107 protein-coding genes, 2 tRNA genes and 1 pseudogene (2 of these 110 running past the window's edge) are annotated in these 115343 nt (G+C 48.8%); 46 read left to right on the forward strand and 64 right to left on the reverse strand.

Going from position 1 to position 115343, the window contains the following annotated elements; genetic code table 11:
* Both H6F68_RS18265 and H6F68_RS18270 read left to right on the forward strand, forming a co-directional pair.
* Positions 1-73: the final stretch of a CAP domain-containing protein gene (locus tag H6F68_RS18265; protein ID WP_190561183.1), read on the forward strand. 497 nt of this gene lie to the left of the window's left edge; 73 of the gene's 570 nt are visible here — the last part of the coding sequence; the start codon falls outside the window, past its left edge; the stop codon is at positions 71-73.
* A gap of 90 nt (positions 74-163) precedes the next feature.
* Entirely contained in the window at positions 164-793 is a 630-nt protein-coding gene (locus tag H6F68_RS18270; protein WP_190555084.1) for a ribonuclease H-like domain-containing protein, read from the forward strand.
* A gap of 19 nt (positions 794-812) precedes the next feature.
* Here H6F68_RS18270 and H6F68_RS18275 read toward each other — a convergent pair whose 3' ends face one another.
* Together H6F68_RS18275 and H6F68_RS18280 are read right to left on the reverse strand one after the other, a co-directional pair.
* Positions 813-1193 (reverse strand): rhodanese-like domain-containing protein, encoded by a 381-nt coding sequence (locus H6F68_RS18275; protein WP_190561185.1) that lies wholly within the window; start codon positions 1191-1193, stop codon positions 813-815.
* A 222-nt stretch (positions 1194-1415) separates the two neighbouring features.
* Complete coding sequence (locus tag H6F68_RS18280; RefSeq protein ID WP_242065563.1) at positions 1416-1967, reverse strand: rhodanese-like domain-containing protein; 552 nt, start codon at positions 1965-1967, stop codon at positions 1416-1418.
* Positions 1968-2161: 194 nt separating this feature from the next.
* Between H6F68_RS18280 and mutL the strand changes: the two genes are divergently transcribed.
* Entirely contained in the window at positions 2162-3898 is a 1737-nt protein-coding gene (gene mutL / locus H6F68_RS18285; protein ID WP_190561187.1) for a DNA mismatch repair endonuclease MutL, read from the forward strand.
* Between the two features lie 173 nt (positions 3899-4071).
* Here mutL and murF read toward each other — a convergent pair whose 3' ends face one another.
* A complete protein-coding gene (gene murF / locus H6F68_RS18290) occupies positions 4072-5463 on the reverse strand; it encodes a UDP-N-acetylmuramoyl-tripeptide--D-alanyl-D-alanine ligase (protein ID WP_190561189.1) in 1392 nt (463 codons plus the stop codon).
* Positions 5464-5980: 517 nt separating this feature from the next.
* Between murF and H6F68_RS18295 the strand changes: the two genes are divergently transcribed.
* Positions 5981-7261, forward strand: a complete 1281-nt coding sequence (locus tag H6F68_RS18295; RefSeq protein ID WP_190561191.1) for a hypothetical protein — start codon at positions 5981-5983, stop codon at positions 7259-7261.
* A gap of 103 nt (positions 7262-7364) precedes the next feature.
* Here the strand turns inward: H6F68_RS18295 and H6F68_RS18300 are convergent, their stop codons facing one another.
* On the reverse strand, positions 7365-8315 hold the full coding sequence (locus tag H6F68_RS18300; protein ID WP_190561193.1) for an aldo/keto reductase: 951 nt from the start codon (positions 8313-8315) through the stop codon (positions 7365-7367).
* A 256-nt stretch (positions 8316-8571) separates the two neighbouring features.
* Between H6F68_RS18300 and H6F68_RS18305 the strand changes: the two genes are divergently transcribed.
* Positions 8572-10008, forward strand: a complete 1437-nt coding sequence (locus H6F68_RS18305; RefSeq protein ID WP_190561195.1) for an MFS transporter — start codon at positions 8572-8574, stop codon at positions 10006-10008.
* A complete protein-coding gene (locus tag H6F68_RS18310; RefSeq protein WP_190561197.1) occupies positions 10008-10817 on the forward strand; it encodes an inositol monophosphatase family protein in 810 nt (269 codons plus the stop codon). Before H6F68_RS18305 ends, H6F68_RS18310 begins: the two co-directional genes overlap by 1 nt.
* 244 nt (positions 10818-11061) lie before the next feature.
* Here the strand turns inward: H6F68_RS18310 and H6F68_RS18315 are convergent, their stop codons facing one another.
* Positions 11062-11934: a ChaN family lipoprotein gene (locus tag H6F68_RS18315; RefSeq protein ID WP_190561199.1), complete on the reverse strand. Its 873-nt coding sequence runs from the start codon at positions 11932-11934 to the stop codon at positions 11062-11064.
* 161 nt (positions 11935-12095) lie between these two features.
* Here H6F68_RS18315 and H6F68_RS18320 point away from each other — a divergent pair, with 161 nt between their 5' ends.
* Positions 12096-12275 (forward strand): DUF4177 domain-containing protein, encoded by a 180-nt coding sequence (locus H6F68_RS18320; protein WP_190561201.1) that lies wholly within the window; start codon positions 12096-12098, stop codon positions 12273-12275.
* A gap of 157 nt (positions 12276-12432) precedes the next feature.
* On the opposite strand, the gene fghA is transcribed toward H6F68_RS18320, so the two are convergent.
* Positions 12433-13281 (reverse strand): S-formylglutathione hydrolase, encoded by an 849-nt coding sequence (gene fghA / locus H6F68_RS18325; RefSeq protein ID WP_190561203.1) that lies wholly within the window; start codon positions 13279-13281, stop codon positions 12433-12435.
* A 92-nt stretch (positions 13282-13373) separates the two neighbouring features.
* A pseudogene (locus tag H6F68_RS18330) lies at positions 13374-13940 on the reverse strand (Uma2 family endonuclease).
* 298 nt (positions 13941-14238) lie between these two features.
* Between H6F68_RS18330 and H6F68_RS18335 the strand changes: the two are divergent.
* The gene (locus H6F68_RS18335; protein ID WP_190561205.1) at positions 14239-14817 is read left to right on the forward strand and encodes a hypothetical protein; all 579 of its coding nucleotides are present in this window, start codon (positions 14239-14241) and stop codon (positions 14815-14817) included.
* A gap of 202 nt (positions 14818-15019) precedes the next feature.
* On the opposite strand, the gene H6F68_RS18340 is transcribed toward H6F68_RS18335, so the two are convergent.
* The 5 genes from H6F68_RS18340 to H6F68_RS18360 form a co-directional block, all read right to left on the reverse strand.
* Positions 15020-16276 carry a SufS family cysteine desulfurase gene (locus H6F68_RS18340; protein WP_399314654.1) on the reverse strand — a complete coding sequence of 419 codons (1257 nt, stop codon included), beginning with the start codon at positions 16274-16276 and terminating at the stop codon, positions 15020-15022.
* A 10-nt stretch (positions 16277-16286) separates the two neighbouring features.
* Entirely contained in the window at positions 16287-17630 is a 1344-nt protein-coding gene (gene sufD, locus H6F68_RS18345) for a Fe-S cluster assembly protein SufD (RefSeq protein ID WP_190561209.1), read from the reverse strand.
* A complete protein-coding gene (gene sufC / locus H6F68_RS18350) occupies positions 17627-18418 on the reverse strand; it encodes a Fe-S cluster assembly ATPase SufC (protein ID WP_190561211.1) in 792 nt (263 codons plus the stop codon). Before sufC ends, sufD begins: the two co-directional genes overlap by 4 nt.
* A 121-nt stretch (positions 18419-18539) precedes the next feature.
* Entirely contained in the window at positions 18540-19976 is a 1437-nt protein-coding gene (sufB, locus tag H6F68_RS18355) for a Fe-S cluster assembly protein SufB (protein WP_190561213.1), read from the reverse strand.
* Between the two features lie 142 nt (positions 19977-20118).
* Entirely contained in the window at positions 20119-20484 is a 366-nt protein-coding gene (locus tag H6F68_RS18360; RefSeq protein ID WP_190434286.1) for a ferredoxin thioredoxin reductase catalytic beta subunit, read from the reverse strand.
* A 163-nt stretch (positions 20485-20647) separates the two neighbouring features.
* Here H6F68_RS18360 and sufR point away from each other — a divergent pair, with 163 nt between their 5' ends.
* Together sufR and H6F68_RS18370 are read left to right on the forward strand one after the other, a co-directional pair.
* Positions 20648-21334: an iron-sulfur cluster biosynthesis transcriptional regulator SufR gene (gene sufR / locus H6F68_RS18365; protein ID WP_190561215.1), complete on the forward strand. Its 687-nt coding sequence runs from the start codon at positions 20648-20650 to the stop codon at positions 21332-21334.
* Between the two features lie 135 nt (positions 21335-21469).
* Positions 21470-21727 (forward strand): hypothetical protein, encoded by a 258-nt coding sequence (locus H6F68_RS18370; protein ID WP_190434282.1) that lies wholly within the window; start codon positions 21470-21472, stop codon positions 21725-21727.
* 83 nt (positions 21728-21810) lie between these two features.
* On the opposite strand, the gene H6F68_RS18375 is transcribed toward H6F68_RS18370, so the two are convergent.
* Positions 21811-22005: a hypothetical protein gene (locus H6F68_RS18375; protein ID WP_190434281.1), complete on the reverse strand. Its 195-nt coding sequence runs from the start codon at positions 22003-22005 to the stop codon at positions 21811-21813.
* Positions 22006-22185: 180 nt separating this feature from the next.
* Between H6F68_RS18375 and H6F68_RS18380 the strand changes: the two genes are divergently transcribed.
* Positions 22186-22860: a histidine phosphatase family protein gene (locus H6F68_RS18380; RefSeq protein ID WP_399314452.1), complete on the forward strand. Its 675-nt coding sequence runs from the start codon at positions 22186-22188 to the stop codon at positions 22858-22860.
* 84 nt (positions 22861-22944) lie between these two features.
* Here the strand turns inward: H6F68_RS18380 and H6F68_RS18385 are convergent, their stop codons facing one another.
* Positions 22945-23202 carry a type II toxin-antitoxin system ParD family antitoxin gene (locus H6F68_RS18385; RefSeq protein ID WP_190434279.1) on the reverse strand — a complete coding sequence of 86 codons (258 nt, stop codon included), beginning with the start codon at positions 23200-23202 and terminating at the stop codon, positions 22945-22947.
* 402 nt (positions 23203-23604) lie between these two features.
* Between H6F68_RS18385 and H6F68_RS18390 the strand changes: the two genes are divergently transcribed.
* The gene (locus tag H6F68_RS18390; RefSeq protein ID WP_190434277.1) at positions 23605-23973 is read left to right on the forward strand and encodes a cyclic nucleotide-binding domain-containing protein; all 369 of its coding nucleotides are present in this window, start codon (positions 23605-23607) and stop codon (positions 23971-23973) included.
* A 65-nt stretch (positions 23974-24038) separates the two neighbouring features.
* Complete coding sequence (locus H6F68_RS18395) at positions 24039-24344, forward strand: ferredoxin (RefSeq protein WP_190561217.1); 306 nt, start codon at positions 24039-24041, stop codon at positions 24342-24344.
* A 60-nt stretch (positions 24345-24404) separates the two neighbouring features.
* Here the strand turns inward: H6F68_RS18395 and H6F68_RS18400 are convergent, their stop codons facing one another.
* Positions 24405-24935, reverse strand: coding sequence for an orange carotenoid protein N-terminal domain-containing protein (locus H6F68_RS18400; protein ID WP_190555065.1), 531 nt, complete (start codon positions 24933-24935; stop codon positions 24405-24407).
* 222 nt (positions 24936-25157) lie between these two features.
* On the opposite strand from H6F68_RS18400, the gene H6F68_RS18405 reads away from it, so the two are divergent.
* Positions 25158-25529: a hypothetical protein gene (locus H6F68_RS18405; protein ID WP_190561219.1), complete on the forward strand. Its 372-nt coding sequence runs from the start codon at positions 25158-25160 to the stop codon at positions 25527-25529.
* A gap of 304 nt (positions 25530-25833) precedes the next feature.
* Here the strand turns inward: H6F68_RS18405 and H6F68_RS18410 are convergent, their stop codons facing one another.
* Positions 25834-26520 carry an HAD family phosphatase gene (locus H6F68_RS18410; protein WP_190561221.1) on the reverse strand — a complete coding sequence of 229 codons (687 nt, stop codon included), beginning with the start codon at positions 26518-26520 and terminating at the stop codon, positions 25834-25836.
* Between the two features lie 112 nt (positions 26521-26632).
* Between H6F68_RS18410 and H6F68_RS18415 the strand changes: the two genes are divergently transcribed.
* Positions 26633-27190 (forward strand): GNAT family N-acetyltransferase, encoded by a 558-nt coding sequence (locus tag H6F68_RS18415; RefSeq protein ID WP_190561223.1) that lies wholly within the window; start codon positions 26633-26635, stop codon positions 27188-27190.
* Here the strand turns inward: H6F68_RS18415 and H6F68_RS18420 are convergent.
* From H6F68_RS18420 to H6F68_RS18455, 8 genes are all read right to left on the reverse strand, one after another.
* Positions 27187-27681: an ureidoglycolate lyase gene (locus tag H6F68_RS18420; protein WP_190561225.1), complete on the reverse strand. Its 495-nt coding sequence runs from the start codon at positions 27679-27681 to the stop codon at positions 27187-27189. The two genes, H6F68_RS18415 and H6F68_RS18420, sit on opposite strands and share 4 nt — an antisense overlap.
* A gap of 48 nt (positions 27682-27729) precedes the next feature.
* Complete coding sequence (locus tag H6F68_RS18425) at positions 27730-29283, reverse strand: bifunctional UDP-sugar hydrolase/5'-nucleotidase (protein WP_190561227.1); 1554 nt, start codon at positions 29281-29283, stop codon at positions 27730-27732.
* A gap of 109 nt (positions 29284-29392) precedes the next feature.
* Positions 29393-31228: an ATP-binding protein gene (locus H6F68_RS18430; RefSeq protein WP_242065564.1), complete on the reverse strand. Its 1836-nt coding sequence runs from the start codon at positions 31226-31228 to the stop codon at positions 29393-29395.
* 223 nt (positions 31229-31451) lie between these two features.
* Positions 31452-32393 (reverse strand): ATP-binding cassette domain-containing protein, encoded by a 942-nt coding sequence (locus H6F68_RS18435; protein ID WP_190555060.1) that lies wholly within the window; start codon positions 32391-32393, stop codon positions 31452-31454.
* 5 nt (positions 32394-32398) lie between these two features.
* On the reverse strand, positions 32399-33172 hold the full coding sequence (locus H6F68_RS18440; RefSeq protein WP_190555059.1) for an ABC transporter permease: 774 nt from the start codon (positions 33170-33172) through the stop codon (positions 32399-32401).
* 452 nt (positions 33173-33624) lie between these two features.
* On the reverse strand, positions 33625-33789 hold the full coding sequence (locus H6F68_RS18445) for a hypothetical protein (RefSeq protein ID WP_190434259.1): 165 nt from the start codon (positions 33787-33789) through the stop codon (positions 33625-33627).
* 112 nt (positions 33790-33901) lie between these two features.
* The gene (locus H6F68_RS18450) at positions 33902-34180 is read right to left on the reverse strand and encodes a hypothetical protein (protein ID WP_190561229.1); all 279 of its coding nucleotides are present in this window, start codon (positions 34178-34180) and stop codon (positions 33902-33904) included.
* Between the two features lie 166 nt (positions 34181-34346).
* Complete coding sequence (locus tag H6F68_RS18455; protein ID WP_206755537.1) at positions 34347-34589, reverse strand: hypothetical protein; 243 nt, start codon at positions 34587-34589, stop codon at positions 34347-34349.
* Positions 34590-35165: 576 nt separating this feature from the next.
* Between H6F68_RS18455 and H6F68_RS18460 the strand changes: the two genes are divergently transcribed.
* The 5 genes from H6F68_RS18460 (at position 35166) to H6F68_RS18480 (ending at position 41431) form a co-directional block, all read left to right on the forward strand.
* Positions 35166-35510 (forward strand): hypothetical protein, encoded by a 345-nt coding sequence (locus H6F68_RS18460; protein ID WP_190561231.1) that lies wholly within the window; start codon positions 35166-35168, stop codon positions 35508-35510.
* A 9-nt stretch (positions 35511-35519) separates the two neighbouring features.
* Positions 35520-35897 carry a hypothetical protein gene (locus H6F68_RS18465; protein WP_190561232.1) on the forward strand — a complete coding sequence of 126 codons (378 nt, stop codon included), beginning with the start codon at positions 35520-35522 and terminating at the stop codon, positions 35895-35897.
* Positions 35898-36102: 205 nt separating this feature from the next.
* Positions 36103-38781, forward strand: coding sequence for a DEAD/DEAH box helicase family protein (locus H6F68_RS18470; protein ID WP_190561233.1), 2679 nt, complete (start codon positions 36103-36105; stop codon positions 38779-38781).
* A gap of 34 nt (positions 38782-38815) precedes the next feature.
* Complete coding sequence (locus tag H6F68_RS18475; protein ID WP_190561234.1) at positions 38816-39988, forward strand: hypothetical protein; 1173 nt, start codon at positions 38816-38818, stop codon at positions 39986-39988.
* Positions 39989-39997: 9 nt separating this feature from the next.
* Complete coding sequence (locus H6F68_RS18480; protein WP_190561235.1) at positions 39998-41431, forward strand: class I SAM-dependent DNA methyltransferase; 1434 nt, start codon at positions 39998-40000, stop codon at positions 41429-41431.
* Here the strand turns inward: H6F68_RS18480 and H6F68_RS18485 are convergent.
* Both H6F68_RS18485 and H6F68_RS18490 read right to left on the reverse strand, forming a co-directional pair.
* Positions 41428-42474 (reverse strand): macro domain-containing protein, encoded by a 1047-nt coding sequence (locus tag H6F68_RS18485; RefSeq protein ID WP_190561237.1) that lies wholly within the window; start codon positions 42472-42474, stop codon positions 41428-41430. The genes H6F68_RS18480 and H6F68_RS18485 overlap by 4 nt on opposite strands.
* A gap of 119 nt (positions 42475-42593) precedes the next feature.
* Positions 42594-43241, reverse strand: coding sequence for a DUF4433 domain-containing protein (locus H6F68_RS18490; RefSeq protein ID WP_190561239.1), 648 nt, complete (start codon positions 43239-43241; stop codon positions 42594-42596).
* Positions 43242-43385: 144 nt separating this feature from the next.
* On the opposite strand from H6F68_RS18490, the gene H6F68_RS18495 reads away from it, so the two are divergent.
* Positions 43386-44771 (forward strand): restriction endonuclease subunit S, encoded by a 1386-nt coding sequence (locus H6F68_RS18495; protein ID WP_206755538.1) that lies wholly within the window; start codon positions 43386-43388, stop codon positions 44769-44771.
* A gap of 149 nt (positions 44772-44920) precedes the next feature.
* Here H6F68_RS18495 and H6F68_RS18500 read toward each other — a convergent pair whose 3' ends face one another.
* The 5 genes from H6F68_RS18500 to H6F68_RS18520 form a co-directional block, all read right to left on the reverse strand.
* Positions 44921-45817 (reverse strand): hypothetical protein, encoded by an 897-nt coding sequence (locus H6F68_RS18500; RefSeq protein ID WP_190561243.1) that lies wholly within the window; start codon positions 45815-45817, stop codon positions 44921-44923.
* A gap of 15 nt (positions 45818-45832) precedes the next feature.
* On the reverse strand, positions 45833-47584 hold the full coding sequence (locus H6F68_RS18505) for a hypothetical protein (RefSeq protein WP_190561245.1): 1752 nt from the start codon (positions 47582-47584) through the stop codon (positions 45833-45835).
* Between the two features lie 3 nt (positions 47585-47587).
* Positions 47588-47905, reverse strand: a complete 318-nt coding sequence (locus tag H6F68_RS18510) for a hypothetical protein (protein WP_190561247.1) — start codon at positions 47903-47905, stop codon at positions 47588-47590.
* 502 nt (positions 47906-48407) lie between these two features.
* Positions 48408-49562: a site-specific integrase gene (locus H6F68_RS18515; RefSeq protein ID WP_190561249.1), complete on the reverse strand. Its 1155-nt coding sequence runs from the start codon at positions 49560-49562 to the stop codon at positions 48408-48410.
* A 159-nt stretch (positions 49563-49721) separates the two neighbouring features.
* Positions 49722-49793 (reverse strand) — tRNA-Thr (locus tag H6F68_RS18520).
* Positions 49794-49909: 116 nt separating this feature from the next.
* Between H6F68_RS18520 and H6F68_RS18525 the strand changes: the two genes are divergently transcribed.
* The gene (locus H6F68_RS18525) at positions 49910-50206 is read left to right on the forward strand and encodes a DUF3493 domain-containing protein (protein WP_190561251.1); all 297 of its coding nucleotides are present in this window, start codon (positions 49910-49912) and stop codon (positions 50204-50206) included.
* Between the two features lie 319 nt (positions 50207-50525).
* Here H6F68_RS18525 and H6F68_RS18530 read toward each other — a convergent pair whose 3' ends face one another.
* Positions 50526-52229, reverse strand: coding sequence for a DUF1565 domain-containing protein (locus H6F68_RS18530; protein WP_242065565.1), 1704 nt, complete (start codon positions 52227-52229; stop codon positions 50526-50528).
* Between the two features lie 500 nt (positions 52230-52729).
* Between H6F68_RS18530 and H6F68_RS18535 the strand changes: the two genes are divergently transcribed.
* Positions 52730-53278 carry an alpha/beta hydrolase gene (locus H6F68_RS18535; RefSeq protein ID WP_190555055.1) on the forward strand — a complete coding sequence of 183 codons (549 nt, stop codon included), beginning with the start codon at positions 52730-52732 and terminating at the stop codon, positions 53276-53278.
* 4 nt (positions 53279-53282) lie between these two features.
* Here the strand turns inward: H6F68_RS18535 and H6F68_RS18540 are convergent, their stop codons facing one another.
* From H6F68_RS18540 to H6F68_RS18575, 8 genes are all read right to left on the reverse strand, one after another.
* Positions 53283-53525 carry a hypothetical protein gene (locus tag H6F68_RS18540; RefSeq protein ID WP_199300162.1) on the reverse strand — a complete coding sequence of 81 codons (243 nt, stop codon included), beginning with the start codon at positions 53523-53525 and terminating at the stop codon, positions 53283-53285.
* Positions 53526-53749: 224 nt separating this feature from the next.
* Positions 53750-54355, reverse strand: a complete 606-nt coding sequence (locus tag H6F68_RS18545; protein WP_190561253.1) for a low-complexity tail membrane protein — start codon at positions 54353-54355, stop codon at positions 53750-53752.
* 179 nt (positions 54356-54534) lie between these two features.
* Complete coding sequence (gene infB, locus H6F68_RS18550) at positions 54535-57705, reverse strand: translation initiation factor IF-2 (RefSeq protein WP_190561255.1); 3171 nt, start codon at positions 57703-57705, stop codon at positions 54535-54537.
* 497 nt (positions 57706-58202) lie between these two features.
* Positions 58203-58496 carry a YlxR family protein gene (locus H6F68_RS18555; protein WP_399314473.1) on the reverse strand — a complete coding sequence of 98 codons (294 nt, stop codon included), beginning with the start codon at positions 58494-58496 and terminating at the stop codon, positions 58203-58205.
* A gap of 90 nt (positions 58497-58586) precedes the next feature.
* Positions 58587-59924, reverse strand: a complete 1338-nt coding sequence (nusA, locus tag H6F68_RS18560; protein WP_190561257.1) for a transcription termination factor NusA — start codon at positions 59922-59924, stop codon at positions 58587-58589.
* Positions 59925-60095: 171 nt separating this feature from the next.
* Positions 60096-60557 (reverse strand): ribosome maturation factor RimP, encoded by a 462-nt coding sequence (gene rimP / locus H6F68_RS18565; RefSeq protein WP_190434242.1) that lies wholly within the window; start codon positions 60555-60557, stop codon positions 60096-60098.
* A 378-nt stretch (positions 60558-60935) separates the two neighbouring features.
* On the reverse strand, positions 60936-62405 hold the full coding sequence (locus H6F68_RS18570) for a hypothetical protein (RefSeq protein ID WP_199296198.1): 1470 nt from the start codon (positions 62403-62405) through the stop codon (positions 60936-60938).
* A gap of 89 nt (positions 62406-62494) precedes the next feature.
* Entirely contained in the window at positions 62495-63523 is a 1029-nt protein-coding gene (locus tag H6F68_RS18575; RefSeq protein ID WP_190561259.1) for a hypothetical protein, read from the reverse strand.
* A 77-nt stretch (positions 63524-63600) separates the two neighbouring features.
* Here H6F68_RS18575 and H6F68_RS18580 point away from each other — a divergent pair, with 77 nt between their 5' ends.
* The 3 genes from H6F68_RS18580 (at position 63601) to H6F68_RS18590 (ending at position 65923) form a co-directional block, all read left to right on the forward strand.
* On the forward strand, positions 63601-64182 hold the full coding sequence (locus tag H6F68_RS18580; protein ID WP_313930191.1) for a hypothetical protein: 582 nt from the start codon (positions 63601-63603) through the stop codon (positions 64180-64182).
* A gap of 162 nt (positions 64183-64344) precedes the next feature.
* Positions 64345-65436, forward strand: a complete 1092-nt coding sequence (locus tag H6F68_RS28565) for a sensor histidine kinase KdpD (protein WP_199300163.1) — start codon at positions 64345-64347, stop codon at positions 65434-65436.
* A 130-nt stretch (positions 65437-65566) separates the two neighbouring features.
* Entirely contained in the window at positions 65567-65923 is a 357-nt protein-coding gene (locus H6F68_RS18590; RefSeq protein WP_190561261.1) for a DUF6464 family protein, read from the forward strand.
* A 2-nt stretch (positions 65924-65925) separates the two neighbouring features.
* Here H6F68_RS18590 and fmt read toward each other — a convergent pair whose 3' ends face one another.
* Both fmt and H6F68_RS18600 read right to left on the reverse strand, forming a co-directional pair.
* A complete protein-coding gene (gene fmt, locus H6F68_RS18595; RefSeq protein ID WP_399314480.1) occupies positions 65926-66978 on the reverse strand; it encodes a methionyl-tRNA formyltransferase in 1053 nt (350 codons plus the stop codon).
* A gap of 3 nt (positions 66979-66981) precedes the next feature.
* Complete coding sequence (locus H6F68_RS18600) at positions 66982-67887, reverse strand: OmpA family protein (RefSeq protein ID WP_190561265.1); 906 nt, start codon at positions 67885-67887, stop codon at positions 66982-66984.
* 376 nt (positions 67888-68263) lie between these two features.
* Between H6F68_RS18600 and H6F68_RS18605 the strand changes: the two genes are divergently transcribed.
* Positions 68264-68959, forward strand: coding sequence for a hypothetical protein (locus H6F68_RS18605; protein ID WP_190561267.1), 696 nt, complete (start codon positions 68264-68266; stop codon positions 68957-68959).
* 29 nt (positions 68960-68988) lie between these two features.
* Here H6F68_RS18605 and H6F68_RS18610 read toward each other — a convergent pair whose 3' ends face one another.
* Both H6F68_RS18610 and H6F68_RS18615 read right to left on the reverse strand, forming a co-directional pair.
* Complete coding sequence (locus H6F68_RS18610; RefSeq protein ID WP_190561269.1) at positions 68989-70479, reverse strand: DUF4335 domain-containing protein; 1491 nt, start codon at positions 70477-70479, stop codon at positions 68989-68991.
* Positions 70476-71081, reverse strand: coding sequence for a DUF3038 domain-containing protein (locus H6F68_RS18615; RefSeq protein ID WP_206755423.1), 606 nt, complete (start codon positions 71079-71081; stop codon positions 70476-70478). The genes H6F68_RS18610 and H6F68_RS18615 overlap by 4 nt, the downstream gene beginning before the upstream one ends.
* A gap of 330 nt (positions 71082-71411) precedes the next feature.
* Between H6F68_RS18615 and H6F68_RS18620 the strand changes: the two genes are divergently transcribed.
* The 6 genes from H6F68_RS18620 (at position 71412) to H6F68_RS29630 (ending at position 77486) form a co-directional block, all read left to right on the forward strand.
* Positions 71412-71924: an adenine phosphoribosyltransferase gene (locus H6F68_RS18620; protein WP_190434225.1), complete on the forward strand. Its 513-nt coding sequence runs from the start codon at positions 71412-71414 to the stop codon at positions 71922-71924.
* 11 nt (positions 71925-71935) lie between these two features.
* Entirely contained in the window at positions 71936-73027 is a 1092-nt protein-coding gene (locus H6F68_RS18625; RefSeq protein WP_190561271.1) for an ABC transporter permease, read from the forward strand.
* A 63-nt stretch (positions 73028-73090) separates the two neighbouring features.
* Positions 73091-73387 (forward strand): hypothetical protein, encoded by a 297-nt coding sequence (locus H6F68_RS18630; RefSeq protein ID WP_190555045.1) that lies wholly within the window; start codon positions 73091-73093, stop codon positions 73385-73387.
* 178 nt (positions 73388-73565) lie between these two features.
* A complete protein-coding gene (locus H6F68_RS18635; RefSeq protein ID WP_190555044.1) occupies positions 73566-73943 on the forward strand; it encodes a low temperature-induced protein in 378 nt (125 codons plus the stop codon).
* 378 nt (positions 73944-74321) lie between these two features.
* Positions 74322-75704 carry a sensor histidine kinase gene (locus tag H6F68_RS18640; RefSeq protein WP_199300164.1) on the forward strand — a complete coding sequence of 461 codons (1383 nt, stop codon included), beginning with the start codon at positions 74322-74324 and terminating at the stop codon, positions 75702-75704.
* A 411-nt stretch (positions 75705-76115) separates the two neighbouring features.
* Positions 76116-77486, forward strand: a complete 1371-nt coding sequence (locus H6F68_RS29630; protein WP_190561275.1) for a sensor histidine kinase — start codon at positions 76116-76118, stop codon at positions 77484-77486.
* A 9-nt stretch (positions 77487-77495) separates the two neighbouring features.
* Here H6F68_RS29630 and rimM read toward each other — a convergent pair whose 3' ends face one another.
* Both rimM and H6F68_RS18655 read right to left on the reverse strand, forming a co-directional pair.
* Complete coding sequence (rimM, locus tag H6F68_RS18650; protein ID WP_190561277.1) at positions 77496-78116, reverse strand: ribosome maturation factor RimM; 621 nt, start codon at positions 78114-78116, stop codon at positions 77496-77498.
* A gap of 9 nt (positions 78117-78125) precedes the next feature.
* Positions 78126-79397, reverse strand: a complete 1272-nt coding sequence (locus H6F68_RS18655) for a valine--pyruvate transaminase (RefSeq protein ID WP_399314486.1) — start codon at positions 79395-79397, stop codon at positions 78126-78128.
* A gap of 396 nt (positions 79398-79793) precedes the next feature.
* Between H6F68_RS18655 and glgP the strand changes: the two genes are divergently transcribed.
* Both glgP and H6F68_RS18665 read left to right on the forward strand, forming a co-directional pair.
* The gene (gene glgP, locus H6F68_RS18660; RefSeq protein ID WP_190561281.1) at positions 79794-82007 is read left to right on the forward strand and encodes an alpha-glucan family phosphorylase; all 2214 of its coding nucleotides are present in this window, start codon (positions 79794-79796) and stop codon (positions 82005-82007) included.
* Positions 82008-82282: 275 nt separating this feature from the next.
* The gene (locus H6F68_RS18665) at positions 82283-83125 is read left to right on the forward strand and encodes a Tab2/Atab2 family RNA-binding protein (RefSeq protein WP_190561282.1); all 843 of its coding nucleotides are present in this window, start codon (positions 82283-82285) and stop codon (positions 83123-83125) included.
* Positions 83126-83217: 92 nt separating this feature from the next.
* Here the strand turns inward: H6F68_RS18665 and H6F68_RS18670 are convergent, their stop codons facing one another.
* The 10 genes from H6F68_RS18670 to H6F68_RS18715 all read right to left on the reverse strand — a co-directional run bounded on the left by H6F68_RS18670 (position 83218) and on the right by H6F68_RS18715 (position 90379).
* Positions 83218-83931: a rhomboid family intramembrane serine protease gene (locus tag H6F68_RS18670; protein WP_190555037.1), complete on the reverse strand. Its 714-nt coding sequence runs from the start codon at positions 83929-83931 to the stop codon at positions 83218-83220.
* Positions 83932-84134: 203 nt separating this feature from the next.
* Positions 84135-84470: a cytochrome c6 PetJ gene (gene petJ, locus H6F68_RS18675; protein ID WP_370588098.1), complete on the reverse strand. Its 336-nt coding sequence runs from the start codon at positions 84468-84470 to the stop codon at positions 84135-84137.
* 144 nt (positions 84471-84614) lie between these two features.
* Positions 84615-85109 (reverse strand): photosystem II cytochrome PsbV2, encoded by a 495-nt coding sequence (gene psbV2, locus H6F68_RS18680; RefSeq protein WP_190561284.1) that lies wholly within the window; start codon positions 85107-85109, stop codon positions 84615-84617.
* Positions 85110-85250: 141 nt separating this feature from the next.
* Positions 85251-85739, reverse strand: a complete 489-nt coding sequence (gene psbV, locus H6F68_RS18685; protein ID WP_190434201.1) for a photosystem II cytochrome c-550 — start codon at positions 85737-85739, stop codon at positions 85251-85253.
* A gap of 213 nt (positions 85740-85952) precedes the next feature.
* Positions 85953-86876 carry an acetyl-CoA carboxylase, carboxyltransferase subunit beta gene (accD, locus tag H6F68_RS18690; RefSeq protein WP_190561286.1) on the reverse strand — a complete coding sequence of 308 codons (924 nt, stop codon included), beginning with the start codon at positions 86874-86876 and terminating at the stop codon, positions 85953-85955.
* A 224-nt stretch (positions 86877-87100) separates the two neighbouring features.
* Positions 87101-87319, reverse strand: a complete 219-nt coding sequence (locus tag H6F68_RS18695; protein WP_190434197.1) for a hypothetical protein — start codon at positions 87317-87319, stop codon at positions 87101-87103.
* Positions 87320-87400: 81 nt separating this feature from the next.
* Entirely contained in the window at positions 87401-88222 is an 822-nt protein-coding gene (locus tag H6F68_RS18700; protein ID WP_190561288.1) for an A24 family peptidase, read from the reverse strand.
* Between the two features lie 109 nt (positions 88223-88331).
* Positions 88332-88595, reverse strand: coding sequence for a hypothetical protein (locus H6F68_RS18705; RefSeq protein WP_190561290.1), 264 nt, complete (start codon positions 88593-88595; stop codon positions 88332-88334).
* Between the two features lie 170 nt (positions 88596-88765).
* Positions 88766-89857, reverse strand: coding sequence for a 3-isopropylmalate dehydrogenase (leuB, locus tag H6F68_RS18710; protein ID WP_190561292.1), 1092 nt, complete (start codon positions 89855-89857; stop codon positions 88766-88768).
* Between the two features lie 156 nt (positions 89858-90013).
* Positions 90014-90379, reverse strand: a complete 366-nt coding sequence (locus H6F68_RS18715; protein WP_206755539.1) for a CsbD family protein — start codon at positions 90377-90379, stop codon at positions 90014-90016.
* Between the two features lie 469 nt (positions 90380-90848).
* Here H6F68_RS18715 and H6F68_RS18720 point away from each other — a divergent pair, with 469 nt between their 5' ends.
* The 4 genes from H6F68_RS18720 to H6F68_RS18735 all read left to right on the forward strand — a co-directional run bounded on the left by H6F68_RS18720 (position 90849) and on the right by H6F68_RS18735 (position 96688).
* Entirely contained in the window at positions 90849-92096 is a 1248-nt protein-coding gene (locus H6F68_RS18720; RefSeq protein WP_190561296.1) for a DUF2252 domain-containing protein, read from the forward strand.
* A 162-nt stretch (positions 92097-92258) separates the two neighbouring features.
* Entirely contained in the window at positions 92259-93209 is a 951-nt protein-coding gene (locus H6F68_RS18725; protein ID WP_190561298.1) for an ABC transporter ATP-binding protein, read from the forward strand.
* Positions 93210-93306: 97 nt separating this feature from the next.
* Positions 93307-94872, forward strand: a complete 1566-nt coding sequence (locus H6F68_RS18730) for a hypothetical protein (RefSeq protein ID WP_190561300.1) — start codon at positions 93307-93309, stop codon at positions 94870-94872.
* Complete coding sequence (locus H6F68_RS18735; protein WP_190561302.1) at positions 94862-96688, forward strand: ABC transporter permease; 1827 nt, start codon at positions 94862-94864, stop codon at positions 96686-96688. Before H6F68_RS18730 ends, H6F68_RS18735 begins: the two co-directional genes overlap by 11 nt.
* Before the next feature lie 12 nt (positions 96689-96700).
* On the opposite strand, the gene H6F68_RS18740 is transcribed toward H6F68_RS18735, so the two are convergent.
* From H6F68_RS18740 to H6F68_RS18750, 3 genes are all read right to left on the reverse strand, one after another.
* On the reverse strand, positions 96701-97591 hold the full coding sequence (locus H6F68_RS18740) for a CoA-binding protein (protein ID WP_190555028.1): 891 nt from the start codon (positions 97589-97591) through the stop codon (positions 96701-96703).
* Positions 97592-97718: 127 nt separating this feature from the next.
* Entirely contained in the window at positions 97719-98900 is a 1182-nt protein-coding gene (locus tag H6F68_RS18745) for a succinate--CoA ligase subunit beta (protein ID WP_190434174.1), read from the reverse strand.
* A gap of 119 nt (positions 98901-99019) precedes the next feature.
* A complete protein-coding gene (locus H6F68_RS18750; RefSeq protein WP_190555026.1) occupies positions 99020-99928 on the reverse strand; it encodes an SDR family oxidoreductase in 909 nt (302 codons plus the stop codon).
* Positions 99929-100096: 168 nt separating this feature from the next.
* Here H6F68_RS18750 and H6F68_RS18755 point away from each other — a divergent pair, with 168 nt between their 5' ends.
* Positions 100097-100750 carry a YqiA/YcfP family alpha/beta fold hydrolase gene (locus H6F68_RS18755; RefSeq protein ID WP_190561304.1) on the forward strand — a complete coding sequence of 218 codons (654 nt, stop codon included), beginning with the start codon at positions 100097-100099 and terminating at the stop codon, positions 100748-100750.
* On the opposite strand, the gene H6F68_RS18760 is transcribed toward H6F68_RS18755, so the two are convergent.
* Entirely contained in the window at positions 100747-101349 is a 603-nt protein-coding gene (locus H6F68_RS18760) for a hypothetical protein (protein ID WP_242065566.1), read from the reverse strand. The genes H6F68_RS18755 and H6F68_RS18760 overlap by 4 nt on opposite strands.
* Positions 101350-101909: 560 nt before the next feature.
* The gene (locus H6F68_RS18765) at positions 101910-102533 is read right to left on the reverse strand and encodes a GNAT family N-acetyltransferase (RefSeq protein WP_190561306.1); all 624 of its coding nucleotides are present in this window, start codon (positions 102531-102533) and stop codon (positions 101910-101912) included.
* A gap of 754 nt (positions 102534-103287) precedes the next feature.
* Here H6F68_RS18765 and H6F68_RS18770 point away from each other — a divergent pair.
* On the forward strand, positions 103288-106986 hold the full coding sequence (locus tag H6F68_RS18770; protein WP_190561308.1) for a response regulator: 3699 nt from the start codon (positions 103288-103290) through the stop codon (positions 106984-106986).
* Positions 106987-107021: 35 nt separating this feature from the next.
* Here the strand turns inward: H6F68_RS18770 and H6F68_RS18775 are convergent, their stop codons facing one another.
* On the reverse strand, positions 107022-107819 hold the full coding sequence (locus H6F68_RS18775) for a glycoside hydrolase family 19 protein (protein ID WP_190561310.1): 798 nt from the start codon (positions 107817-107819) through the stop codon (positions 107022-107024).
* Between the two features lie 98 nt (positions 107820-107917).
* Between H6F68_RS18775 and H6F68_RS18780 the strand changes: the two genes are divergently transcribed.
* Together H6F68_RS18780 and H6F68_RS18785 are read left to right on the forward strand one after the other, a co-directional pair.
* Positions 107918-109168 carry an energy transducer TonB gene (locus H6F68_RS18780; RefSeq protein WP_190561312.1) on the forward strand — a complete coding sequence of 417 codons (1251 nt, stop codon included), beginning with the start codon at positions 107918-107920 and terminating at the stop codon, positions 109166-109168.
* 96 nt (positions 109169-109264) lie between these two features.
* A tRNA-Gly gene (locus H6F68_RS18785) sits at positions 109265-109335 on the forward strand.
* A gap of 16 nt (positions 109336-109351) precedes the next feature.
* On the opposite strand, the gene H6F68_RS18790 is transcribed toward H6F68_RS18785, so the two are convergent.
* On the reverse strand, positions 109352-110416 hold the full coding sequence (locus H6F68_RS18790; RefSeq protein ID WP_190561314.1) for a diguanylate cyclase domain-containing protein: 1065 nt from the start codon (positions 110414-110416) through the stop codon (positions 109352-109354).
* 284 nt (positions 110417-110700) lie between these two features.
* Entirely contained in the window at positions 110701-111066 is a 366-nt protein-coding gene (locus H6F68_RS18795) for a hypothetical protein (protein ID WP_190561316.1), read from the reverse strand.
* A 454-nt stretch (positions 111067-111520) separates the two neighbouring features.
* Here H6F68_RS18795 and H6F68_RS18800 point away from each other — a divergent pair, with 454 nt between their 5' ends.
* The 3 genes from H6F68_RS18800 to H6F68_RS18810 all read left to right on the forward strand — a co-directional run.
* Positions 111521-112360 (forward strand): photosystem II manganese-stabilizing polypeptide, encoded by an 840-nt coding sequence (locus H6F68_RS18800; protein WP_190434151.1) that lies wholly within the window; start codon positions 111521-111523, stop codon positions 112358-112360.
* A gap of 235 nt (positions 112361-112595) precedes the next feature.
* Complete coding sequence (locus tag H6F68_RS18805) at positions 112596-113687, forward strand: ADP-ribosylglycohydrolase family protein (protein ID WP_190561318.1); 1092 nt, start codon at positions 112596-112598, stop codon at positions 113685-113687.
* A 221-nt stretch (positions 113688-113908) separates the two neighbouring features.
* Positions 113909-115343, forward strand: the 5' portion of a protein-coding gene (locus H6F68_RS18810) for an HD family phosphohydrolase (protein ID WP_190561320.1). It continues 1058 nt past the right edge of the window; only the first 1435 of its 2493 coding nucleotides appear in the window; the start codon lies at positions 113909-113911; the stop codon falls past the right edge of the window.

Here is a 115343-nt window from a genome sequence, read left to right on the forward strand (position 1 = left end):
CAGCGGCATCGGTGTGGCCAAAAACGCCAAAGGCGAATATTACTTCACTCAGGTCTTTATTCGTTCGCGATAACGGATAGTCTCAGGCTCTTGTAGCCCATACAATAAGAGGTGCCCTGCTGCTGTGGCGGTTTCGGGCACTTTGTTTATGAGCGGTTGAGCGATGGATTTTGAAGACTTTCAGGTTTACGATCGCGACTTACCTGAAGCAGCATTACAGCAATACTTACCCGCCGAAGCGATCGCGGTTGATACAGAAACAATGGGTTTACTACCCCACCGCGATCGCCTTTGTTTAGTCCAACTCTGCGATCCTCAAGGCCGAGGAGCCGTGGTGCGGATTGAGCGTGGCCAAACGGAGGCTCCCCATCTCCAGGAATTGTTAGAAGCGCCGACAGTAACAAAGGTGTTTCACTTTGCCCGTTTTGACATCGCCACGCTGAAGCACAATTTGAGTATTCAGACCGCACCCATCTTCTGTACCAAAATCGCCAGTAAACTAGCCCGCACGTATACTCCACGCCACGGTCTGAAAGATGTGGTGCAAGAGTTGGAGCGAGTAGAGCTAGATAAAAGTGCTCAAAGCTCGGACTGGGGCAACGCAGCCAATTTGTCAGACGAGCAACTGCGCTACGCCGCTAATGATGTGCGCTATCTTTTGAGCGTGCGCCAGAAACTCATAACCATGTTGCAGCGAGAGGAGCGATGGGATCTTGCCCAGCAATGCTTTAACTGTCTGCCGACCCTCGTGGCACTGGACTTGCTGCAATACAAAGACTTGTTTGAGCACTAAACCTACAAAAAGCACCCTTTTAGCGTTGAAAGGCGGTCAGCGTCGCTTCAATCGGGTAGCCCACGGCTTTCCAGGCGGGCAAGCCACCTCGTAACTCTGATACCTGGCGATATCCGGCGGCCCGTAGTTTAGCAGCGGCTTCTGCGGCTTCTTCATCAATATCGCCGTAGATGTACAAGTCGCGATCGAACTCTAGGGAATCTAGGGTGCGAGCGGGAAGCTCGGGCAGAGGCATAGAAATTGCGCCCGTGATGTGGCTGAGGTTGAATTGGCTGCGATCGCGTACATCAATGATTGTCAGTGCGGGTTCACCCCAATCTAAGCGAGCTTTGAGGTCGTAGACGCGAGACTTGGACCGTAGCGCTGGGGGCCGAGGGAGAAGGCTAAAGAACGCGTCCATGTGGAGAATGCCAAGTAGCTTTGCTTGCAATCTAACAACTGATTTTGCGAGCTGCAAAATTTTATGTAGAAACCTTGACTTTTGAACCTTGATTTGGTGTCTCGTTTAAAGCGGCAACTGCTCAGCTAAAGATTAAAAATGGGGCGTCACCTCAAGGTGGCCCCGAAATCAATCTAGCGCTTAAAAGCAAGACACCAGACGCAGCAAGGGTTCAATGATTAATTATTGGAAATCAATTTCTTGCTTTTGAGTGTGATTGGCGAGCGCAGAGATCACGTTGTATCCTTCGGGTCCAGGAGGTCTTTGAGAGTCCTCAGCACCGTCAGTGGCTCCATCTATTGCTTTCCACGCTTCCAAGCCACCTTTTAGCTCAGCCACATTGAAGAAACCAGCGCCCCGGAGGGTTTGGGCTGCTTGAGCCGTTTCTTGCTCGTTGCCACCATACACATAAATGTCGCGGCTGGGTTCTAGGCTGGACTGCGCCCAAGACACCAACTCATCCATTGGCATGGACATGGCTCCAGTGATGTGGCTGGCGTTAAAGCTGTTGCGATCGCGAGCATCTAGAATCGTCAGTGCAGGCTCACCCCACTCCAAACGAGACTTGAGGTCATGCACCGAAGATTGAGCCTTCAGGCCAGGAGGGGTAGGAGTGACATTGGGCAAAGCTTCTTTAGCATGTTCAATTGCATCTGCGACCTTATGGGTTGCGTTATCCGCAGCGTGAGCAGCATTATCTACGGCACTTCTAGCTTTATCTTGCATATTTTCCATAACGAGCTTATTAATCGAATCACATCATCTGAACTGTAATCGCAAGCCCAAAGGCAATCGATCCCCCCTGAGTAGTAAGGTCAAAAAGTTCTCCCTTTGGAGAGATCGCATACCTTTCAAGTGCGTTCAAAAGCAAGGCGATCGCACTCGAAACCTAGCCCCGCTCCAGCAGATCTGTCCTCTAAACTGGATCTATGGCACCCAGAATTCAGACCCTACCGCTAGAGGTAGTCCATTTAATTGCGGCTGGAGAAGTGATTGATTCTCTGGCGGCAGTTGTGCGGGAATTAGTCGAAAACGCCCTAGACGCAGGGGCAACCCGCATTGCGATCGCGCTCTGGCCAGAGCAATGGCGAGTCCGAGTAGCCGATAATGGCGCTGGCATGGACTTGGCAGATTTGAAACAAGCCGCCACGCCCCACAGCACCAGCAAAATTCAAGCGAGCGAAGACCTGTGGAAGATCACCAGCTTAGGATTTCGGGGGGAAGCGCTACACAGCTTGGCTCAGTTGGCAGAACTAGAAGTTTTGAGTCGGCTCCATAGTAATCAAGCAGGTTGGCAAGTCAGCTACAACACTCAAGGAGAGCCAATTCGAGTTGAGCCTGTCGCGATCGCCCCTGGTACCGTCGTCACTGCCAGCAACCTGTTTGGCATCTGGCCCGCCCGTCGTGAAGGTTTACCCTCGCTAGCCCAGCAGTTACGTGCGATTCAGCTCGCCATTCACCAGATCGCCCTCTGTCACCCGCATGTTACCTGGCAAGTCGAGCAAAGCGATCGCCCTTGGTTCTCGATTTGGTCTGGAGAAGATGCCAAGCCAGTTTTAGCCCAGATTCTACGAAGCAGCCACCTCAGTGACCTACATGCTATAGCGATCGCTAGCCCCAGAACCGCCACTATCCCAGAAATTCCCAACCCTGACACTTCAAGCCTAGAAAAGCTGCAACTAGTCCTAGGCTTGCCAGACCGTTGCCATCGTCGTCGTCCCGACTGGGTGCGAGTTGCCATCAATGGCCGCATCGTCAAAGCCCCAGAACTAGAACAAACTATTCTGGCCGCCTTTCGCCGCACCCTCCCCCGCGATCGCTACCCGGTTTGCTTTGCCCACTTGCAGGTTCCCCCTAACCACATCGACTGGAACCGCCATCCTGCCAAAGCCGAAGTCTATCTGCATCACTTAAGCGATTGGCAAGAAGCCGTCACCCAAGCGATCGCCCAAGCCCTGCACTTCAGTCCAGCCCAACTCACCGAGTCCTACCATTCCGAAAGAGTGGGACAACTCTTGAAAGTTGCCGAAGCCGATGGTGTGTATCAAGTCAGCCGCACCATTCCCGTAGAAACCGAAGCCACTGTTACAACTGATGACTCAACCAACCCGACCGTCACCAATCTTCTAGAACTAAGAGCCGTCGCCCAAGTCAGCAATACCTACATTGTTGCCGAGCATCCTGCGGGCATGTGGTTGGTAGAGCAGCACATTGCCCATGAGCGCGTCCTGTATGAGCAACTGTGCGATCGCTGGCACATCGTGCCCCTAGAACCCCCCGCCATTCTCAATCAACTCTCCGCCCCCCAGCGCGAACAACTGCAACGCCTAGGGCTAGAAGTCGAGCCATTTGGTGAACAACTCTGGGCAGTCCGCACCGCCCCCAACCTCCTAGCCCAGCGCGAAGACTGCCCCGCCGCCCTCTGGGAACTCAGCTTGGGCGGCGACTTAGAATCCGCCCTCGTTGCCACCGCCTGCCGCAGCGCCATCCGCAACGGCACCCCCCTCACCTTGCCAGAAATGCAAACCCTCCTCGACCAATGGCAACAAACCCACCGTCCCCACACCTGCCCCCACGGTCGCCCCATCTACCTATCCCTAGAAGAAACCGCCCTATCCCGCTTCTTCCGTCGCCATTGGGTGATTGGGAAGAGTCATGGGATTTGAGGGGAGGGATGAAGGATGAAAAAAGTAGGGACAAGAAAATCTAAAAGGATCGAAACACGTACACTTAGACTCGTTTGGAGGGGGTCTAGGGGACGCAACCGTCCCTCAGCGGGAGTTTGAGGGCAAGCGCCCTCAAGGCTCGGATTTCAAAACTTCAACTCAGACCACCAAAACTACTGCGACAACGTACCCGCGCTAAATTCCTGACAAAAACTATCCACCACCCGATCCAACGCCACCGCCCTCGATGCCTTAAACAGCAAGCGATCGCCCGGTTGCACCAATTGCTTTAAGCGCTCCACCACGGCCTCAGACCCATCAAACTCCTCCGTTGTAATCCCCACCGCTCCAGCCGCCATCGCTGCACTTTCCGCTGGATCAGCCAAAATCAACAAATGATCTAAACGTAATTGAGCTGCCATCGCTCCCACCTGCTGATGAAACTCCGGCGATCGCTCCCCCAACTCCTTCATCGTGCCCAAAACCGCAATACGACGCTGACCCGGCGTTTGGGCTAGCAACTGCAAAGCCGCAATCATCGATTCCAAACCAGCATTGTAAGTCTCGTCCAAAATCACCACATCATTCGGTAGCTCATGGCGCTTGGCGCGACCACTAGGCAACTCCACCACCAGTCCCGCCTGCAAAGGCTCCCAGCTAATATTCAAGCTTTTGGCAACCGCCAGAGCAGCCAAGTAATTGAGAGCATTGTGCTGTCCCGGTAGAGGTAAAGGAAACTGCATCCCCTCTACACTTAAAGTGCTGGTATCTAATAACTGTCCTTGGAAGTCCCCGCCTGCTAAACCATAACTGATGGTCTTTCCTGACCAGACCGTTGCCGCAGTGGGTAACAACAGGGGACTGTCGTGGTTGAGAATTGCTGTCCCTGTGGGAGCCATTTCCGCCAACAACTCACACTTGGCCTGCGCGATCGCTTCCTCAGAACCCAACCGTCCAATATGTGCCGTCCCCACATTCGTAATCACCGCAATGTCAGGCCGCGCAATTTGCGTCAGCAAAGCAATTTCTCCCGGACCTCGCATGCCCATTTCAATCACGGCATAGTCATGGTCTGGCTCTAGTTCTAGTAGAGTCTTCGGCACCCCAACTTCGTTGTTGTAGTTGGCCTGGGTTTTCAGGACTCGTCCCTGGGTTGCCAGCACCGCACTAATTAATTCTTTCGTAGTGGTCTTGCCCACCGATCCGGTCACCGCCACCACCGGAATCCCGCACTGGTCTCGCCACCACCGCGCGATCGCTTGGTATGCCTGCAACGTGTCCGTCACTTGAAGCAGAGGAAAAGCCCCAGTATTTTCCCGTGGTGGAGTTTCTTCATAAGCTTGATCCACGATCGCCGCGATCGCTCCTTGGTCTAGAGCGGCACCGACAAATCCATGCCCGTCAAACTTTTCGCCCCGCAAAGCGACAAACACTTCTCCCGGCTGGAGACTCCGAGTATCGGTGCCAATGCCGATTGCTTGCTGCGCTAAATCCGCGCTAGAGAGGTTAAGGGGTATAGCGTGCAGAATCTCTACGAGCTGGGATAAGGTGGCACGACAAGGCATAAGACGGCAGTGATTGAAACAAACTAGCTGTGATCATACCGCTGCCTGCTCCTACCCACGGATAATGTGCCCCTAAGCCAACCTGAAAAATTTTTGATGAATTTATGCCGATCCTTCCGGAAAGGGCTGAACTGTAGTTGTATTACTCAATGGAATAAATTTCTGTTCCTGTGTCTACAAGCTTTTCAGCGCTTGATTGACTGTCCTGTACTCCACATGCCAAACAGGAAGCTAGTCAAAAAAGCAGTTAACTTGTAGACTTCAGAGGGTTGAAAACTTCACCGAATCTTTAAACGATCGGTGACTTCAGTCACATTGACCAGTGATCTCACCCAGTACGATGGGAGAGTACTAGGATCGAGTCAGTATTGAAGTTTACAAGCTTTTCTTGTAAACCGAGTTTTCTCCTAAGTATTTACGTCAATCTTTTATTTGTTGCTAATAAATCAAGCCTTACAAAATTTTCGCTTAGCCTCCTTTCCCCAGTGTGGGAGCGCAAACTAACGTGACTACTTGGATGGGTCAGTACAATCGAGAGATTACACCAGAGGAGCAGAAGCTTTATGATCACTTGCTCTTCTGCGTCGAGCATGAGTCGCCTCAGCAGCTAATTAGCCGCTTTCGGTCACTGTTTATTGATGGCATTGGCTATCCAGAACGCGAAATTACCGTTGCGCTCGATCAGCTCATTGCGTCTAAGTTTGCCGAGCAAGAATTCAAGTTTGTCTTAAATCGTTGCTGTCACATTTTAATCAACCGTTGGCAGACGCGATCGCAGTTGCAGCAGCCAATTTTGGAATTGGTGGCGCTGTTCGAGGCTCCTTCTGCCCGCCCGATTACTGAGGTGTCTCGCAGCAAATCAGTCAGGCGCTTGCGGGAACTAGTTGTCTTGTTTTGCCAAAGTGAGTACTGTGCTACCCTGCGACGTTTAGCGCGAGTCATTATTCAAACTAATGAAGCGCAGCAGCAGGATAACCGTTCTCTCGGAACGCTGATTCGGCGCTATCCCTATCTTTATGACCACTGCTTGCTGAGCGAAGACAGTTCTTACGAGCATCAGCAAACAATCCGTCAGATTCAAACTCAGGTTCAGCGACAATTTGAAGTGGATCTGTCGCAGTACGTCACCTATCGAGTGCGGCAGTCTCAAACCGTACGCTTGTCACCGACCTTGATAGAAGCCCGCCAACTTCAAGCGGTGAAGAATCCGACGCTGTTGAGTGATGACGAACTCTACCAGGCTTTGCAGCAATTTGCGGGGCGAGTAGATGGAGATGCTTCTTATCGAGATTTAGCTCAACGCTTTTTGCTCAACGCAAAGTACACGCCATCCTATGCGACGTTTAAGGATGACTTGTATGAATACATTGTGGCTGCGGTTGATCCAGAGTACGGTAAGCGACAATTCAACAATCAGCTTTACCTGCATCTGCGCAATACCCTGCCAGATAATCATGACCAGCGGTTGAATGAGTTTCTGCTGATTAGAACTTGCGCTTATCTACTCAACTTCTTAGTCGTAGAAAGTGCTCAGCGCCCTAACCACTTTGTTTTTGTCGATCTGATTACCAACTTGGGGGCTACTGCCGCAACCGGGTTGTTGCTGAAGATTGTATTGCTTTGCCGTAAAGTGAAGCCTTATTTAGAAAAGCGCTTTTCTATTTTGTTCAATCACTACGAAGCTTGCGCTCGTGAAGGGGTGCATTGGCTAATTCAAGCTTTGGAAAACCTAAATGTGGCCCTTAGCACTAATTTTGGCGTGGTAGACCTCTCCTACATTCATCAAGTCGTTCAATAAACCCAAAGTATTAATTGATACCAACCTCTGAAGGAATTGGGGCGATCGCTCTCCTCCTTAGGTTTGGTGAGGTGCGATCGCCAGCCTCCACTTAACTGTGCTGCTAACTGCGCCAAGAATGACTCACTTTATTCAGTTGCATCACATCCTCGTCGCTGAGCGTCCAGCCTAAAGCCCCCGCATTTTGTTGGGCTTGTTTGGCGTTCTTAGCACCTGGGATCGGGATGACTCCACCTTGAGCAATCAACCAATTCAGTGCAACTTGAGCAGGTGTCCGACCATACTTGGTGCCTAAATCTTGAAGCAGATGGAGCACAGGCGCAAGTTTCTGGCGACCGTCGCGGCTAAAGCGAGAATCCCATTGGCGGGCTCCAGTAGGTTCTTGGTAATTTTCTGCGGTGTATTTGCCAGTTAGTAAGCCTTGAGCCAAGGGGCTGTAGGCCAAAATCGTGACTCCTAATTGCCGCGCCATGTCCAGAATGCCATTGGCTTCAATCTGCCGAGTGATCAGGGAGTAACGAACTTGATTCACTGCTAAAGGCACACCCCGCTCAGCTAGAATTTTGTGCGCTTCTCGCATTTGGTCCGCCGAGTAGTTGCTCACGCCGATAGCAGCAATTCTGCCTCGCTGCACTTCATCGGCCAAAGCATTCATCAAGGTTGACTGGCTCATAAGGAAGGTGAAGGGCCAGTGAACTTGGTAGAGGGCAATTTGGTCTACTTGCAATCGCTTCAAGCTTTCCGTAAGAGCGTCAGTGACAGATTGCCCGCCAAAGCGCCAAGGAGCAGGACCGTATTTGGTGGCGATTTGTACGGGTTGTTGAGCTTGCTTCATAAACTGCCCCAGCAGCTTTTCCGACTCACCAAATCCGTAGACTTCCGCAGTATCAAAGAAGTTGACTCCAGCTTCTAAGGTGGCTCGGAAAGCAGATTCAACTTCGGTTGAGCCATAATGACTGCCGTAGTTCCAAAACAGCTTATCGCCCCAAGCCCACGTACCAATGCCTAAAGCAGGTACAACCGGACCTGTGGGGCCGAGCTTTATTGTTTGCATACTGTGACCTCTAACCTCTTTACTTTTCGTTATGTGCTTAGAGTGTAACGTTCTACAAAAGGCTGGAGAGGCTTTGAGTTAAGCGTTCCAGGATTTTTATAGAGTTTGGATTACGCCTGAGGATAGAGTTGCTTCGCAATAAGAACGCATGACTTTAGGCTTCATCTCTCTAGAGCTTCCTTGAAGCCTCTATCGTAAGAAATAAAGCGACATCAACCAGCTGATCAATATTGTTCTAATCAACTTTTTAGTAGATATGAAAACGGATGACTTTTCAAACGAAAATTTAGAGCCGTCAGCTAGTACAGCAGCAATTTCTCGGATTAACTTGTTGACCATGTTCCGGTTAGGGTTGTTTCAAATGGGCTTAGGCATTATGTCTTTGCTCACCTTGGGCGTTCTCAACCGCGTGATGATTGATGAGCTGAAAGTTCCAGCCTTGGTGACGGCTGGAGCGATCGCGATGCATCAGTTTGTCGCTCCAGCGCGGGTTTGGTTTGGCCAGATGTCAGACTCTAAGCCATTTTTGGGCCATCACCGCACAGGCTATGTTTGGGTAGGCGCTGCCTTGTTTGCGATCGCCTCTTTCCTCGCGGTACAAGTGATGTGGCAATTGGGGAGTAACTTGCAAACTCAAGGCTGGACTGCTCAAACCTATGGATGGGTAGGGCTACTAGGGTTAGTTTTTGCCATTTATGGATTGGCGCTTAGCTCTAGCTCAACCCCCTTTGCCGCCTTGCTGGTAGATGTCTCAGATGAAAGTAACCGCTCGAAGCTAGTAGGCATTGTCTGGTCAATGCTGATGGTCGGCATTGTGATTGGAGCCATCATCATTAGTGTGGTGCTGAAACCATTGGCCTTAGATGCGCCGATCGCGGCTGTGCAAGCATCGATCAATCGCGTGTTCATGATAATTCCGGCGGCTGTGTTTGGTCTGGCGCTGCTGGCGACGGTTGGGGTAGAGAAGAAGTATTCCTGCTATGCTTCTCGCTCTAGCCTGGCCGATCGCGAAGATAGCATCACTTTTGGACGTGCCCTCAAGATTCTGACCGCTAATCGGCAGACTGGGTTATTTTTCACTTTTCTCTTGGTGATGACGATTAGCTTGTTTATGCAAGAACCTGTGCTGGAGCCTTACGGGGCGCAGGTTTTTCAGATGCAGATCTCAGAAACAACGAGGCTGAATGCTTTTTGGGGCATGGGAACGCTGCTGGGCATTAGCTCCACTGGCTTTTTGGTAGTACCCCGCTTGGGTAAGCAGAAGACGACTCGTTGGGGCTGCTTCTTGGTGGCATTGAGTTTTCTTTTGATTATTTCGTCGGGCTTTAGTCAAAATGCCAAATTGCTCCAAGGTGCTTTGTTCTTGTTTGGCTTGGCTTCTGGGATCACCACGACCGGGGCGATCAGTTTGATGCTCGATCTCACGGCAGCAGAAACAGCAGGCACTTTTATTGGTGCTTGGGGTTTGTCCCAGGCAATGGCTAGAGCGCTAGCAACTGTGACTGGCGGAGCGGTACTCGATATTGGCAAGAAACTGTTTAGCAACTTAGTCTTTGCTTACGGCTTAGTGTTTGCACTGCAAGCTGTCGGGATGGTGTTAGCAGTTTGGTTTTTAGGGCGGGTAAATGTGCAAGAATTTCGCAGCAATAACAAACAGGCGATCGCGGCTGTGCTAGAAGGTGATCTAGATTAATGACTGATTTTTGGACGACGATTCTTGACTTTGCTGAGGCGACGACGGCTAGAGTCGGTAAGCAGTTACTGGCGGATTTTGGTCAAGCGCAAGCAGCAGAAAAAGCGGATGGTAGCTTAGTCACCCAATCCGACCAGTGGGCCGACCAGGAATTGCGAGAGGCGATCGCGGCGGCTTTCCCGGAGCATGGGGTGTTGAGCGAGGAGGTAGAGCACATTTTTCCGGGGACGGAATGGTGCTGGATTATTGACCCGATAGATGGCACGACCAATTTTGCCCGCGGCATTCCGCTTTGGGGAATCTCTCTAGGGTTGCTGTATCGTGGTACGCCTGTGTTTGGGTATGTGCATTTGCCGACGTTGGGCCAGTCGTTTCATGGGTTTTGGTACGGTGATTCTGGATTGAGTGGGCCTACTGGGGCGTTTCTCAATCGCCAGCCAATTCATAGCAGCGCCGATGAGCCTTCGCGCAATCACTTTTTCAGTTTGTGCGCCCGCAGTACAGCGGTGATGCAAAATCGCTTTCCTTGCAAGATTCGCATGTTAGGGGTGGCGACTTACAATCTGCTGACGGTGGCGCTGGGTTCGACGTTGGGTGCGGTGGAGGCAACTCCGAAGATTTGGGATATTGCGGCGGTGTGGGCGATCGCGCAGGCGGGTGGAGCAACCTGGGTGCCGTTGGAATCGGAGCCGATTTTCCCGCTGCAAGTGGGGCAAGATTATGGGGAGCGATCGTTTCCGACTTTGGTGGTCAGCCGGGGGGAGTTAGTGCCGTTTTTTAGGCCGTATGTGGAGTTTTTGGAAAAATAAGGGTTACTTGAGCGAATCAAGAACTTGAGGGCACCTGCCCTCAAACTCCCGCTGAGGGACGGTTGCGTCCCCCAGACCCCCTCCAAAAGTGGTTTTGTGGTGTGGGGTTCTACTTTTTGTTCATGGCGAGAACACCACTAAATAGCATTAGTAAGGCTCCAGCGAGGATGGCGATCGCAAGTCCCCCTAAAATCCAATCCAGTCCAGCAGTATTTTCCATAAATAAACCTTCATCCTTCCTCCCTCATCCTTCATCCTTCCACAGATAGTCCGCGATCGCTCTACCTCCGTTTTCTATATTTTCTGGGTTGAGTAGGACTAAGCGCTGCACGAAGTTAGGGGTGTTTTTGAGGCGGCGAGCGACTCGGCTGGGGATGCCGTCTCCGTAGATGATGTGGCCTTGTCCAGCAAGTACGACTATTTGATAGTTGGGCTGCGTGGTGGCAAATTGAGCGATGCGGTCGGCCATTGTTTCGTCCCACAATACTTGAGCTTGAAAGAACTGCTCGAAGTTGTTGCTGGAGCTGTGGCCTTGATGCATCTCTTCGTAGATTTTCTGGATGCGTTGGCGATAGGCAGCGTTGTCGGCGTGGATTTCTGAGGCAGGCGGAATAAATTGGCGATCGCTGGCCGTCAAACTGTCTAAGCCTTGTCGAGCGACTTTGCGGGTGATTTCGGTAGGGGTGTTAAGGGCGATCAGAGGTAGACGTTTAGCTTTGGCAAAGCGCAAAATCGGGGCGTAGTACTCCCAGTCGTAGCCCCAACGTTGATCAAATTGGCTTTGTTGACGCAGCTCTGCCTCGGTGATCTGGCCTGTTAGATAGCGATCGAGCGCCGGTTGATAGGGGCGCTGAAACATTTCTAACGCGATCGCCCGTCGGGGCTGTTTTTGGTGAAGCGCTTGAATAATTCTGAGTTGTGCTCGATGATCGGCTGGGCTATCGTGAGTCTCGCCTAGGTAAATCACATCGGCGGCTGCTAGTTGGCGGAGGACCGTTTGGGGACTCAAGCGCTGCTGCATTGGGCTAAAAATAGTTTGGGCAGGAGCAGGTGAGGTAAAACACAGAAAAAGGCCAAGCGACCACGCCCAAAGTTTTATTAGCTGACCTTTGCTCATGCTTTCCAACTGTCCCTATTGCTGTACCAAACTTTTTTCACCATAACGAATAATGCTTTGGGAAAGGGCATGCTGATAGCATTTGCAGCAGGCCACAGGTGAGCTGACAAATTTAAGCTGTCTTTGCGCCAGCTAGAAACCTTGCCATTGAGCCAAACACTATGCAGCGTTTTGAGTACATAACGGTTTACGTCAATGCTTCTGGGTCTTATCAGGCAGCTAATGGTAGCTGGAGAAACATGAAAGAATTAGGTGAGCAAGGCTGGGAATTAGTTTCAGTGGTGAGTGACGCAGCTAAGGATATGGTTGCCTTCTTTAAGCGACCTCAGCAGTGTAGTTAAACGAATGGAATCGAGCTAGCAGAGCGATCGCAGCTTTCAACTCTGCATTTCCACCAAAGTTGTTCAACTTTTTCCGGAGCTACCCACCCCTTTCTAGAAGAAAGGAATGGTAGATGCACCCTGAATTTAATCCCTGGCCTTGCGCTGGGGATTTTTTTTATGCCCACAACGCCTCGGCATGATAGCGAATATGGTCTTCCATGAATGTAGCGATGAAGTAATAGCTATGGTCGTACCCTGACTGCATTCGCAAGGTGAGGGGTTGCCCTACCTGGGTACAGGCTTGCTCAAATAACTGCGGTTTTAGTTGATTTTCTAGGAAGTTATCTGCTGTGCCTTGGTCGATCAGAATCGGACGCTGCCAATCAGCCCTAAGAATCAACTCACTAGCATCATAGGATCGCCACTGTTCCTGATCTGCACCCAAATAATTGCTAAAGGCTTTTTGTCCCCAAGCGCAACGTATGGGAGCCACAATTGGCGCAAAGGCAGATACTGAAAGATAGCGATCGCGATTTCTCAGCGCACAAACCAGCGCCCCATGACCCCCCATTGAATGCCCAAAGATACCTTGGCGATCGCGCTTCACCGGAAAATGCTCTGCGATCAGCGCTGGTAGTTCTTCGGTGATGTAGCTATACATCCGATAGTGCTGGCTCCACGGCTCTTGGGTAGCATCGACATAGAATCCAGCGCCTGTACCAAAATCCCAATCTTCATCTTCACTAGGAATACCTGTATTGCGTGGACTCGTATCCGGTGCCACGAGCATCACCCCGTGCTTGGCGGCAAACTGCTGTGCTCCTGCTTTGGTAATGAAGTTTTCTTCGGTGCAAGTCAGCCCAGAGAGGAAATACAACACAGGCACGGGTTCTGTCTTGGCTTGGGGCGGCTGGTATACCGCAAATTTCATCTCACCGTTACAAGCAGAAGACAGGTGACTGTAAAAGCCGACGGTGCCGTCAAAGCAGCGATATTGATTGATGACTTGAGGAGATGCAGGCATGGCGAAATGGGGGTTCACAGCACTGGCATTCTAATCAATCCACGTTCCCTCGCCTATACACCACGCTCAGTCGTGATAGATTGCAACTCAATTTATTTGACTTTCAGCCATCCCATCATCTGTCCGACTGTTAATTGCAACTCTGCTGCAAATGTGGGTGTCGGGAAGCGATCGCTCTCGGCATCGAAGGATTGCGGTTGTTGTTTGGAAGTGTAGACCAGTACCAGTTGTTCAGCGGGGTCAATTAACCATCCCATCTGCGCTCCATAATTGAGGCAGTGGAGGATATTGGTGATGACGCGAGTTACGGATTGATCGGGGCTGAGAATTTCAATTGTTCAATCAGGCGGTGCAGCAAATGTATTTGCGATCGCACCATCCTCATTGGTGGGAATGCGTTCCCAAGTGAATACTGCGATGTCAGGAACGATAGAGCGATCGCCAAATGTGCAGCGTAGTTCAGGCAGGGCTAGCGCAATTTGAGCGTCTTCAACAACAGCGTTAATCGTGGCGGTTAGCTTTTGTTGAATGCGGCTATGCTGTCCCTGCGGCATTGGCTTCTGAAAGACTTTTCCCTCAATAAACTCACTCGCTGGCTCGGTTTCTGGCAGTTTGAGAAACTCGTCTAGCGTGATGGGTTTGGGCGATGTTTGTACCATCAGTAGCCATCCTTCTACAGCCCTATGCCTTATATTTTAGCGATCGCTTGCTTTCACAATAGCCTGCTGCTCATAATGCTGAAGTGCTTAAACTGTAACTAGTGAGAGATTACTACACCAACATTCGCCAATAATACAAAAGTTGAAAATTCTTTTTGTTTCTTTGAATCCAACATTTTTATGAATTAAAAATGTAATTTCGATGCCTAAATACTCTTGATTTATTCACAACCTTATACTGTAAGTTATTCTTTTCTTCTCATTCAAAATACCTCAGATATTATCAGGCTGAATCAACATGAGTAAAAACAATAAAAACTCGTCCGTAGACAATTTGGTTTTTGAGAGAAGAGTTGGTCTTCTTCTCGGTTGCCTGGTTATTATTTCTTTTATAGTTTTGATTTTTTATCCACAGAGCTTTAATAATACTACTTCTGCTGTCATTCGTTTCTTAGCTGCCTTCACTGCTGGAGTCTCAGCTTATCTTTTTTCAGGTACTCTTAACTTGGAAGCAAAGATACCTTTTAATGAAACCCAAATTAGAGCAACAGGTGCATTTGCTGCATTTCTTGCTGTTTTTCTTTTGTTCTTTAATGGTATTTCTACACCTAATTCTGATAACTCTAATCAGTTAATAGAAACCTTGCCCAATGGTAAATATTTTTATGGTGTAGCCTCAACACCAAATGAAAAACAGGCAAGATACATTATCTTTCAAAAAACTGGTCCCGTAATAGAAGGAATAACCTACTTTAATAAGCCAGGGGACAATTTGGCATGCTTAACAGGTTTATTGTCATCAAGCTCGATAGTTGAAGGTACATATATTGACTATGCAGAAAGTATGGGTGATGAGAATGCCAAACTAGCTTTTTAAAAAATTAAAAATCCTGTTGATTTGAGCGGATTCAACAGATTCAACTTTGATCAAGCGCCTAGTAATCTGAAGGAACTACTGCCAACTTGTTTAGAAGATATTAAAGGTCAGTCTCCTAATATTTGATTTAATTAAAATAAAGAAATAAAAAATAAGGTGAGCTGGTGCCCACCCTACTTACGAAAAAAGTTGTGATTAACAATTAACCAAAGATGCTGCCGAAGAATTCGATTGCTTCTTTGAGAGATTCGATGAAGACATCAATTTCTTCGCGGGTGTTGTAGAAATACAAACTCGCCCGTGCTGTAGATTGTGCCCCTAAGTGGCGGTGTAGTGGTTGCGTACAGTGGTGCCCAGCCCGAATCGCGATTCCTGCTTGATCCAAAATCGTCGAGAGGTCGTGGGGGTGAACTGCGCCCACCGTGAAAGCTGCTAGAGCAGCGCGACCTTTGCCATCTTCCGTGGGTTTGGGGCCATAGGTGCGGACTTCGGGCAGCTCGGCTAAGCGCTGGTACAGGTAAGCGGTGAGTTCTTCTTCGTAGGCGTGGATTCTGTCCATGCCCAAGCCCATCAGGTAATCCACCGCAGCACCAAGGGCGATCGCTTCGGCAATAGCAGGTGTGCCCGCTTCAAACTTATGGGGCAAGTCGGCGTAGGTGGAGTGATCGAGAAACACATCCGCGATCATCTCACCACCACCCAAGAACGGCGGCATCGAGCGCAGCAGAGACAGCTTGCCGTAGAGGAAACCGATTCCAGTCGCCGCACACATCTTATGACCAGAGCCGACCAACCAATCGCAGTCAATGTCCTGCACGTCAACTGGCATGTGGGGCAAGCTTTGGCAGGCATCGATCGAGACTTTCGCGCCATGTTGGTGAGCGATCGCGCAAATCTCTTTAACGGGGTTAATGCAGCCCAAGGTGTTGGAGACATGCACCACGGAGACGAGCTTGGTCTTGTCGGAAATCAGCGACTTGAACTGCTCTAAGTTGAATTCTTCGGTTTCAGTTAGCTCCACAAATTTGAGCACCGCACCCGTTTTCTGCGCCACCAACTGCCAGGGGATTAGGTTACTGTGGTGCTCCATCACACTCAGGATGATCTCGTCGCCCTGCTTCAGCGTACTCAAGCCCCAAGCGTTCGACACCAAGTTGATCGCTTCGCTGGCGTTGCGGGTGTAGATGATCTCTTGCCGAGATGCCGCATTGACAAACTTAGCAACTTTATCTCTTGCGCCTTCGTAAGCATCCGTCGCCCGCGAGCTGAGCGTATGCACACCCCGGTGGACGTTGGCGTTATCGTGCTCGTAATAGTGTTGCAACGCTTGCAACACGGCTTTAGGTTTTTGGGAAGTAGCCGCGTTGTCTAAATAAACCAGGGGTTTGCCGTTGATTTCCTGATCCAAAATCGGGAAGTCAGCGCGGACCTGAGCGGCGAGAGTTCTTTCCTGAGCGATAGTCATGGTTCTAAAAGGCTCGTTGTTTCACTAGCTGAGACAGGCGATCGCGCACAGAGGCAACGGGAATTTGGTCAATAATCTCGATCGCGAAGGCATAAACCAAAAGCTGACGGGCACTGGTTTGATCCAGACCACGACTTTGCAGATAGAAGATTTCATCCGGGTCAATCTGCCCCACCGTTGCGCCGTGACTGCACTTGACGTTATCCGCTGTGATTTCTAGCTGCGGCTTCGTATCTACACGGGCTTTGGGGGAGAGGAGCAAGTTGCGGTTGAGCTGTCCTGCGTCAGTGAGTTGTGCCAGTTTGGGCACAAACACTTTGCCGTTGAATACCGCTCGTGCTTGCCCATCCACAATGGTTTTGTGCAGTTGGCGGCTGCTGCCGTGAGGTTGGGTATAGGCGATCGTGCTGTGAGTATCGCCGAGTTGGTCTCCAGCCACGAGCGTCAAGCCGTTGAGGTTGGTTTCGGTCTGCTCTCCAGTTTGGAAAATTTCCAAGTTGTGCCGCGACAGTTTTGCGCCAAAGCTAACCGCATTGCAGGTGTAGCGGCTGTCTCGCGCTTGGCTGACCGCAGTTTTGCCAATGTGGAAGGCATTTTGGCTGTCCCGCTGAATTCTAGTGTGACGCACCTGAGCATTTTGTTCGACCCAGATTTCCGTTACTGGATTGGTGAAATATACACCCTCGCCCACCGTGACATAGTCTTCTACTAGCGTGACGCTACTCCCTGTTTCGGCCACGACTAAGCAGCGAAACTGGGATAGCACGGGGCGATCGCTTGCAGTGGAGACAAACAGCAGATGAATCGGCGTTGCAACCTCTTGGTTCTTCGGAATCCAAACCACAGCAGCATCGCTTAAACCTGCAGTGTTGAGTGCGGTAAAAACTTCTTCCGCACCGGGCTGCTTCGCCAGATAGTTCTGCGATCGTGCTTTCAACTCCTCTGGTAAAGCAGCCAAATTGCCGACAAAGATACTGGCTGGGAGATTGGCGATCGCGGAGAGTTCGGAGGCATACACACCATTGACAAACACCAACCGACTCTCAGCCGCCTCTGGCAACGCAAAGGTTTGAACGGCTTCAGAGCTAACTGCCAACGGCTGAGTATCAACTGCCAACTCCACTTGCAACAAGGGCGACAAATCGGTGTAGCGCCACTCTTCATTGCGAGTTGTGGGGAAGGTTTGCTCTTGTAACAACGCCGCAGCTTGTGATCTGAGTTCTGGGAGGCGATCGCTAACCGTCACCTCAGCGCTTTGAGCCAACTTCAACAACTGAGTTAAGTATGCTTCCCGGTTGCCAGCAGCGCTAGAATTTGTCGTTTGTTCGGGAGAAACTTGAATCGTCATCGTGCTGCCACCTCAGCCGCGTCTTCTTCTCTCACCCATTCATAACCACGCTCTTCGAGTTCCAGCGCCAGTTCTTTACCACCTGTGGTCAAGATGCGACCGCCTTCCATCACATGCACAAAATCAGGAGTAATGTAGTTGAGCAAGCGCTGGTAATGGGTGATCAGAATGGTGGCATTTTGAGGATTGGCAATCTGGTTAACGCCGCCAGACACAATCTTGAGCGCATCAATATCTAAGCCAGAATCGGTTTCATCCAGAATGGCTAGCTTAGGTTCGAGCAGCGCCATTTGCAGAATTTCGTTGCGCTTTTTCTCGCCACCCGAGAAGCCTTCATTCACGCTACGATTCAGAAACGCGGGGTCCATCTTGACCACATCTAGCTTCTGCCGCACCAAATCATCAAAGTCAAAAGCGTCGAGTTCTTCTAGACCTTGGTGTTTACGACGCGAGTTGTAAGCCACGCGCAAGAAATCGATATTGCTGACCCCAGGAATTTCCAGCGGATATTGGAATGCTAGAAACACACCCGATCGCGCCCGTTCTTCGGGTTCCAGCTCCAGCAAGTTCTTACCCAGGAAGATGACCTCGCCACCCGTGACTTCGTAAGCGGGGTGCCCTGCCAAAATTTTGGAGAAGGTGCTCTTGCCAGAACCGTTTGGCCCCATGATGGCGTGAATTTCTCCAGCTTTGACTTCCAGGTTCAAGCCTTTGAGGATTTGGGTGCCGTCCACATTCGCGGTCAGATCCCGGACGGATAAGATAACTTCGCTGTTTTCAATGATCATTGCAACTGATTAAACTCTGGAATGCTTGAGGGTTGAGGGATTCGAGCAAGTTGAAGAGAGGGAGGCGATCGCTTCTTGGTTTCTCCCCTCTCCTCGCAGGAGAGGGGCTGGGGGAGAAGTCTTAACCCACGCTGCCTTCTAGCTTCAGGGCCAACAGACGATCGGCTTCGACTGCAAACTCCATTGGCAACTGGCTGAACACATCCTTACAGAAACCGCTGATCATCATCGAGATCGCATCTTCCATCGAGATGCCGCGCTGGGTGAAGAAGAAAAGCTGGTCTTCGCCAATCTTGGAAGTTGAGGCTTCGTGCTCCACCTTGCCCGTGTTGTTCTGCACTTGGATGTAAGGGAAGGTATTAGCTTGGGCATTGTCACCAATCAGCATCGAGTCACACTGCGAGTAGTTGCGTGCGCCCTCCGCTTTCGGGCTAATCTTCACCAAACCGCGATAGCTGTTCTTAGAGTTGCCCGCCGAAATCCCCTTGGAGATGATGGTGCTGCGGGTGTTCTTGCCGATGTGGACCATCTTGGTTCCCGTATCGGCTTGCTGCATGTGGTTGGTCAGTGCCACTGAGTAGAACTCACCCACGGAGTTGTCACCAACCAGCACACAACTGGGGTACTTCCAAGTGATGGCCGAACCTGTTTCGACTTGGGTCCAAGAAATCTTGGAGTTCACGCCTTGGCAGAGACCGCGCTTGGTGACGAAGTTATAGATACCGCCTTTGCCGTTCTCGTCGCCTGCATACCAGTTCTGGACAGTGGAGTACTTGATCTCAGCATTGTCCATCGCTACCAATTCCACTACAGCGGCGTGGAGCTGGTTGGTGTCGTACATGGGGGCAGTACAGCCTTCTAGGTAGCTGACTGAGCTGCCTTCTTCGGCCACAATCAGCGTCCGCTCAAACTGCCCTGTGTCACCACTGTTGATCCGGAAGTAGGTAGACAACTCCATCGGACACTTGGTGTTTTTGGGAATGTAGACGAAGGAACCGTCGCTAAACACCGCCGCGTTAAGGGCCGCAAAATAGTTATCGGCTACAGGCACAACGCTACCGAGGTACTTCTGCACCAACTCTGGATACTCACGCAACGCTTCGGAGATCGAGCAGAAAATCACGCCCTTCTCAGCTAGCTTCTCACGGAAAGTTGTAGCCACGGAAACGCTATCGAAAATGGCATCGACGGCGACGTTGGCAAGGCGCTTCTGCTCAGTCAGCGGAATGCCCAGCTTCTCAAAGGTTTCCAGCAGAATGGGGTCTACTTCGTCCAAGCTCTGCTTCTTCTGCTTCTGCTTGGGTGCGGAGTAATAAATGATGTCTTGGTAATTAATTGGGGGGTAGGTGACATGGGGCCAAGTTGGCTCAGTCATCTTGAGCCACTGGCGATACGCCTTGAGGCGAAACTCCAGCATGAATTCTGGCTCTTCTTTCTTGGCCGAAATCAGGCGAACGGTATCTTCGCTTAATCCACGGGGTACGGTTTCTGACTCGATGTCCGTCACAAACCCATACTTGTAGGGCTGATTGACGAGTGTCTTAACGCTTGCAGTCATCGGTAGTGTTCTCTCAGGACTCTAGGGATCGGAGGCGGCTGAACAGCAAACCTGGGGCGAAATGAGACGCTAGGTCAGCAAACGAGGAAAGTGTGTTCTCTAGGAAAAGGAATCGAGTCAGCCGCAGGCAAAAGGCTAGAAATTAATATTGATTGGTCACAGCTCTAACTTCTTCAAAGCTGATTTCCTGCTTGTCCCCCCTAAACTCGTTGTCCTCGGTGAGGAAGAGCATGCAGTGGCACTCTTTGCGCTCGCGCATGGGGACGCAAGGGCAGTTCCAGAAAGCAGCGGCTACTTCTGCTTCTTTGTCTTCGTAGTGACGGCAAGGGCAGAGGGGAGCACCCAGTTCGTCCTTGTGTTTGGCTAACCCTTCGATCACAACAGCGGTGACACCGGGGTCCATACAGAAGTAGGTTCCTGTCCGTTTGGCATAAGTTTCTGAAAAGTGCCTCATGGCTTCGAGGCTTTTTTCTGTTGCTTGCTGGCTTTCAGGGGTCGTTGAATTCATGAGGCAGGATGGCAGGACAAACTGAACTACAATCTATAATTAAATAATTAAAACAACACTTTCGTTGCTTAATTTCTATTTTAGGGTACTTTAGAAACAATTTAGTTGTCAAAGTCTGTTCGCGCAATTTTTGCCGTTCGCTTTAGCTGGTTTTGAGACAAGGATGGCAACGACACAGCAACCTTCTACGAAACAGGACATCCTGCATCATTTATTGAAGCAGGGCCAAGCGACTGCCCAAGAACTGGCGGAACACTTGAAGCTTAGTCCTCAAGCAATTCGCCGTCACTTGAAAGACTTAGAGGCGGAGGGGTTGATTTTGCACGAAGTTGTGCATGTCAGTATGGGGCGTCCCAACCACGTCTACAAGCTCAGCCGTCAAGGTCGCGATCGCTTCCCGGACCGTTACGAAGAATTTGCCCTTTCGCTTTTAGATACGCTGACCGAAACAGTGGGCCGTGAGCAGGTGGGAGTACTACTCCAAAAGCAGTGGGAACGCAAGGCGGCAGAATATCGCGATCGCGTTGGTTCAGGATCGTTGCAAGAGCGGGTGGCTAATTTAGTTGAGCTACGACGGGCTGAAGGCTATATGGCTGAGTGGCACTCTGTGGCTGGTCCTGAGGCGCAATCCGTTTCGACTCAATCAGATCAGGCTGAGCGCTATGTAGTGACAGAGTATAACTGCGCCATTTCGCATATTGCGGAGTCATTCCCTAGTGTGTGTGGTCATGAATTAGAAATGTTTGCAGCGGCATTACCCGGTTGTACCGTAGAACGGACTCACTGGATTGTGAATGGCGAACATCGCTGTGGGTATTTGATCCAGACTAAAGCAGCAGTTGGCAACTAGCGCTGAGCAGGGTAGTTGGGCAGAATAATTCTCTAGAAAGGTTTAGTCTGGACTCATTGTTTCTAAGCTAGTAGCGATCGCCTTTAATGTCGCTGCTGGCTGTCCACTGCAAACTGCCATGATTAATTGTTGACTATGACTCAACCCCAACAACCTACGACCCAGTTTCTTAGCTTGGAAGAATCTGCTGCTGTAGATGCGGCGTTGCTGTCGTCTCATGAAAAATTCTTGACTCGTCTCACCATTTCTTCCCTACAGTTGCTGAAACACATTGCCCAAAATGCGGGAGTAGCGATCGAAGAATTGACCCCAGAGCAAGTAATTGCCTGGTTTGAAGAAGATGGTAGGGTTCGCCGCGAACACGGATCAGAAGCTGCGTTCCTCAAGTGGTAGCAAACTGAGACAGAAAAAAGCGATCGCTCCTTTTCTTCATTAGACAGAGCGATCGCCTGGGGAGAACAGAGGAAATCGGTAGATTAGCGCGAATACAGCAACTCGCGAGACTCTTGCTTGACCACACCGGACATGGTGGCCTGTTGCAGTTTCATGAAAGCCCGTAAGTCTTGGGCATCGTACTTTTTAGCCAATAACTTCCGGAGTTGCTCTTCTGCTTCCACTGTCAAACAACCGGATGTGAACGCCTGTTGGACAATTTCACGAATCAGCAGCATGAGGACACCCTGTAAATTTACTGGTAGAAAGATAGGGTTGAAATGAATTCTTGATCAAAAGACGGTGTCTTTACGCAGTTGTTCCTATCGTTAGAATTTTCTCTGGCTTGCTGGTGATACACCAGTCCTAAAGGACTTACGAAATTGGCGGGTTGTCAGTCAAGATTGTCTACACTAGCAATGGTGATTTGCACCCCTGTATTGGAGCTGACAACCTTGAGCCTCACGCTTTACTTTCTCCGCCACGGTCAAACCACTTGCAGCCGCGAAAACCTCTTTTGTGGCGTGATCGACCCTGAACTCACCCCTGACGGTTTGGCAATGGCTCAGGCCTTTGCTGTCGCCTATAAAGCCATACCCTGGACAGCAATTTTTTCTAGCCCCATGAAGCGGACGATCGCCACAGTGCAGCCGCTTTGTGAGGCGACAGGCTTACAACCAGAACTGCGAGACGGGCTGAAAGAAATTAATTATGGCAAGTGGGAAGGCAATACAGTAGCGACAGTGAGCCAGGAATTTCACGATGATTACTTACGGTGGTCGGCTGACCCTGCTTGGTACCCACCCACGGAGGGAGAACCAGCGGTGGCGATCGCGACCCGAGCCTTACAAGTCATCGAAGAAATCAAAGAACGGTTTAATGACGGTAATGTCTTGATCGTGGCGCACAAAGCCACAATTCGGATTACACTTTGTGCCCTGCTGGGCATTGATGTAGGCCGTTTCCGCTACCGTTTGGGTTGCCCAGTGGGCTCGGTGAGCATCGTTGAGTTTGGTGCGCATGGGCCGCTACTCAAAGCCTTAGCCGATCGCACCCATTTAAGTGAAGAATTGCGATCGCTCCCAGGCACCTAACGTAGAACAAAAGCTTATTTGGGCGAAGCTGTACCAAACAATTTCAGCCTATATTGCGTGACTAGCGATCGCGATACTGCTAGATTACTTCTGCTCAGAGCGGAGTTTTTGCAGAATCTGAGTGCGCTTTTCTTGCCACCATTCGTCAGTCATGTAGCCTAATTCATCACTCTCTAAGGTTTCGGTTAACAACGTTTCTAACTGTCTTTTGTTAACTCGTTCTTGATCTTGGTGAATTAAGTGCTGAATGTACTCGCTGCTCGTATCGTAGCCGCCAAAAGTAACTTGCTCCTCAACAAATTGGTGAACTGCTTCAGGTAGCGAAATATTCAGAGTAGACATTAGCCATTGCCTCCATGTGCATCGCCATCAGAGTTGTGGCAAAACTGATTAAAGCCATCAATACTGCCTTATTTTTTCTGACTCATGGTTATACTTCCTCTGTCTTGAGGTTGTACTTCCTACGTCTTAAGAGGGATTGCGCTACAACTAGACTTTACCTAAAGACAGCCATAAACCCTACTACTCTTGAGTTAAAGCTAATTAGTATTGGGTTTTATGTATGCACTTCGATCTAGGCGCGATCGCCCGTTAATCTAGAAATTATTCTTTAGAATCCCGCGTCGCTGGACCCAAAACAGTAGAATTCGAGCGTCTAAAGCTGGTTTCATCTTGTTGGAGCGAACCAAGTCTTTAATTCCCTCCCGAAAAACACCACTTTTAACTTATTGGAATTGCCGAGTCATGTTAGACCCAGTTACAACCCTCAGCATCTTCCAAAGGCAGCCAGAGCCACAGCACTTCTCAACTGATCAAGTCATCTTTGAAACCGGGCAACCCGCTGAATTAATGTATGGCATTCTTTCAGGGACGGTTGGCTTAGTGATCAACAACCGAGTGGTAGAAACGTTGGAGCGAGGTGAAGTGTTTGGGGTTGGCGCGTTAATTGGTGCAAAAACCAGAAATTATACGGCTGTGGCCGAAACCGATTGCCAACTAGCGTTTCTGGATCAAAAGCGGTTTCTCTTCGCCGTCCAAGAAACTCCTATCTTTGCCCTAGAAGTGATGAAAAGCTACTCCGAGAGACTCAGCCGTTTGTTGCAGCTACTTTAAGCAAGCTGAATCTACTTCACATAATCAAGAGTCTAGGATAGAGAAGCAGTTTTGAGTGTAGGTGCTTGTCAGTTCCTAGACGTGTTCTCGTTTGTCAAAACAAAAGTTGTCAAAAGCAAGGCGCGACAAGAGTTTTAGCAGCTTTGCAAACCCAAACTACTTCTGACGTACAAGTTGAAGCCAGTAGTTGCTTGGGACAATGTGGCAATGGCCCCATGATGCTCGTGTTGCCTGAGGAAGTCTGGTATTGTCGGGTGCAGCCTGATGAAGTAGGTGCGATCGCCGAACGCCACTTAAAGCAGGGAAACCCCGTGCAGGGCATGCTTTATCGCAAGTTTCATCCAGCTGATCAGCCAAAACAGTCAAAATAGCCAAAATAATAGAGACGCGATCGGCACGTCTCTACAACTTATTGCAATCCTAGCTCCAGTCTAGAAGCTAGAAGTCTTGCCCGTTTCAGCTTGAGTCGGAATCGGCTGAACATCGGTATAGCCCATGTTGGCAGCAATTTCTCGGAACATGGAAATTTGATGCTCAAAACCTAGGTGTTCGGTTTGAGAAAGTAGGTTGTTGATGCCTTCAGCCGCGTTGTAGTCTCCAGGCAAATCAACTACTGTTTCGCCCATTGCTTGCGCCCAAGCAAACCAAACCATTAGTTGATTATTTTCCTTTAAAGAGCCATAAGCCCGTGAATATTCGGTGTCTTCACGATTCACAATCTGGCGCATAATTGCCAGTTGTTCGTCATCAGATAATTCGTAAAAATCACCCATTAATTTAGGGGCTAAATTTGGCTCTGTTGCAGCTGGAGCTGCAGGGGTAATTGACTCACCCATCTTCTCGTAAACGTAGTAGAAATAAGCTAATTTCTCATCTGTCCCGAGCTTGTTAAATGCTTCAACTGCTTTTGTAGTATCTTCATTTAGAAGCTGAGATCTACCGCTTTCATGGTCAGAAGTCATAAACTTTTCTCCTAGAGAATATTAAGCTACTCCAGGTTAGAGTTATCACAATTTTTGGAGTGCGATCGCCCCTCAGGAGGGAGAGTTTCGATTACTTAACTTGCTTTAGCGAATCTCTCCACAGGGGGAGGTTGGGAATCTATCCTGGGGGGTTGAGGAAAGCAGAGCCAGCTTTGTTAAAGTCAGGGCATGAAGTTAAAAAACGAAAGTTAGGAGTTCAATATGGCTGACGCAACTACCGATTTAACCCCAGGTGAAGGTCAAAATTTTGATGCTCTACAGGCGACAGAAGAGATTTCTGCGGGTGAACAAAAAGCTCCTAAAGTAAACATAGATGCTGACTACGAAGCTTCTAAAGAATATAGCGTCAGCGACGTTGATCGCAGCAGCCAAGGCGCAGAAGCGGCAGCAGCAGCCACTGCACCCGAACACGAACTTCATGCAGCAGAAGAAACCAAGTTTGAAGCAGAACCTACAGGCGATCCCAGTGACTTCCGGGCAATGGCTCAAGACTTACGCCCTGATGCAGCGAATGCTGGCGACAGCCACGATTTGATGCAAAAAGCTTTTGAAAAAGGGCAGCCTGGTCAATAGGCCGAAAATCTCAAGATTGCTTAGCCTGAGCGCTATTTACCGCTGATTTAACCACCAGTTCATATAGATTAATGCATAACTGAAAATCTTTTGAATTGGTGCCAGCGAGCCAAAAAGCTTCTTTTTCTAAGAAGGTTATACTTACCCCCTATCTAACTCTAAGCTAATCCTCTATAACTAAACTAAACCCAATATTTGTAGGCTGGAATTTATAAGTGTAATTCCAGCTTTTTTGTGTTTAAGAACAGCAGTTTTTGGTGGGATGAGGAGTTGTTGATTATTTCGAGCGATCGCTAATGAATCACTAATTTACTAATAATTTCGGTTCATCAACTTTGCCCGGAGATTTTAGTAAGGCCCAGAGTTGTTCATCAGTAAAATCGGGAATCACTAGCATCGCGCCTAAATCGTAAAGCACTTGGAGATTGTGAGTAGAAGCAATACCAATGGTAGGAATTCCCGCTGCGACTGCTGAGCGAATCCCTGAGGGAGAATCCTCAAAGGTGATCGCGGCTTCTGGAGACACCCCTAGCCGCTCCAAGGCAACGTTGTAGGGGGCAGGATCTGGTTTTCCTACGCCAATTTCATCTGAGATCACTACTGTCTGAAAGTGAGCATTTAGTTTCAGAGTTTCCAGCATGAAATAGGCATTTTCGGGTGGGGCATTCGTCACGACTGCTAGAGGTATTTGCTGTTGCTGTGCCCAATCTAGAATTTGGGTCAGCCCTGCCATAGCTGTAATTTCTTGTGTCGCTAATTCCCGAAAGCGTAATTCTTTAGCATCCGCAAGTTGTTGCCCTGCCTCCACAGACAAATTTGGCAAAATCTCTTCAATAATCACGGGGTTGGTCTTGCCGCTAATCTGGGTTTTGTAAAACGTCTCGTCAATCTCTATTCCGTGTTCGCTGAGGTGTTCTTGCCAAGCTCGGAAGTGAATGGGATCGGTGTTGGTGAGGGTGCCATCCAAGTCAAATAAAATTGCTGCCAGCATGATATGAGGAGTTAAGGGACATCGAGCAAAGGAAGAAAACTAATCTGCTTCCCTTGTAGGATACCGAAACAAAGCTTTACCTTTTCAACACTTCAAGAAGTTCTGCCACGTCATGACGGGATACGAAATTGAAACGGAGCGGCTACAGCTTCGACTCCTAGCGATCGCTGACTTAGAAGCTCACCATCGGCAAATTACTGCCAATCCGTACGTGATGAAAACGCTGCCCTCGTCTCGGTCTTTGAGCTGGGAACGAGGCCAAGCTGTTTTGACTAACTTTATAGAACACTGGCAACATCACGGCTTTGGGCTGTGGGCAATGGTTGAGAAGCAACATGGGGAACTGATTGGGCATTGCGGATTGCAGTGGTTGCAAAACACGCCCGAAGTAGAGTTGGCTTACGCGATCGCCCACGATTACTGGAACAAAGGACTCACGACAGAAGCTGCCAGAGCTAGCGTGCGCTTTGGTTTTGAAACACTGCAACTTCAGCGTATTGTCGCGATCGCTCTTACCCACAACATCGCCTCGCAACGAGTGATGCAAAAAGTAGGGCTGAAATATGAAAAACAAGCTCACTATTACAATCTTGAGGTGGCTTACTACTCACTCAACCGAGAAGACTATCAGTCAAATGATTCGTTCTATCGGTTTAGACCTGTTGGTTAAGGAGTAGCGATCGCAAACTCCACACCATAAGCCTCCAGCAAGTTACAAGTTTCGTGATCGTTGAGGTTGGTGTCGCTCAGTTCCAGGTTGTAGAAATCCACAAAATCAGCGTCGAAATAGGGGCCAGCGTGCCAGGTGCCGAGGTTAAGCTTGATGAAGCAGTCACCGGGGATTTGGAACGCAGCAATCTTATCTAGGTCAGGCTGCGAACCTGGAGAAGGGGGCGCTACAGCCAGTAACCATTCCTTCCCTTCGAGCGACCCCAAACATTGGGTGCATTGAACGTGGCGAGTGATGTTGTGGAACTTCCGACCTTTGCTGTGCAGCCGCATGATGTAGAAGCGAGGCGTACCGCGATCGAGCACCAGTTGGGCATCCTCCGAGTCAAACAGCTTCCCATCCGTACTGGCAGCAATCACTTGGCCGTAAGGTTGAAAGTTTTCTGGCGTAATCGGCTGCGCGGGTAATCGTTCCAAGATAAATGTCCTCATGGCCGAACTTTGATGTTTTTCTAAGCTACGGAGCGATCGCACTTATGCCTAGGGTTTTGCAACGGGTAGCTGTGGTTTTGTAGCGGCACCCTGCTGGGCTTGGAGTTGGTTAATCACTGCAAAACGAATGTCTCGTTTCTCTTCTACTAGCTTGATGTCAGGCGATTGGAACGTCAAAAAGCCTAAATTGCTTTCTTGACCTGTCATTAAAAAGTCATTAATAGCAACACGGTACATCCGATTTGGTTGCAGGGGCTGACCTTGAATTAACCAACTGTTAGTACTAGCATTCCAGTCCACATTCGCAGTTTGCAAGTAACCGCCCGTTCCTCGATTATCTCGTCCTTGAGTGAGAGCGCGCTGAAGAACCTCACCCTTCATCTCGACCGACAGCACCTTACCGCCAAACGGCAGAATCCGGATCACATCGTATTGCGTGATCGGCCCTGCGGGAATGCGATCGTCAATACGAATCGAGCCACCATTAAAAATTGCCAACTCAGCTCCCTCCACTTCCCGCAGCATCGCCTGAGCCACAAGCTTCGTTAGGTTAGTGGGAGAGTTGCGAACACTGGATTCCAGCCCATCTAAAGTTTCACGAGTAGTTGCGATCGCCTGCTCTGGATTAAATCCGTCGGCCCGGAATCCTGCAAAGGCGCGATCGACCCATTGCTGCACTACTTTGGCAGTGCGGGCATCCTCTGGCATGGCATCTGTGATGGGCTGCAAACGAGAGTTGATTCGTAGACAGCGAGTTTGGGTGTCGTACTGCAAATCATGAATGTAAACGGTACGGGCATTGGCATCTGCCTTAAAGATCGGCGTTAAACCTGCGTTGCATTTCCGAGCTTTATTGGTTTCACCGACGACTCGCCACTGTTGCATATTCTCGTGTTCGTGCCCACCTAGAATTAAGTTGATCTCAGGAATCGTAGCGGCGAGTTGCTGGTCTTGTTCTAGGGAGAGGTGAGTCAGCGCAACAACTACATCAGTTTTGTCTTGCAGGGCTTTGACTTGCTCCTGGGCTGAGGCGATCGCGTCTCGATAACGCACGTAGTCTTTCTGGTTACTATCCAAAGTCACCCCGATTAAGCCAACTCGGACAACTTCTCCTTGCTTGCCTTTTGCCTTCACAATCTGAGATTGAGCTACACCGGGAAATGCCTTGCCTGCGGCATCAGTGACGTTACCCGAAAACCAACGAAACTTCGACTCTCGCAATCGCTGCCGAAACAACTCCTCGGACAAGTCGAACTCGTGGTTGCCGAAGGTAGCGTAGTCCAAACCCATCACATTCAACACGGCTACCATTTGTTGCCCTGCCAAGCGTTGCCCATTGACTTTAGCGGTACCCAAGGCAGAAGGGCTGAAGAAATCGCCTGCTAAAACGGTGTAAGTGTTGCGGTTCTGGCGCAAGAGCTGTTGTCGCAAAGCCGCTACTCTTGCTAAACCTCCTCGCTTCCCTCCTTCAACTGGCGTGATCTCATAGACATCGTTGAGATGCAGCAAGGTAAGGTTAACTGTTTCTGCCCAGACAGGACGAGCGAGGCTCAGAGCTAATAGTTGCAAAGCCAAGCCGTACCATTTCCATCGTTGCTGCATAGGTCTCATCTCATTCATGGCCACAAACTGCTTGAAGCCAGCTAGTAGCTCAGTGCAGTTGTCAAATTTAGGCTACATGAATTTTTAGTTTGAGGACTAATTTGAGGTTTTAAGTTAAGAATGCGGGTTTGGGTCGATCGCTTTTTGCTGTCGTCTTAGGTAAAGAATTAGTGAGCTTTACAGGTAACGTGATCACAAAGGTTGTCCCCTGTCCCATCTCCGAACAACAGGCCAACTGCCCGTGATGTTTCTCTTCTACAATTTGGCGGCTGATCGAGAGTCCTAGCCCGGTGCCTATACCACGCGGCTTAGTCGTAAAGAAGGCCTCAAAGATTTTATGTTGGGTGTCAGCGTCCATACCAGAGCCGTTATCTTGAAAGCGAATGACAACCCAATTGGGGTCAGTTTGCTCGGTTGTAATGATGAGCTGTTTGGGGCTATTTGTGTCTGGTTGCTCTTCCAAAGCATCGATCGCATTACTCAGCAGATTCATGAATACTTGGTAGAGAAGGCCGCTGTAACCTTCAATGTTGGGCACTGCTCCGTAGTTGCGCGTGACGGTAATTCCCTTTTTGATGCGGCTACCCAAGATCAATAGCGTGCTGTCCAGACAGGCGTGCAGATCCACCGCATGCACTTCTGACTCATCCAAGCGAGAAAAGTTTTTCAGGCTCAGGACGATTTGCCGCACTCGGTCAGACCCCATCTTCATCGATTGCAGCAGCTTGGGCAGATCTTCTTGCAAAAACTCTAAGTCAATCTCCTCGGTCTGAGCTTGCACGGCTGAAGGCGGCTGCGGTACTTCACGTTGATAGGTGTCGATTAGTGCCAGTAGGTCATCTACATAAGTGTTGGCATGCTCTAAGTTGCCATAGATAAAGTTAACTGGATTGTTAATCTCATGGGCTACCCCCGCCACCATACGGCCCAAGCTCGACATCTTTTCACTCTGAATCAGTTGCGTCTCTTGCATTTGCTGCTGTTGCAACGCCGCTGCCTGCTGTTCTTCCAACAGCATTTTTACTCTTTGTGTGAGTTGATTGAAGGAAGCTGCGAGAATGCCAATTTCATCCTCAGTGGTAACGGGAGCTTGGAGGTCGAAGTTAGAGGTTTGGACCGTCCGCTGTGCTACTGTGGTCACCCACTTAATGGGCTTAGTAATCGCTCGACTGGTATAGAAGGCCAGCAGACCCCCAATCAAACTAGACAGAAGGATGCTGCCAGCAATAATCTGAATGCGAATAGTTTCCCAGGAAAGCAGAGTCGCTTTCGCCTGACTTGCTTCTTCATAAGAGGTGTTGATGATGTCCACTAAGTCGTCGGAGACTCCATCAAACCGTAAGGCGATCGCGCTATTAGTAAAGCTCAAAAGCTGTTGCTGCAAAGCTTGAAGCTGTGCTGGCAAGACATTGGCCTGAGTCGTCGGTTCTAGGAGCTGATTCGCTTGTTGAAAATAAGCTTCTGGGACTCCTTGATAAGTTTCTAATAGTTCTGGAATTCCTTCTTGATGGCCATCAGCTTGATATTCGAGCTGCTGAGCATGAGTTGCTACACTAGCCCAGAGCCGCTTGATTTCAGCCGCGTGAACCAGAAAATGCTCATATTCATCCCGCAATGCAGGCAAATCTTCGGTTAAAGGGATTAATTGCTGTTGGTGAGTCCGAGCTTGAAGGATGCTGGCTTGCAAGCGGTGGAGCAACCGAACTTCTTCTTCGGCCCGATTGTGACGTTCTAAAGCAGCATGCTGGAAGCGATCGCCAACGACAAAACCAGCGGTAGTCCCGATTACTGCGACCCCCAACGCGATCGCATATCCGTAGCTGATTTTTTGGCCAATGCTCAGACGCCTACTGACTCTTCTAAGCCATCCCTGCTTCACCATCAGCGGTGAAGTTTGAGGCTGGGCTGCCAACTGAGACGATTTAGGGTCAAGCTCAGAGTTCATAGGTTGTGCTTATAGCCAGAGGTCTGAAAGGATAGGTGTCTGGAACTGAGCTGATGCGCTAGTCAGTTCAAACGTATCAAGTTCAAAGGGGGGATTGGCTTAGCTCCCCTTAATTTTACATACCTTAGTTTTTCCATCAGGTGAGTGATTAAACGGAAATCTTGAGGCGGTTTCGCGCCACCTCTAGGGTATGAAGGACTGAGCGCGATCGCATTTGAGCCGCTTAGGCTTGAATTAATAGATTGGGTTGTGGCACTTCAGGCAGTCCTTGTCCTTGGTTTTGCGTCACTTCCACATAAATATGCTCTAAACGCACTGGCTGACGCGCGATCGAGTCGAGGGGAATGCCATCAAAGTGGGCCAAAATTTCTTTCAGCTCTAGCGCTTGCGGCAACCAGAAAGCCAAGTCTCGACCATAACGACGCTTGGTAAAACCGAGTTGTGCGGCTCGTGCGATCGCCAACTCCTCTTCCGGAGTTTGTACCAACACAATCTCTTGCGCTGGAATCAGTTGCCGTAGCTCGCTTAAGCTGCCTTCAGCCAACAAACGGCCTTGCTTCAGAATACCGATGCGCTGACAAAGACGCTCTGCTTCATCGAGCAGATGTGTCGTCAGTAGCACTGTGATGCCCTGTGTTTGCAACTGCCGAATCAAATCCCAAATTTCGTAGCGAGCTTCAATATCTAGCCCAGTAGTAGGTTCGTCTAGTACAACTAATTTAGGTTGATGAACTAAGGCGATCGCCATACTCAACCGTCGTTGCATCCCACCGCTCAAGGTTTCTGCGGGGCTTTTGGCGCGATCGGCCAAACCAACAGCTGCCAAGCAATGCTGCACTCGTTGCGATCGCATTTTGCCTGACAAGCCATAGATTTGAGCAAAGAACTTGAGATTTTCCTCGCAAGTTAAGCTCTTGTACAGCAAACTCTCTTGCGGAGCCACGCCAATCAATGGCTTCGTGGCTTCCGAAACCAGATGGCCACTTACCCGAATCGTCCCGCTGTCGGCTCTGAGCAAGTTGCACAGAATATTGATCGTTGTGGTTTTGCCTGCTCCGTTAGGACCAAGCAAGCCGTAAATTTCTCCCGGTCGGATATGCAGGCTCAAACCCTGTAGCACCTGCCGCTGACCGTATTGTTTGGTAAGGTTGTCAATTTGCAACACTGGCGTTACAGTCTCCTTTCCATCTGCAACATGCGTCGGTAGGAGAGCCACCCCCCAGCCACCATGACTCCCGCACAAGCCACTAACACGCGAAAGTGAGGGGCGATCGCCTCTAAACCCTTGCCATCCGCCGCTACTCCAAACAGCGCCTCATTCATGTGGTAAATCGGATTGAATTGGGCGATATCTAGCAATATTTCTGGGAAAAAACTAATGGGGATAAAGGCACCGCCCAGAATTAGCAAAGGCACGCCAAAAGCGGACACAAGGGCATTCACATCTTCGGTGCGGCGGGCAAACTGAGTCCCTAGGCAGAACCCACCCCCAACATAAGTCATGATGCTGAGCAGAATAATTAGCCCACCCAACCAGAGCGACCCTTGAAACTGAGCGCCCGCAAAAGCTGCCACGAAATAGACCAACAGAGTCTGACCAAGGCCAATTAAACTGTAAGCCAAGAAAATTCCTAGAAAATAGGAAGTACCGCTGAGGGGAGAAATAGCCAAACGCTTCAGGGTTTGTTGCTCTCGCTCGGCAACGACAGTAGCAATGCTTCCGCCTAAGCAGCTAAAAAATAACGCAGCTCCCACCAAAGTTAAAGGGGCAGCGGCTTCGAATGCCTGAGCATTAGAGAGCTGGGTGCGTTCCGCTAAGATTAAACCGTTGATTAGCAAAATTGAGACTGGAAAGATACTCCAGCAAATTAAGCTGCGTTGTCGCCGCACCAGTTCCAGCACAATCCGCTGGGCAACTGCCAGTGTTTCCCGCCAATACTTCATGAATAATCAACTATTTCCAAGAAAGTTCTGAGCTGATCGCTTTAGTCCAACAGCCTTCGTTCACTCTGTCGTTTGAGACCCTGAAGCGAGCCAGAGTTTAAGGACAGAATGCTCCTCACAAGCAGTCAATTAATTCAGAATTCAACCCAAGGCAGAAGTAAATGAGCGATCGCTAGATCTGTAGTGCAACTGTCGTAACAGACACCAAGGCCCTAGACAAAAGTTTACATTCGGGCAGGGCACCTCTGCAATCTCCTAGCCCTACGACTTGAGACGAAAACCGCTCAATATTGTTCATTTAGTCCGATAGAACCTATTGCTGTGCTGAAGCGAAACAGCAATAGGTTCTACCCCTGCACTACCAAATTCATAACTGGTAAGCACTGAGCTGACATTGATTCCTATAGGTTTAAAGCTTGCAGGTAAGGCAAGTTTTTAGACAGGGCGATCGCTTAGGCGTCTCCTTGCACCAGAGTTCTCACCAGGGTCCAGACCATCGACCCTACGACAGAGACAAAGACAAACAACATTAACAAAGCCAAGGCTGAAAACGGAGCAAATAAAGTTACCAACAACAAGCCCAACACCAAAACTGTGGTTATAGAGTTTCTTCGCATCGGTAGTTCCGCCCATCAAGCTACTCTCTTCAGCCTAAACAGCTCAATCAGTCGTAACCTCTAACGTTGGTTACACCTTCCTGAGAGGAGCCAGCTTATTTAAGTCGTTAAACTAAGCTGCTACAGCAAGCTGAGTTCTCTGAGTCTGTGGTCTGGCACTTCTGAGGCTAATCCACACGCAGTATTCAGCCCGCATACAAGTCACACTCACTTGGTTGCCCTGCTCTGCTAAACGCACTGCTAAACCAAAGGCTTTTTGTCGGCCATCAGCTCCAAATTTTTCCACTAGTTGGTATAACTCCTTCCCTGAACACATTCCGTCGCGAAGTTCGTCGTCATACCAAAACTTAAAGGGATGCACTAGCTCATGAGAAAGGACTAGAGGCAGCATGAGTTATCCGAAAAACACTTAATATTTATCTTTGTTTAAAGTTTTTAAGTGGGCTGTACTCTAAAACACAAATAATCCTTAGGCAGAGATTATTTTTTCTTGGGTCTGCTGACGTATTTACTTATAGGTTACATCTCTGCAAACGCTTACCGGGAAAGAGCGGGAGTTAGGCCAGCTTTGAGGCAGCTGCCTCAATTGGCTCTGGCTGAGAGGACGAAGCTTGATTCATTTGTGCTTCGATTTCAATCGTGGAAACTACTTGGTACTTAGACTTTCTGTAAAGCTCGATCACGACTTTGCGCTGGGCGATCGTTAGCTCTGTCAACTCTTTACCCCAAAAGCGCTCTAGCTCTAACCTGCTAATTCCTTCACTGGAATCATCCGCATCTAGCAACATAGTAGCGATCACTCAAGATGGAACTACACACTCAAATTAGCAAACTGGTCAGTATTGCTACGAATTACGTTTCAGTATGTAAGAAAAAGACTCAGTCCGTAAAGATCTATACCCAAAGGCCGTAAATCCTCTGCAATTCTCTGCGTTACATGTTTGGTATTTTTGTCCCAGCCCTCTCATGAACTCAGAGCAATGTTCATTGGAGATGTTAGCGGATACAGCTCGGCACCCTGCTAGCTGAGGAACTGTGTTGGTGCTAAGTTGCGGCGATCGCTAAATCTTAAGCGCTCCGTTCTACTGTTGTATGGATGCGAACCTACAAAAGCCGATGGCGGGATTTGAACCCGCGACCGCTCGATTACGAATCGAACAGCAATGCTTGATTTGTAAGGGTTTTAAGCAGTAGGTAAATCTTTTACACCCAAATTACACCCAAAGTGAAGTTTAGATAAAAACTTTGGATATATTTGGGGATTTTAGGACAGAGATAGTAGCATTGTACTCAAACTAGCGCCTCAAGGCAGTGCTGGCACACTACCCTGAGACTTCCCCGCAGACTGTACACCCAATCTACGGAGCAAACCTATCATGACAAAATTTGCGCCCCTTATGGGGTCCAGGGTTGTAGCGATCGCACTAGCTACAGCCTGTTCGGCTACTGCACTCGCACCCAGAGCTACAGCTCAAGATAGCCCTGCTGAAATGATTCTCAAAAGCACAGGCGAAGTGGTCTGGGTTGCAATTTCTGGAACTGCCGTTTTCATTTACAACACGACAGGTGAGCTAATTCAAACTCTTTATCCAGCCTCGCTTGAGAATCTAACTAAGGAGGAATGCTGGCAAGTTAAGGGGGCTACTGGTTGGCAGGAGTATAAGAAGCAGGCCAGGATTCCCAAGCGGCAACGGTTAGGCACTTGCTACTACGAAGATTAAGGAGCAACTATGTTTTGGCATTTTACGGGTGAAATGATGATCCACCCTCAAGATGGAAGTCAGCCCTACTTCGAGGAAATTAGCGAAACTTTCGATTTGCCTGATGAGAACGTTCGAGTCATTCGAGATTTTGTCTACAGCCAGCGAGACTTTATTCTCAAGCACAAGTACGAGCCCAGCGAGGGTGAAGCTCCTTGGGGAACCTCGCAGCTTTATAGCCAGATGATAGCTGAGCTAAATCGCCTACAACCTACAGAGCAGTACTGGTTTGGCACTAAAGATAAGCAAATTAAAGCTGCTTTGGTTGCCTACCGAAATGAGTTGATCGATAACCTTGATTGCTACATGCCGACAGAACCGAGGAGGGAATTAGCAGCCGTAGCGTAAGCTCCAGAACCAATTACTAAAGGTATTGACCCGGTACTCTTACCGGGTTTTTTAGTGGCAGTGTCGAGGCGCGGTGCGATCGCTGACATAACGCTGTTTCATAACAGATTTTTTACGACTCCTGACAAATTGGGCACCTTTGGGTAAGTATGGATACGCCAGTAGCAGAAATAGCAGCTTGCGTAGCTTTTGCCTAGGAACACCGATGAGCCAAGAATTAGAGTCAAAAACCCGGAAGAAAAGAGTTGATAAAAAGCTGAACGCTACTGGGTGGACAGTAATTCCATATAGCGCTCGACTCGATACGTCAAGGCTTACAGCTCATGCTGTTGAAGAATTTCCTACTGATAGTGGCCCTGCTGACTACGCTTTGTTTGTGAATGGTCAACTATTAGGGTTTTTAGAGGCCAAGAGGGTCTCTGTCGGTGTTCAGAATGTTTTAGAGCAAGCAAAGCGTTATTCAAGAACAACCTTTAATGCTGTAGGGAGCTGGAGAGGTTATCGAACCCCCTTCCTGTACTCATCTAATGGGGAGCTAGTTTACTTTTTAGATGTTAGAGAAGAGCGCAACATCTTTAGGCAGCTTGCTGGCTTTCATACCCCGGATGCTCTGCGAGAAATGCTGACTCGCGATCAAAATGGGATTGCTTGGCTACAGTCTTACTCAACTGACGAGATCGAAAAGTTACGCCCTTATCAGAAGGATGCGATCGCCGCTACTGAAGATGCTATTAGCAAGGGCAAGCGAGCCATGTTAGTGGCAATGGCAACAGGAACCGGAAAAACCTTTAAAACAGTGGCTCAAATTTATCGATTGCTAGAGTCAAAATCGGTAAAGCGAGTTTTATTTCTGGTAGACCGGAGGGCACTAGCAGCCCAAGCAGTAAGGGCGTTTTCTTCGTTTACAACTCCTGGTGGTAACAAATTCAATCAGGAATATGAACTCTATAGCCAGCGATTTAAGCGGGAAGACTTTGGAGAAGATGAAGCTTTTGATTCAACGGTCTTACCAAATGCCTATTTAACCAATCCCAACGAGACTCATACCTTTGTTTACGTTTGTACTATCCAACGGATGAAGATCAACCTATTTGGGCAGGATAGTCAAGTCGAAGCAGAAGATGTGGAGATTGAGAGTGAAGACGATGCTGAGAAGCTGGATATTCCCATTCATGCTTTTGATCTCATCGTTGCAGACGAATGTCATCGGGGTTATACCGCTAAAGAAACTAGCGCATGGCGAGAGACTCTCAACTACTTTGATGCGATCAAAATTGGCTTGACAGCAACTCCTGCTGCTCATTCCCTGTCGCTCTTTAAGGAAGTAGTCTACCGCTATACAACTGACCAAGCCATTATGGATGGCTGGCTAGTGGACTACGAACCTATTGAAATTGAGTCGGAGGTCAAGATCAATGGTGCCTTTCTACGCGGAGGTGAGGCCGTTGGCATTATTGATACTGAAACTGGGGTAGAAACCTACGATGAGTTGGAGGATGAGCGGGAATTTGCTTCAACTGAGATTGAACGAAAAATAACGGTTCCTGATACCAACCGCAAAATTATTAAGGAAGTTGCGAAATTTGCTTCTAAGCATGAGCAAGAAACGGGTCGATTCCCCAAAATTCTCATCTTTGCAGTTAATGACTTGGCCCATACCTCTCATGCAGACCAAATTGTTCAGATTTGTAAAGAAGAGTTTGGGCAAGGGGATGATTTTGTTCAAAAGATCACAGGGAGTAAGAGCGTAGACCGTCCGCTGCAAAAGATTCGAGAGTTTCGCAACCGCCCAAATCCAAAAGTGGTTGTAACGGTTGATATGCTTACAACTGGGGTTGATATACCCAGCATTGAATTTGTGGTTTTCATGCGTCCTGTAAAATCTCGAATTCTCTGGGTGCAGATGTTGGGACGTGGGACTCGTCGATGTGACGAGATTCATAAAACCCACTTCAAAATATTTGATTGTTTTGGGGGGAGTCTAATCGAATACTTCCAAAACACTAGTGACTTCAAGATTGAGCCGCCTCGAAAAGATCCTGTTCCTTTGTCAAAGGTGGTTGAGAACATCCAGAACAATGTGGATCGCAACTATAACCTCAATCTGCTCGTAAAGCGACTGCAACGGGTTGAGCATGGTATGAGCGGAGAAGGACGGGAGCAACTTAGTGCTTACGTACCTGATGGAGATTTGAGTAGGTTTGCCAGAGAGCTACCCAGGCACCTTGCACAAGATTTCACAGGCACGATGAATCTGCTGCGTGACTTAGGCTTTCAAAATTTGCTACTAGACTATCCGAAGCCCCCCAAGACCTTTTTAATTGGCTACGGCGTAGAAGATACAGTTACATCGAGGGTAACGAGTCGAGCAGGACAGTACACCCAAAGCCCTGTTGACTACTTGGATACTTTTGCTAACTTTGTTCGGGAAAATGCTGACCAGATTGAGGCAATTCAAATTTTGCTAGCACGGCCCCAAGCTTGGAACACAGAAGCTTTAAACCAGCTAAGGCAAGCTCTAGCTCGCCATCAGTTTCAGGAACCAGAGCTTCAAAAGGCTCATGAGCAAGTACACCACAAGTTAGCTGACATTATTTCAATGGTGAAGCGCGCGATCGCGGCTGATATTCCCATTTACACAGCAGAGGAGCGAGTCAATCGAGCATTAGAAGCTGTGATGGCAAACGAGTCTTTCACTGAAGAACAGAGCAAGTGGCTAGGATACATTCGGCAGCATCTAATTGAGAACCTTTCCATTGAGATAGACGACTTTGATAATGCTCCAATCTTTAGAAATCGCGGAGGTGAAAGAAAGGCTAGCAAAGCCTTTCAAGGGCGATTGGAGCAGCTACTTGAATTTATTAATAGTGCGATTGCCGCCTAATTATTTAATTTGAACCATTTCAATACAGAAAGGCATGAGTATTCTAGAATTTGAACCCTATAAGCTGTATTACAACAACAAGAAGAATTTAAGGGACTTCTATAAGCTGACGGAATTATCCTATGCATTAGATGATTGCATTCTGAAAGAAAATTCAATTCTAAATATACCTAAAGGTCTTCTTGGTGACTTTTTAACAAAACCTGTTTCTTACAGCATGGAGTCTAGTTATAGACTTGAACAGGAAGAAGAGTGGGGATGGTTTACCCTGAGAGAATACGCAGAAAAGTTTAATAAAACCCTGTCTGCGATTGAACATGAAATCCAAGAAGAACTGATACAAAGAGTTGGCTTTCATCCGGAAACTGAAGAACGATATATTCTATATTTAGGGTCTCTTCAAAATCTACATTCTTCTTTGTTGGAAAACATAATTCCTCCTGTTGGTGAAAAGAAAACGTCAACCTTATCTTCACACCCACTACAGTCCGAGATTCTAAAGGTGGCGATAGAGCATTATAATCTAACTGAGGAAACAGCTAGTCAAAAAATTGGATATGCTTTACTCGCCTACTCATATTTAATAAACAAGCAAAATTGCCTTACTACCTTTTTGATGGAAAATCTAAATCAACAATGTTTTTTATTGAATTGGACGTTGTTTGAGGATTTCATTAAAAAAACAATTTATGAATTGGTGAGACGCCACCCAGAAGTAATTCCTATCCTAAATTCCTCAGGGAAATTAACATATCAAGAGTTGTTTGAGGAAACTAAAAGCTTTACTTCGATTAACGATTTAGTTGAAAATATAGTGAGGCGAGAAATATTAAGAATCGAGTCAGGTGGGGAATCGATTAGTAGCTTGATAGATTTTCTGAAGAAATACTTTAGTTTTACTAATGACCCTTATAGAGCAACATACGTAATTGAGGGAATTAGTCAAAGCGCTAGTCATCAAGACCTTGAAGAAATTGGAAAAGCAAGAAATGCAATTATTCATCAGCAAGGTTATGTATCGAGTGATTTTTTTGGTGTCTACCCTAACATTCCTCGTCGAGAAAACAAAATTTTAATAACAAGTCAGTTCTATCTAAAAACTGACTTGTTATTGAGTTCTATTGCTTTTTCAATGGCAAATGATATTTCCAAAAAAGATTATCGACTGAGACAGGGTAATAAAGCGAAAAGGAATAGTAATTCTTAGGATTGATAAATGTCTGATATCGTTAATAAGCTTTGGGGTTTCTGCCATACTTTGCGCCATGATGGCATCGACTATGGCGACTATATTGAGCAATTGACTTATCTGCTGTTTCTGAAAATGGCAGATGAAAAGGGTATTGATATCCCAGAGAAAGATGGTAAGCAGTATGACTGGAATAGCATTAAAGCTCTTTCAGGTACTGCCTTGACTGACCACTATTCTGACTTGCTGCGTGTTCTTCGAGAGAGCAAGGGAATTTTAGGTGACATTTTCGCCCAATCCATGCCGCGCTTCAACAATCCGGTCAACTTGAAGCGGTTGATCACGATGATTGATGAGGAAGAGTGGACTGCTTTAGATGTGGATGTGAAAGCCGCTGCCTTTGAGGGACTGCTGGAAAAAGCTGCTAGTGAAGGCAAGAAAGGAGCAGGCCAATACTTCACCCCTAGAGTGTTGATTAAGTCGATCGTTCGGGTGATGAAGCCTGACCCCAGAGTTAGCCCTCACTTCACAATTTGCGACCCTGCTTGTGGAACGGGTGGATTTTTGGTCGTAGCTTACCAGTGGTTGATGGATATCACTAGGGGTGTGCTCGATCGCAAAGATTTTAAGCGGATTCGGACAAAAACTTACTACGGTCAAGATTTGGTGCCTCGTCCTCGTCGCTTGGCCTTGATGAACTTGTTTCTGCAAGGACTAGAACCCAAAATTTATTTGGGTGATGCCATTTACGAGGCGGACCGAGGGGAGCGCTATGACTGCATCCTCACCAATCCGCCATTCGGCACTAGGGGGGCAAACCAGGCACCCGACCGAGAAGACTTTACGATTGAAACCAGCAACAAACAGCTGAACTTTATTCAGCATGTAGTCAACATCCTGAAGCCAGGAGGCAGGGCGGCGCTGGTATTGCCTGACAACTGCTTGTTTGAAGGCAAAGCAGGAGAGGTGTTTGAGATACTAATGCAGGACTGCAACGTCCACACGGTTTTGAGATTGCCTAGAGGTACGTTTACCCCTTACTCACAGGGTGTGAAGGCAAACGTCGTATTTTTGCAAAAAGGCTTACCAACGGAAAACGTCTGGATTTTTGATGCTCGATCTAACGTTCCTGGTGTTACCAAGAAGGACCGCCCCTTAACGGCCCAGCACTTTACCGAGTTTGAGGAGTGCTACAGAGAAGACCCAAATGGGCAAAGCGATCGCCAAGACTTAGGGACTGAAGGACGCTTTAGAAAGTTTTCGCTCCAAGAGATTCGAGACCGGGACTATAAGCTAGATATCACTTGGCTCAGAGACGAAAGCCTAGAAGAAGAACTACCAGACCCACCCGTCTTAGCTAGTGAAGCTATTACCGAGCTAGAAGCTGTTGTAGATGACTTGCGTGAAATTTTACAAGCCCTTGAATTGAATGGGGATGAGCTAGCTGAGAGCGAGGTTTAGGCTGTTACTGGGGTGAGCCAGCCTTGGTCTTGTAAGCGCTGCCATGCTTTACGCAGATGTTGAGGCTTGAACAGGTCACGTTTGCGATCGCTCCAAGCTTGGACTTCTGCGATCGCGACCTCTACATTTTCTGCAGCTTGTGGGTTCTCTTGGGCTACCCAGTGGAGAGTTGCTAGCATTTCCATACCGTAAGGGGTTTCAAAGCCTTCGATAAGCTGACTCACACGACCTAAACGCTCGTTGGCATCAGTGTCACTGGCTAAGAAGGCTTCAGCGGCTTCTCGGCCTTCATTGAGTACATAAATTTGTGATTGCTGACTTCTATCGCCATAACCCCGGATGAAGTGCCCATCTAGCCGCTGCAAAGCATGATTGAGGTTGTCCGCATAAGGACCATAGAAGTGTTTGCGGTAGTTAAGCCTCAATGACTCTCCAGCTTCTTGCAGAAAATAAGCTAGCTTCTGTGCTTCTAAACGCCCTAGACGATAGCCAGGAATCCCATATTGATCGAGCAGCATGACTACGAGAGCACGAGCACGAGTCATGTTGGGTTGCTCAGTAGCAACTTTCATTTCATCAACTTTAGGAGTGCCCCCAGGCTCAAAAATCACCACCTGCACTTCAGGTAGGGTGGCAAACGCCTCTATGATCAAAGGCTTAACTTTTTCCCAGTCTAAGCCGCCATTGCCACAGCCTAAGGGAGGAACCGCGATCGATTGAATACTCAGCTTCTTGACTTCTTCAGTTAACGCTTTGAGTCCTGCTTGGATGTCTTCGACTTTGGACTTCCCCTTCCAGTGGCGCTTGGTGGGGAAGTTGATGATGTAACGAGGATTAAACAGATTGCCCGTTGCCACAATGAACATTTGCCCTGGATGCACTGCTTTAGCATCGCAAGCTTTTTTGTACTGCTGAAAGTTGTCTGGAAATGCCTGTTTGAACTGCAAAGCAATTCCTTTACCCATAACACCGACACAGTTGACAGTGTTAATAAGGGCTTCGGTTTTCTCTTCTAACAGATTGCCTTGCTTAAACTCAATCATGGGGTTTTAGTACATTAGTACCACTTAAGATTGTAGACAAAAAGATCCCTTAATTCTAGTAGTACCAGTTACGACACACGGTTATAGGTGTCTCGTAGTTCAAATTCTGCAATATTTTCTCAACTTGGTCTCGGATATGAATAGTAGTACCAGTTACGATGCACGGTTACAGGTGTCTCGTAGTTCAAATTCTGCAATATTTCCTCAACTTGGTCTCGGATATGGGGATTGATCACCCCAATTTCAGCCACTAATTCCCACGGAAAAAAGCCATGAACCAAAAACTCAGCCTGCCTACGACGCTTGCGATCGCCATCTTCATCTGTGTCTCTCCACATGGTTGCTCTCATAATGGACCAGTCGATCGCATCCAAGTCTTCTAACGAATCGTAAAACTCTGAGTAGCTTACTACTGCATGACCATCAGTAAAGGCGAATGCTAGCTGTTCTGCTTCTATAGCTTCAGCCGTTGTTACTAGGTACAGGATGGGAGTTTGGCCTTCTGGACAACTAGGCACGTTGCCTCGATTGATGGTGTAGAGCATTGGGGAACAGGGGGCAAAATAAAACGGCACGTAGTCATGCAAGGTGCCTCCCGCCCCACAAGGAACCTCAGTTCTTGCTCGTCGATCTTGGATTTGTTCATAGGAAATATCACGAAAGCCAACTTGCCCTTGCTGAAGCCGACTATTTGCCAGCAGGCCACCCGATTGCAAAATTGAGGGCAAGTTGTTGAGGTGAGTGATGTGATAAATCGAGACTGGCATTTACACAGAGATGTTTAGGCCACTTGGTTGGCTATAATACCAGTCTGGTAAAGCATAGAGCGCGATCGCAGAGTTTGAGAATATTCTAGGTAGGTGCCAATACTCTTCGTGAGCGAAGTGCAGAGGGGGATAAGGGTGAGCGAGTTGCCAAACGGCTGGACTATTTGCGAACTTCGAGAAGCTGTAGAGGTTTTAGATAGTCAAAGAGTGCCAGTTAACTCCGAGGAACGTCAGAAGCGAGTTGGAAGCGTTCCATATTATGGAGCTACAGGCCAGGTCGGATGGATAGATGAATACTTATTTGATGAAGAGCTACTTTTAGTTGGCGAAGATGGAGCGCCTTTTCTTGACAAGCTCAAGCCAGTTGCATATCTCATTCAAGGAAAAAGCTGGGTTAATAACCATGCCCATGTTGTAAGAGCAATTGCGAAGATTACTAGCAATTCCTTTTTGAAGCATTATCTTAATCAATTCGACTTTGATGGATACGTTACAGGCACTACAAGGTTAAAGCTTAATCAAAGTGCTATGAATCGTATTCCCTTGATGCTTCCTCCTTATAGGGAGCAACAACGTATTGTAGCTAAGCTGGAAAAACTATTAGCAAAATGCGAAGCCTCCAAACAACGGCTTGATAAAATTCCCTTCATTCTCAAGCGGTTTCGTCAATCTATTCTGGCTGCTGCCTGCTCTGGTCGTCTTACGGCTGATTTGCGCAAACAGCTCAAAATTAATATTGAGCAAGATTGGAGACAGAAAAACTTAAAGGATTTACTTGCTGAACCTCTTGCCAATGGTCATTCAGTGGTAGATGCGAAAAATCCTGAAAAAAGTTTTCCTGTTCTACGCCTAACCTGTCTTAAGAATGGTTCTATCGATTTAGATGAGCGCAAATTAGGCGATTGGTATCGAGAGGATGCCAAGAAGTTTCTAGTTCAAGAGCACGACTTCTTGGTTGCAAGAGGTAATGGGTCTCTTGCGTTAGTGGGTCGAGGAGGGTTAGTCAGATGTGAGCCAGATGAGGTTGCATATCCTGATACTCTAATTCGAGTACGGGTTAACCAGGAAATTTTAACTCCTAAATTTCTTAGTTTAGTTTGGGATTCTGATATTGTTCGAGAGCAAGTAGAAGCTTCAGCCCGTACATCAGCAGGCATCCATAAGATTAATCAAAAGTCTATAGAATCTTTTGTTTTACCTGTACCTCCAATAGCTGAGCAACAGGAAATTGTTGAGCGAGTTGAAAAACTCTTTGCATTAAGCGACAACATTGAGCGGCGCTACCGAAAAGCCAGAGCTTACGTTGATAAACTACCTCAAACAATTCTTGGTAAAGCCTTTCGTGGTGAACTTGTTCCTCAAGACCCTCACAACGAGCCTGCCTCAATATTGCTAGAACGCATCCAAACAGAACGAGCCGAGCGAGAGACTAAAAAAGAAAAAGCAACTAAAGGCAGCAGAGGCGGTAGACTACGGAAACCGTATCAATCAAAAGACCCTGCTCAACTGAGCCTGAATGGGCTTGAGTAGAGCCAAACTAAGTTACTTAGTTACTAGCTCGACTGGGCTTCCTATATGCCTTGATAAGGGTATCCCCATAAATATAAAAAGACCCCATGAGTGAGGTCCTTCGATATCCGGTAGGGGGGGTACGGGCGATCGCCAGCCCTTAGTCAAATTTAACGAAACGAACCTATAGAACCCTCATTATTCCGTTGCTGCTGAATGGCCTGTAGTCGGTCTAAGGCTTCATAAAGATCTCGGTTCATCTCCCGCTGATACCGCATGAATCGTTCTGGGTTTTGTACTCCCTTGCTATTTGTGCTAGCTTGCGCGATCGCTTCCTCCACTGTTGCCATCTCAGCTAGAGCTTGATCAATCTCAGCTACTTGCTCTCCAGCTAGCTCAATCAACCTCTCAACACGGACGATCGCCTCAGCTAAGTTAGCTGTGTATTTCCGTTTTCGTCCATTCCAGCTTGCACACAGCCATTCATCAAACTCATCCCGACACCGCTCGACCTCCGCTACTTTACTTTCAGGTGAGTAGTTTTCACTGAGCGAGTCTCTAAAAGCCTCCAGTGTTTTTGCCTCGCCCCGCTCCTCTTTGTGTGCAAGGTCAAAAGCTAGGTCGTGAATGAGTGCTTCTAAAGCACGCTTCTTCTGCTCTAGCACTTGCTTACAAGGGGTGCGCTTCTCCCGGTATTTGTCGAATGAGTCTAGCTCCACTTCCGCAGGAGTAACAACATCAGGAAAACGAGCCAAACGCTGTGCCTTCAAAATCTCAACATTTGCGATCGCCGCTTCCACCGACCAGAGCCGATACTGCTTCAGCATCCCCATCGCTACTTGTTGGACCAAGAAATGCTCAACTGGAGTCTCTGGCTGATATTGCTCAATCAAACCCTGCACGAGCCCCTCAAACGTCTCCAAATCCTCTGTTACCAGTAGAGGTGGTTTCTGGACTAGCAGACCATGTTTTGTGGCGTTACGGCTCGCGATCGTCTTACCTCGCTTAGTTACAGGCCCGCGAGACCTACTGCCATTCAAACGAGAAATTTCTGGGCTAGAAACCATAAACTGAACCTCTACCTAATAAATCTGCTGGCTACACGTTTCCTGCTGGTACGGCTCAAACTCAGACAATGGGAAGGGACAGGCCACTGAAGGTGCAAACTGCTGCTTACGCTTAAGCCAAGCCCTCCCTGACTTATCATGGCTTCTGAACTCAAAAAGCTCACCTGTCTTTTTCTGCCGAACTAAACTGCCCACTCGTAGCTTTTCCCTCTCGATCAACCCATTTTCTAATGCAGTTGAAATAGGTTTCTTTTCTGGTTGTAGATGCAAACCTGAGGCGGTGGGTGGGGGAGCACATACTTCTGAGCTTTTAGAGCTAGCAGAAGAGCTATATATACTTAGTAAGTGATTGTCTGTAATACCTTGCCCTGCTTTGATTTGAGGCTCTTTGTATAAGGGGTTGCAAACCCCTGAATCCCTCTCAGGCTGAGCGATTACAGACAAATTTGAGCGTTCAATCAGCACTTCTGCGATCGCCGAATCGGCTGGATCTCCCTCAGAGAGAGGTATTACACACAATTCTGAATGCTGCGAGTCCCACAAGAACTGATACTTGTAAATCGTGGCCTGACTACAACGGGAAATAGCATGAAGGCGCTTTACCCTCGCTGTATTCCCATCTGGTAAACGCCCGTCTTCTGTCACAATTTGAGCGATCGCGTCTCGAATTTTCTGCTCTGCCTGTTGCTGCTTCTGCTGATTTGATGGCCCAGTAGGAGCTTTTGTTTGATTGTTCTGTCTAGAGTAAAGCGGATGGTAGTGGTTACTCTTGCGATTAGTCTTGATCCAGTCCCTCACTACCCGTTTAATATTCCGCTGGTGCCCACAGAACGTTCTATAACCTGGTGCTCTGGTTAAAGTTTCGATCGCAAAAGTTTTAACCTCACACCAGGACAAACCTCGGAAAACTCTGCCATAGGCACAGGCAGCCTTAACCATCGCTTGGGTCTGCCTTTTGGCAGTCCAACCAGTTTTTAGGGTTGTTTCTAGGCGATCGCGCCACTCCTGAACATCACCATCCTTGGCAGACAGATTAGGCGGTTTGACCATTGAAAGCGATCGCTGCCACATTTCCAGGTCTTGTCCCGATGCTGCCAAATGCCATCGAGTAATGAAAGCTTCTAGGTTATTTGTCTCTTCTTGCCACTCTTCATTCAGTAGGTATGAGCCTGCTTGTAGTGGTAGGCGGTGCCCGTTGTATTCAGGCTTGTGGTCCGGGATGTAGGGAATGTAGTTAGGAAAAATCTCCAACTGCCCTGATTGGACTTCAAAACCTGCCTCATCAAGTGTTTTTCTGACTAGTAAAGCCACCTTCCAAAGTACAAACTCATCAGGCAGCGGAAAATAAATGTGGAGCCCTCTTGAACTGCTAGAGCACACCCGCAGACATCTACAAAGACCTATCAGTTCTAGAGCTTCTAGAATTTTGGCGATCGCTTCTCTGTTTCTGGCTGGATGATACTTACTCCCATAGTCAATGTCTAGAACAAAGTATTGAGTTTTCTTCCAAAACCTGACCCCAATCAACTCACTTGGTTTTTTCCACCGCTCATAGAACTGTTGGGGCGTTAGAGCTTCTTTACGATTAGCGGTTAGCCAAGCTGGTTTACCCTTGGCTGTTTTAGCTTTGGCATAAAGAAAACGCTGATTACAGAAAATCGCAAACCAAGTCAAGATGAAATCAAGCTGGCTACCGGATAAATTTTCATAGCTACCCTGTGAGCACTCAGATAGGGGTTTTTGAGTGCCCTTAATTTGCTTAGTCATGGCCTAGCTCGCCCTCCGCCCTCGCTTGCGTTGGTTGGATGGCAGCGAAGCTATATAAGCTTCAATTGTTTTTTGATGCTGTTCTGGATGGGCTCGATTCAATCCCCAGTCAGCGATCAAATTAGGGTTGTAGCGAATCGTGCGTGGATTCCAGACATGGTAGTGAATGCCTTCAATAAGAGAAGACTCTGGTTGTAAGCGGTATTTTTTGAGAGTTTCAGGGCTCACTCCCAAGATTCTGGCAGCTTCATGTTTATTTACAAGCCCGAATGTCTGATAGCCATTGGACTGTAAACAAGGCGTGTTAGAAGCTGCAAGCATTCGCGAGCTTCCACGCTGGTTAAGATCTTCACTAAGAGTCATAATTTCTTGGAGATACCCCTATTTACCCGTAGGGTGTCAGGTTCGCTGATGGCATAGTTTCTCAGGCTGGGCCATCGGCAGAAGACTATAAAACAAGACCCTTTGCCAACCTAGCGTCAACTAGGTAAGTGGCAAAGGGTCTTATTTTGTTGAAACCATTGATAGTAAAAGCATCTAGTACCGATTTAGTACGTTCGATCGCCTCTCACTAATTTTAATCCTAGAAACAAGAAAATGGAGAGCATTTATCAAGGATTTTTGGATATTTATCCCTATATTTTGCGTGTTCTAAACGTGGGGAGGGGTGTCGAACGCTAGATATGGAGGTAGGGGGAGTGCCATTACGCTAGGTCAAACCAAACAAGATTCCGAAGTGAGTCTGACTGCTCTAAAAGCAAAAATACTCAGTCGAGTCGATCAACTAAGTATTATTACTTAACGCCGATAGAAAAAATAACTATTAAACTTCTGGCACCTGCACTTGAGACAAAGTGCCCGCGTAGTGCTCCATAATCACTTGTGGAGTATTGCCTACCCACTTAGCTACTTGCGGAGTACTCACGCCTGACTCAAGGCACTGCGTAATAAATGTGTGCCGAGTTTGGTATGGTTTCCGATACCTGATACCGAGTTCATCCATGATCGTCTTCCAGGCTCGGTTTCGGAAGTTGTGAAAGTCAATAAAACCCTGCTTTGGACTGGGGAAAATCCAGTCGTCAGCCTTTACGTCTGTCGGCTTGATGGAGTCTAAGAAGTTAAGCAATTGAGCGTTCACAGGAAACTTCCGGTTAGTCTGTGTCTTTAATCCCTTCTTCAGCACTAAACCATGTTCAGACTGCACCACTGACTGCTCAAAGACGATGTGCTTAGAACTAATATGCTTCCACTGGAGCGCGATCGCTTCACTAGGACGGCAACCTGTATAGAACAGGAACCTGACTAAATCAGCGTAACTTGAGTAGTAGCGGCTCTTTGAGAATGCCTCGATGATCGCCTCTCGCTCTTCCTTAGTAAATGGATCAATTTCGTTATCCTCAGTGCTGGCTTTCTTGATCTTGATTTCAGCGGTCATGCCATCAAAAGGATTGAGCGGAATCAACTTTGACTTAACTGCCCACTTGCAGCAAGCACCCAAAGCCTGAATAAAACGTTTAGCAGGGTCAGGTTTAAGGTTGGCAGTAGCCCAATCAAAAATCTTTTGGGCTTCATCTAGCGAAGAATGAGGACAGCGTTCTAGATGGGCCGTGTTCACCATGTAGCCATTGCGCCAAGTGCCAGGTGCTAAACCAGGTTTTTTGACCTCACAGTAACGTTCCCAGATTTGCCTTAGCGATACTTCGGGCTCAGGTGGGGTGTAAGTGGGTGTAACCGTAGTTAGCGCAGAATGAGGCTTGTACTTGGCTAAAGATTCATCAAAGTTGTTATAGAAGATGTCTAATTCAATCTGTCTAGCCTTCGATTCTGCGACTTTCCGGTTTGTTGGCGTGTCTGGCAACCCCAGAGATAAATAGTGCCGCTTGCCACCATATCGAAAGCGCAATTGTAAACGGTTATTCGATTCGATTATTTGAACAGAACCCTTAGAAGCCTTGCCAGTAGGCGTTTTAGAGTACATAGGGTGTAACTGGTGTACGTTACACCCAAATTACACCCAAATCAGCCGAAAAATCCCCAATCCAGCTACATCTTTACACCCACTTCAAAGCCTTGAAATAGCCTATCCAAGGTGTATTTGATAGCTGTAATGCTTACTGTTATTAAGTTTTGACTAAGAAGCCGATGGCGGGATTTGAACCCGCGACCGCTCGATTACGAATCGAGTGCTCTACCACTGAGCCACATCGGCATGAACAGTTGATCATTATAGCAGGTTCAACGTAGACCTGTATAGCTTACTTTACTCCCAAGCAGACATGATTCCAACCGTGTCAAGATTAAATCTGGTTGTGTCAGACAAAAACCATGAGAGAACCCGCTTCTGAAAAGCGCAGTAACCAGAATAGTAATCCTCGAAAACTGAGTCCCGAGAAATATGCTCGCTTGAGAGCGGAACTCAAAACACCTTACCGAGGGGTCAGACAGTTTATTTACGTTGCGTTTGGAGCTTCTGGCGCGATCGGAGCCTTTATCTTCTTCCTACAAATTCTGGCAGGACGAGATATAGAGGCAGCTTTACCCAACTTAGCCGTTCAGCTTGTTGTCATTGCCCTCATGGTTGGGTTGTTCCGCCTAGAGCAAAGAGCTAGCCGAAAACCCTGAGCCGCCAGTGAATGGTTTGAAATTTTCAATTGTTAAATCTACTTTCAGCAGACTACAGATTTCTTATCTGAGACTTAAAAGAATGCAAATTGTATGAGTTTTTCATTAATTAAAGTTCACAAATTCTGAGCAACTGAAATACAAAGAAAACATTACGAAATCAAGATTCTCTGAAAATATCTGTCAAAATGGGGATGTTGAAATGGGGTCAGCCAATATATAGACCCTAACCATAAATCCCCGTGAATAAATGTATAAAGTGCCAGCTCTGCCCATAAGAGAACTGGCACTTTATGCTTGAAACTTAGTTTTGCAGCTATTACGGTTGAGACCCCCTCACCACATAAGGCGAAGTAATAGGATCAACTTTGCCTGCATTCACTAGAGCTTGATAGACAAAAGCCGCAACTTCAGCTCGTGTCGCTTCACGATTGGGACTCAATTGATTGAGCGTTGGGTAGTTGATGACGATGCTACGTTGAGTCGCCGCTGTTACAGGTGCGATCGCATAGCTAGGAATTTGAGCAGCATCCGTGTAATACCGATTTAAAGCGCTGGTGTTGGTAGCGCTGTATCCTAGCCCATTTGCTAAAGAGACCAGAACTTGCACTCTAGGGATCTGTTGGTCTGGCAAGAATACACCCCCTGGGTAACCTGCCAAAAATCCACCCCGATAAGCGGTTTGAATCGCTTGGTAGCCCCAGAAACTTTGACCCACATCTACAAAGTTGATACTAGAGCGCTGAGCAGAGGGGGTAAAAGCTTTGTTAATGATGGCGGCAAACTGAGCGCGTGTGACTGGCGTAGATGGCCGATAAGTACCATCCGGGAAGCCACTAATAATATTTCGTGCCGCTAGCGCTTCAATAAAAGCTTGAGCCCAGTGGCCTTGCACATCTTTAAATTGTGAAACTGTTGACCCGCCTGGAGGGGTAACATCAGCCGCAACAAAATCTACAGGGCCAGAAATCCGCTGTGGATTAATTTGATTACCTACAGCCACAATTGTGTTGCCACGAGTGGCATTGTACAAATCGTAGCGACCGTTATTCTGAATGGTGTTGTTACCGGGATTCTCTGCGGTACCGAGGTTGGGCTGAGCATTGGTAATGGCAACCACACCATCTCTAGTGTTGTTCTCAATCACGTTATCTCGTAACACAGGCCGAGCGGAATCCGAAACGACGATGCCGTCTGTGTTTTGAATCACTTGGTTGCCCTCTAGGGTCGGAGCAGAGGTGCCACCGATCGCAATGCCAAATCCTGTAGCTTGGAACAGGTTACCTCGAATTTCACCCTGAGCAGCGCGGGCTAGAGAAACGCCGTTACCTTTATTTTGGGTAAAAACATTGTCTGCAATCGTGGGCGCTCCAGTACCTGTGACAAAAATGCCATCCCGGAGGCTATTGGAGAAGGTATTATTTCTGATCTCAGGATTGCTGGATTCTACCCAAAGGGCTGTTCCTCGAGTCATAGGATTAGTCACGGTGAGGCCGCGAACTTCACTTTCCTTATCAGCCCGAATCGTAACGTTTTGGGAGGCAAAAGTAGGACTGACGTAAGGACCACTGCCAATCACAAGCACGGTTTGTCCCTTATTGGCTTCATCTCCTCGCAAGATGACGTCTGGTTTCACGACCAGGGGAAAAACTTCCCCTGTATCTTTGGTATAGCTACCGGGCGCTAGCTGAATGACAGTATTGGACTTAGCTTGTTTCAGAGCATAAGTAATGCTGCGATAGGGTGCCCCTTCGCTACTACCTGCACCCGCATCATCCGTTCCCAAGGCAGAATTGACGTATAGAACAGTGGCTCCGGCAGGAATTTGAGCAACTTGCAGCGCCGTTGTGGTGGTATGGCTAGAAGGAGTAGCATTGTTAGCTCCGGCGGGCAGAATTACTGTACCGCCAACCCACAGCAACAAAGCCGTGAGGCCAACCTGGAGGGGGGCGATCGCTTTTGCAGTGGTATACATCTTATTGATAATAGGTTGCTGAATCAGAGACCCCTGATGTGTCATCATTGTCGCTCTCAAACGATCTCACTGTGGGTAAGGGAAGATAGGTAAGGACAGGGAGCAAAGGTAAACCTGACTCTATTAAATAGAGCTCTAAAGGGCAGCAAAGTGCTCTGAAACTTGCCAGCCGCCTCTAACTCCTCCAAAAAGATACCTGTCAGTTGAGGAAATTCCTCAAAATTTTAGGATTAAAATCGGTCGATTGTACTAAACGACAAGCAGTTCTTCACTAGAGTTCCCTCCTTTTCGCCACATCCGGAGGGTGGAATTAACCTAAATGCCCTACAGAAAATTATTATTTGCATCAGCCCTTGAGCTAAGCTGAAACGCCCTCAATTTAGCGACTAATCGGTATATTGTGAAGTTAAGTAAACGTAATTCTCTAATAGAATTTAGATTAACGAATTACTATTACAAAATATAGAATTTTTACGGCTTTAATCGAAACTAATTGGCCTGATTCACTGTCATTTTACGTAGAAGCCCATAGATCACTGAGATTCCTCATGAAATCACCCATTCTAAAGTTGCGACGGGCGCTAGCAGTGGGCATCACCGCTGGAATATTGCTCAGTAGCTCTAACGCGATCGCCGCCGAACAAGTAGTGCTGAAGTATAAGATTTTAAGAGAAAAAATTTCTGTTCAAGAATTAACGAGGCTGACAGAGACAGGCACTCCCTCCCCGGCTTTAGCTACTTATTTGAAGTTAGCCGGAAAAAGTCCAGAAGACATTCGTCAGCCTTTAACTCAAGTAGTTAAGGTCAATCCCCGACTACTCGATCGGGTATTAAACAGTTGGGCAGGCAATGCTGTGCTTGATCAGATTAGCCCAGCAATTCATACTCCTTCCAATCAAGCAAATCGGCAAGCGCTTCGGGCTGCCCTGACTCTCTCTGCTAGTCCTGATGGCAAGCTGACATTGATGGAAGTGCTGCAAAATTATCCAACTCAAGAAGTTGAAGTCGAAGGCGATCGCCTAGTGGGAGCCTACCGTCAGCTGAGCCGTCTCAGCGATCGCCTCGAAAACTTGCTAAATCGAGGCCGCTTTTTTTAAGCATTTAGTAAGCTAACGTTTCTAAGGTTTCGCGTAGATAACGCTGAACTCGATGGTCTAGGCTCAGAGCGTCTAGGTTTTCATCGGTCTTGCCTTCTAGCTGCCAACGCTGAAACCCGGAGCTAGTGGCGATCGCTTGCTTCAGATTCGACCAAATTTCTGGATCTGGAGAGAAGTGGCTAGAGAGACTATTAGCAGCCGCACTTGGACCGGACAGGTCGCCAAAGGAAAAGGCAGAATTAGCCATAAATACCTCAAAAAAAGCTATAAACACAGCAGAACTTAGACGAATAGAGCTTTGATCTCCGCCCTTTTCTTAGGATAGCGAAGTCACCTCCTAGAGGTGTGCTGCAAACAACACTATCTCCCCTCACTTCAGGGTCTTAAACCTCATTTCCTTCTGTAGAGCTAGAATTGGAACCCTGCTGATTCTGCTATAGGCATAGTAGTTGTAACACCTACTGCATTCACTTAGGACCCAGTTTCTGGCAAAACAGGGGGCAAAATTTGATTAACCTGGATGCCAGGAATCGTAAAATTTTGTCGGATTTTGTCAGCAGGAAAGGGTTCGGTAGCAGCGACCTCGGCATTACTGAGTAGCAGTATCCGAGCAACGCTAACTGATACCTGCAAAAAGAGGTTGCAAGCCAAAAAGGCGATCGCAGCTATCAGTAAACCTAGCACTCGCCATCCTGCCGGAAACGGTGCAACAGTGGCGGCTACAGGTGCGACTCGATAGAGTTGCCATAGGACACCCACCAAGAACACTGGCGTGACTGCCGCCAGAACTCGGCTTTCTTGCATCTTAAATAAGCTGAGAATTCGGCGCTGCTCCACAGTTAAGCTCTCTGGTTTCAGCGCGAATACCATAAGACTGAAAATGTAGAACGGGCGGAACAACTGCATCCACAGCAGGGGAGCAATGCCAATAACTGCAACTAAGCTAACTTCGAGCCCAGCAGGCAGGATAGGATCTCCAACGGCAAATCCCAGCAGGCAAAGTTCCAAAAAAATAGGCAACACTGCCGCTCCAGCAGCATGAACCCACAAATAAGGCTCTGACCAAGAAGAGCGCATAGCAGTTAGCTGAAATAGTGCATAATCCAGCCTCAGTATAAGGGAGAGATCCTTCAATCTCGAGAAACCATAAAAAAATGAGAGGAAACAGCTAGAACGCTCTCCTCTCATTCAATTAAATAAGTTAGATAGAGTTGTGGTGCCTTAAGGGAAACCGACAAATCTATCTAATTCAGTTTTTAGCTAGCTGACAAGGTCCGGCGCTTCGTTACCATTCGGAAGGTTTCAATGATGTCCCCTTCAACCCAATCATGGAAGCTACTCATGCCAACACCGCACTCATAGCCAGCATTGACTTCCTTGGCGTCTTCCTTCATCCGCTTGAGCGAGTCTAGGATGCCCTCGTGAATGACGTTGCTGCCTCGGCGAACCCGCGCATTACAGTTACGAATTGCCTTACCAGAGAGGACATAGCAACCTGCTACTGCGCCTCGACCCACTGGGAAGACAGCCCGAACTTCTACCTGACCCAGCGGTTCTTCGACCATTTCTGGTTCTAGGAGACCTTCCATTGCTCCTTGAATGTCATCCAAGAGCTTATAGATAATGTTGTATTCACGAATATCAACACCCGCTGCATCAGCAGCTTGTCTCGCACCGCTAGCCAGGGTAGTGTTGAACCCAATAATCACGGCAGAACTAGCTGACGCCAGATCAACGTCAGTCTCTGTGACCTCTCCCGGAGCAGACAACAGCACCCGGACCTGCACTTCATTTTGAGGCAGTTGTTGCAGTGATCCCAGAATTGCTTCTACAGACCCTTGTACATCCGCCTTTAGAATCAGGTTGAGTTCCTTCAGTTCGCCTTCTTGAGCCTTAGCTGACAAGGAGTTGAGGGTGATCCGACGAGCACCAAGGGCTTGCTGCTGTAGACGAGATTGACGTTGCTGATCGGTCTTAGCCGAAGCCACCGCCCTTGCTTCTTTCTCATCTTGGAAGACTTCAAATTCATCACCAGCAGCGGGAACGTCACCTAGACCGAGAATTTCCACTGCGAAGGATGGACCCGCTGCCTCGACTCGCTGACCGCGATCGTCCACCATTGCTCGTACTTTGCCCAAGGCTGAGCCTGCGACGATGGTATCGCCCACACGGAGGGTACCGTTCTGGACCAACATAGAAGCAACAGGACCACGAGCTTTGTCGAGGTGAGCTTCGATGACTGTTCCCTTAGCAGGTCGATCTGGGTTTGCGTAGAGATCTTCTACTTCTGACACCAGCAGAATCATTTCTAACAAGGTGTCTAGATTTTCCCCTTTAATCGCACTGACTGGGACCATGATGGTGTCACCACCGTACTCTTCCGGTACGAGGTTATAGTTCATCAACTCGTTCTTGACGCGATCGAGCTGAGCGCCTTCTTTGTCAATCTTGTTGATGGCTACGATAATAGGCACTTCTGCCGCCTTGGCGTGGCTAATAGCCTCAATCGTTTGAGGTCGAACACCATCATCCGCAGCAACTACCAGGATGGCGATATCAGTGACTCTCGTACCCCGTGCTCGCATGGCGGTAAAGGCTTCGTGACCTGGCGTATCTAAGAAGACAACCTGCTGTACATCACCTTCGTGAGGAACGTCAACGTGGTAGGCACCAATATGTTGGGTAATGCCTCCTGCCTCTCCCTGAGCCACTTTGGTTTTGCGGATCGAGTCGAGCAAGGTGGTTTTTCCGTGGTCTACGTGACCCATGATCGTAACCACTGGAGGACGACGCTGCAAAAGTTCCAAATCTGCTGCATCTAGCATCTCGGTAACTTTCCGAGCTTCTGCCTCTTTCTCCGCCATCTCGACTTCCACTTCCATCTCTTGAGCAATCATGCTCGCGGTGGGAACATCCAGAGTTTGGTTAATGTTGGCAGCAATGCCTTTGAAGAAAAGAGCCCGGATAATTTCTGTTTCTGGGACCGCTAGGAGGGAGGCCAGCTCTTGCACTGTCAACCCTGTGGTCAGAGTAATCTTGGTGGGGCGCTCGACCTTGGCTTCCTGCTCCCGACGTTCCCGGCGATCGCGAGGGCTTGACTTTCTACTCTTCGGGGCAGCTGGGGCAGCAGCAACAGGTCTAGCTTGGCCTGGACGAGATTTAGGCTTAGCAGGACGCGCTAGAGAGAGGCTCACTTGAACAGGAGCGTCCTCGCCGTCATCAAATTCCTCTTCTTCATCAATGCTGTCAATGTCGAGGTCTTCAATTTCAATGTCCTCGTCATCGAGAACAGGCTGAAGCCGCCGCTTAGCTTTCGGACCAGCCTTAGCCTTCGCGTTTTCTGCGTTTTCCTCTTCTTCTTCTTCCCAACTTTTACCTTTCTTCAGATTGCGCGGTAGGGTGGGTCGGCGCAGCTCATCGATTGGGCCTGCTCCCACAGCCGCTTCTGAGCGTTCCCCCTGGTGTCCTCCAGCGCGATCGCCGGAAGCACCAGGCTGGCCTTCGCGGGGAGCAGTGGGACGTACAGGTCTAGCAGGGCTGGCAGGACGTCTCAGCTCAGTCACAGGCTGAGGACGCCGCTCATCAGTGTCCGAGCCAGCAGCAGCGGGGCGATCGCGCTGGCGTGCCGGAGCGTCGAAACGTCTTTCGGAGGGCGGTTGGCCAACTCTAGGCTCTGAAGGGCTACTTGGTGATGATGTACCCCCTTCAGGACGCTCAGGGCGATCGCGCTTTAAGACGACACGATTAGCAGGATTCGCTTGAGCGCGGTTTGCCGTAGGAGGAGCGGGCCTAGAGGGCGGTGCCACCAATTGTTGTGGCTGAATAGTGGGTTGGTGACTCACTCTGGGACGAGGAGCAGGTTCTTCCGTGATGCTAGGAGGCCGCTTAACTTGAGGCTTTTCAGGCTCACTAGCAGGTGAAGCTACTTCAACAGGAGTCTCGGAACTGGGAGAATTGGGAATAGAAACAGGAGCTGCACTTTCAGGTGCAGAGGGTGCAGAGCGAGCTGGACGACTCGGGGCCGCTGGTTTGACAGGAGTTTGCAAGGGTTGATTAATAGGAGGTTGAGGATTAGGTTTAGCTGCTTGAGGGATGGGTTCGTTCCCATCGTCGGCAGACTGCTGGTTGGGACTAATCGTTTTGGGTCTACGAATTTCTAAAATCTGTGGCTTCCTGCCAGCAGCTTGGGCAGCTTCGCGGGCTTGGGCACCCGTACCGTGACTGACTGCCGCTGGCTTTGGAGGAGAGGAGTGGGTCGCTGTATATTTCTCGGCAGCAGCACGGATGCGCTCAGCCTCACCTTCTGTAATCGTGCTGCTATGGCTCTTAACTGAAATATTTAGCTGTTCGCAAACGGCTAGTATATCCCTGTTATCCAAATTTAGTTCCTTTGATAGCTCGTAAATTCTGACTTTGCCGTTATTCATCCACTCTTCCCTCTTGAATGTGTTACATAGTGGCCTACTGTTTTGCAAACTAACTACAAGTGGTTGATCTGCTGACGCATTAGAATATTAAACGTCGTTTCCTCTTTTAACTTTAAACGAGAAAAGTTGCACTCTGCTGTGAGAGTGTTTTCCAGAAGACAAACAGCTATTTCTAGCTTGTAACCAGATTTCTTGTTTAAAGTCTTGCATGAATCTTTGTAGGTTTGCAGGCGGTTGAGATGCCACTTAGTGATGCTTTCTGGGCAACCTCATTAACCTGTAAATACTGGTTTTGACTAATCCTCGCCTGGTGTTAACTTTCCCGAACCAAACTCAGCAGGTAGACTACAACCTGCGTTTGGTGATCACCTAGCTGCTGACAAGAGTTTTTTACCCCTGTATTTTGATTGTCAATTCCAGAATATACCGTCATTATGCTCCTACAAGCTCAACATCCATGCTAAATCCTATTCGGAGAGTGAGGATTTGCCACTCTCTCATTCTAGAGCGCGATCTGGTTTTAGTCCATCGACTGCCCTTGCTTTTGCCAAACGCTGTTCCAAGGTTTGGTACAAATCAGGTGGTACTGAAGCTTTTAACGATCGCCCTAATCGATTTTTCTTCTGGGCGGCTTGCAAGCAACTAACCTCAGGACACAGGTAAGCAGAGCGCCCCATGCCCTGATCTAATTGTACCGTTTGCGAGGAATGCACCCGCACAATGCGCCAGAAATCCTGTTTGGAAGCCAGCTTCCGACAACTAGCGCACCGACGGTAGTTAGGCTTCATCATGTCATTCACCAGTCATTGCTATTGATGGTTATTGATGCCCTCATCCTTGGCTGGCGTAGCTACCTGGTTAGGAGCTACTTTATGACAAAGCTATTCGGTAACAGGCTGGGCTTCATCTGTCTCAGAAGTTGCTAAGTTCTCATCCTCGCCAGCTTCCACTTCTACAGGAGAGTCTGCATAATCTTCTTCCAAGTACTCTTCATCGTACTCTTCGTCGTACTCTTCCTCATACTCAACTGGCCTAGAGCGCTGGCGTGCTTCTGCTAAAGCCTCAATCTTTCGGTTTTCAGCTTCGTAGTCGTACTTGGCAATATCTTTGATGTCAATTTTCCAACCTGTCAGACGTGCTGCTAAACGCACGTTTTGCCCTTCCTTACCGATGGCAAGACTGAGCTGGTCTTCGGCTACTAGAACGTGAGCTTGGCGCTCTTCGGGATCAACTAAGCGCACTTCATCCACGCGGGCAGGGCTAAGAGCATTGGCAATGTAAGTTGATGGGTCAGGAGACCAGCGAATCACATCAATTTTTTCGCCACGTAGCTCGTTCACCACGACTTGGATCCGGGAACCTCTGGCTCCGATGCAAGCGCCTACTGGGTCTACATCACGCTCTAAGGTGTCGACGGCAATTTTGGTACGCGGGCCAACATAGCGAGAAGGTGGATTAGCTTCTCTGGCTACGGCAACAATGCGTACGACTTCATCTTCGATTTCTGGGACTTCGTTAGCAAACAGATACACCACTAAGCCTGCGTCAGCTCTAGATACGAGCAGCTGCGGCCCCCGATGCGAGCCTTCAGAAACTCGCTTCAGGTAAACCTTGAATGTGGCGTTAGCCCGATAGTTATCGTTGGGCAATTGCTCTCGCTTGGGTAATTCAGCTTCTACCTCTGGCTGACCAAACCCACTGCTGACCGCCATGATCACAGATTGACGTTCGAACCGTAGCACTCTGGCTTGTAGTACTGTGCTCTCTAATTCTTGAAACTCTTCTTGGACTAACTTGCGCTGTTGATCCCGGAGTTTTTGGGCCAGTACTTGCTTGGTTTGAATGGCAGCCATCCGACCAAACTCTCCTTGGTCAGGGGTGACATCTAAAATCACGGTGTCACCCAGTTGAGCTTCGGCAGCCACTTCTTGCACTTCTTCTAAAGCAATTTGGTGGTCGGCATTATTCACTGCTTCGACAATCGTCTTGGTAGATAAAATGCGAAATCCTTCTTCTTCGGGATCAAGCTCTACCTCAAAATTGTCAAAGTATTCTTCATCAAAATTGACGTGATCGAGGCGCTGAGTCCGTCGATAGCGCTCATAGCCTTTGAGGAGCGCTTCACGCAATGCTGCTTGCACCGCATGCTTCGGCAGATTACGCTCCTGGCTAATACTATCAATCATGACTTTGAGTCCAGGCAGAGGAACCATTGACATATCAGTAACACCTCCATAATTTTGAAAGATTAAATGAAGCAGTGAGTCGTCAGGAATTAACGCTGGCTAGATAGGGATGGCCTCATCCGGCAATTTGCTCAAGTTAGAAACCGCTTCTACGCTGATTAGCTCGTGTTGGTTTGTCGATGAACCCATCACTAGTAGCCAGGGCTAACGTTGCTCATCGAGTTGCACTCTAGTCACCAAGGCTTGAGGAATAGCGATCGCTCGCCCTTTTTGGTTGATGTAAACAGCCGTGTCATCGCGCCGCACCAGTAGTCCTTGCCACTCTTTTTTTCCTTCGTAAGGCTCTGAAGTGCTGACAACCACAGCAAACCCTTTAAATGAAATGAACTCGCGATCGCTGGTAAGCGACCGAGAAATACCAGGACTGGAAATTTCCAGTACATAGGTATCGGGAATAATATCAGCTAGATCTAAAGCCGCTTCTAGGGCACGGCTCATCCGTTCACAGTCCTCCAGTCCAGTGTCTTCCTGGAGGTTGCGGATGTCTACGCGCAAAATCGGAGGGCTTTGATTTGTGTGAAACACAGCCCCAACCACATCTAATCCCAAAGTTGCGGCAACGGGCGTTGCAATGTCAATAATTTGTGGGATCAAAGGGTGAGCCATTGTCTTATCTCCTTCGTCAAGCTCCAACGACTATTTCGGCTTGCTGTACATCCATACTTTATAAAGTGGGACTATCAGGGGTGATGTGTAAGCGGAGCTACACAATGATCTACTTTGACAAATTCTCAAGTTCGTAGAGATTTATCACAGACCCTATCAATAAAAAAAGTGGGTAACGACCCACTCCCCATGAAATAGTTACTTTCATGAAATCACCGCTTAGATTTGGGTAGCCCCAAACCCACATGATTATAGTTTAGCGCACCCATTTTGGAATAGGCAGATGGGCCTAGATCAACCCTGGAAAGTCTGCATTGAGGCAGATTGATGGACCTATTTTTCTAGGAAATTGCGCTTTGAAGCATGATTTCTTAGCCTTTACTTTTTAACAATTTGATGGAGCTGATGAGTTTGCTCTAGGACACCCTCCATGTCTTCTTCCGAGAGGCGCTGAATGTAGTTCACCTTCACTTCTTCCAGGAGGTCGGAGAGCAGCCCTTGAATTTTATGTAGAGTTTGCTGGTTTTGCACTTCTGAGCCTAGGGCTTCAGCGAAATGTTGTACAAGCTGGCTAGAGAGTTGCGCTCCAACTGGGTCTTCTAAAGCAGCGACTAAAGCTTGGTAAGCGGTTTGAGTCACATTGGTAACCACTTGATCGGCGAGTTGGGTTGGCAAATCCCGCACCCCCGGCACTTGTTGCAAGCCTTGGTAGAGAGGCAACTGTCGCAGTCCGCTCTCCACGCTGTGGCGCAGAATAGCTTCGAGGTCAGGTTGAATCTTCGGCAGCACCTCATACACCACCAGCTTGACTAGGAGAGTGGCGATCGCTTCTACTTCATTCGTGTTGTTGATGTCGATGTAACCACGGGCGCTGGGTGAACGAAATAGCCAGCGTGTCACCTCGCCGCGCTGAACTGATCCCTGGATTTGGTTAATTACACGGATCACTACCACTTCAGTTAATTCTTCGGCGAAGTTGGCTACGAACCCACGATTGATCTGAGCGATCACAAAGTCTAAGTCAACCAGTTTGGCTTGATGCAGGCGAATAGTCACAGGAATAATCCGCAGCAACCGCCAAGAGGGCAACCAGAACCAAAAAGGCAACCATAAAAACACGTCATACCAGCGCCACAGCATAGCATCGAGCCAACTGACACCTTTATGGCGGCGGCTGATATAAAAAGTTCGAGCTAAGAATTCCACGCCAAAAACAATCGCGAAAGGCAGATCAATGCGCCAAAAATAACTGACGAAATCTCCCGTTTCCCCTAGGGACCGAAAATAGTTGGTTGCAATTAAAGGACGAATTTCTTGATTAAAGAAGTCAATTTCACCGCGCCATCCTGCTTGCAGTAAATGGTCTTGACTCCAAAAACGATTAAAGGATTGGCGAGAAGAAACGCGGCGGCGCTGATCGTAGATGTGCTCCCGCATCCGATTTTTGATTTTCTCCAGAGTGCCACTCTTGTCAGCGACTCGGAAGGGATCGGTATCGACCATTTCAGTGCTGAGATTACGCAACTGCTCTAGGTACGGCTCGACCTCCGGAGAGCTGATCCCCGTTTTCTCCACTTGCGCTTCTAAATCAGCGACGGCCTGCAAGTAATTTTGGGTGTCCCGATGCGGTTCAATCCCTTTTATAGGGTCATATAGCTTGGTTAGGTTTCCGGCAGGAGGAATCAGGCGAGGTAAGCGCAACAGGTAGAAATCCCGCAGCGGTATGTAACTCACGTCAAACAGCACTAGCAGCAGATTAGCAGACGCCAAAATTGCCATCACTCGTTCAAACCAGAGGTTGCGACGAGCAGCTAAGCGCCGCCTGGCTATTTTCTGTGGTGATGACATGGCAGCAGAATTTTGGATTGACTTCTCCCTGAGTATGAAAGCCAGCCCAGAATTTCGCAATCGATATTAAAGTCCTGTTACGGAGTGCTTTAGTCGGTTGGAGAGTCCGTCCAGATCGGTAGTTGATTTACCACCTGTAGCGTTAAGTCCACATATTTGGGTTGCCCTTTTTGGGTTTGTCCTGGGGGGGCAATCGCTTCTCCAAAGTAACCCTTGGGGCCATCATGGTCGTGAGGCCCGGTGTCATGGACACTGTAGCGGCCTTGCCATTGGGCTTGGTGAAATGGAGAACCAACTGTCCAAGGCCAACGCGAGGGAAATACAACTTGGCCGATGTCTTCAACCCAGTCTCGCTTGCCTTGCAGGTGATACACTCGCTCCGCAGCCCCGAAGCCATCGGTTCCCGAAAATACGCCACCTACGGAAACTACCAAAACTTTTGTGTCTAGCCACTGGTCCAGATACTCAGCCGCTCCCAAGGAAACCTGGGTGCCACCACTCGTACTCATCAAAATTATTTTTAAGGGTCGCTGAGTTGCTGGGGTGATGGGATGAGCCGCATTCATGCGATCGATGATGGCAGTGGCAATGCCTTGGTTGTACAGCGGGCCATAGCGATCGTCTGCGGAAATGGCAAAGCGCCACAAATTGCGAATTTGGATCAACATACTAGCTGCTCTTAGCCAACCGTCAGCATTGTCAGCAAAGCGCCAGACAGGAGCTAAGAGCCGTCGGCCACCCAAACTTTCGTTGGCGGCAGAGTAAGGAAATACGTCTCGCACCGTGACGCAATCAGGATGAGCTTGATCTAGCTGATTGAGAAAATATTCTTCCCCAGGCGTAAGCTGGTTGGCGGAAAAGTCTCCGACCCCAGTCAAAAAGACGATGTAGCAGTTAATGGGCTTACGAGGAGCACCTTGAGCGCGATCGCTAGGAAGTAAGCGTTTGGCCGAGCTTTTCCTAAGACCTAAAGTCTCTGCACTTTCATTCAGCCACCAAATCAGAGTTCCCACAGGCGAAACTGTGCCCCAGACCAGCAGGATAATGCCTGCCAAGGCCAGAAGCTTGAGGCTACCACCCCGCAACCACAGAAGTAGACGTCCTATGAAGTTGAACATGAGTTGATTTTGTACCGTATCCTACTCAAGGCTGTCATCCATCACCAGTAGTAGCATCACCAGTCATAGGAGCCATTGTGAGTGAACACATAAGGGACCGAGAAACCAAGGCGACATTGGTTCAAACTCTTTGGAACGCGATCGCTTTGAATGCTGAGTTCTATGAAAACGCCTTAAACACATCCCGAAATCGTAGTATCGCTCGCGCGATCGTGATTTTGGCGGCTTTGTCGCACATGCTGGGCAGCGCCGTTATTTTGATCACAAATCGCGCCTCAATCCCAATTCTGGGCATCGCTCTCTTAATTGATGGTCTCGCAGTGGTCGCAGGTTACTATTTTTGGACGGCTACAATTTGGCAGCTTGGTCAGTGGTTGCGCTCTAGCCAACCGACTTACGGCGAATTGTTGATTCCGATCGGCTTTGCCTACGCGCCGCAAGCATTTAACTTTTTGACGCTGATTCCTTTGCTAGGCTCACCCATAGAATTTGCCCTTGCCCTCTGGAGCTTGCTGACCGTGATTCTGGCTGTTCGTCAAGGCTTAGATATCAGCTTGCGCTGGGCAGGATTAATTTGCTTAGTTGGTTGGCCGCTGGTTCAAATAGCCCTGCGTTCTGTCCAGACCTTCGAGCAATTTCTCGTCCAGGTAACTCAGTAAACGGCATGGCTCAACCAAGCGATCGCGGCGCGCTGTCCGTATTACTTTTTTAGATTAAGGGTTTTAGCATTAGAAGCTAAGCAATAAATCTAGGGGAACACAGCTCACGTCCACGTTTTAGAAACTTGTCTCTACTTCCACTCCTGCTAAGCCTCAAAAACGATGTCTAACCAAGCCTCTGAACAGCTTAAGCAAAATGCCCCACGCATCATGCAGATATGGGAGAAGCGGGCGCGTGATGAAGTCAATGCCTCCATGCATCAAAACTCTTTGGTCTTGCGAAATTCGCTACCCCTTTACTTAGACCAACTGACTGATGAACTCTCAACCACAATCGACAGAACTCCTGACCGCATTGCATCCGACGAAGTAGAGAGCACTCGGATCGGCAAGCTGCATGGGCACGAACGGGCGGGGTACGCAGACTACTCCATGAGCCAGCTAATTCTTGAGTATCACATCCTCCGTCAAGTTATCTTTCAAGTTTTAGAAGCAGAAGCACCTCTAGGTGTGCGGGAACGAGACATCATTATTGGCTCTATTGAGCAAGCTGTTAATGACGCTGCGACCCAATTTTCCCAGACACTACGAGATGTTCAAGAGCTGTTTATGGTGACGCTAACTCACGACCTCAAAAATCCCATCAATGTCATCAAGATGGGAACCCAGTTGATTCTGCGCCGCCTAGAACGGGGGGACGCCCACATTGATGTGGCAGCGAGAATGATCACTGCGATCGATCGCCTCGACGCAATGATTCAAAATCTCCTCGATGCCAGTCGGTTACGGGCAGGGCAGAGTTTGAACTTTGCATTTGAAGAATGCGACTTAGAGATTCTAGTCCAGGACGTAGTGGAGGATTTGAACTTCACTTATGGCAACCGGTTTGTTATAGTCTCGGATTCTGGTGTCAGGACCCAATGTAGCCCTAAAGAAATCCGGCGAGTGATTGAAAACTTAGCAATTAACGCGGTGAAATATGGAGCCCCTAACACACCGATTACACTCACGCTCCAACAAAGTGAAACGCTGATCACCCTCACCTTGCACAATGAAGGCAATCCGATTGCCCCAGAGGCTCAATCCATCCTATTTCAACAATTTCGCCGAACCGTCTCTGCAGAGGATAAAACAGGATGGGGATTAGGATTATTTCTGGCCAAGAGTATTGTTGAAGCCCATCAAGGGACGATTGAGGTCCAAAGTAGTGAAGGCCAAGGAACCAGCTTTATCGTCAAGTTACCGAAAATTTAGTTTTTCTTTGGTGAGCTAGTTTTTTTTCGAGGTGCTCTCTGGAATTTAGACTGCAAAAGGTGGCTGGGGATAAATGCGTTAGCATCTCTACTAATGTCAGCCGGAGCCCAGTCGAATTACAGCAGCACTCATGGAGCAACCCACTTTATCCACCGAGGTGATTCTCACCCACCCACAACAAACCATTGGCAATGTCCAGCTTGACTGGTCTCCTCAGCCTGGTTCTTACTTGGATTTAAACGGCAAAACCTACGCGGTTTTAGAACGTCATCATCGCTATCAGCTCAGAGCTGGCCGTTACCAACTGCATAAGATCGCCCTTTATGTCCAGTCTGCCCCACGCCCTCTAGAAAGAAGTTTAGTGGCAGGGCGCTGGGTTCTGGGCGATGTCAGTTGTCGCTTTAATGCTCAGTCTGAACTGATTCGTTGTGCGGTCAATCCTGAAGGCCCTTGTGAAGCTTGTCAGTTTTACGAGCAGTCGGTTTAGTCTCAAAACTCTTGGCCGTTGCCTAAGACTTCCCCCACTTCTAAGCGAGCACCATTGGCAAAATCCCAGCCTGATTGCGATCGCTTTCCTGCTAATTTCACGTCTCGCAGCAATAATAAACCATCCCCCGTTTGCACAATCGGCCCCAAGCCTTTAGCAATCTGCACGACTGACCCCGGAGAAATTTGCTGGGCACTTAACTGAGCACTTAACTCTGGCCAGTCTGCTGCCACGGTGCGGAATTCAGCGGGCAGCAGATCCCAGTAGGCAGGCCCTAAGGGCAGGGTTGATTCAATCTTGAGGGCAGTATCTCGGAAATTTGCCACACAGTTAGGAAAGAAACCGCGAATTTGGTTGTGGAGGGCGATCGCCGATCGCGACCAATCTAGCCAGTAATCTTGCTTTTGAATTAGGGGAGCGTAAGTTGCAGCCTCGGCATCCTGTGGGGTGGGTTCAACTTCTTGGCGCTCTAGCTTCAGCAAGGTTTCCACTAACAAATCCGCGCTCAACTTTGCTAACTGAGTAGCTAGCGCTTGGGCTGTATCCAGTAACCCAATCGGAGTCGTAGCCTTGAGTAGCATTGGCCCCGTATCCATGCCCGCATCCATCAGCATGGTGGTAATGCCCGTCTCAGCTTCACCGTGATAGAGGCACCACTGAATCGGAGCTGCCCCACGGTATCGAGGCAAAATGGACCCATGCCCATTTACACATCCCAGTCGGGGCATATCCAAAATCTGCTGAGAGAGAATTTGCCCATAAGCTACCACTACAAAGGCATCGGCTTGTAAAGCTGCTAGTTGCTCTAATGTTTCAGGATCTTTTTTAATCCGCTGGGGTTGCCAAACGGGTAGCTGGTGCGCCAAAGCCACTGTTTTAACAGGTGAAGCAGTCAGCTGATTACCCCGCCCGCGACGTTTGTCGGGTTGGCTAATCACTGCTACCACTTCAAACTCAGGATGATTGAGCAGCTGCTCCAAACTGGGAACCGCAAATTGGGGCGTACCGAAGAAAACAACTCTCATGCTTTGTGGCAAATTTGATTCAGAATCCACACTTTATCGGGGATCAATGACGATTTCAATCCGCCGATTCCGCTGACGATTAGGAGCACTATTGTTTTCTGCTAGGGGATAGGCTGCACCATAACCAACTACCACCCAGTGATAGTCGTTGCCTAGGGTACTGGCAAGATATTGCTGGACCATTTGTGCCTGCTGAAACGAGGCATCTGGAACGACCTCTGCTTCACCTACATTATCCGTGTGAGCTGCTACTTGGACTGAGGCTCCTGGGTAATTGCGTAAGTCTCCAACTATGCTATCTAGCAGATTGCGTGTCTGCGGATTTAAGCCCGCTTGGCCTTGTCTAAACAGCAAATCACTGGGTAGCGTGACTGTTAAGCGATCGCCTGGATAAGTACCAGTGCTATTAATCGCGTTTGCGACGGGAGCGATCGCGGGAGCGGCAGCCGTGGTAGGAGCAGGACTCGGCAATTCTTGGCCAGATGCTGCTGCTAGCTGTTGAGTCAAGATAGCCAGACGGTTTTCTAAAGGTTCCGAACCCCAGTTTGTTCCTAGCTGAGTTTCTAAGCTGGTGAGGCGATCGCTCAACGTTTGCACACTCGCTTCTAGCTGAGCTACCTCTGTCTGGACTTGCTCTTGTTGGGTGGGGGTGAGCGAAGGTAAGGGACTCACTTCCACCGTGGGGCTAGGAGCAACAGGCGCAGCATTAGACTGAGGCGAAGCACTCGGTTGGGTCCAAACTTCGGGCAACTGTTTGACCTGAGTCACCCAGTCGCTGGAACGGCGCAACACCTTTTCAAAAAAAGGCACTTCTGGATTGGCAAGCGGATAGAAAGTAGCGACTACTACCCCAGCCAGCCAAGCAAATCCCCCTCCCACCAGCAAGAGCAGGAGTCTAAAAATAAATACCAAAAGCGGCCAATTTTGCCTTGGTGGCATTGTCGTAGAAGAGTTTGCTTTGGAAACGGGAGTCACGCTAACTAATCAATCTAAAAACAATTCACTTGTGATGCTATCTCAACTCCGGGAACCAATTGAGCAAATTAGAATTTCTTCGGGAGTTTTCGAGGTTGGGCTAAGAAACGTTACGGTGCATGAAAACTTTGATGAACTGTAAAACCTCCTTCACCTCCGGTTGTTATACATAGTTAAAAGGATTGGCCCAGCTCATAGGCGTTGCCCCAGACAATCGAAAACGCCAGCTTGATTGGTTTAATGCTTCAACTCATTTTACATCCAGCTTAGTTGGGCATTCGCTCTTGGCTACTGATGCGCTACTGATGCTGGTATTGCGGTTCCTGAGACTGTTTCTCCCATGCGCTCATCTTCAGTTCAACTTGATCCCCTCAATAGCCCCCACCCCATTCCTTGGAATTGGGTTCTAGCCAACCTGACGGTAACCGAAGATAGTGAAGCTGCTCATAGGCAGTATTACCGGAGCCAGTCTCTCATTTCTCCCGATGGACAGTACGTAGCCTACAGCCGAATTCAAATGCAGGTTCACCCAGACTTCACTCAAAGTTGGGTTAGCAGCGTTTTGTTTCTGGAGAACTTGAGAACTGGAGATTTAAGAACAATCACTGCTTCTTCTCCGCTCTCCATGTCTGGTCAGCCAACGGAAGGTAATCCAGCAGAGGCAGTGGCAGGCACGATCGCGATTCTGGTTCCTATTGCTTGGTCTGCAACAGGCGATCGCATCTTAGCGAGGGAGTTTGAGTCTATTTTTGGGTCAGATATTGCTTCGGACTACGCTGTCATTTGGGATCGCCTATTGAACCGTACCAGCACAGTGGCACCGACTCGGATTCAATATACCAATGCGGTCCTGCTCGGATGGAGTCAAGCTCACCCGGAGCAAACCTTATTCCAAGCGGGCAACATGGGTGAGTCTCCTTGGCCCTTGTGGACCGTGGATCTTGCAGGTCAGACCACTGCCGCCCCCCGCGATCGCCCCCAAGTGTTTGGTCGCTCGGTCAATAGCATTTGGACAGGCCCCCAGTCGCATCTGTAGACCAAATGAGCGTTAGGGTAATCTCGCAGTTACTGGTAGCCGCGCCAAGGACTGACTTGCAGCACCCCATTGGGCTTAAATACCACCTTAAAAGGGGCTAGGGAAGCTTGGTTGGCAGCGTTATTCTGAGCAGAATTATTCTGGGCAGAGTTGTTCTGAGCAGAGTCATTCTGAGCAGAGGCAGCATCAGACTTGAGCAAGGTGGGCAAAGGCGTATCTTCTACATAGTCAGAACCAGGCTGATTGACTGGCTCATAATTGGCGATCGAACCATCCGGTGCGACATTCACCCGGTAAACCAACTCCCGCTCAAAGGTAGGCTTCTCTTTCCAATTCCTGTCGATTTGGTCGTAGAGCTTACCAGTCAAATCTTCAATCGCCGATGAGTCAGTAATTTCTGAATTAGGGCTGGGTGGAGCGCTATAACCACCCCAAGGGCTGACTTGCAACACGCCATTGGGCCGGAAGACCACTCGGAACTGACCAACTGGCTCTTGCGCAAGGCTGCCACCATTGGCAGGAATGTACAGAAGGTCGAGCAAAGGAGTTTGCTGAGCCGCTCCAGTAGGTGTATTCTCAGCTTCTCTGTAGCCCAGGATCGCCCCATCTTGGGCAACACTGACTCGATACACTAGTTCCTGCTCGAACTCTGGCTCTTGCTTCCAAGACTGGTCGATTTGGTCGTATACCTTTTTGCTCAAACTATCGAGTTGCGTTGGATCAGTGATCTCTGGTGCAGCAGCCAGAGCGGCTTGCACGTCCTCTAGGTTGGGCTGAGTTGTACTAGCAGGACTAGGTGTTGTAGAAGCTGCTGGCGAAGGGGTAGGAGAAGTAGTAGGACTGGTTTGTAGGGCTGCGGCTGTCTGAGGGGAAGGGCTAGCAGCACCTGTAGGTGAGGGTTCTTGCGACTGACTAGTATTTGACTGAGGAGTTGGATCTTTAGGCTTCTGAACTTCAGGAATGGGAATGAAGAAAAGAGCCACAGCAGTAAGAGCCAAGCTGGATACCCCTATGGCAGCGGGCACTACTCGTTCCGCTGTAATCTGACGAGCCACAGTATAGCGCTTCGAGACAGGGGCTAACTGTAGGGTCAGGTCAGGCAAGGTTTGGGCGTCGGCAAAAAATTGATCTATCGCATCCACCAGATCGAATAGCTGCACCGTGTTTAAATCGACCTGGGTGGGACGCGTTGTCTCTTTGGCTGCGTCTTCTGGAGGCTGCACAACTAAGCGATGTTGCTTCCGATCCACCCCCTGTATTTGAACAGCTGAGGAGGAGACAGGTAGGTGGATGCCGCTCAGAAACTCTTGGGCATAGCGGCTCACGGCAGCTACTAAAGCGACAAAAAAGTCACGTCCACCGGAGATGGGTTGCTCTCGTCCAGAAATCCGACACTCGGCGTTGATCAAAATCGACATCAAAGGCCGCATTTCAGCCGGATTCATGGAGGCAGTCGGATCGCTTAATCCTTCTAAAACCAGCGTGCAGTTAGGCAAGCTGTATTGACGTTGAATCGTCATTCTACCTCTCCATCAAACAAACTAATCCAAAACCGTTGCATACCAAAGGTGCCAGTGCAGAAGAGTAATTTGCCTAGCAAACTCAGCGCCAATTCGTTCAGTTTCTCATCGGAGCTGTAGGCTAGAACCCCAGCGCGTCGGGGGTTCATTCTGGCCCGGAAGTGCGCCCGGAAGCGCTCTAGGTAGTCATACAAACGGAAGTGATGCTCTACTGAAAGTTGCTTTTCTGTGAGTTGCTGGTAGGCGAGCAATAACTGGCGAATCACCACGGTCAGGCGACGAGCTAAGTGACAGGCGATCGCGACGAGGGCCTTAGCTTCTACTAAAGTCAAGGGCTGGCGCTGGCTATAACGACGAAGTGGGTTGGTGCTGCGTATGCGCCACAAAGCGACCCGATTCTTAATAATCCCCTGGAGTTCCAACTCCTTCGCCACTGACAAAATCGCTTCAGAGCCGCCTAGGTCCAGTGCTTCAATTGCCAAAAGCATCAGGTCAATTTCTAAGCGAGCTCGACGGGGACAAACGCCAGCGCTTAAGTCTGGATCGGGTAGATTCTCCAAGAATAAAGGAGCTGACGGGGCGGATAGACTCGTTGACGGCATTACGCTCACAGACACATTCATTCCAGCTTGCTAGACCTTAGGGGGTGAAATATCAGCAGCAACCTACCGATAGTTTAGAATTTTGCACTCAGAGCATCGGGGATGTGCCAATTTCTATCATTCCCCAACTCTACTTAGATTATTCGAACCCAGCTAATAACAACTCCAAATGTTTAGAATCAGCCAAAACTTTACAAACTTCCATTGTACGATTTCTGAGGCAACTAAATGATTGACGCTCTAAAAAGCTTATTCAAGCGATCGCAGCCAATTTCAGGTTCAATTAGACAATAGTTGCCAACTGCACCCTCAATTCTTACTCGCAATTTTATGGATCTGAAATCCCTCATTCGTGAGATTCCCGATTTTCCTAAGCCAGGAATTCTGTTCCGAGATATTACAACCTTACTGCGCGATCCAGAAGGGCTGCGTTACACCATTGACACCCTAGCGGATAAGTGTGCCGATTTGGGTGCGGACTATGTAGTTGGCATGGAATCACGAGGATTTATCTTTGGGGCTCCTCTGGCTTACAAATTGGGAGCTGGTTTCATCCCCGTCCGCAAGCCTGGGAAATTGCCTGGTCCAGTTCACGCGATTGAGTATGAGCTGGAGTACGGCATGGATCGCTTGGAAGTGCATCAGGATGCCTTTCAGTCGGGCTGTCGGATTCTGATCGTAGATGACTTAATTGCTACAGGTGGCACCGCTCAGGCAACGGCCAAGTTAGTGCAACAATCAGGCTGTCACCTCGTAGGCTTTGGATTTATCATCGAGCTACGGGACCTCAAAGGCCGTGAACGGTTGCCCGAAGTTCCGATTGTGACCTTGGTTGATTATTAATACTAGGTTGAATGACTCTTTCTGATCGTGGTGGGCTAGACTCTTTCGGGCAACGGGTAATCTCCTCAGTTACCAGCGAAACGGCTGTCTATGTCGTTAAGCGACTATTACAGGCACTGCTGACTTTACTGCTGGCATCGGCCTTGAGTTTCGCGATTATTCAACTGGCACCTGGAGATTACCTCGATACTTTGCGGCAGAATCCTAAGATTTCGCCGGAGAGAATCCAAGAGTTGCAGCAACAGTTTGGTTTGGATAAGCCAGTACTGGAGCAATACGGACGATGGCTTTGGCAGATCCTCAAGCCTCATGTGGTTAAGGTGGGGCCAATTCCCCTGATTTTGCCTCAAGGGAATTTTGGCACTAGCTTTGTCTATCAGCGATCGGTGGCTGCTCTGTTATGGGAGCGAGTCGGCAATACGCTGTTATTGGCGATTTCCTCGTTGGTGATTACTTGGGCGATCGCGATTCCTCTAGGGATTGTCAGCGCTGTGAATCAAAACCGGACAGCGGATCGAGTGCTACAAGTCATTAGTTACGTGGGCCAAGGGTTTCCCAGTTTCATCACAGCGCTGCTGTTGTTGATTTTGGCCCAAAATACCTCGCCGCTCTTTCCCGTGGGAGATATGACCAGCATCAACCATGATGATCTTTCCCCCATTGGCAAAATCTTAGATGTGGGTTGGCACATGATTTTGCCCACTTTAGCCTTGAGCGTCACTAGCTTTGCAGGCTTGCAGCGCATCATGCGGGGGGAATTGCTGGATGTTTTGCGGCAAGACTACATTCAGACGGCACGGGCTAAAGGTTTGCCAGAAAACAAAGTCATTTACGTGCATGCTCTCCGCAATGCGATCAACCCTTTAATTACGCTGCTAGGGTTTGAATTTGCGGGTCTGCTGAGTGGTGCCTTTATTGCAGAATTTTTCTTTAACTGGCCTGGACTAGGTCGATTAATTTTGCAAGCTGTAATTGCTCAAGATCTTTATGTCGTAATGGCTAGCTTGATGATGGGGGCTGTGATGTTAATCATCGGCAATCTATTAGCCGATTTGTTGCTCAAAGCAGTGGACCCCCGGATTCGTTTGGAAAATTTGAAGTAGCCAACGCCAGCAACTTAAGCAACTTAGTAGATAGTTACTCCTAATCTTCTCCCTGAGGTGACTATGCTTTCTCAGGTTTATTACATTATTCGCTCTAGACTCGATGGCAATTACCTAACTGCGAATTTTAGTCAAGGTTCTAGCGGCACTAAATCTAGTTACTTATTAATGTTTCGTGAGGACTTCGAAGCCTTAAGTTATTTAAACACTCATGCCTCTGATCTAAGCGATCGCTTTGCCGTGGAATCCGTTCCTGGCACGCAAATCACTGGTTTAATGAAGCGTTGGGGGTTTGCAGGGGTTGGTATTGTCCAAGATCCACTCTTACCTCAGGTAGAGTTTCTATCTTCAGTCTCGTAACAGTTGGGTTTTCAAACGATTGTGGCTCCTCGCTTCGAATTTATTTCTCCAGAATCTATCCGGGTATAGATGCAGCAGAGTCACAGATTCCAGCAAATTAAGTGCAGGTCATTCAGGAAGTTAATCACAAAATTCCTGCTTAACAACACATAATAACTGTTACTCGGAGAAGCTCTATATGCAATCTATTCGCATCAACTTATCTGCTCTTCTACGTCCCGTGCGCTTTTTAGTAATTGCTTTTACTTGTGCATTACTGTTGGTAACGCAAGCCGCTCCTGCTTTTGCTGCTTCTTCTATGTATTCGGGCAGCAGCAGCCCCACCAAGGGTGAAGCTCAGCTCAAAGGTATTGAAGAGAAGTCTTACCAGGCGATCGAAGCCAACGATCCGTATGGAATAGAAAAAGAAGAAGTTGAAACCCAAGGTAAAGGCTTAAATGCGGCTCAGGGCGACGCTGATATTGACAAGATGTATCGTCCTTCCAATTCTCAGGATGCGGCTCCTTCGGTTGAACAAACCATCAAGAAGAATCTTGAAAAGCTTCAAGGTAAATAGCTTGAGTCGCTAGGGAGTCCTAAAGCTCACTTATTGTCACTACTGACATTCTTTCAGCCAATCTCACCTCTGTTTTAGAGGTTTCAAACTCTAGGGTAGGTTCCTGTAACCTGCCCTTTTTTCATGAAAATAATTAAGGGATGGGCGATGAATTAGTTGACAAGTTTTTTCTTTTAAGAGGTGAGTTAAAGTCTGTGCCAGGCGTAACTAATTTAATTGCTCAACATAGTTAGGCACTCAAAAGGTTAATTTTGAGTTAAATCTAGATTGTCTTTAATGGATTTGAGACAAGCCTAGTGTCATGCAAAATAGGGATATTCAGTTGTGTGCTTGATTGATTAGTTACTTACCACCCTGTTGATATACTCACCAATGGCTATGATGACTGAATCTCATTTGGACTTCTTAGAGCCTACCTTGTCTTTGGAGTCCACTCTGCAAGAATTACAGCTACACAACTTTCAAGTTGATTCTAATTGTCTTGGCTCAGAGGTTTCCCAAGTATTTGAACAGAACCCTTTGCTACCTGGTGTTATTTTAGTTGACTGTGGAGAGCTGATTGGTTCTATTTCACGTCGTAGGTTTCTAGAGCAAATGAGCCGTCCTTATGGGGTGGAACTATTTTCTAAACGGCCTCTAAAGGTACTCTATAACTTCACTAAAAGTGAAACTTTAATCTTACTAGGTGGTACTTCAATTGTGGCTGCGACTCGGCAATCGTTAGCGCGATCGCTAGAACTAATTTATGAGCCCATTATTGTACAAATAGAGCCTTCAGTTTACCGTCTATTAGATGTACATCAACTATTAGTAGCACAAGCTAAAATTCATGAGTTGACCACTCAGTTACTCCATGAGCAAACTCAAGCTCAAATGATCCAGACAGAGAAAATGGCGAGTCTAGGTCGAATGGTGGCAGGTGTGGCTCATGAGATTCTAAATCCTGTAAATTTTATTTGGGGAAATTTAGGATATTTATCTAGATACAGTCAGGACTTGATTAGACTGGTGTCAACTTATGACCAGGAAATAGCTCAAGTTTCTCTTGATAGCACCCTAGTCCAGCAAGAAAAAGCAGAAATTGAATTTGATTTTTTACTTCAAGATTTGCCGCAGGTAATTGACAGCATGCGAATGGGCGCAGAACGCCTTAAAAGAATTGTGGGGGGCCTGCGTAGCTTCTCACACATGGATGAAGCAAAGCTTCGAGCGACAGATGTGCATGAATGTATTGATAACACCTTGCTGATTTTGGGTAATCGCCTGAAGTACGGCGTCGAGGTAGTGAAAAATTATGGAGATTTACCTCTAATTAATTGCTATCCCGGTCAGCTCAGCCAAGTGTTTATGAATTTGATTAGCAACGCCATTGATGCATTAGCTGAGAAAACAGACAATACCACTAATGAGCAGAAGCTAAACGGAATTTTGGCAAAACAGCCAGTGACAACGAATTCTTGGCAGCCGCAAATTAAAATTTCAACCGCAGTTTTTAGAATTGAATCATCAGCATCCTTAAAATCTGATGACTGGGTTGTGATTCAGATTGTTGATAATGGTTGCGGCATACCCAGTGAGATTCAAGCAAGAATCTTTGAAAATTTCTTTACGACCAAGCCAGTGGGCCAAGGTACCGGGCTTGGGTTAGCTATCAGTCATCAGATTGTGACTGAAAAGCACCAAGGGCAACTGAGCTTGCGATCGCAACCTGGAGTCGGAACTGAATTTGAAATTCGGCTGCCCATTGTCTCTACACCCTAACGTCAGAGGCTTAGCGTGTTAGCGATCGAAGTTGGCAAGATTTAAGAGATGTAGCCTATTCTTCCACGGATTCAACTATCAGAAATTACGGAGTAAGTTGAGCTGAAGGCATTAGAACTGAGTTAGTCTTGATAGTTTTGCGGACGATTTACCGCTTCTGAATCTCTATACTGCGATCGCCGTCCTAAATGATTGATCAGGTTGGTGGGTTGTGAGGGCCGCACCCCATTTGGAATTTCCATAGCACCTATATTGAAAGGCAGAAGCCGATATTGCCGAGGCCAAGGTATTGTAAAGGCTAACCTGACTAGGGCTGATGGGTTTGAGGCGTAGATAGACTTGATGACAAAAGTTGGGCCTGGTTCTATTTCAAGGGATGTAGTTTAGGGTGTCTGGGAGAGTTGAGTGCTTGTGCTAAATCAATCCAGTTCTCACTTTATTCCACCCTCTCTCTCAGAAGGAAATGGGCTAGCCCTCAGTTTAGAGTCTCCGCTACAGGACCTACGGCTCTATAGCTTTCAAGTTGAACTCAGCCATTTAGGGTCAGAAATTGCTCACGTTTTTGAAAAAACCCCCTTGCTGCCAGGGGTAATTTTGCTAGAGCAGGGTGAGTTTGTCGGGATGATTTCTCGGCAGCAATTTTTGGAATATTTGCTACGTCCTCAAGGACTAGAATTGTTTCTCAACCAACCTTTGAGCGTGCTGTACAGTTATGCCCGAACCAAGCCGCTAGTTTTGTCTGCTAGCACCCCCATTGTGACAGCAGCTCAGCAAGCTCTACGGCGATCGCGCGAGTTGCTAGGGGAACCAATTGTGGTTTACACAGAACCCCAAACCTATCAACTGCTCAACATGCACGAGTTAAACATTGCTTACTGGCAAATTCGTGGCATTGAGACGCAGGTGAGGTACGAGAGAGCCCAAGCCCAAATGATTCAGACTGAGAAAATGGCCAGTTTGGGGCGCTTAGTAGATGGGATTGCACACGAAATCTTAGATCCAGTCAGTTTTATTTGGGGCAATTTAACCCATGTTTCCAGCTATAGCCAGAACTTGCTGGAGTTAATTGCTGCCTATCAAGCTTGTCTGACAGAACCCCCAGAAGAGATTCTCAATTTACAAGAAGACTTGGAATTGGACTATGTCATCAAGGATCTCCCCCATACCATTGCTAGCATTCGCTCCGGAGCAGAACGGTTATCCAAACTAGCAACCAGCCTGCAAAACTTTTGTCATATTGATGAGGTTTATCCGAAGCCAGCCGATTTGCATGAGTGCCTCGACAACATTTTGCTACTCTTGAAAAGTCGCTTGACTGGGGAAATTCAGATTGTTAGAAACTATGGTCAGCTCCCACCAGTTTCATGTTTTTCCGGGCAGCTAAGTCAAGTCTTTATGAATATTTTGACGAACGCGGTTGATGCCTTAATTGATCAAGCGGTTCGACAAGAGCTAGCCATTGAGTATTGCAGTCCAGGTATCCTGGCTCCGCCCCAAAAGCCTCAGATTGAAATTACCACTCAAGTTTGTCCCGCTAAGCTACTCAGTGTCGCTTCCGGAACTCGTTGGGTTTCCGTAAAAATCGCCGATAATGGCCCCGGTTTGGCTCCAGAACAACATCAACGCATTTTGGAATCGTTTTCCGTAGAGAAACGGGCTGCGAAGGAAACTAGTTTGTCCATGAGTTATCAAATTGTGACAGCTAGACATGGAGGCAAATTTGAACTGCGATCGCAACTAGGGGTTGGGACGGAGTTTACGATTCTCCTACCGTTGGTCTAATCGTCTGACCTATTCGATTAATCCCACTGGCGGAGTCAGTTCTACTCTTCGGGCCGCTAGGTCGACCACAGGGACAATCTCCTTGACAAATGGAACTAAAACCGTGGGTTGCTTAGGATTTGAAGGAGCGGCCAGTTTGACTTCTAGCAAATCGTTTCCAGCAGGAATCACATCTGTGACTGTACCTAGCAGCGCTTGCGTCGCTTGATCAAACACGTCTAAGCCGATCAAGTCGATGACATGGAATTCCCCTTCTTCTAACTGGGGGCGATCGCTTTCTGGCACTAATAACTTACAGCCTTTTAGCGCCTCGGCTTGGTCGCGATCGCTAATGCCTGCCAACTGCAAGATATACATGTTTTTGCCATGCAAATAGCGGCCCTTGATCAACTCAATTGGTTGGGGGTCAGTCGTATCGGTGGGCAATAGCCAACGGGTTCCCGGCTGCTCAAAGCGTTCTGGAAAGTCGGAGTCTGGGTAAACGCGCACTTCGCCTTTCAAGCCTTGAGCGGCGACAATTTTACCAATTTGTAGCCAACCTTCAGGAGCTGTGGCCAAGCTTGGCGGGGTGGTATTGGTCCGGGAAGGATTAGTTTTACGGCTCTCAGACATGGGGTTCTCGCGGATCATGGAAGAAACTCACTCACTTGCGGCTGCCAATTGATAAACTTCGGCAACCACTTTGGCTAAACGTTGCATGCCTATAGCAATTTCTTCGTTGCTAGCGGTGAGACTAATGCGAATGCACTGCTGCTTGTGGGGCCAATCTTCCCGCAAGCCTGGAAAAAACGAGCTGCCGGGGACCACAATAACACCCACCTGCTTGAGTCGCTGGTAAAACTCCCAATCTGTGAGGGGCAAGTCTTGGAGCCACAGCCAAGCAAAAATAGCACCTTCTCCTCGATGCAGCAGCCAAGGAATTTCCTGGGGCATCGCTTGATCGAGGCTCGTCTCCACAACGGTAAATTTTTCTTGGTAGTAAGGGCGAATCACTTGAGTTGAGATTTCTGCCAAGGCTCCTGAAGCGATCGCGCGGGCGGCAATCGCTTGGCCGTAGCGAGAAGAGTGGATGCAAAGATTGGTTTGGAATGACTCCAACACTCGGATCACTTGCTCATCTCCGATCGCAATCCCCACCCGTTCTCCCGGTAACCCTGCTTTAGATAAGCTCATGCAGTGAACGATATTGTCACCAAACGCCGGAGTCATGTCCGTAAAGTTCAAGGCTGGGAAGGGCGACGCATAAGCAGAGTCAATCAAAACCGGAACATTGTGAGGAGTAGCGAGGGCGGCAATTTTTTGCACCTCTTCGTCGGTGAGGACGTTACCCGTTGGGTTGCAAGGCCGCGAAAACAACACAAACCCTGTAGTTTCGTTAATTTCCAGTTGACTGAAGTCGGGGCGATACTTGAAGCGGTGAGCGCTAGCGTCAATATCTAGTGCTGGCTTATAAGCAACTAAAGCTTCGGGAATTAAGGTAACGCCGCCATAGCCTGTGTAATCAGGGCTAAGAGGCAGGACAATTTGCTTTAGGTTGCCGCTAGTGGTATAGCCGCCAAAAGCATTTGCAGCATAGAAGTACAGAGCTTGGCTACCTGGTGTAATCAGGATATTGCGATCGCTCAATTTGAGCCCATAGCGCTGATTAAAATCTTGGGCGATCGCCTCAATCAGCGGTTGGTAGCCTTGGCTTGACCCATAACGACAAACCACTTCTCCATATTCATTGCTGGCTAGGAGTTCTGCGGTGCAATCTCGCCACAGTTGTTCCACTTCGGGCAAAATCACCGGATTTCCAGCACTTAAATTGATGAACTCTTGACCAGCTCCGGCTCGCAGCGTTTCAATAATGTCTTTCATAATGGCTCGTACCCCAGTTAGCTGGGACATCTGAGCGCCGAATTGAGTCAAGACAGGGTTCATAGAAGAACTTAGGGCCAGTGCTACTTGAGGATGCTGATCAATGCTAACCGTTAGAGGGGCGCGATAGAAGCTTGTTAAACGCTGAGGTAGCTTTCAAAACTTAACTTGGCAAAAAATTTCTTTAGCTCTACTTACAACTTTGGTAACGAAGCTTTAGAGAGTATGAAATAATCGCCCCTCCCTCTCTAAGTCCTGTCAAGCTAGAACCCAGTCCCGTTACGTTGCGTTGCTTGTAGAGAGCTGATTCGAAAAGATTTGTATTTGTCCAGCCGTCGATCGAACCCCGCTAAGCACGTTGGACCCCTGATTCAGGCTTCATCTGGAGTAATGCCATTGGATAAGCCTGAGCCGAGATTTTAGTGAAGAACGAGAGCCTTAAATCCTATGACGAATACTGCCGCTATGACACCTGCTGCTAAGCTGAGTGCGAAGCTACCCCTTCCGCTGAAACGACTAGCAGACTTAGCTTACAACTACTGGTGGAGCTGGGCCAATGGCCATGTTTCTCTATTTCAAAACATTAACCCGGACGAATGGCAGCGCTCCGGGCATAATCCTGTGGCTCTTTTGGAGTCAGCCTCTTACGAACGTTTAACTCAGCTAGCGGAAGATCCCCTCTATCTCAAGCGCTTGCAAGGTTTAGCGACCCAATTCGATCGCTACATGCAAGAAACAGATACTTGGGCGAGCCGAGTGGCTCCACAACTGTCTCAAGAGCATCCTGTAGCCTATTTCTGTGCTGAGTTTGGCATCCATGAATCGCTCCCCGTTTACTCCGGTGGTTTGGGAATTTTGGCTGGGGATCACCTCAAGTCGGCTTCCGATCTAGGCGTGCCAATGATTGGGATCGGTTTACTCTACCGCCAAGGATATTTTCACCAACGTCTCAACCGCAATGGTTGGCAAGAGGATTACTACACAGACAATCCTTTTGAGCAGATGCCCTTGGAACTAATGACCAATGCCGAGGGAGAACCGATTACGGTTCAGCTACAAATCCGCCAGCGCATGGTCAAAATTCAAATTTGGCGGGTCCAAGTAGGGCGGGTGAAGCTCTACCTGCTGGATACAGACCGCGAAGATAATGATCCGATCGATCGCTGGTTGACAGGACACTTGTATGGCGGCAACCAGGAAACCCGGATCGCCCAAGAGGTTGTCTTAGGGATTGGTGGCGTTAAAGCAGTACAAGCTTTAGGGATTGAGCCTACGGTCTACCACCTAAATGAAGGTCATGCGGCGTTTTGCCTTCTAGAGTTGTCGCGCTTGGAAGTGCAACGGACGAGCAAGTCTTTCTACGATATTGAAGCCTCAGTGCGCGATCGCTGTGTATTCACGACTCACACCCCTGTACCCGCAGGCCACGACGTTTTCTCGGCTGATCTGATGGATTCCTACTTTGCCAGTTTCTGGCCAGAGTTAGGGCTGTCACGAGAGCAGTTTCTCTCCTTGGGTGCCCGTCGCCTCGGTGATCCTTGGGAACCGTTTGGCATGACAGTTTTGGCCTTACGCTTGTGCCGTGGTGCCAATGGCGTCAGTGAGCTGCATGGTCAAGTGTCCCGCAAGATGTGGAGCATTCTGTACCCCGATCGCCCAGAAGACAAAGTACCGATTAGCCACATTACCAACGGTGTGCATGCTCGCACCTGGACAGCTCCCTTGCTAAGCGATTTATACGCGCAGTATCTCGGCGAGAACTGGTCTGCGCGGGTGGTTGATCCCCAGATGTGGGCAAGAGTAGACCAAATTCCGAATGAGGAACTGTGGTCGCGCCACCAAATCTTGAAGGAGCGGTTGGTTGCTCATACTCGGTTTAAGGTTAAGGCATCGCGGCAAGGACGAGGTGAAGAGCCAGATCAAATCCACGCGGCGGATCACCTGCTCGATCCCAACATTCTGACGATTGGCTTTGCTCGTCGTTTCAGCCCCTATAAGCGTGGGGCGTTACTGCTGCGAAATGCGGAGCTAGCACTGCAAATTTTCGGTAACTCTGATCGCCCTGTGCAGATCATCTTTGCAGGTAAGGCTCACCCTGCCGATGAGGAAGGCAAGCGGATTATTCAGCGCTTAATGGAGTGGTGTCGTCATCATGCCATTCGCGATCGCGTGGCGTTCATTGAAGACTACGACATCTATACTGCTCAAAAGCTGATTCAAGGCGTAGATGTGTGGCTGAACAATCCTCGTCGTCCTTTAGAAGCTTCTGGAACCAGCGGCCAAAAGGTGTGCTTTAATGGCGGCCTCAACTGTAGTGTCTTAGATGGTTGGTGGTGCGAAGGCTACCAAGTTGGACCCGACGGCAAAGGTCTGAACGGGTGGGCGATCGGCGAAGATGCTAACACCAGCGACCAAGAACTGCAAGACCGCATTGATTCTGAATCGTTGTATCGGCTCCTAACCGAGGAAATTGTTCCCCTCTACTACGACCAAGATGCCAATGGCATTCCCCACGGTTGGATTCAAAAAATGAAGGCTTCGATCAAAACCAACTCCGTTGCTTTCAACACCGATCGCATGGTGGCCGACTACGTGAGACAAATGTATGCTCCTGGTGCAGTCGTCAATGCTGAACCGATTCTGGCGAGTGCTCTGGCGTAAGTGTTTTAGCTGTTAAGTCCAGATACAAGTACAAACAGTTAAATTAGTTTAGCGATCAAAAGCTGTCGTAGATGATATATCTGCGGCAGCTTTTTTTATTGAGTGCAAGGTTGCCAGGTGATTCGCCGAGCTTTTGCCCATTGATCCCGTTCTAGCTGATAGCCTGAGAATGAATTAGCTGAAGCTGGCCCAATCGACCACGACCGTAGCATCTGTGAGGCACAGCTATAACGCACGAACTCAACAAACGGGAATTAAACTTGGACCACCACAGTATGCTGATTTGGGAAGCTGATTTTTATCGTCGTCCCTTGCAGGATGAGCAGGGGCATCCCCTTTGGGAGTTGTTGCTTTGCGATCGCACCCGAACCTGGGAATTTAGTGCTCTGTGCCCCCAACCAGAAGCCAATGCTACTTGGGTCGTGAGCCAGCTACAGGCAGCAGCAAAAACGCAACAGCAATTCCCAGAGCGCTTACAGGTTTTTCGGCCTCAAGCCCTAGGCTTGCTTGAGTTGGCAGGGAAAGAGCTAGGAATAACAGTGGAACCGACTCGCCGGACCTTTGCTCTAAAGCAGCTACTACGCGAGAAAGCCCAGCAGTATTCTCAGTCCAGCAGCTACGCTCAGCAGCCTTATTCGCCCCTAGCTTTAGATAAGCCGCCACCAACCCCCATTGCCGAAAATCTTCAAGGAGAACAGTGGCGATTTGCCGCGATCGCCGCAGGTCAACTCGTCGATGCTTTCCAAGACCGCCCCATCCCGATTTTGGAGATGCCCGAAATTCTCTTACCTCTCAGTTTAGGATTGGCTTCTGATTTGCCTGTACCTGGGGTAATTATTGACGCGGGCCGCCGCTCTATGAAGTTGGCTCAGTGGTTGCAGCAAGTTCATCCTGTTGCCTTAAACTACATGGCTGGTAGTCCAGACGGCTTAATTTTGGAAGCTGGTTTAGCCGAGCGTTGGGTCATGGCCACCTTTGAAGATCTAGAAGTGCAAGCTGCGGCGCAAGCCTATGAACAACGAAAACAAGTGACTCAAGGGCTGCACTTCTTATTGGTGCAGCCCGATGACTCTGGAATGACCTATAGTGGCTTCTGGCTGTTGCATCCCGTGGATTAGTTGAGTGTCATTCAACTTTGTACAAAAAAACCGCTGAAGTTGTATTGCTACAGAGTTTCAGCGGTTAGACAACCTGTTTGGGAGAGAACGATTTAGAGGACGCTGGCTTCTGAGTCAGAGGAAAAGAGACCCAGTAACGGTCCTAAGATGGCACCAAAGACAAAGCCACCCGCGTGAGCCCAGTAAGCCACACCGCCGCCTTCCATACCAATATTTGTGGGGGCATTCAGGCTAGCCGCACCGTAGAAAGCTTGCTGAACAAACCACCAGCCTAAGAAGAAAAACGCTGGAATGCGGACGGTCGTGATAAAGAAGCCCAAAGGTAGCAGAGTTAAGACAGACGCTTTAGGATATTTCAAGATATAGGCTCCCATCACACCTGCGATCGCCCCACTTGCCCCTAAGGAGGGAATGGCGGAATTAGGCGAGAAAAACCACTGAGTCAGGGCTGCTAAAGCACCACAGGCTAGATAAAAAATTAAATATTTAACATGACCAAGGCGATCCTCTACATTGTTGCCAAAGATCCAGAGAAACAGCATGTTGCCTGCAATATGTAGGAAGCCACCATGCAGAAACTGCGAGCTAAATAAAGTGAACCATTCGGTGGGTCCGGCACTAACGGCTTGCCCCGCAAAACTAGCTGTTAATTCTCTAGGAACAACGGCCCAAGTGTAAAAGAACTTCTCCAATTGGCCGGGAGCCAAACTCAATTCAACTAGAAAAACTAATATATTTGCAACAATAAGGCCGTAGGTAACAAAGGGCGTGATTGTAGTCGGATTATCATCACGGAGAGGAACCACAGGCGTTTTTCCTAAGTATCTACTAGCTGGAAGATAACTGATTTAATTTAAGGCTGTCTGTTGATCTCCAGATAGATTTCTTCACAAAGTTTTCAGTTGGGATCAGCAAAAAACCCCTCACATACTGGAGGGGTTCTTGCAAAAACTAGATCACTCAATCTATAGAAAATAGTTTTGTCAGCAGATGTCAGTTTGCTAGAAGCTTACCAACCTTTTTCAGATTGCTCTAGAACGTAGGTTGCTACATCATCAATTTGCTGATCGCTGAGGCGGCCACCAAAAGCGGGCATGGCATTCTTACCATTTTTCACTTGGTTGGTAATGGCTTCCACAGAGTTCATGCCAAATTGGGCTAGAGCGTCCTTCTTCAGGGTCTTGTTAGCCATAATGACGTTGTTACCGCCCATATGGCAGGCAGCACAGTTAGCACTAAACACCTTGGCACCATTCGCTGCATCACCTGCGAGGGCAGGACGACCGAAACCAACAGCAAACAGGGCGATCGCCACCAAGACGATAGACAATAGCTTTCTCAACACAGTTCTCCTCTACTCAATCAATACACAGCAAACAACAAGAACGCCTTGCTTAGACTATTCTACGCTTCTACAAGGCATTTTTTAGTGAGGACGGGCATCTACCCATTCATGGCTTGCAAATTCGCAAAGTGTTTGAACTTTAGCTCAAAAATCACTAGTACCCCAACCGGGCGCTTTCTGAGCCGCTCTGAGAACAAACGCAGCCAATTTTTCAACCTGTTCTTGAGGTAACCAACTTTCGGGTACCTGGCGACAGACGTAATTTTCCTCGGTGCCATCATAGGTCATTGGTTGGCGCAAATAATCAACCAAATTATTGATGTTATCTCGCTGGGGAACTGCTCCCTGCAAAGCAGCTAGTGATAAAGACACCGGAGGATTAGGCAAGGTAGTGCCGCCCAAATGACAGTTCTTACAGTTGTTTTCAAATAAATGCTTGCCCACTACAAAGTCGTCTGGTGCAAACCAACGTGTTTGACCTTGCCCATCCAACTCCACGACTACAGGCTCAGTTACTCGCAAATACTGAGTGATATAAGACTCAGTGGCTGCTTGCGCGGGGCTACTGAATAACAGCATACCTAGCCAAACAACCAAAGTTGCGAGTAAAGGGGGAACTGAAAAGCGTAGGCGTCGCATGACATGAGCAACCTTTAGTGGGTCAGCAAGTGAATCAGCAGATGGCAGAAACTCTTTAGCTCAAAATCGTTAGTAGCGAGTTGGGCTCAAGTGGAAAGGCTCCAGTTTCTGCCAAAGACGATTTCCTTAATTTGGCAGGCCTTAATAATAAATTTTGCCGCCGCCCCACTTCTGACCAACGATCTTGGGTTGTAAGAGGATGTGACCCGCGATCGCCACGAGATCCTCTTCGGTTAGGTTTCTCATCTTGGGGAAGATGTCGGTGCTTTGAGTGCTGGGATGCAACTCAGCAATAGATTCAGCCCCATCATAGGTGGTGGGATTGTGCATGTAATCCACCAGCGCCTCAATGTTGGTGCGAGGTGGAGTTGCTAAAGCTAGGGCTTCTGGCTCCAGACCCACGTTAGGGTCAGTCTTGGTGCCACCGCCTACGTGACATTGGCCACAAGCGTAGTTAAATAAGCGTTTGCCTTCTTGAACTTGCTTTAAGCTCAAAACAACATTTTGACCTTCGCTACTTGGGACAGTGCGGGTAGCTGCATCCAGTTCAACTGCATTAGCACTGCCGATAAAGGTTTGGAAGGCGAAAAATACAGTGGCCACAGCAAGCCAGATGTATCTTTTAAGCATGGTTCTCCTTAATGTGGCTCAGTTAGCAGATATTCAATCCTCAACACAGGTTGGCTCAACCCATTACTCCTCATTTTTGGGAACCCACCCTCATGTCAAGGCCCAAAAACAGCCCTGGAAGTGAGGTCCTGCAAAGGTCAGGATTGAGCCTTTCTAATATCAATATCATGCCACTGAGGGGGCCCTTTCCCAATAGAACGACTCGTTGAGTTTCTACAAGGGGTTTGCAGGACTGAGAGAAACAGTTTCCGGCAAATGCACAAAGTGCGAGGCCGCCGGGACAGGCTGGTGCAAGCGAATCAGTTGCGCTAGGGTCTTCTTCAGTTGCGTCCGAGGAACGATCGCATCTACAAAGCCATGTTCCAGCAGATATTCAGCGGTTTGGAAGTTCTCGGGTAGTTTCTCTCGCAGCGTTTGCTCAACCACCCGTCTGCCCGCAAAACCAATGGTGGCTTTTGGCTCTGCCAGAATAATGTCACCGAGCATGGCAAAGCTTGCAGTTACGCCGCCTGTCGTGGGGTGGGTCAAGATGGGAATGTAAAGGAGCCGCGCTTCTCGATGCCGTTCTAAAGCCCCGGAGATCTTAGCCATCTGCATCAAGCTGAGCATGCCCTCTTGCATCCGGGCTCCGCCAGAGGCGCACACAAGCATGACTGGCAACCGCTCACGAGTCGCTCGTTCAATGAGGCGGGTAAATTTCTCGCCCACGACTGAACCCATGCTGCCACCCATAAACCGGAAGTCCATGACCCCCAGCGCCACGGGTAAGCCTTCTAGCTGGCCCAATCCCGTTTGGACACCGTCTGGCAAGCCTGTTTTGTCCTGCATTTCTCGGATGCGATCGCCGTAGCCCTTGCGATCGCGAAACTTCAGCGGGTCGATCGGACGAATCGCCGTGTCCAAAGCTAGCCAAGTGTTGGCATCAATGAGCTGGCGGACGCGCTCGTCACTGAAGACTCGAATATGGTGATTGCACTCTAAGCAAACCATCTGATTTGCCCGTAGGTCTTTGGTATAAGTCAGAGCACCGCAAGACTCACACTTAGTCCATAGACCATCTGCAATTTCTCGTTCTTGCCGTTCCTTGCTGGTCGGCTCTGCCTTTCGTCGATTTGCAAACCAATCAAATAGAGACATGAAAGCGATTGATTCCTTTTATTTTGTTATTTCTATTCCAATCAGCCCCAAGCAGGCAAAATCCTGAATTTAAGCTTTAATGACCTAGCCAGAATGGCCTAGTCAGTCTTGATCAAAACAGCTTTGATACTCCAGTAAAAATTCTGCTACAGCAATTACTGTAGACCGAAAGTTTTCTTGTGAGTTGCTAACGAGTTGATGTGAATTTGGTTCACCCGCTTTTGTTATCCCTCTGTTTGCTCTTCCTCGACAGGGCTAATGAGGAGTAGAGCTGTCCATTGGTCTTCGACACGCACTTGTAGAGCAGCAGGACTTCCTAGCCCCAAATAAGGCGCTACACCTAAGTCAAGCACCCGAGCTGGAATTTGATGAGCAGCCAAAACCTGCTGCATAATTTCCGCTTCCCAACGGGTACTCGTCGTTCGTAATGTGATCCATGACACGGAGGGATTGTATCAAAAATATGGGAATTTTATCAAAAGATTAAGGAAGTGAAGAGTTTAGGGCTTATCAGCGATCGCTACTTATAGAGCCGGAAAAAATAGCTGTAAGTAGCCTGAGATAATGGCTTCGCCCCATAACGCTGCAATTACAGCTCCTAACGCCAGGAAGGGTCCAAAGGGCATTTGTTGACGCCGACCCAGCCAGCCAAAAGCGATCGCCCCACCTCCCACGAAAGCACCGACTCCACAGGCAACGAATCCCGCTAGCAGCAGATATTTCCAACCGAGCCAAGCGCCCATCATGGCAGCTAGTTTGGCATCGCCTGCTCCCATTGCCTCTTGTCCCAATGCGACCGAACCAGCCAGAGTAATGAGGTTGAGTAGCCACAGACCCAAAACGGCACCAATCACCCCCACCATTAGTTGGTTGACGACTGGAGGGACGCTAAAACTCAGCACCGAACCAACAGCAACTTGGAAACCTAAGCCCACCAACAAACCGGATCGAGTCAGCGGCTCTGGCAGGGTCATGGTATCTAGATCAATCAAGGATAGGGCTAGCAACCAACTGACAAAGGTCCAGTAACCCAAAGTTTGGACGGAAAAACCAAAAATTAGAAAAACCAGCACAAAAAGAGCACCCGTTGCGGCTTCTACCAACGGGTACCGAATAGAGATAGGGCTTTTGCAATAACGGCAACGTCCCCGTAGCCACAGCCACCCTAAAACCGGGACATTGTCTTGCTTACCTAAGCGGTGCGAACATTGGGGACAGCGTGAAGGTGGCCAAAGAACGGATAAGCCTGCGGGTAAGCGATAGACCACGACATTCAGAAAACTGCCGATAGAGGCACCGAGGGTAAAGGCAATCAGAGCGGTGAGAACGGTAAACAGGGTGTCCATAACCAAGGCTTTAGTTGGGCAGTAGTGGCCGAACGGTTATGGTCAGGTTACTGAACATTAGGCCACTTAGAGGCTCTAGTGGCTCCAAACTGCCAGCACTCATTCAGCGTTAATAAAGTTCTGACTCAATTTGATTGAACGGCACGAAACACTCTTGGGGAAGTAAAACGGGCTTGCCAGAGAAGATTAGTTTGCCCCGATGGGTGTAGCGATCGATCGCGACTCCAAGAGGAGGTTGCGTCAGTTCGGGGTGTACTTCGTAGTAAGTCCGATAAATTTGCCGCGCGGCTCTAATAATTGCTGGGTCCACAAAGACGGGAAACTCCACATCTTCTATCCTATTTTCGGGTCGTTGTTGGGAAACGTATACCACAAACCTATCCCTAATTTTTACGCTCGACTTTAGTCGATTTGGGTGATTACAGCAAGAGTGGAAGAGAAAATTGTTGGTTTTTGGCGATTAGCGATCGGTTTTTAGCTTTAACTTTTAGCGATTAGTTTTTAGCTAATTACCCACTGCTAATCGCTAAAAGTTAACCATCACTACTGAACATTCTCCAGTGCTTGAATCAAAGCATCTCCCATCGCTCGGCAACCAACTAAAGTGTTGCCTTCAGACATGATGTCTCCGGTGCGGTAGCCTTGGTCGAGCACCTGCATCACCGCTTGCTCAATGCGATCGCCTGCCTCCGGTTGATTCAGTCCGTAGCGTAGCATCATAGCTGCACTGAGCACTTGCGCGATCGGGTTAGCTTTGTCTTGCCCGGCAATATCGGGTGCGGAGCCATGAACTGGCTCATAAACACCAGGGCCAGAAGCTCCCAAGCTAGCCGAGGGGAGCATGCCGATACTTCCGGTCAGCATAGCAGCAGCGTCGGACAAAATATCGCCAAACAAGTTGCTGGTGAGAATGGTGTCAAATTGCTTGGGCCAACGCACCAACTGCATCGCCGCGTTGTCTACGTACATATGAGACAGTTCTACATCTGAGTACTCAGAAGCTAGCTGCGTCACGCGATCGCGCCACAACTGCGACACATCCAACACATTGGCTTTATCCACTGAACAGAGTTTTTTGCCCCGCTTCTGAGCAGTTTCAAATCCCACTTTGGCAATGCGATCGATTTCTGATTCGGTGTAAGCCATTGTGTTGACACCCCGCTTCTCACCGGATTCCGTTGCGAAGATGCCTTTGGGCTGACCAAAATAAACACCACCCGTTAGCTCTCGCACCACCATGATGTCAATGCCTTCCACCACTTCGCGCTTCAGGGTGGAAGCATCAATCAATTGAGGCAAAATTTTGGCAGGACGTAAGTTAGCAAAGAGTTCCAGACCTAAGCGGAGCCCCAGTAGCCCAGTTTCAGGGCGTAGGTGCCGGGGTAATGTGTCCCACTTATAACCCCCGATCGCGGCTAACAAGACAGCATCGCTGTTACGGCAGGTTTCTAGAGTTTCTTGAGGCAGCGGTTCACCTGTAGCATCGATCGCGGCTCCCCCAATCAATGCCGATTGAAAATCAAATTCTAGATTGAGTTGCTGGCCTACAACCTTCAGCACGTCTACCGACACTGCCATGATTTCAGGGCCGATGCCATCGCCAGGTAGAAGGGTAATTCGGTACTGCTGCGCCATAAGTCAACTCAAAGGGAACGGTGGAAGTACTCACAGGGTATTTATCATACCTGGCAAGGGCACCAACCAGTAGGGCGCACCGGAAACAGAAAACCCGTAAAAACTAGTGTTGACCCTAGTTTTTACGGGTAACAAGGCTAAATCAAGAATTAGTGACTACTGCACGACGTTGTGCAAATTGCCTGCGGATTCAGGACGAGCTTGACGAGCGCGGATATCTTGCTCAGCTTTTTGAGTTTTAGCCCCTACATCAGAATTAGGTTGGCTGAGGCGGATGTTACCTTCAGCTTGGCGAACTTTGCCACGAATTTGGTCTTCGCGATCGCCTGTCAAATTACCTTTAATTTCCTGGGTTTTGCCCTGTAGGCTTTGGACAAATCCTGTTACTTCTTGGCCTACTTCATTACCACCCTGGCTAGAAGCAGCCAAGCTAGGCTGAGCCAAGGCTACATTAGCCAAGGTCAGCACCAATCCTAAGACAACAGCGGTTAGAACTCGACGAATTTGCTGAAGTAAATTCACTTCAATCTCCTCTAAAAAATTTGTTTTTGCCACGAAAATATGACGACTTCAACCTATCGAAAATTCTGCACCTAACCCTCTTTCGTAAGGGATAAGCCAATGGTTAAAACACGGGTGATAACCTACTTAGAACAGGATTTGAAGGACCAGAGACGCAATTAATGAAGAGATCCAACAGGCCTGCTGTAGAGACACAGGAAAATTCTCTTGTCCGCCATCATGTTCAGCTCGCATTTCTCTCGGCGGTTCCGATTGGAGTACTCGGAAGGCTGATTGGTCTAGGATGCGAGTGTTTCGTAAGTCCCGATGAAGCGCTGTGGCTATCTGAACCTGAGATTAGTTTCAGTTGAAATCGCCAGTCTTTCCAGCTAATTCAGCCATCAACGAACCACCCAATGTTTTAGGATTTCTGCTGATTTGTTGTTAGGATGACGCTGTAGAGTACGGCAATGGCTTGCAGCGATCGCCTATGACCCGTGCCCCCCTAGTCGAGCGCATTCAGCAATTTAATCAAGGTCGCGACCCCCAACTACTGCACCGCAAATACAAGGCGATGCAACGAAGTCCGTTTGTCTTTTTGCGCGGAACTTGCCATCTGTTTTATCAAGATTGGCCCAGTACATCGGCTCTGAATCAAGCGCCTCTGAGTTGGATTTGTGGCGATCTACATCTAGAAAACTTTGGCACGTTCAAGGGGGATAACCGCTTAACCTACTTTGACCTGAACGATTTTGATGAAGCTGTGCTGGCTCCCTGCACTTGGGATGTGACTCGGTTTCTCACTAGCATTTTTGTCGGAGCCAACACTCTAGGCTTAGGCCATGCAGACGCAATCGCCTTGGCTCAATCTTTTCTCACTCACTACAAGCAGGCACTTGCGACAGGCAAAGCAGGCTGGATTGAACGCAGCACCGCCACTGGTTTAGTCCAGGAACTCTTGAGTCAGCTCAAGCAGCGCCAACGCCCAGATTTTTTGAACAACCGGACTGAGATCAAGGGCAATACTCGCCGCATTCGCTTAGATGGCAAACGAGCCTTGCCAATTGAAGCTGCTGAGCGCAAAAAAATCACCGCTTTGATTGAGAAATTTAGAGCGCAGCAAACCAAACCTAAGTTTTTTAAGCTGCTGGATGTGGCTCAGCGAGCAGCGGGCACTGGCAGCTTGGGGATTGAGCGCTACATCTTGCTAGTGGTGGGGCATGGCTCGCCTAACGGCAACTACCTGCTCGATCTCAAGCAAGCTCACTCCTCCGCCTTGCAACCTTACCTGACAGTGGCTCAACCGCAATGGCCCAACGAAGCAGAGCGGATTGTGGCTGTTCACAAACGAGTTCAGGCTTGTCCGCCTGCTCTGCTCAAAGCGGTGACCCAGGACAATAAATCCTTTGTCTTGACTGAACTGCAACCTTTTGAAAGTCGAGTCAACTTAGAAGCTAATCGCGGCAGACTGAAGCGTTTAGAAAAGGTAATCGCGACGATGGGCGAGTTGGTTGCTTGGGCGCAGTTGCGAAGCGGTGGGCGGCAAGGTTCAGCGATCGCGGATGAGCTGATCGAATTTGCCCAACAACCAACTTGGCAAGCTACAGCGCTGGACTATGCCCAACATTACAGTCAGCAGGTGGAGCAAGATTGGCGTGAATTTCGCGAAGCCCTCAAGGATGGTTCAGTCGAGCAACCTCATTTAGAAGCAGTGCCAGTCGCTTCTATATCCACCTGATTTATTATCGCAACTAAATATTTTTTAACCATAGAAAGAATGCTGCTATTAGGCACTAGCAAGAAATTGATTGTGCCAGTTGTTTCAATTCTATAAACCAGATGCCAAAGCAATAGGTGAAAGGCTAGCCTTGCTGTTAACTTGCATCGCTCCTCAGCACCTATGGCACAAGAATTAGCAGTTCGGACTCGTGGGCTGACTAAGCAGTTCGACCGTCACCTTGCTGTTCACGATTTAGATTTAGAAATTGCAACGGGGGAAGTTTACGGATTGATTGGCCCCAATGGGGCAGGAAAAACTACGTTAATTCGCATGTTGGCGGCAGCAGAAGAACCAACCACAGGCGAAATTTTTATCAATGGCGATCGCTTGTTGCGAGACCACAGCAACCCCAATCTGAAGCGAAGACTGGGTTACTTACCCGACGACTTTCCTCTCTACGATGACCTCACTGTTTGGGACTACCTAGACTACTTTGCGCGGCTCTACCGCTTGCAAGAACCCCGGCGGACTCGGCGTTTGCGAGATGTGCTGGAACTGGTGCAACTGAGCCACAAAAGAAATAGTGCGATCGCCACCCTGTCTCGCGGCATGAAGCAGCGGCTCAGTCTCGCTCGCACGATTATTCATGAGCCAATTCTGCTGCTCTTGGATGAACCTGTGTCAGGTCTCGACCCGATCGCCCGGATGCAGTTTCGCGAAATCATCAAGGTTTTGCGCGAAGCGGGTATGACAATTTTGATTTCGTCACACGTCCTTAGTGATTTAGCCGAGCTTTGCACCTCGGTCGGCATCATGGAGCTGGGATATTTGGTCGAAAGCGCTTCTCTCAAAGACCTATACCGTCGCCTCAGTCGACAACAAATTGTGGTGGCGACACTAGGCAGTTTAGATGCGTTGCAGGCGGAGTTGAGAAATCACTCCTCGGTAGAAGGTTACGAAATCGTACCCGGAACTCAGCAAGTACGGGTGCAGTTTTCGGGTGGGGCTGAAGAAAGTGCTGTGCTGTTGCGATCACTCGTCGCCGCCGGAATTCCTTTAACTGAATTTCACTGCACTCAAGAAGATTTGGAAACAATTTTCCTCAAGCTGGGGCACAAACAAGCGTCCTAGGAAGGCGTACATCCCTCCGCCTTTGGCGTTCCCGAGGGATGGGAGGAAGGATAAAGGGTAGACGTGAAAGTGAAGGATGAAAGGGAGACAGGGGCTAATGACAGCTAAATGGTTGGATAGGGTGGGAGATTGGAACCCACAATTGTTTCGAGAACTGAAAGGCCGTTTATCGCGGCAAAGTGCTCTCTTGGTCACTTTAGCGGCTCTGCTTTTGCAGTTCTTGCTGGGAAGTTTGGTGTTTGAGAGTGGGAGCGATCCTGTTCCTGTCTTCCGTATTCTCAATTGGCTGCTACCCATGATGCTATTTGTCCTGGGTACCGTGTTGTTGATGACCGATTTGGAGCAGGAAGAACGGCGGGGTACGTTGAATTTTATTCGCTTAAGCCCGCAAACTAGCCAAAGTATTCTGGTGGGTAAGTTGTTGGGAGTACCCGTTCTGGTGTACCTCGGTGCAGCATTGCTAGTACCGATGCATATTTGGGCTACCCTAGCGGCTCATGTTTCTCTTGGCTTTCTGGTTAGTTTTTACAGTCTTTTAGGGGTCGCTTGCGCTTTCATCTTTAGCTTGGCGCTGTTGTCTGCCTTTGTCGGACGATTTTCGGCAGGACAGACGAACTCCTTGGGCAGTACTTCGGCTCTAGTAACTGCCTTGTTGGTAGGGCTAGCCTTTTTGCCGATCTACATGAATTGGAATCAGCTCACCGTCTGGAGTGTCTGGCTTTCAGGGCTGGATACAGGGGGTGCCAATGACTTGCAATGGTTCTTTTTGCCGATTGGAGGCAGTCCAGCGATCGCCCATAGCTTTACCTTGCTCAATGCGGGCTTAGGGATTTACTGGGTTTGGCATATCCTCAACCGCTGTTTTCGTTCTCCCACAGGAGCTTTACTGAGTAAGCGCTACAGCTATTTAATGACTGCTCATGTGGAGCTGTTGCTACTAGGATTTTTGGTTCAAAGTTCCGTTTCCTTGAACGCTACATCTGACTGGTTTAGCGTTCTACTCTGCTTCAGCCTGATCAACCTGATTTGGTTTGGAGTATTAATGCTCCTCCTCTCGCCTCAGCGTCAAGCCTTGCTAGATTGGGCTCGGTATCGCCACGCCATGACTGACATGGCTTCTGGGGCAAGACAACGTTCTCTGATCTCAGATTTAATTTGGGGTGACAAAAGCCCTGTGCTGGTGGCGATGTTGCTCAACTTCGGCCTTGTGGCGGCAATCTTAGGTACTTGGGTCTTTGTGGTGTCTGGTGAGGCACCAAAACTGCGATTGCTGGCAGGCTTGCTCCTCAGTTTTACCTTGCTGGCAATCTACGTCGCGATCGCCCAGTTTGCCACTTTAGCCAAGTCACGACAACATACGTTGCAAGTTGCAGTAGCCATTGGCGGAGTTGCTTTATTGCCACCACTGCTCTTGGTTTTGGCCGCTCAAGGAGAACCTACCCACGCCAAAGAACTGATGCTCTTTTCTCCTTTGCTCTGGCTGGTCTTAGACGATGTTTCTGCAACTGCGATCGCCTTAAGTTTGTTAGGACAGTTGGGTGTGCTGGGGCTGCTGACCTTCCGCTTCACGCAAAGACTGACACAACTGGGTGCCTCTGAAACAAAAGCTTTGCTCCCTGGAAGAGATACCGCTTTCCGGGTGAGACCGCGAGGTGCAGATTAGCCAGATTAGCGATCGCCCTTCGCTGAGCTTTGATGACAAAAATCATTACCAGGAGAAAATCGCCATGCTGCAAGTTGGCTTGGACCGTCTGGGGGATTGGAACCCGCAACTATTTCGAGAACTCAAGGGTCGCTTAACGCCGCACAATTCACTACTCGCGATCGTGATTTCGGTCGGGGTACAACTAGTTTTTCTGCTGTACGTGTGGGGACAGCTGCCAACCCTAACTTCTAGTCATCAATACTGTACAGGGGTTGGATCAGATCATGCACGTCGTTGCCTAACTAATACCTTGGGCCATATTTTAGTCGATTGGCCCCTATGGTCCCTGGATGCCTTTATCACCCTAAGCATGATTGGCATGGTGATGCTACCCGTAGTGGGTACTTATCTGCTAGTAAGCGATCTCGATCGCGAGGAGCGACGGGGTACCCTTAACTTTCTGCGTTTGACCCCTCAGTCAGATTTCGGTCTGCTAGTCGGTAAGATGCTGGGAGTACCAATTTTGCTGTATTGGGCTACTCTGCTAGCAGTGCCATTACATCTATGGCTGGGTAATGCAGCTGGAATTTCTCTGACTGCAATGCTGGTATTTTATGGAGCAGTCTTAGCCAGCTGTGTTTGTTTTTATAGTGTCGCGTTACTGATTGGCTTGACAGGGACTTGGTTAGGCGGTTTTCAAGCTTGGTTAGGTAGCGGAGGTCTACTGTTCCTACTTGTTTGTTCTCTCAGTCAAAGGGTTAACAACTCTCCGAGCGATTTAATAAGGGGGCTCACGCCTGCTTTGGTATTAGAGCAAATAATGCCTATGGAGCTTTTAGAGAAATCCCTTTTGTATCAGGAAAGGCTCCAGCACCTACAATGGTTCCACTTGTTTGTAGGCAGCAGCTTATTTGCGGCTTTGGGCTTTACATTGCTAAATTATGGGTTCTACAGTTTTTGGGCTTGGCAAGCTCTAAGTCGCCGCTTTCGTAACGCTAATATTCCTCTTTTCAGCAAACAGCAAAGTTATGGTCTGACGCTTTGCTTTGAAACTTTGGTTCTAGGTTTGGCAGTACAGACGCAGAAATCTCTGGAACAAATGCCAAACGAGATTGTTCCTGCGGGTCAAGAGTCAGCTTCATTCCAGCATTTTCTACACTTGCTATCGCAAAACTTAGATTTTGCCCTATTGCTAAATCTGGTGTTTTTTCTGGGCCTGATCGCTGCTTTGCTGCCCCATCGCCAAGCAGTTCAGGATTGGGCCAGGTATCGGCATGAGCGAGCTACAAGTCGTAAACATTTTTGGTCCAGGGCTCTGATTGCCGACTTACTGTGGAATGAGAAAAGTCCTGCGGTATTGGCGATCGCCACTAATCTAGGCATTGCCTCTATCATGCTGCTGCTTTGGGTGCTTTCTTGGCCTCCGGTTGCAACCCGAGAACGAGCGATCGCAGGGCTAGTGCTGGGTTTTAGCGTGCTGGCCATCTACGCAGTGCTAGCACAAGGCTTACTACTCCTGCCTAGTCCCAAGCGGGGTTTCTGGGCTTTTGGGTCAGTGAGTGCAGCCGTAGTATTACCAGTTCTAGTCTTTGCCATTTTGTCACTCGGTCCTGACAAAGCGGCTGGGCTGTGGCTGTTCTCAGCGGTTCCCTTTGCTGCTATCCGTGAGGCTGCTATTCATGAAATCGTGCTGAGTTGGCTAGGCCAGTTAAGCATTGTGAGCTTATTGAGTTTGAACTTGACGCGGCAAGTGCGGCAGATTGGGGAGTCGGCTTCCAAGGCTTTGCTGAGCGGTCGCCCTCTGGATCGCCCCCACTTGTCTGGGAGAACCTAACTAAAACTATCCCTAGCGGAGCGCCTTTTTCACCAAAGCTGGAATTTGAGAAGGGCGCTCTGCAACAGGAATATTGGCCCGCTTAAAGGCGGCAATCTTACTCTCAGCCGTCCCGATTTCTGTGCCCAACTCAGCTACTTGCGCTGCAATAATCGCTCCTGCATGGCCCATGTGTTTTCCCTTGGGAACGGTGCGCCCCGCAAGGTAAGCAATCACTGGTTTATCAATCACTTCCGCAATATAACGAGCGGCAACTTCCTCGCTGTCTCCCCCAATCTCTCCCACCAAAACAATAACTTCGGTCGTGTCGTCCTCATCCAAGCTTTGCAACCATTGGGGAAACGAGGAACCGACAATGCTATCTCCTCCAATGCCCACGCCAATAGATTGCCCCAAACCTGAGCGGGTAAGTTCTAAGGCAATTTCATAAGTGAGCGTACCGCTGCGACTAATCAGACCAACTGGCCCAGGGGTGTAGAATTCCGCTGGATGAGTTCCTAGCAACACATTCTGCCCCGGTACGATAATGCCAGGGCAATTCGGGCCAACAATCAGAGTGTCTGTCGCTTCTGCCTTGCGAGTCAAATGCACCATATCTAAGGGTGGCATCCCCTCAGTCACAATAATGATCTGTCGAATGCCAGCAGCGATCGCTTCTAGAGCTGCGTCTAGGATGAGATAGGGCGAGACAAACAAAATGGTGGTATCGACTGGCCCGACTGTGGGTAGCGCCTGCTCCACCATATTAAAAATAGGGATGTCTTCAAGCTGCTGCCCGCCATAGCCAGGGCTGATTCCCGCCACGATGTTGGTGCCGTAAGCCTTCATCAGAGGGGTGTATAGCTTGCCCAGTGGTTCTGTAATGCCTTGAACCAGGACTTTGCTGTCTGGATTAAAGTTCATATCTTTCTACCTACCAGAACGAAGCTGATCCCTAGATATAGCACCTGCTCCAAGTGCTGATCTACTTTGATTGTATGGGGTCAGAAGACCAGCAGTTACATTCAATTAGCAATTGGTCAAAGGGAGCTTAGGCTTGTTTAGCATTAGACCTAGATGAGGAGACGACCTGAGCGATCGCCTCGTCTAGGCTCTCTGTAAGGGTAATTTGTTGGGCGGCCAATCGTTCTTTCGCAGTTTCAAAATCTGGCCCGACCAAGCGCACAATCAACCGTGGTATCCGCCCCGCCCAGTTTTTATTCTGCATGTAGGTTGTGATGGTTTGAGCAATTTCATCACAGGAAACAATATTGCCCAGTAAATTCACCAAAACCACTCTGGCGCTTTTGTCTCGCAGGATCAGCTCTAATCCTTGCTCGATGCGTTCTGGCAAAGCGGCTGGCATGCGATCGCTATAGAAATCTCGACCAATGTTGAGTAAATTGGCGGGCTTACCTCCCGCTTGATGCACCAAGTCTAGAGTCGTCATGGTCAGACCTGCGCCATTGCAGAGAATGCCAATATTACCCTCCATCTCGATCAAGAAAGGTAGCTTGGCAAAGCGACGGTACTGGCCCGCTGACTGCGCCGCTGTCTCCTTCATGCGCTGACTGCGTTTGACGGCTAGCTGAGCCAGATCGGGATGGCGATGCAGAGCATCATCATTGGCCGTGACTTTGCCATCTAGGGCCATGACCTCGCCTTTAATGCTGATTCCCAACGGATTGATTTCTACCAAATCCAAATCTTTCTGGACAAACAGCCGGTACATTTTCTCGACTACGGCACTAATTGATTGAATCAGTGCTCCCTGGAGTCCCATCTTCAGTGCTAAGCGACGAGCATAGAACGGCGAGAATTCTTGATCGACCATCACCTGCTGCATTTTCTCCAGGGATGCTTCCAGTTGCACCCCGCCATGCTGAGAGCCCAGCAGCACCGGACGGCGAGCGGAGGGGTCGATGGCGACTGCTAAATAAAATTCTTGATTGGCATCATATTTAGCTTCGGCCAGCAGAACTTCAGGGTATTCCCCCATGATCGGCAGGTTAAAGATGGTCTGAGCCGCTGCAATCGCATCAATGGTGTTTTCCACGAACTTGATGCCCCCGGCTTTGCCCCGTCCGCCAGCGCGTACTTGCGACTTGAGCACAACAGGATAAGGAATTTTCAGGCCCTTCAGATCCTTGGGGTGGTCAATCCGTTGGGAGGACAGGACAGGGATGCCCATCTCCCGAAATAATTCCTTCGCTTGGTACTCTAGCAAATCCATGAGAGCCGAGAATGCCTGTAATCGGTGGAGAAAAACACTAAAAAGCGTGAAGCAACTTCGGTTTGAGCTGGAGCTGGCAGACTCGTTACTTCACACAGCTCGGTAAAGGCTAGTTTCGCTTATTTCTGCCGACTCTGCCAGTCTTTCGCCACACGGTCAATGCCATAGAAACGTTGCCAGAATTTATCGACAGCCCAAGTCGGTAAAAGTTTAGTCATGAGAAACAGCAAAATGCCCCCACCCGTAGCCGCTAGGTAACGAGGCCGAGGACGGCGATCGCTCAGTGCTTGAATAATTACGTCAGCCACTCGCTCTGCACTCCAAGCGCGACTGCTGGTTTGTTGCTCTAGCTTTTCCAGCTTCTCGAAAGCCGCGCGGTAAGGCGTATTCTGAGGATCGGGAACTGCCTCCTCGACTGCCGTCGCCACCACGCCAAAAAAGTCAGTGCTGACAGGCCCAGGTTCAACCACACTGACTTGAATATTGAACGGCTCCAGTTCCATGCGTAGAGCATCACTCAACCCTTCTAGGGCAAACTTGGAAGCGCTATAGAGACCGCCAAAGGGAAACGCCAAGCGCCCGCCGAGAGAGCTGATGTTGATGATGCGGCCCCCGCCTTGATGCCGCATGACTGGAATTAAGGCTTGGGTTAAGGCCAAAGGACCGAGCAAATTGACCTCAAACTGGCGACGAGTGGCGGGGGCAGGAACCATCTCCAGGGGACCCATCTGACCATAGCCAGCATTATTCACTAGAGCATCCACTCGGCCAAACTTGTCGATCGCTGTTTGGGCCAATGCCTGTCCTTGTTCAATTTGAGCAATATCCGTGGGAACCGCCAAAACCTCGGCTCCAGCTTTGCGGCACTCCGTAGCGACAGTTTCTAGCTTTTCGGCGCTGCGAGCGGCTAACACCAGTCGAATACCGAAAAACTTTGCAGCTAAAACTCGTGCCAAAGCCGCGCCAATTCCGGTGGAAGCTCCGGTAATCAGAACGACTTGTTCGGCAAGCGGACAAGGATAAGACATGACCAACTCCAGTCAAGGTGTAAAGGTTGCAGGCGATCGCTCAGCCATGCTGCTGTCTAATGGATTGCCGCCCTATTTTGCAATGTTTGACTGAAATTTGTCTCTAGCAGACGTGGGATTTTGGCATACTCAGGTCTGACCTTAGCTAGACTTCTATGGTTTCCTAGCATGATTGCTGCGTCGCCTCATTACATTTACCTGCATGGCTTTGCCTCCAGCCCTCGTTCTACGAAAGCCCAAGATCTCCGCGATCGCTTCCAAGCGCTAGGCATTGAGCTAACAATCCCCGACCTGAATCAACCAGACTTTACCGATTTAACCCTAACCAGACAATTGCAACAGGTCTCAGGGTTACTTCCGGCAGATTCTACTCCTGTCACCTTAATCGGCTCTAGTTTCGGGGGGTTAACGGCAGCTTGGGCCGCTGAGGGGCAACCTCAGATTCAACGCTTGGTTTTACTCGCTCCAGCGTTTCAGTTTTTGGATCATTGGCTACCACGCCTAGGCGAAGATCAAGTGCAACGCTGGCAAGCTGAACAGTATTTATCGGTCTACCACTATGGCGAAGAGCGATCGCTACCCCTCAACTATGAATTCATTCGCGATGCGGCCCAATACCCAACAGCCCAACTGCGACGCCCGATTCCTACGTTGGTTTTACATGGCCGTGCCGATGATGTGATCCCGATCCAAGCTAGTCAACAGTTTGCAGCCCAGCGATCGTGGGTTGAGATAATAGAGCTAGAAAGCGATCATGCCCTTACCAACGTCAGCGGGCAGATATGGATCGCTATTCAAAGCTTTTGCCAACTCAAGCTCTAGCGCCGAGTTTTGGCATTGAGATTAGTGGAGCCTTGACGCACCATCCGAATCGTTTGAGGCAGCACCCCCACCAAAAGTGCAAATGCTTCATCTGGTAACTGAGCTACTGTATCTGGGTCAAAATAATTGTCAAACTGATTCAAAATCATCTGTGCCCGCTGGAGGGGCACCGCATTATCTGTAAATTGTTGAGTCAGCCGAATCCATTGTCGACGAATTAAATAAGCTTTTTGTCGTTCTTCATGAGCGTTAGGGTCTATGAGCGACAAATCCCCAACCGCAATTGCTTTTGTACAATTAACATCAAAGAATCCGCCTACAGCCGCACCAGGGCCAGCGAACTCGGCATGGAATTGTTTGTAAATAACTAAACCATTTCTGCGGCGGCTATTCACCATCAACAACCGTCCGCTGTTTAGTTGAGTGATAAATTCAGGTGAACTTGGGTGCTCAACAACAGCTCGGCAAGGGTTGGGATCTGGAATATTCATCCTTTGGTTTTGAGCTTCTGCATGTTTGCCTACAGCACAGGTACGGTTGACGGGAACATCAACCTCGAAAGAGGCAGTCTGGTAGCGCTGCTGACTTTCGCTATCCATCAAGACTTACTCCTAGTAACTTCCTGTGGGCATGCACCCGAACCCAGCACAGACTAGCTAACTAACCATAAGTATGGCAAGTATGGCGATTAAAAATAATCTTGGTTAGTCGGCTATAACTTGACGTTAATTCTGTCTAATTTGCATTCAGGAGTCAAATGCTGGCTTCATACCCATATTCTATGGCATGCAATCAACCCTAGACTAATCAATCCTTAGGAGTAGCTTGATGCTCAAAAGTTGTTTGATGGGTCATAGTTTAAAGGGCATATAAAGATAAACAGAAGTTAAATCAAGAAAGAGTAAAGTTTCCTGACAAAATTGAATAGCTTGTCGTAGAAAATCAGCTTTTGTTAGGGAATTTAATTTGTCTTAGCAAAAATTATGCTGACTGCTTATAACTACAGAAGCAATGCAGAATAAACAGGCAAGTTCTGCATGCTTTTAGTATTCACTACGTTTATTTTGCTAGTTAGGGTTGTCTTGGGCGATCGAACGTGGCTAGCTCTAACTAAAGCAATCTCGCAAATCTAGTTTGGTGCATTACTAACAGTACATGCCTATGTGAGCTGTGCTGCTGATATAGGGGTCAGGCGCTTGTGTAAAAACAGGCGTCGTGGCTGCCTTAGTAACCAAGCGCTCCAACCTGGATCAGCTTGTTGCAGTTTGTAGCCTGTTCTGAGATAAAGCCGTCTAGCTTGATGATTATTTTCCAAAACATGGAGATAAATATCTTGAAAGCCCCAACTCAGGGCAATGCTCTCACAAGCAGTTAACAAGTGATGAGCCACCCCTTGCCGACGGTACTCTGAGCGAACCGCTAAATTGGAAAGATAGAGATATTTAGTCTGATGAAACTGGAACAGGTGCGCAGGGCGTAGCGCCATCTCCACCGTTCCCATTAAGGCATCACTCGGTGCTGAAGCGGACAAGTCCTGCTCGGTCGAAGTTTGCACAGCCACTAGACAAACATAATCCGGGATTGCAGACCGGAGGCGATTCCGCAAATCTTCATAAATGCCTAGGCGGAGCAGCGGGTACAACCAATGCATAAGGCCAGACCGAGGATGGAAACTATCGGCCAGAACGTCAGCTAGACCCCCTAAATCTGTCAACTGAGCCACACGAATGCTGAAGTTGGCCGAGTCTAGTAGTCGTTCAGAAGAAGTTTGCTCATCAGACATTGAGGAATAAAAAGGAAAACTCACTGTTTTCAGGATACATAGCCAGTAAAGATCCTAAATTATTTGCCGAGACGATGTCAGGGTTCTATCAAGACTGCAATTCAGACTAGAGCCCTCCGCACCATAGCTAGCTTGTTAATTTTTGCAATTTTGGAACTGTATTAGGATTGTATGAGGAGTGCATTAACCTTGAGCTAAGCCTGGCTAAATCCTCAATTAGATTGGGCACCTTAACTTTAGATATTTAGATAGTCTTGCAAGACTCAGCTCTGATTGCACAAGTTGTACAGCAGAGCGTTCGCGTACTAACTACCATCATGATCGAGGTTTGCTCCTTAAAATTGTCACAATTTTTTCTGAGGAGTCCTATTTCAGACGGAATTAGTAAATCAGTACAGATTAGCAACTGGATTTTCTCGTCTTTGAATATCGGGACTGTCGTCACACCTCTTTTCTTCAGAACTGGTAGCAAAGGACCGCAACCTAGGTTTGTGATGCGGGTCTTTGCGCTGCTGCCTTTGATGGGGGTGTCTCGTCAGCAACCTTCAAGTCTGCAATCTCTCCCAAGAGTTTGCGGGAGAAAAATACGAATTATCGCTTTAACTGTAGTGCAGCAACTTGGTGTCGATCAACTCACTGATGGAGCGCTCAGGTGTGCCGCTAGTCTGGCACAGCTCGGTTTTTCCTGTTTAAGTAACTCATATCCAGCGCGACGATTGTTGAACCAACTGCCTCTACAGCAGGAGAGCGGTGCATGAAACCACCAGAAAATAATAAACCCAAAATTCTGGTTGTCGATGATGAACCAGACAACTTGGATTTGCTCTACCGAACTTTCCACCGGGAGTTCAAGGTACTTAGAGCTGAAAGTGCACCTCTGGCGCTGGATATTCTAGCCAATGAAGGGGATATCGCGGTCATCATTTCAGACCAGCGCATGCCCCTGATGAGTGGTACAGAGTTTCTGAGCCTCACAGCCACGCAATATCCAGATATTATCCGGATCATTTTGACGGGTTATACAGATGTGGAAGATTTGGTAGAGGCTATTAACTCTGGCAAAGTCTTTAAATATGTCACTAAGCCTTGGGATGATGAGGAGCTTAAAGGTGTAGTGCGGCAAGCAGTTGATACTCACAATGTGCTTAAAGCTCGCACCCGAGAATTGTGTCGGACGCTGCGTCAAGAATCTTTGCTAAACGCTGTTACGAATACAATTCGCAGCGCTCTCAATTATCGACAAATCATGCAGACGATTGTCGATACGATGGGGCAAATGTTTGAAGTGAGTTGCTGCGTTCTACGCCCCTTTCAAGACGATCGCATGGAGGATGAGTGGTTTGTTTATGCAGCTCGTTCTTATGGCGACACCTACTCAAATCACCACGCTCTGGAGAATAATGGTGCTGAGAGTAGTGCAGGCACACTGATCTCTGTGCCCAATGATGCTGCACAGCCAAGTACTAACGATTGGAGCCGCCTAGCTCAGACTGTCTGGAAAACTCAGGAAGTCAAAATCCTAGACGATATTGCTACGCTGAGCGATTCTGAATCGGAGATTCCAGATTTTAAGCTGCGTCAGCAGATTTATCGTGATGCGGATATTCGTTCTAGCCTGGTTGTACCTTTGATCTGCCGCCAAGAGTTGATGGCGGTGCTGGCGTTGCACCAAAGTGGCGAACCCCGAGTCTGGCAGGATGACGAAATTCAATTAGTAATTGTGGTGGCGGATCAAGCAGCTCTAGCTTTATCCCAAGCCCGTGCTTACGAGCAAGTCCAGGCTTTGGCCCAGCGAGAAGCGTTGGTGAATACGATTACCTCGGCAATTCGTTCTAGCTTAGATCCGCAAGATATTTTTGCTGCGATTACTCAACAGTTAGGCCAAGCCCTGCATGTGGATGGCTGTGCGCTGTCGTTGTGGACGGAAGATGATGAATATGTGCAATGTGTGGGCTTACATGACTCCAGCTCGCAGACGAGTGAGTCAATAGGCGAGGATTTGGTTAGCTTGCTGCCGACTTCTACAGTTGGTACCAATTCGTCGCTGAATTCACACTTGTTTCTGGAAACCACCCAATTACCTTCAGCGGGTCATCCTCAAATAAATACTCGTCGGAGTGGAACATCGCTGGATGGATTAGAAGATGCGGGAGCGACTCTGCGGCATCTGCCCCAGTCACGGGTGCCGATCAAGGGGAATCCAGTATTACAGCATCTGTTGACTACTCAAAAACCGGTAGCCACTGAGGATCTGAGTCAGCATCCAGAGTTGAATGTAGTTGATTTACCTTTGCGATCGCCCGCCCGCGCTTTGTTGGTAGTGCCTTTGCTGTCCGATGGCAAGATCATTGGCAGCATTTCTCTGCGCCAAGTGCGTCATTCTCGCCGCTGGAAAGCTTCAGAGATTGATTTGGCTCAAGCTGTGGCAGCACAAGCCGCGATCGCTGTGCAACAATCTCGCCTTTACCAAAAAACTCGGCAGCAAGCGGAGCAGCTTATAGAGTTAGACCGCCAAAAAACTGAATTCTTTCAAAATATTTCTCACGAGTTTCGTACGCCGCTCACGTTGATGATTGGTCCTTTAGAATCGGCAGTTGCTCAGAAAGAAGGGTTGGCTGCTGACCAATCAGTGATCGCTTTGCGAAACTCGCGCCGCCTGTTGCGGTTGGTCAATCAATTGCTTGATTTGCAGCGACTCGATGCTGGGCGAATGCAGCCGAGCTTCCGCCCCTGCGACCTGACAGAGTTTGTTAGTCAGGTGGTGGAGTCGTTTCAGCCTTACTGCGACAAGAAAGAAATTACACTACTGACTGAGCTAAAAGACTGTCCTGCCATTTACCTTGACCTAGAAAAATTTGATAAGGTACTTTACAACCTCTTGTCCAATGCCATGAAGTTTACGGCAGCGGGCGGGAGAATCACAGTATCGATGCAATTGGCTGGCGATCATTGCCTGTTGCAGGTCAAAGATACCGGGATCGGCATTCGTACCGATCAGATTCCGCACTTATTTGAGCGCTTCCGACAAGCTGAGGGCTCTGCGAATCGGAGCTATGAAGGAAGCGGTTTGGGCCTTGCCTTGGTGAAAGAGCTAGTTGAGCTGCACGGAGGACAGATCTCAGTTGAGTCTGTGTATGGCGAAGGCACGACTTTTACTGTTTGGCTCCAGACAGGTCTGGCGCACTTGCCAGCAGAGCAAGTGATTGAAGTCGCGACAGAAGCCCAGATGAGTCGTGCTGCTGTCGAACTGGCGGATATTGAAGCTGAACGGTATGAAAAGGATGAGAAAGCATCACCTACACCAGAATCAGGACTCACTGGCCTAGATACGGTTGTCGGTAAAATTGCCAAACCCGGACAGGAGAAAACTGCTGCTGCGGTAGCCTCGCTCAGTAAGGTTCTGGTTGTAGATGACAATCCAGACTTACGAACTTATGTTTCCAGGGTATTGCGGCAAGCGGGCTACCAAGTGTTGACTGCTCGCAATGGGGGTGAGGGCTTCAAGGCGGCTCAGGCGCAGCACCCAGACTTGATTGTGACCGATCTGATGATGCCGCTGGTGTCTGGACTCGACATGATCCAAATGCTGCGGGCTTCTGAGACTTTGCGCGGCACTCCAATTATTCTGCTGACTGCGAAGGTCGATGAAGATACCCGGATTGAGGGAGCGGAGCGGGGTGCAGATGCGTACCTATCTAAACCTTTTAATGATCGAGAGTTGTTGGCAGAGGTGCGGAATTTGCTCGCCTTGAAAGCAAATGAGCGAAGAGTAGCAGAGCTGAATACTTACCTAACAGAGTCTGTCCTACGACGCTTCTTGCCACCAACAATGGTGCAAAAAGCCGCAGCAGGTGATTTGTCCCTAGATTTACGGCCTGAACCGCGCCTTATAACGGTTTTATTTAGCGACATCATTGGCTTCACCCAACTGTCGAATACGTTGCGATCGCGCCGCGTGGCAGAATTGCTCAACGAGTACCTGGCAGAAATGACCCAGGCCATTTTTGACAATGGCGGTACGGTAGATAAGTTTATGGGAGATGCGATTCTGGCTTTGTTTGGGGCTCCTGAGGAACTAACCCCCAACGAGCAAGTGCGGCGGGCGATCGCAGCGGCTCGGCAGATGTATCGCTCACTCGATCAACTCAACCAGCGTTGGCAGGAGCAAGGGATTAGTCAAGTTCAGTTCCGCTGTGGTATTCATCAAGGAACCGCTGTGGTGGGTATGTTTGGTAGTGCTGACCGCGCTGACTACACAGCCATTGGCCCCAGTGTCAATATTGCTTCGCGCATCCAAGAGGCGGCAGAACCTAATTGCATTCTGGTTTCTGCCGCAGTAGCGGATTATTTGGAAGAAGAAGAAATCACCAAGTTCAGCCCGCTCAAGTTAAAAGGAGTGGATGAAACGGTATTGACTTTTGCCCTTAACCCAGAAGCGAAGTCGCAGGAGTAGCGACGAAACACGCAGCAAAAAGCAGAAACGTACTGTTACAGCATTTTTTGAGCCCGTTTGACGAAGTTGATGAATTCATCCCAACCATTGAGGCCACCATTGACCAGTCGTCTAACTTGTTCCCAATCAGATTTTTGGGCAGCCTGATCGACTCCGCGATCGTAAAAATACAACGCTAAAATTTCGGCAGCAGTTTTGGGGTCGAGAGCCAGGTCTGGATTCTCTTCTAGCTGGCACCCTAGCTTTTGACCATATTCTCGATAATTCGCTCGTCCCGTGATTTGTACAAAACCACGTCCGTGGTAGCGGGCTCCGTCGCCGGGTTGAGTGTTGCCTAAATCATCCCGATATTCGTACATGCGGGTGAAGTAATCGTCGTCTCCCCACTCATGGATCGGGCGGAAACCTCCTGTTTCAACGCCGATGGTGGCGATCGCGGCAATTAAAGTAGGACGATTAAGCAACTGACGCTGATGAAACGCTTGCAAAACTCCCGGTAAGTAAGCCTCCAGATCACTCAGAGGGCAGTCCAAAATCTCAGCCACCTGTCCTGGACTTAGCATCTCCAGCAACGGGTTGCAGTTAGGAATCGTTTTTGCTTGAATTAGCTGCTTAGCAATCTCTGGAGTGAGGTCGTCATTTGCCGCGTTAAACGCTTTACAAAAACGCGCGATCGCTGCGGCAGTTAAAGGCCCACACTGACCATCAGGTTCACCAATGGGCATTTGTAAATCGCGCAAACGAACTTGAATCTGCTTCACTAAATCTGCATCATGCGCGACCTGATTCAAGGTTAAGGTAGCAGGTCCGTTGCAAATATCTTGTAACCGCATTAAACATTTTCCCAGCTTTGCTCCGATTATCTCGAAAAAGCAAATTTAGATGAGGAATCGTTAGAATTTTTATCGCCTAGCTTTTATCTCGTTTGACCATGACCCCATTAATTGATCCCAGCGCTCAAAACCAGTCTGCTGATTGGCGTCGCCATGCTGATCCGCCCAACCTTTGGCTGGCTGTCCTCTCTGGCTCCATCGTGATCCATGTGCTCTTGGCGTTGACGCTGCGGTGGTGGTCCATTCGAGTCGCGATCGCTCAACCTTCAAACGTCAGTTCTGCACCCATTGAGGTGGTAGATATTGCGCCCGAAACAGCGTCTATAGAAGCTGAAGCCACCGCTCCAGCCGCCTCAATCGCTCAAGACCCTGTGACTGATTCGGCACCACCTCAAGCCGATGATGGAGTTGCCGTCTTGGAACCTGGGGTAACTGCCATCCTCCCAGAGTCTGTAGAGGCTACGGTCCCGGCACCTACGGTCCCATCTCCTAGCCCTTCGCCTCCTGTATCGCAGCCACCGCAACCATCCTCTGCCACTCCACTAGCATCTTTACCGTTTACTCCACCTGTCTTACCCAACCCCCAAGCCAGTCCCGAACCCAGCCGCGATCCAGAGCCAGAAGCAAATGTAGTACCCCCGCCAGCTGATAATAATCAGGCTAATAATCAGGCACCTGTAGCGCCGGGCAATGGGAGTGAGGCACCGACAGAATCTAATATCCCACCCGAACAAACCTCGGAGGATACTGGGGCTTTACCAGCACCTGAAGGCCAAACAGGAACTGCTCAGGAAGGTAGCGAAGCTCCGTTGGGGAATCCTGACAGTGCTTCAGAAGAATCGGAAACTGAATCAAACCCTTTACCTCCAGGACCCACAGTTCCAGACTCAGCGCCCGCTCCGACTGATGGCGGTTTAGGTGAGGCGATCGGTCAAGTACCCGTTTCGCAAGATCCAAACCCTGCTGGATTTCAAGCTAGCTTAACCGGGGTCAGCGTGCCTGAAAATGTGGGAGATATTCCCGATTACCCCGCTGAGCCTAAAGTCACCAACCAAACCTTTTTCTCAGATGCTTCGAGTTTTGGCTGTCTACTCGAGCCTGAAAGTCGGCGTTATTATGGTGAGCTAGTAGAACTAAGAATCACGATCGATGAGCAAGGGCGCGTTTCAAATCGAGAGGGAGAGATAGAGGTCATAAAGCCTAGTGCGAGTCCAGCCTATGACGAACTAGCCAAGTGTGTGATCACTTCTTGGGATTTTACCCCAGCTTCTAACCTCATAAAGGAGAATGAAAAATCTGAGGTTTCTAGTAACCTAAATGTGAGTATCACGATCAACTTAATTAATTGAACAATTTTTAGTTTGAAGTTTTTAATAGTTGTGCTATCCTAGTTTAGGCTTGATTACCAGCGATGTTTAAGACTGGCAAGCAGGCAAAATTCAAGTGCGGGTGTAGTTTAGTGGTAAAACCATAGCCTTCCAAGCTATTGATGCGAGTTCGATTCTCGCCACCCGCTTATCAAATCAGGAATTTTAGATCTCACCCAGAGACAAATTGAGAATGGTGCGATCGCGCCCGGCAGTTTTGGCATGGTAAAGAGCTTTGTCAGCAGCCACCACTAATTCCTCAGGAGAAATCTCTGGATTGGGAATCGTACTAGAAACGCCCAAGCTAAGCGTCAAGCGATCGCCAATCAAAGAATTAACGTGGGGAATTTGTAAATCTTTAATACTTAAGCGAATCGCTTCAGCTACCCGAACTGCCCCTTCCGCTTCTGTATTGGGCAAAACTACCACAAACTCTTCTCCGCCATAGCGAGCGACTAGATCGGCAGGACGCTTGACCGCTTGACTCAAGGCTTGAGCTACTTGCCTCAGACAGCGATCGCCCTCGCAATGGCCATAAGTATCGTTATAGGCTTTGAAGCAGTCAATATCACAGAGGATTAATGAAAGAGGCGATCGCTCACGGGTCATTCGCCACCATTCCTGCGCCAGATATTCATCAAAGTGCCGCCGATTTGCTACTTGAGTGACGCTATCTAAGACTACGAGGCGATATAGCTCTTGGTTGGTAACTTCTAGTCTTTGATAAAGCTTATTTAACATCTGAGTAGCGAGTTCATGAATTTGAGACTGCGCCACGAGCAGTTGATGTACATCCAGCAATTTGTAAGTGTGCGGCTGAAAATGCACCAAAATTGGTTCTGCTAAAAGTTCGGGCGATCGCTGCAAGGCTTGACGGGCTGCTACCACTATGGCAACGTCACTCGAAAACATTAAAAAATCTTCTCCCGTAAAGGGATACAACGCTCTTAGCGGTCGCCTTAAAAACAGTTCTGACCCATAGGGCCGACTGAGATGTTCTAAGAAGCGCCGCCGAGAAATCATCCCGACAAAGCGCCCTGCTTCCATCAGAATCACCCCTGGCAGCAAAGGATTCTGATGGAACGCTTGCGCTACCTCTTCTCCCGGTTGATGAGACTCAACTGCAAAGTCGTATAGGGTTAATTCTGCTAAAGTTGACTCCAGCTTCAGATTTCGCCCACAAATGTCTGACAGTAGAGGAAGCAATCGGGAGTGGGAAGCACTAGACATAAGGATCAGTAAAAGTTCCTGGAGTTAGGGAAGATACTAAGATCTGCTTGTCTATGTAAGACGCGCCTAAGCTTAAGGAAATGCGTCAGCTACTGCTTTAGTAAAGCTTGAATGCTGCGAGCTTGAACTGAATTTAAGCTTAACTTTTCTAGCTTCGTTACACCCTAGTCCTGACACCTAGTCCTGACAACTGAAACTGGACCGTAGTTAAGAGCTTTCAGGTCTAGAGCCCTTTTGCTGACCTGAAGCTCAATAGTTAACAATAGAGTGAACGATGGTTGCCTTCAACCGTAATCCTCAGACTCAACTCCAGGTTCAGCTGTCATGGATACTACTTCTGAAGATACCTCACCTGGATCTTCTGGTGGCAAATTCACTAAAAGTGCCTGTAGCTTCATGCGATGAATATAGGGCCAACCTCCCTCAGCTTCTATGTCCCGTAACAATGCATAGAGCGCTTGGCGATTGGTCGGTAGCGAATCTTGAAAAAAACTGTCACTAATTTCTCGGTGCAAGCTTTCCAGTAGTCGCAGGAGAGCTAAGAGAGTTAAACAGTCACCCTCATAGCTCTGAGCCGAAGTTCTTACTACCTGAGCGATCGCGGCAAAGTCGGGCCTTAGCTCCGATGCCACCTGAATATTGTCATCCATCACCATTTAATCCTTGTGGGCTGCGTTTCAATCAATCGCAATTGGGTCAACCCAACTTTACAGGAGTCTTTATCCCAAGCTGAATTAGAATCTGCTGCTCAAAAAGTACTCCGCCATTCCAGGTGAAAATAACTCAGCTTGATCCCCATTCACTCAAACAATTGTGATTTGCTTACCACCTCAAGCGAAAGGCGATCCAAGGACGTGTAAAATGCTGTATTAGGTCTTGGCCGGACCATTGCGAAAATCATAAGAATCCAGCTAAACCTGGCAGTGGTTCAAAATTCTCCTGGTGGTTGCGGCAGCACGCCCAAAACAGAGCGCAGGCGTTTATGAAGTGTGGCCGTTTTGCCTCAGGTTGGTTGCGGGCCATCACCCTACTCGCTTGAGTGCCTGAAGCCCAAATTTTAGATTGCCCTGGCAGGGATTTATAACATTGGTATTGAGGTTGACTATGAGGTATCGTGCTTTAATCGTTTCACTCCTGGCTTTGTGCTTGGGTGTGCTGACTGCTTGTAGCAGTGGGCCAAGTACTACCGTGAACCGAGATCTTCTCACCTACGAGCAGATCAGAGGAACTGGTTTGGCAAACACTTGTCCCCAATTAGATGAGACCTCACGTGGGTCTATCACCGTGGATACGGGTAAGTCTTACACCCTAAATAGCCTGTGCTTACAGCCAGTTGACTTCTTTGTGAAGGAAGAAGGTGTTAGCAAGCGCTCCCAGGCTGCCTATAAGCCTGCGAAGCTAGTGACCCGTCAAACTTCTTCTATTGAAGCCGTCAGCGGCGCACTTGAACCCAATGCTGATGGCAGCTTCACCTTTAAGGAAGAAGATGGTCTCGACTTCCAAGCCATTACCGTGCAATTGGCTGGTGGTGAGCGGGTGCCTTTCCTATTCACCATCAAAGGGTTAGTCGCGCAGACCCAGCCGGGTTTGAATGGTGTGATCAACACCTCTACTGACTTCGAAGGTAAATTCAAAGTCCCATCCTACCGGACCGCTAACTTCCTGGACCCCAAGGGCCGTGGTTTAGCAACAGGTTATGACAACGCTGTTGCGCTACCCGCTCAAGCTGATAGTGATGAACTACGGCGCGAGAACGTGAAGAGTTTTGATGTTGGTAAAGGTAAGATTTCTCTCCAAGTCGCTAAGGTGGACAACACCAGTGGCGAGATTGCTGGCACCTTTGAAAGTGAGCAGCCTTCGGAAACTGACATGGGTTCTCGTGAACCTGTAGAAGTTAAGATCCGGGGCATCTTCTATGCTCGTCTGGAGCCAGGCCAAGCCTAAGGCAGCGATCGCTGTTCTGTAGCTATACCACTAAAGTAGATTGACGCTTTGGTACTCAGCCAGCACCAAACTACATTGGCATAATATTGGCAGAAAGAGGGGTGTTTCACCCCTCTTTTGTTATGTAGCAAGGACTATGAAAGTAGGCAGAATTTACTGAGATGGTGAGTAGGGAAGGACAGCTCAAGCCACGCTTGCCTCTGCCATCGATTGCACTCAACCAGGAAGAAAATGAATGCGATACTCACTCTTGAGTCAATTTCAAGGAGTACTCGTAGGCGCAGCCATAGGTGAACTTTTAGGCGTAGCTTGGGCGACTCACTTGTCTCAACCAGACCAAAGTGAGCTAGCCCAGCCTCAACTTTTTTTGGGTCATCCTGAGCGCCAAGCTCAGCAACTGCTGGCTTCCGAACCCCTTAGCCTCTCAGCCCCAGCATGGGGCCGCCTAACGGTACTAGGGGCTCGGAGTCTGGTGGAGCGAGGAGAGTTGGATTTAGCAGATTGGCAGCAGCGCTTCCAGTCAGATGTTGAGCTTGGGCATCCAGAGGGGTTAGGAGCGGAAGGGCTGGCGATCGCCAGTCTACCGATCGCCTTATTTTTTCATGAGGATGAAACCAAACTCTATCGAAAGCTAAGCCAGCTTTACCAGTGCGCTTCTCTGCCTCCCAGCTCAGTTCTGAGCAGTGCCGTTCTGGCTAACTTCGTGCTGAGTTTGGCGATCGCTCAGGCTTTACAGAACCAGTTGCAGCCCCAAGAGTTAATTCCCCAAATCATTAATGCCTTAACTCGCTTAGAGGCCCAATCCGCTGACCCAATTGCCGACTCAGAGACTATCGCTGTATTGATGCAGCAACTGGCTCAAGTGCAAACCTTGATACAGCAGAACGCCAGCTTGGAAATGGCGCGATCGCAGTTATGCCAGCCTCTGCAAGATACAGCTTTGCCAAACGCTCAATTCATTTCACCGATGATGGCAGCACTTTATTGTTGCCTAGCGACACCCCAGGATTGGCATTTGGCTGTTTTACGCTCCTTGCAGATGAAAATTTCGCCACAGTTAGTGGCAACCCTCACAGGTGCCTTAGCTGGAGCTTACAACAGCTTGGCTGGCATTCCAGTCGGTTGGCGGCTAGCCCTCGATCGCCAACACTCTGGAATTTCTACGCTCAAATCAATTTGGCAGGTGGTCGAGTCCGAGGCAGAGGTGATTGAACTAGCGACTCACTTGCTAGCTACCTGGTCGGGCACTTATGATACACAAAAGTTTCCAGTTAAGCGCTGTCAAGTTCCGGCGATCGCAGCTCCTCGTGTCATTCGGCCCCGTTAACTTTACCCATTCACCTCTATTGTTCATCGCCTCGATTGTGATGGTGTCCCCCACTCACCTTCCTCTATGAACCGAGTAGCATGAATAAATAAACCAAGCGGGTGCTGTCACAAACTTTACAGACAGCTTCTAACCAGGGAAACCAGTTCATGCACACAATAAATTTTTTACCTGCTCGTTTGCATTCCACATCACCCTCTCGCTGGTAGACCCTAACTACTATGAGAGCGATTCAATTGTTGATGCGGCGGGCAGAGCGGCTGCACAGACGGTATCGAAATGAAGGGTGGCGTGTGTACGTGGCAGACGTATCGCGTAAGACGTTCGGTCATGCTTTGAGCCAAACCTGGAATCGGCAACCCCTCACTAGTGCCGCAGCAGGTCCGCGATCGCCCAACCATCACCGTCATCGCCCTCCGGCTATGGTCTTCGTGGCTGTTCTTTCCTTGACGAGCACCATTGGGTACCGTTTCTATAACGAACCGAGGTTAGACGTCGGTACAGCAGCGCCCCAGACCATTCGAGCGCCTTTTAATGCCAGTGTAGAAGATCCTAAAACCACAGAAGAAAAACGTCGAGAAGCGCGAACTGGCGCGGTTCCAGTGTTAGCGCTAGATGTGGCGGTGAATCAACGAGTGCAGCAGGCTTTAGATCAAGCTTTAAAGCAGGGCACTGAACTGCGGCGCATGGCTGGAACTTTTCCGTTCGTTCCTACCATTAGCCTATCTTTGCCTACGCAAATCTACTTACGCCAAGCTGAAGAGTGGGAGTGGCGGGCGGTTTTAGAAGCTGTGGAGCCTCCTACCGTTAATAACTCAGGGCTGGAGAGTAGTACTGACCCAAGCTTGAATGAATGGCTAAACCCAAGCAATCCTCCCCTGAATGCAGCTCAGCAGCAAGCGATTGCCGAGTTGCGTAGTTATCGCCAAACTATACCTGCTGAAGACTTTACTGCCTTCGTGGACGTCATTGCTAAAAGTCGTTGGAGTTATCCGATTGCTCTAGCCGCCTTATCCAACACAATTACCTCAGATTCGGAGGCTCTTTACAACGCCACCCTATTTAACTTATCGGATGCAGAATGGGAGACTGCTCAAGCGAACATTCGCCAAGTTGTGACACGCATTTTGGCCCAAGGCATCTCCCCAGGCTTACCTAAAGCCATTTTGCAAAACGCGGTAAAAGTGCAAGTGAGGGGAGTCGTTCCAGAGCCAGCAGTGGCGATCGCAATCAATCTTTTGCCCAAAGTTTTAGAACCTAATCTCACTCGCGATCCCGAGCAAACTAAGCTCCGCGCCGAGCAAGCAGCTCAAGAAGTTAAGCCTGTTTTCGTCACCGCTCAGCAAGACGAAGTAATTGTGAAAGAAGGGCAGGTGATTACCCAAGCTAACTTTGTCTTGCTAGACTACTTCCGTTTGAGCCGTCGAGAAATTAATTGGCTCGGCCTGCTGGGTTTCGGTGGGCTGATGACTGGGGCGGTAGGTCTTGTTTGGGTGGTAGAGCGACGATTTCACCCAGGGTTGCGGCAGCGAGACCATCTTTTGCTCCTAGTCCTAACTTTAAGTGCTCCTCTGCTAGGAATTTTTGGCATTTCTTCCACCAGCCTGCCCGCGATTGGTTTGTTAGTGGGTAGTTTCTACGGTTCTGCCTTGAGCG

The sequence above is a fragment of the Trichocoleus sp. FACHB-262 genome (assembly GCF_014696035.1).
Classification (GTDB): Bacteria; Cyanobacteriota; Cyanobacteriia; order FACHB-46; family FACHB-46; genus Trichocoleus.

What these genes read in the sequence shown, in the direction of transcription:
- H6F68_RS18605 (WP_190561267.1), top strand. Translation starts at nt 68,264, where the DNA reads ATGCGCTCATCTTCAGTTCAACTTGATCCCCTCAATAGCCCCCACCCC.
- sufD (WP_190561209.1), bottom strand. Translation starts at nt 17,630, where the DNA reads ATGACGATTCAAGTTTCTCCCGAACAAACGACAAATTCTAGCGCTGCT.
- H6F68_RS18800 (WP_190434151.1), top strand. Translation starts at nt 111,521, where the DNA reads ATGAGGTATCGTGCTTTAATCGTTTCACTCCTGGCTTTGTGCTTGGGT.
- H6F68_RS18665 (WP_190561282.1), top strand. Translation starts at nt 82,283, where the DNA reads ATGCTGATTTGGGAAGCTGATTTTTATCGTCGTCCCTTGCAGGATGAG.
- H6F68_RS18385 (WP_190434279.1), bottom strand. Translation starts at nt 23,202, where the DNA reads ATGTCTACTCTGAATATTTCGCTACCTGAAGCAGTTCACCAATTTGTT.
- H6F68_RS18475 (WP_190561234.1), top strand. Translation starts at nt 38,816, where the DNA reads ATGAGTATTCTAGAATTTGAACCCTATAAGCTGTATTACAACAACAAG.
- H6F68_RS18615 (WP_206755423.1), bottom strand. Translation starts at nt 71,081, where the DNA reads ATGCCGTCAACGAGTCTATCCGCCCCGTCAGCTCCTTTATTCTTGGAG.
- H6F68_RS18730 (WP_190561300.1), top strand. Translation starts at nt 93,307, where the DNA reads ATGACAGCTAAATGGTTGGATAGGGTGGGAGATTGGAACCCACAATTG.
- H6F68_RS18640 (WP_199300164.1), top strand. Translation starts at nt 74,322, where the DNA reads ATGATGACTGAATCTCATTTGGACTTCTTAGAGCCTACCTTGTCTTTG.
- H6F68_RS18515 (WP_190561249.1), bottom strand. Translation starts at nt 49,562, where the DNA reads ATGTACTCTAAAACGCCTACTGGCAAGGCTTCTAAGGGTTCTGTTCAA.
- H6F68_RS18470 (WP_190561233.1), top strand. Translation starts at nt 36,103, where the DNA reads ATGAGCCAAGAATTAGAGTCAAAAACCCGGAAGAAAAGAGTTGATAAA.
- fghA (WP_190561203.1), bottom strand. Translation starts at nt 13,281, where the DNA reads ATGCCTGCATCTCCTCAAGTCATCAATCAATATCGCTGCTTTGACGGC.
- sufB (WP_190561213.1), bottom strand. Translation starts at nt 19,976, where the DNA reads ATGACTGCAAGCGTTAAGACACTCGTCAATCAGCCCTACAAGTATGGG.
- H6F68_RS18460 (WP_190561231.1), top strand. Translation starts at nt 35,166, where the DNA reads ATGACAAAATTTGCGCCCCTTATGGGGTCCAGGGTTGTAGCGATCGCA.
- H6F68_RS18530 (WP_242065565.1), bottom strand. Translation starts at nt 52,229, where the DNA reads ATGATGACACATCAGGGGTCTCTGATTCAGCAACCTATTATCAATAAG.
- H6F68_RS18425 (WP_190561227.1), bottom strand. Translation starts at nt 29,283, where the DNA reads ATGCAGCAACGATGGAAATGGTACGGCTTGGCTTTGCAACTATTAGCT.
- H6F68_RS18750 (WP_190555026.1), bottom strand. Translation starts at nt 99,928, where the DNA reads ATGTCTTATCCTTGTCCGCTTGCCGAACAAGTCGTTCTGATTACCGGA.
- accD (WP_190561286.1), bottom strand. Translation starts at nt 86,876, where the DNA reads ATGTCTCTATTTGATTGGTTTGCAAATCGACGAAAGGCAGAGCCGACC.
- H6F68_RS18775 (WP_190561310.1), bottom strand. Translation starts at nt 107,819, where the DNA reads ATGCGGTTACAAGATATTTGCAACGGACCTGCTACCTTAACCTTGAAT.
- H6F68_RS18445 (WP_190434259.1), bottom strand. Translation starts at nt 33,789, where the DNA reads ATGCGAAGAAACTCTATAACCACAGTTTTGGTGTTGGGCTTGTTGTTG.
- infB (WP_190561255.1), bottom strand. Translation starts at nt 57,705, where the DNA reads ATGAATAACGGCAAAGTCAGAATTTACGAGCTATCAAAGGAACTAAAT.
- H6F68_RS18300 (WP_190561193.1), bottom strand. Translation starts at nt 8,315, where the DNA reads ATGCAAACAATAAAGCTCGGCCCCACAGGTCCGGTTGTACCTGCTTTA.
- H6F68_RS18490 (WP_190561239.1), bottom strand. Translation starts at nt 43,241, where the DNA reads ATGCCAGTCTCGATTTATCACATCACTCACCTCAACAACTTGCCCTCA.
- H6F68_RS18305 (WP_190561195.1), top strand. Translation starts at nt 8,572, where the DNA reads ATGAAAACGGATGACTTTTCAAACGAAAATTTAGAGCCGTCAGCTAGT.
- H6F68_RS18790 (WP_190561314.1), bottom strand. Translation starts at nt 110,416, where the DNA reads ATGTCTAGTGCTTCCCACTCCCGATTGCTTCCTCTACTGTCAGACATT.
- H6F68_RS18370 (WP_190434282.1), top strand. Translation starts at nt 21,470, where the DNA reads ATGACTCAACCCCAACAACCTACGACCCAGTTTCTTAGCTTGGAAGAA.
- H6F68_RS18485 (WP_190561237.1), bottom strand. Translation starts at nt 42,474, where the DNA reads ATGATTGAGTTTAAGCAAGGCAATCTGTTAGAAGAGAAAACCGAAGCC.
- H6F68_RS18500 (WP_190561243.1), bottom strand. Translation starts at nt 45,817, where the DNA reads ATGGTTTCTAGCCCAGAAATTTCTCGTTTGAATGGCAGTAGGTCTCGC.
- H6F68_RS18755 (WP_190561304.1), top strand. Translation starts at nt 100,097, where the DNA reads ATGATTGCTGCGTCGCCTCATTACATTTACCTGCATGGCTTTGCCTCC.
- H6F68_RS18610 (WP_190561269.1), bottom strand. Translation starts at nt 70,479, where the DNA reads ATGACGATTCAACGTCAATACAGCTTGCCTAACTGCACGCTGGTTTTA.
- glgP (WP_190561281.1), top strand. Translation starts at nt 79,794, where the DNA reads ATGACGAATACTGCCGCTATGACACCTGCTGCTAAGCTGAGTGCGAAG.
- H6F68_RS18420 (WP_190561225.1), bottom strand. Translation starts at nt 27,681, where the DNA reads ATGAGGACATTTATCTTGGAACGATTACCCGCGCAGCCGATTACGCCA.
- nusA (WP_190561257.1), bottom strand. Translation starts at nt 59,924, where the DNA reads ATGTCAATGGTTCCTCTGCCTGGACTCAAAGTCATGATTGATAGTATT.
- H6F68_RS18315 (WP_190561199.1), bottom strand. Translation starts at nt 11,934, where the DNA reads ATGAGCAAAGGTCAGCTAATAAAACTTTGGGCGTGGTCGCTTGGCCTT.
- H6F68_RS18630 (WP_190555045.1), top strand. Translation starts at nt 73,091, where the DNA reads ATGCTTTCTCAGGTTTATTACATTATTCGCTCTAGACTCGATGGCAAT.
- sufC (WP_190561211.1), bottom strand. Translation starts at nt 18,418, where the DNA reads ATGATCATTGAAAACAGCGAAGTTATCTTATCCGTCCGGGATCTGACC.
- H6F68_RS18380 (WP_399314452.1), top strand. Translation starts at nt 22,186, where the DNA reads ATGGTGATTTGCACCCCTGTATTGGAGCTGACAACCTTGAGCCTCACG.
- sufR (WP_190561215.1), top strand. Translation starts at nt 20,648, where the DNA reads ATGGCAACGACACAGCAACCTTCTACGAAACAGGACATCCTGCATCAT.
- H6F68_RS18360 (WP_190434286.1), bottom strand. Translation starts at nt 20,484, where the DNA reads ATGAATTCAACGACCCCTGAAAGCCAGCAAGCAACAGAAAAAAGCCTC.
- H6F68_RS18410 (WP_190561221.1), bottom strand. Translation starts at nt 26,520, where the DNA reads ATGCTGGCAGCAATTTTATTTGACTTGGATGGCACCCTCACCAACACC.
- H6F68_RS18400 (WP_190555065.1), bottom strand. Translation starts at nt 24,935, where the DNA reads ATGACTTCTGACCATGAAAGCGGTAGATCTCAGCTTCTAAATGAAGAT.
- mutL (WP_190561187.1), top strand. Translation starts at nt 2,162, where the DNA reads ATGGCACCCAGAATTCAGACCCTACCGCTAGAGGTAGTCCATTTAATT.
- H6F68_RS18375 (WP_190434281.1), bottom strand. Translation starts at nt 22,005, where the DNA reads ATGCTGCTGATTCGTGAAATTGTCCAACAGGCGTTCACATCCGGTTGT.
- H6F68_RS18795 (WP_190561316.1), bottom strand. Translation starts at nt 111,066, where the DNA reads ATGGATGACAATATTCAGGTGGCATCGGAGCTAAGGCCCGACTTTGCC.
- H6F68_RS18480 (WP_190561235.1), top strand. Translation starts at nt 39,998, where the DNA reads ATGTCTGATATCGTTAATAAGCTTTGGGGTTTCTGCCATACTTTGCGC.
- H6F68_RS18280 (WP_242065563.1), bottom strand. Translation starts at nt 1,967, where the DNA reads ATGGAAAATATGCAAGATAAAGCTAGAAGTGCCGTAGATAATGCTGCT.
- H6F68_RS18765 (WP_190561306.1), bottom strand. Translation starts at nt 102,533, where the DNA reads ATGTCTGATGAGCAAACTTCTTCTGAACGACTACTAGACTCGGCCAAC.
- H6F68_RS18450 (WP_190561229.1), bottom strand. Translation starts at nt 34,180, where the DNA reads ATGCTGCCTCTAGTCCTTTCTCATGAGCTAGTGCATCCCTTTAAGTTT.
- H6F68_RS18405 (WP_190561219.1), top strand. Translation starts at nt 25,158, where the DNA reads ATGGCTGACGCAACTACCGATTTAACCCCAGGTGAAGGTCAAAATTTT.
- H6F68_RS18510 (WP_190561247.1), bottom strand. Translation starts at nt 47,905, where the DNA reads ATGCTTGCAGCTTCTAACACGCCTTGTTTACAGTCCAATGGCTATCAG.
- leuB (WP_190561292.1), bottom strand. Translation starts at nt 89,857, where the DNA reads ATGGCGCAGCAGTACCGAATTACCCTTCTACCTGGCGATGGCATCGGC.
- H6F68_RS18465 (WP_190561232.1), top strand. Translation starts at nt 35,520, where the DNA reads ATGTTTTGGCATTTTACGGGTGAAATGATGATCCACCCTCAAGATGGA.
- H6F68_RS18760 (WP_242065566.1), bottom strand. Translation starts at nt 101,349, where the DNA reads ATGGATAGCGAAAGTCAGCAGCGCTACCAGACTGCCTCTTTCGAGGTT.
- H6F68_RS18310 (WP_190561197.1), top strand. Translation starts at nt 10,008, where the DNA reads ATGACTGATTTTTGGACGACGATTCTTGACTTTGCTGAGGCGACGACG.
- H6F68_RS18720 (WP_190561296.1), top strand. Translation starts at nt 90,849, where the DNA reads ATGACCCGTGCCCCCCTAGTCGAGCGCATTCAGCAATTTAATCAAGGT.
- H6F68_RS18740 (WP_190555028.1), bottom strand. Translation starts at nt 97,591, where the DNA reads ATGAACTTTAATCCAGACAGCAAAGTCCTGGTTCAAGGCATTACAGAA.
- rimP (WP_190434242.1), bottom strand. Translation starts at nt 60,557, where the DNA reads ATGGCTCACCCTTTGATCCCACAAATTATTGACATTGCAACGCCCGTT.
- psbV (WP_190434201.1), bottom strand. Translation starts at nt 85,739, where the DNA reads ATGCTTAAAAGATACATCTGGCTTGCTGTGGCCACTGTATTTTTCGCC.
- psbV2 (WP_190561284.1), bottom strand. Translation starts at nt 85,109, where the DNA reads ATGCGACGCCTACGCTTTTCAGTTCCCCCTTTACTCGCAACTTTGGTT.
- H6F68_RS18555 (WP_399314473.1), bottom strand. Translation starts at nt 58,496, where the DNA reads ATGATGAAGCCTAACTACCGTCGGTGCGCTAGTTGTCGGAAGCTGGCT.
- H6F68_RS18725 (WP_190561298.1), top strand. Translation starts at nt 92,259, where the DNA reads ATGGCACAAGAATTAGCAGTTCGGACTCGTGGGCTGACTAAGCAGTTC.
- H6F68_RS18320 (WP_190561201.1), top strand. Translation starts at nt 12,096, where the DNA reads ATGCAGCGTTTTGAGTACATAACGGTTTACGTCAATGCTTCTGGGTCT.
- H6F68_RS18540 (WP_199300162.1), bottom strand. Translation starts at nt 53,525, where the DNA reads ATGGCTAATTCTGCCTTTTCCTTTGGCGACCTGTCCGGTCCAAGTGCG.
- H6F68_RS18525 (WP_190561251.1), top strand. Translation starts at nt 49,910, where the DNA reads ATGAGAGAACCCGCTTCTGAAAAGCGCAGTAACCAGAATAGTAATCCT.
- H6F68_RS18590 (WP_190561261.1), top strand. Translation starts at nt 65,567, where the DNA reads ATGGAGCAACCCACTTTATCCACCGAGGTGATTCTCACCCACCCACAA.
- murF (WP_190561189.1), bottom strand. Translation starts at nt 5,463, where the DNA reads ATGCCTTGTCGTGCCACCTTATCCCAGCTCGTAGAGATTCTGCACGCT.
- H6F68_RS18335 (WP_190561205.1), top strand. Translation starts at nt 14,239, where the DNA reads ATGAGTAAAAACAATAAAAACTCGTCCGTAGACAATTTGGTTTTTGAG.
- H6F68_RS18415 (WP_190561223.1), top strand. Translation starts at nt 26,633, where the DNA reads ATGACGGGATACGAAATTGAAACGGAGCGGCTACAGCTTCGACTCCTA.
- H6F68_RS18745 (WP_190434174.1), bottom strand. Translation starts at nt 98,900, where the DNA reads ATGGATTTGCTAGAGTACCAAGCGAAGGAATTATTTCGGGAGATGGGC.
- H6F68_RS18635 (WP_190555044.1), top strand. Translation starts at nt 73,566, where the DNA reads ATGCAATCTATTCGCATCAACTTATCTGCTCTTCTACGTCCCGTGCGC.
- H6F68_RS18430 (WP_242065564.1), bottom strand. Translation starts at nt 31,228, where the DNA reads ATGAACTCTGAGCTTGACCCTAAATCGTCTCAGTTGGCAGCCCAGCCT.
- H6F68_RS18700 (WP_190561288.1), bottom strand. Translation starts at nt 88,222, where the DNA reads ATGGACACCCTGTTTACCGTTCTCACCGCTCTGATTGCCTTTACCCTC.
- H6F68_RS18600 (WP_190561265.1), bottom strand. Translation starts at nt 67,887, where the DNA reads ATGCCACCAAGGCAAAATTGGCCGCTTTTGGTATTTATTTTTAGACTC.
- H6F68_RS18570 (WP_199296198.1), bottom strand. Translation starts at nt 62,405, where the DNA reads ATGTCATCACCACAGAAAATAGCCAGGCGGCGCTTAGCTGCTCGTCGC.
- H6F68_RS18620 (WP_190434225.1), top strand. Translation starts at nt 71,412, where the DNA reads ATGGATCTGAAATCCCTCATTCGTGAGATTCCCGATTTTCCTAAGCCA.
- H6F68_RS18275 (WP_190561185.1), bottom strand. Translation starts at nt 1,193, where the DNA reads ATGGACGCGTTCTTTAGCCTTCTCCCTCGGCCCCCAGCGCTACGGTCC.
- H6F68_RS18535 (WP_190555055.1), top strand. Translation starts at nt 52,730, where the DNA reads ATGAAATCACCCATTCTAAAGTTGCGACGGGCGCTAGCAGTGGGCATC.
- H6F68_RS18770 (WP_190561308.1), top strand. Translation starts at nt 103,288, where the DNA reads ATGAAACCACCAGAAAATAATAAACCCAAAATTCTGGTTGTCGATGAT.
- H6F68_RS28565 (WP_199300163.1), top strand. Translation starts at nt 64,345, where the DNA reads ATGTCTAACCAAGCCTCTGAACAGCTTAAGCAAAATGCCCCACGCATC.
- H6F68_RS18390 (WP_190434277.1), top strand. Translation starts at nt 23,605, where the DNA reads ATGTTAGACCCAGTTACAACCCTCAGCATCTTCCAAAGGCAGCCAGAG.
- H6F68_RS18545 (WP_190561253.1), bottom strand. Translation starts at nt 54,355, where the DNA reads ATGCGCTCTTCTTGGTCAGAGCCTTATTTGTGGGTTCATGCTGCTGGA.
- H6F68_RS18270 (WP_190555084.1), top strand. Translation starts at nt 164, where the DNA reads ATGGATTTTGAAGACTTTCAGGTTTACGATCGCGACTTACCTGAAGCA.
- rimM (WP_190561277.1), bottom strand. Translation starts at nt 78,116, where the DNA reads ATGATCCGCGAGAACCCCATGTCTGAGAGCCGTAAAACTAATCCTTCC.
- H6F68_RS18805 (WP_190561318.1), top strand. Translation starts at nt 112,596, where the DNA reads ATGCGATACTCACTCTTGAGTCAATTTCAAGGAGTACTCGTAGGCGCA.
- H6F68_RS18505 (WP_190561245.1), bottom strand. Translation starts at nt 47,584, where the DNA reads ATGACTAAGCAAATTAAGGGCACTCAAAAACCCCTATCTGAGTGCTCA.
- H6F68_RS18295 (WP_190561191.1), top strand. Translation starts at nt 5,981, where the DNA reads ATGGGTCAGTACAATCGAGAGATTACACCAGAGGAGCAGAAGCTTTAT.
- H6F68_RS18440 (WP_190555059.1), bottom strand. Translation starts at nt 33,172, where the DNA reads ATGAAGTATTGGCGGGAAACACTGGCAGTTGCCCAGCGGATTGTGCTG.
- H6F68_RS18625 (WP_190561271.1), top strand. Translation starts at nt 71,936, where the DNA reads ATGACTCTTTCTGATCGTGGTGGGCTAGACTCTTTCGGGCAACGGGTA.
- H6F68_RS18780 (WP_190561312.1), top strand. Translation starts at nt 107,918, where the DNA reads ATGACCCCATTAATTGATCCCAGCGCTCAAAACCAGTCTGCTGATTGG.
- H6F68_RS18575 (WP_190561259.1), bottom strand. Translation starts at nt 63,523, where the DNA reads ATGTTCAACTTCATAGGACGTCTACTTCTGTGGTTGCGGGGTGGTAGC.